The organism is Bryocella elongata, from assembly GCF_900108185.1.
In the GTDB taxonomy this organism is placed as follows: Bacteria; Acidobacteriota; Terriglobia; order Terriglobales; family Acidobacteriaceae; genus Granulicella; species Granulicella elongata.
Genome location: NZ_FNVA01000001.1, coordinates 1 through 115343, shown reverse-complemented (window position 1 = coordinate 115343; position 115343 = coordinate 1). Strand labels below are relative to the sequence as shown.

Genomic DNA, 115343 nt, shown 5'->3' with positions numbered 1-115343 from the left:
CACCCTCGTCTTCACCTTCGACAAAGTCGACGAGACCGGCGAAGACGCCAGGGGCTCCCTCGTCGCCGAGCAGATGGACGAGCTCCACGCCTCCATCAGCCGCTGGATGCAGGTCAATGAGCCTTACTTCGCCCGGATCGACCGCCTCGAAGACGCCCTCCCCGAGGCCGATGTTGAGGACGAAGGCCTCACCCATCCCGACTCCCTTCTCCGCATCCATCCCGCCGAACCCATCCAGGCCATGATGTGCGGCACCGTAGAGCGCATGGCCGCCGCCGAGGCCCGCCTCCTCGAAGATCCCCGCGTCGCCGGAGTCGGCCACGCGACCCACCCCGAAGCCGAGATCACCCTCCACCGCACCAGCTACCCCGCCCGCGACCTCTCCATCGTCGACATCCTCCCTGCCGGCTGCTCCAAGGCCTCAGGGCTCGAAGTCCTCGCAAAGCTCCGCAGCCTCACCCGCGCCGACGTCATGGCCATCGGCGACAACTGGAACGACCTCCCCATGCTCGAATGGGCCGGCCGCCCGGTGCTCATGTCCAACGCCCCCAATGAGTTGCACGACCGCGCCGCCCTCGAAGGCTGGCAGGTCGTCCCCTCCAACGACGAAGACGGCGTAGCCCAGGCCATCGAAGAGGTCCTCAAAGAAGCCCTCACCCTGGCAACAACCCGCTAACCGAAGCCGATAGCCCCCAACCCCGCAGTACCAACTCAAAACTCCCAACCCGCGACTCGAAACTCGATCACAAACTCTCTCCCACCCCCGGCAAGCCCCCCGGGTGCCCCACATCTCGATTCTGAGATGTGGGTTCGCAGGATCTCCCCGTCCCCATCTCCCCATCCCGGGTGCCCCATGTCTCGCTCTTGAGACATGGGTTCGCAGGATCTCCGCCGTTCGGCTCCTCGCTACCAGCTGTTCCGCTGTTCCGCTGTTCTGCTGTTCTGCTGTTCTGCTGTTCTTGAGGTAGCCTCTTCTCAGTGCTCCTGCTGCGTCCAAGCCGTCTCGCGGTCCTCGCCCTGTGTCTCGCCTCCGGGCTCTCCGCGCACGCCCTCGAACACGTCACCCTCGCCAACGGCTTCTCCTACGACTGCGCGCGCCACGAGAACATCGGCGACCATATCCGGCTCTACTTCTCCACCAGCGACTCCTTCCAGGAGATCGCCGCAAGCTCGGTGACGGCCATCGAGACACTCCCCGACCCGCCCGCCGCAAAGCCCGAGACCAGCACGCCCTCAACCCAGACGACCACCACCAGCATCCCCGCTCTGCTCAACACCGTAAGCTCCGCCATCAACATCGACGTCGCCCTGCTCGCCGCGGTCATCCACGCCGAGTCAGGCGGCCGCGTCCGCGCAGTCTCCCGCACCGGCGCGCAGGGCCTCATGCAGCTCATGCCCGGCACCGCTTCGCAGCTCGGTGTCCACGACGCCTTCCGCCCCGAAGAGAACATCGCCGCCGGCACCGCATACCTCGACTCCCTGCTCAAGCGCTACGACCCCCGCGACGACGCGCACGGCCTCGCACTGGCGCTCGCCGCCTACAACGCCGGCCCCGCAGCCGTGGATCGTTACCACGGCATCCCTCCGTATCGTGAAACCCGTGCCTACGTCGCCCGCGTCATGAACGAGTACAAACGCCGCGCCTCAGCTGCCCCTGCCGTCGCCAGCGCCCACGCTCCACAGCCCGCACACTAGGCTGCATCAACCTCTTCGAATCCTTGATCTTCGAATGCCTGAAAGTTCTGTCCTTTCGGCCTCTTTGAACACCAGAAAGATGTGTCATTTCGACCGGAGCGGGCAGTCTCATCGCCCGCGTAACGGAGAAACCTGCTTTCGCGCCAGCAACGGCAAGATGCAGCTCCTGGGCGCATCAAAACTGACGAACCGCACGAGCGCCCAGTAAGCCCCATGCCTCCTTTGAGCCCCATGCCTGCAGACATCTCGCAACCTCAGCCCGCCCGCCGCAGTGTGCTCAAGCCCGCTCTCACGGCGCTGCTGCTGCTCACCGTCGCAGCCCTGCTCTACCTCGAACGCGATAAGCTTCACTTCGACTGGCACACGCTGCTCGCACAGGCCCGCCTGGCTTCGCTTCCGAAGATCCTCCTCGGCATCGCCTGCATCTACGTCGGCTACTGGCTGCGCTCTCTGCGCTGGGCCATCCTGCTCACTCCGGTCAAGCGCGTCCGTGCGCTCGACCTTCTGCCCTGGCAGGTCATCGGCTTCACCATCGTCGGACTCTTCGGCCGCCTCACCGACATGTCGCGCCCCATCCTCATCGCTCGCCGCACCAGGACTCCCGTCGCCACGCAGCTCGCGATCTACTCCATCGAACGCGCCTTCGACCTTGGCGCCGCCGCAGTGCTCTTCTCCTTTACGCTCGCCCTGGCGCCAAGGTCCATGCCGCATCACGACGCCTTCGCCCGCGCCGGCGTCGCTTCCCTCGCAGGAACCTTCTTCCTCGCCATCATCGCCCTCAGCCTGCGCTTCCGCGGCGAACACGTAGCCCGCCTCGCCGGACGCCTCCTCGCCCCGATCTCCGCAAACCTTGCAAAGACCGTCGCCGACCGCCTGCTCGACTTCCGCGACGGCCTGCAGGCCCTCACCACCCTCTCCGAGTTCCTTTACGTCGCTGCGCTCTCCCTGCTCATGTGGATCGGCATCGCCGCTGCCTACTTCTTCTGCACGCATGCCTTCGTGGCCTGCCCTCCGCTCGCCACGCTCTCCGTCTCCGGCATCATGCTCCTGATGGCCTCCAGCATCGGCGGCTCGCTGCTGCAGCTGCCCATCATCGGCTGGTTCACCCAGATCGCCGTCCTCGCCGCCGCACTCCACGCCTTCTTCGACGTACCGCTCGAGGTCGCCACCGCCTGCGGCGCGGTGATCCAGATCGCCATGAGCCTCAGCGTCGTCCCCGCCGGCCTCATCTTCGCCCAGATCACCGGCACCGGCCTCCGCGCCGCCGCCCACGACACCTCCGCCTGACACCGCTTCAGCCGTACAACGTAGAACGCACAACGTACAACGGAGTTCGGAGTCCCCGCCTCTCCCAACCGCCCCACCCCCCTCGTTTAGAATGAACGTGAAATGAAATGTCCCTACTGCGGCTTTACACAAGACAAAGTCATCGACAGCCGCGAATCCAAGGAAGCTGACTCCATCCGGCGGCGTCGCGAATGCGAGCGCTGCAATCGCCGCTTCACCACCTATGAGCGGCTCGACGAGATCCCTTACATGGTCATCAAGAAAGATGGCCGTCGCGAAAAGTTCGATCGCAAGAAGGTCCTCTCTGGCCTCCTGCACTCCTGCCAGAAGCGCAAGGTCTCGGCCACACAGATGGAACAGATCGTCGACGCCGTCGAGTCCTCCGTCGTCGACTCCGCCGAGCGCGAACGCTCCACCCGCGAGATCGGCGAGCTCATCATGGACCGCCTCAAGGACATCGACACCGTCGCCTACATCCGCTTCGCTTCGGTCTACCGCGACTTCAAGGACGTCAACGAGTTCAAGCTCGAACTCGAAGGCCTCCTCAGCGGCAAAGACTCCAAGGGGAAGCGCACGGGAAGATAGAAGAACCGTTTTCTGTTGTTGGATGTTGGTTGTTGGGTTGTTGAGCAATGAGGAACCCACGATGGCCAAAGGTTTTCGAGACCTGCAGGTATGGCATTTGTCAGTATCACTCTCACTGGCAATCTATGAAATGACGACAACGTTTCCCAAACACGAGCTGTACGGCCTTACCTCGCAGATGCGGCGAGCTTCCGTCTCCATCGCAAGCAACATCGCTGAAGGTTCTGCTAGAAAGACGCGCAGAGACTATCGGCAGTTCGTAACCATCGCCCTGGGAAGTAACTATGAGCTGCAGACACAGCTGCTCCTGTCGCGCCACCTGCACTATGCAACACCCGATCAGCTCGATCCGATCGAAGCACTCTGCCACCGCATCGCCCGGATGCTGACGCGCCTAGAGGACTATCTGCGGAAGCCACCTCCTGCCACCACGGTCAACGACCCAACACCCAACAACTAACACCCAACAACTGAGGAAACCTTGCGTACGCACAAAATCACCCTCGTCCCCGGAGACGGCATTGGTCCGGAGGTCGCTGCAGCGACCACAAGCATTCTCGAAGCTGCCGGACAGAAGACCGGTGTGGAGTTCCTGTGGGATCGTTACGACGCTGGAGCCGAAGCCTTCGAGCGCACCGGCGAGCTGATCCCCAAGGCCTTTTACACCTCGCTCGAAGCCACCCGCGTCGCCCTCAAGGGACCCACCGCGACCCCCATCGGCGCAGGCTTCTCCTCCATCAACGTGGCCTTGCGCAAGAAGTACGACCTCTACGCCAACTTCCGCCCCGTCAAGACCCTGCCCGGCCTCAAGTCCAACTACAAGGACATCGACCTCATCATCTTCCGTGAGAACACCGAGGATCTCTACGCCGGCCTCGAGCTGATGATCAACCCCGACATCGCGCAGTCGCTCAAGATCATCACCCGCAAGGGCTCCACCCGCATCGCCGAGTCCGCCTTCGCCTACGCCCGCAAGCACGGCCGCAAGAAGATCCACTCCATCCACAAGGCCAACATCATGAAGATGTCCGACGGCCTCTTCCTGGAGTGCTGCCGCAAGGTCGCCAAGGACTACCCCGAGATCCAGTACATCGAGCACATCGTCGACAACACCTGCATGCAGCTCGTGCTCAACCCCTGGCAGTACGACGTCATCCTCACGACCAACCTCTACGGCGACATCCTCTCCGACCTCTGCTCCGCCTTCGTCGGCGGCCTCGGCCTCGTACCCGGAGCCAACCTCGGCAAGGAACACGCCATCTTCGAGGCCGTGCATGGATCGGCCCCCGACATCGCGGGTCAGGACAAGGCCAACCCCACCGCCCTGCTCCAGTCCGCCGTCCTCATGCTCCATCACATCGATGAGCCGGACACCGCGAACCTCATCCACGCCGCACTCGTAAAGGTCTACGCCGAAGGCAAGACCCTCACCGGCGACGTAGGCGGAACCGCGGGCACCAAGGCCTTCACCGAAGCCATCATCGCTGCGCTGTAGCATTCCTCGCAGCTCGTAGCTGAGAACCTCGAAGCTCAACAGACCTTCAGATCAACCACCGCAAACGAGCTCCGATCCTAGCCCTGAAGCCCTGAATACCTCGCCCCTCTACAGAAATCCTCTGCAGAGGGGCAAGTCATCTCCGGCCAACACGCAGCCCGTCCTCGCAGCTCCTAGCTCAGAACCTCGAAGCTCAACAGACCTTCAGATCAACCGCCGCAAACGAGCTCCGATCCTCGCCCTGAAGCCCTGAAGACCTCGCCCCTCTACAGAAATCCTCTGCAGAGGGGCAAGTCATCTCCGGCCAACACGAAGCCCGTCCTCGCAGCTCGTAGCTGAGAACCTCGAAGCTCAACAGTCCTTCAGATCAACCACCGCAAACGAGCTCCGATCCAAGCCCCTGAAACCCTGAAGACCTCGCCCCTCTACAGAAAATCCTCTGCAGAGGCGCGGATCCTCTCCGGCCAACACGCAGCCCTTCCTCACAGCTCATAGCTGAGAACCTCGAAGCTCAACAGTCCTTCAGATCAACCGCCGCAAACGAGCTCCGATCCTAGCCCTGAAGCCCTGAAGACCTCGCGCCTCTGCAGAAATCCTCTGCAGAGGGGCAAGTCATCTCCGGCCAACACGAAGCCCGTCCTCGCAGCTCATAGCTGAGAACCTCGAAGCTCAACAGCTCCTCAGATCAACCACCGCAAACGAGCTCCAGAACTCGCCCCTGAAACCCTGAAGACCTCGCCCCTCTACAGAAAATCCTCTGCAAAGGCGCGGATGCTCTCCGGCCAACACGCAGCCCTTCCTCACAGCTCATAGCTGAGAACCTCGAAGCTCAACAGCTCCTCAGATCAACCACCGCAAACGAGCTCCGATCCAAGCCCCTGAAACCCTGAAGACCTCGCCCCTCTACAGAAAATCCTCTGCAGAGGCGCGGATCCTCTCCGGCCAACACGCAGTCATTACCCAGATCGCTGACATCTTCCCGCTCCAGCTTGCATATTCCCGAGCTTCAGGACGAGACTTGATCCTGTGATCACGCTGCGCACCGCCTCGACGCTCTCGCTCACCGCCGCGCTCCTCGCCCTTGGCTGCAAGAACACGCCCTCCCCGTCTGGCGCGGCGTCGCCCGCAGCCGGTTCGACCTCACAGGCACCCGTCTTCACGCCCTCCGCCGCACCGCCGTCCTCCATGGGAAGCGTCAGTGGCGTGGTGAACTTCACCGGCGCTGTTCCCCAGCGAGTCCACATCGACATGACCATGGACCCCGGCTGCGCCTTCGGAGCCGACAACATGAGCGAGCCCTACGTCATCGACAAGGGCCACGTCGCCAATGTCTACGTCTACGTCAAGTCCGGTGCGCAGGAGACCTCCGCATCCCCCGGCACCGTGCCCGTCCTCCTCGACCAGAAGGACTGCAAATACACGCCGCACGTCATCGCCATCCAGCAGGGCGCATCGGTGTCGTTCCATAACTCCGACTCCACCATGCACAACATCCACGTCGTGCCCACAAACCCCGGCAACAAGACCGTCGACTTCTCCGAAGCTCCTCAAAGCCCCGCGCAGACCGCGACCTTCAATACCGAAGAGACCATGATCGCGGTCCGCTGCAACAACCACCCCTGGATGAACGCCTTTATCAACGTCGCGCCCAACCCCTACTTCGCGGTCACCGGCCCCGACGGCAGCTTCACCATCCACGGCTTGCCCCCCGGCCACTACACGCTCGCCGCCGTGCACGAAAAGATGGGCGAGCAGGACATCGACTTCTCCATCTCCGGCGGAACCACCACGCACACAAACTTCACCTTCACCGCGCCCGGCAAGTAACTTTCCCGACACGCAAAGGGCAGGGCTTCGGCCCTGCCCTTTTACTTGCCGCTTCGAAATCAACCGGCGCGCGACAACTCCAGCACGGTCACTCACATCCCACTGAAGGTCACGGGCTCCCCATAAACTCCCGCAAGCCTGCAAGAGAGGCCGCTCGCATGAACTTTTCGCTCAGCTTCCCGGTCCACACGATTCCACTCTGGTTCCTCGTGCTTTCGCTGTTCCTGCCCCGCATCTGCATCCTCGTGGCGTGGCTGCAGCACTCCATGACCGGCTATATTCCGCCCGTCGTAGGCCTCATCCCGCTCATCGTCGCGATCCTCGTGCCGCGCCTGCTGATCCTCTTCTGGATCTACCAGGACCAGGGCATCACCATCTGGTTCCTGCTGCACGTCATCAGCCTGCTGATCGCATGGGGTGGTGGCGGCTCGCGCGTCTACACCCGTCGCCGCGTCGTCGACTAAAGCATCTTCTGTCAGGATCGCTTGATCGCTTTCCTCCCAAGACGAAGCCGAAGGACCTGCTCCTGGCTTGATGAGGCGTGAACACTGTTCGCAACAACAGGTTCACGCCAAACAGCCGCGACTACGCCGATGCGCTCAAATGCAATGCGACGCCGGAAGGCTGCGCACCAATCGGCGCCAGCTTCACCTGCGCGCAGTTCTTCCCCAGCCGCTTCGCCGCATAAAGAGCCTCATCCGCCCGATTCATCAACTCCTCGACGGTGTCGTGCTCATCGATCTGCGTGAACCCGATGCTCACCGTCGGTGCTCTCCCCACATTGGGGTAGCTCGGCAGATGCCCCACTGCCTCCAGGATGCGGTTACAGATCACCTCCGCCTCCAGGGAGCCCGACGCCGGGAACACCACGAGAAACTCGTCGCCACCGATCCGGCCACAGGCATCGTAGGGCCGCAGGTTGCGCGAGATGCAGCCGGCAATCTTCCGCAGCACATCATCGCCCGCGGAATGACCGTCCTTGTCGTTGAAGAACTTGAAATCGTCGATATCCAGCAGCGCGACCGACAACGCCGCGTGCGTTCGCCTGCAGCGGCTCAACTCCGCCGCCAGCAGCTCTTCAATTCCCATGCGATTCAGCGCGCCCGTCAGCATGTCGCGCCGCGCGCGACGCTCGCTCAGCGCCGTGGCCTCCTGCGCCGCCAGTACCAGGCTCAGGAATCCAATCGCGCAGCCCGCAATCAGAGTCACCGCGAAGTAACTCACCTGCAGGATGTTGTTCTTGAAGAGTTCCCTGGAGACTCCGAAGACAACGGTCAGCACACCCCGCGCGATCTCGCACGCCATAAAGAACACGGTGAATCCGCTAAGCAGCTTCACCACCAGGCCGCGCCCCGCGTTGCGCCACAGGCTCACGAGCAGAGGCATCCGCAACACCAGGCACGTGGCGGAGAAGATCGCGATACGCAACGCTAGGTGGCGTGGCTGGTGATAAAAGCCCAGCGCCGTCTCCGAAAGCACCGCCATCGCAATCCACGGCCCCAGCCGCGCACGCAATCCCAGCAACGCCTGCGTGCCCGCAAACTGCAACAGGATCCCCGCGTAGAAGCAGCCATTCTGTATCACAATCGCTGCCACCGCCGGCACCGCGCCGCGCAGCAGCAACACGCTCAGGCCGCAACTCATCAACAGGTACGACACGCCAAGGTAACGAAGCCCCGTCGTCTCCCGCAGATGAGCCGCCATCAACAGCATGACGAGCGTCAGCAGAAGGCAAACGACTACGTCGTTCCCCATCATCGTTCTCAGGTCGAGTTGGGACAGTAGCTTCAATGGGCGCTATTGGAGCATTTTGCGACAGTATAGAAATGAGCTCTTATCGTCTCTATACAACTTCTGCTCGAAAATCCAACCAAAATCCTTGCAAAGTATGTCGTTTCGGGCATCCATTCTGGTTCCCGGGGCCCATCCGTCTGCCGCTTTGCTGATGTGCAACAGCACGCTGCCGCGAAGCGCTGCCTCGCGCCAGCGAGCTACCAGCAGCCGTCAGGCCGCTGCTAAAATACCCTGATGGAACGCCGTAACGTAGGAATTCTGGGCGCCACAGGCGCCGTCGGTCAGCGATTTATCCAGCTCCTCGCCGATCACCCCTGGTTCAACATCACCTGGCTCGCCGCCTCGGACCGCTCCGCCGGCAAAACCTACGCCGAGGCCTGCGCCTGGCGCCTCGACACGCCGCTGCCCGAGCGCATTGCGAACATGGTGCTTCAGCCCAACACCCCCGAAGCCGCAGGCGACTCCCTGCCGCGCATTATCTTCTCGTCCATCGACGCCCCCATCGCCAAAGAGCTCGAGCCCCGCTTCGCCGCCGCCGGCTGCGCCGTCATCTCCAACTCCTCGGCCTTCCGCATGGGCACGGACGTCCCCCTCGTCGTCCCCGAAGTCAACTTCGGCCACTTCGAAGTCCTCGAGTCCCAGCAGACACGCAAGTCCTCCGGCGGCTTCCTCGTCACCAACCCCAACTGCTGCGCCATCGGACTCGTTCTCCCCCTGGCCGCACTGCAGGCCCGCTTCGGCATCGACAAGCTTTTCGTCGCCACCATGCAGGCCGTCTCCGGCGCCGGATACCCCGGCGTGCCTTCCCTCGACATCCTCGGCAACGTCATCCCGTTCATCAAGAATGAGGAAGAGAAACTCCAGGAAGAGGTCGGCAAGCTCCTAGGCGGCGTCCACCTCCACGGCGACGCAGCCATCGGCTTCGAGGCTGCGCCCATCACGGTCTCCGCCATGTGCAACCGCGTCCCCGTGCTCGAAGGCCACACCGAGTGTGTCTCCGTCAAACTGAAGACCCCGGCCAACGAGGCCGAAATCCTCGCCGCCTGGGCCGAGTTCGAGCCCCTCGCCGGCAAGAACCCGCAGTCCATCTTCGCCGGCATGCACCTGCCCTCCGCTCCCGCGCAGCCCGTCGCCTACGAGGCCGGCACCACCCGCCCGCAGCCTCGCCTCGACCTCATGCGCGGCAACGGCATGGCCACCACCGTCGGCCGCCTCCGCCCCTGCACCCTCTTCGACTGGAAGTTCACGCTGCTTTCCCACAACACCGTGCGCGGTGCCGCAGGCGCCGCCATCCTCAACGCCGAGATCCTCGCCGTCCTCGGCAAGTTCGACTTCCGCAAATTCCCTCCGGTGAATAGCAACGCGTCCGCTGCCGAAGGACTGGTGAACGCATGAGCCAGCCACTTCAATCGCAGCCCCGCCCCTCGGTCCCGCATTCAGACATCGTCGTCATGAAGTTCGGTGGCACCTCCGTTGAGGACGCCACCGCCATCAAGCGCACCGGCGGCATCGTCGCTGGCCGCCTCAAGAAGAACCTCAAGCCCATCGTCGTCGTCTCCGCGATGAGCAAGGTCACCGACACCCTCCTCGCCGCAGCAGCGGCCGCCGGGAAGAACGATCGCGAGTCCGCTCTCGCGCTCTCCGACACCCTCCGCACGCGCCACCTCAAGACCGCCGGAGAGCTCGTCCCCGGCACCGCGAACACGCCCAGCGAAGATCGCCTCCAGAGCCTCCAGCTCGCCATCCATCACCACTTCGACGCGCTCGATGACCTCCTCCGCGGCATCTGCGCCGTCGGCGAGCTCACCCCGCGCACCGAGGACAACGTCGTCAGCTTCGGCGAGCGCCTAAGCTCCATCATGGTCGCCGCAGCCTTCGCCGAACTCGGCATGGACTCTGCCCACGTCGACTCCCGCACCGTCATCCTCACCGACGACAACTACGGCAAGGCCCACCCGCAGGAAGACCAGATCGAGCAGGCGCTCCAGCATCACGTCCTGCCGCTCGTCCTCGCGAACAAGGTCCCCGTCATGGGCGGCTTCATCGCTTCGTGCAAGGGCATCACCACCACCCTTGGCCGCGGTGGTTCGGACTACACCGGAGCCCTCGTCGGCGGAGGCCTCCACGGCGGAGCCATCGAGATCTGGACCGACGTCAACGGCATCATGACGACCGACCCGCGCATCTGCCCCGACGCGCTCCGCGTCAAGACCATCAGCTTCGAAGAGGCCGCCGAGCTCGCCTACTTCGGCGCCAAGGTCCTGCACCCCGCCACCATCCTCCCGGCCGTGCAGAAGAACATCCCCGTCTTCGTCCTCAACTCCCGCAACCCCGACAACGGCGGCACCGAGATCACCGCGACCTCGCCGCACTGCACCTCGCCGTTCAAGTCCATCGCCGCGAAGAAGAAGCTCACCATCATCGACATCGTGGCCAGCCGCATGCTCCTCGCCCACGGCTTCCTCAAGCAGGTCTTCGACGTCTTCGACAAGTACAAGTGCGCAATCGACATGGTCTCGACCAGCGAAGTCTCGATCTCAGTAACGGTCGACTCCCGCGAAGCCCTGCCCGAAATCTGCGCCGAGCTCTCCAAGCTCGCCGACGTGAAGTGCGAAGGCAACAAGGCCCTCATCTGCCTCGTAGGCGAAGACATCCGCGGCCAATCCGGCATCTCCGGCCAGGTCTTCTCCGCCATCTCCCACGTGAACCTGCGCATGATCTCGCAGGGCGCCAGTGAGATCAACATGAGCTTCATGATCGACGAGCAGGACGTAGAAGAAGCCATCCGCTCCCTCCACAAAAAGTTCTTCACCAACCCCGACCCCACCGTCTTCGACGTAGAAGCCCGAGCCATGGCCACCAAAGCCTAGCCTCGCTTCACCTGCGGCCCACGCTGCAGATCCACCCAGACCGCTGCAGATTAGCCCAGACCATAAAGCCGTCCCAAACTGTGTCATTTCGACCGGAGCGGGACGGCTTTATCGTCCCGCGCAGTGGAGAAACCTGCATCCCGCTCGAAGCCGCACCATCCGGGTGCCCCGAAGCCATCGAGCCGGGTGCCCCATGTCTCGCTTCTGAGACATGGGTTCGCAGGATGCCCACCTCCCCACAGTCATTCCGAGGCATAGCCGAGGAACCCCTGTATTTCGCCCGTAGCCGCATCACTCCGGGTGCCCCATATCTCGAAGAGATGTGGGCTCGTAGCATCACGACTCCGGATGCCTCCGAAGCCACCGAGCCGGGTGCCCCATGTCTCGCTTCTGAGACATGGGTTCGCAGGATGCCGCGTTCGCCGCGTCACTCGAATCCCGCACACCAGCAAGCGCCGAAGCCGCGACCACATACCAGCCTGGGCCGCAGGCCCAGGTACCAGCCCTCAAGAAACTCAAGCGCTGTAAGCGCGACACATCACCGGCCCCACAACCGGGTGCCCCGAGTCCGGCCCTCGGACCCGGGCTATCGCGCCGCCGGTTATGATCGAGCCACCATGCAATCTCTATGGTGCTGGCGCTGTCGCCGCGATATGCCGATGCTCGACGAGGAGGAATACGCGGAGATCGCGTCACTCCACCGAGTGGGAATGAATTCCGTCAAGCAGCTGCGACGGGATAGAGACATCCCACTCGACGCAGTTCCGATCACCGAACGCTTTTCGGCAATGCTTCAGCGATACGAAGACATCACCGGCTTCCGGGAGACAAATCCCAACGCCGTCCTGCACCATCGCCTGTCCCTTTATGGCCCTCCCTGCCATCACTGCGGTAAACCACTTCGAACTCCGAAAGCAAAGCTTTGCGGCAGCTGCATGACGCCGAAGCAATCGAGCCAAATCTAACCTCACTCAACTACACTGTCCCCCATGCGCCTCCTCGTCCTAGGAGCCGGCAAGACCGGCAAACTCGTAGCAGAAGTAGCCGCCGAACACGGCCACAGCGTCCACGTCCTCGACGCCACCGAAAACAAAGACGGCGCCGCCCTCACGCACCCCTTCGTCACCGGCTTCGACGTCGTCATCGACTTCACCACGCCCGAATCCGTCATCACCAACATGCGCGCTTGCCTCGCCGTCGGCGCCAAGATGGTCATCGGCACCACAGGCTGGTACGAGAAACTCGCCGACATGAAGGCCCTCGCCGAGCGACGCGGCGGCTCCCTGCTCTACGGCACCAACTACTCCATCGGCGTCCAGAAGATGTTCGCCCTCGCGCGCTACTTCACCACCGCGCTCAAGGAGTCCGGCTACACCTTCTCCATCGAGGAGACCCACCACACCTCCAAGGTCGACGCACCCTCCGGCACCGCGCTCACCCTCCGCGATAACGTCGCCTCCGTCCTCGGCAACACCGACATCCGAATCGAGGCCCACCGCGTCGGCGACGCCGCCGGCACCCACACCCTCATCGCCACCGGCCCCAACGACCGCCTGCTCCTCACGCACGAGTCCACCTCGCGCAAGCCCTTCGCCGAAGGCGCAGTCCGCGCCGCCGAGTGGCTCTCCACCCACTCCGGCATCTACGACTTCCAGGACGTAGTCGAGAAGCTGTAGGGGCGCCTGCAGCTCTCCGTTGTTGGTTGTTAGGTGTTCGTTGTTAGGCGTTGAACAGTGCGTTGAGCAGGGGTAACTCACCCCTGGCAACTCACAACTCGTCCCCAACAACCAACAACGAACACCCGACAACCTCTTCCCCCCAGCGGTACACTTGCACCATGTCGAACGCTGCTGCCTCAACGTTTTCCGCTCTTCCCTTCAATCAGAAGCTGGACCGCCTCGCCGAGGTCGCGATCCGCATCGGCCTTGGCCTCCGCGAGGGCCAGGAGCTCTTCATGACCGCTCCCACCGACGCCATGCCGCTCGCCCGCAAGATCACCGAGCAGGCCTACAAGGCCGGAGCCAAGCTCGTCACCACCATCTACTCCGACGACGCCGCCACCCTCGCCCGCTACGCCCACGCCCCCGAAGAATCCTTCGACTACGCCCCCCAGTGGCTCTACGACGGCATCGCCGCCGCCTTCAAGTCCGGTGCAGCCCGCCTCGCCGTCACCGGCGCCAATCCCGCGCTCCTCGCCGGCCAGGACCCGAAGAAGGTCTCCCGCGCCAACAAGGCCACCTCCATCGCCTACAAGCCCGCGCTCGAGCTCATCACCCGCCACGAGATCAACTGGACCATCGTCGCCGCCGCCACGCCCGCTTGGGCCGCCATGGTCTTCCCCAACGATCCCATCGAGCTCGCCACCGACCGCCTCTGGGACGCCATCTTCGCCACCTCCCGCATCACCTCCGACGACCCCGTCGCCGCCTGGAAGCAGCACGGCGAGAACCTCAAGCAGCGCGTCGACTTCCTCAACAACAAGCGCTTCCACTCCCTCCGCTTCCACAACGACGAAGGCACCACCGACCTCACCGTCGGCCTCGCCGACCAGCACCTCTGGGCCGGCGGAGGCACCACCGCAGGCAACGGCATCTACTGCCAGCCCAACATCCCCACCGAAGAGTGCTTCACCACCCCGCACAAGGACCGCGTCAACGGCTTCGTCACCGCCTCCAAGCCGCTCTCCAACCAGGGTTCGCTCATCGAAAACATCCGCTGCGAGTTCGCCAACGGCAAGATCGTCAAAGCCACCGCCTCCAACGGCGAGGCCGCGCTCAACCAGCTCATCTCCACCGACGACGGCGCACGCAAGTTAGGCGAGGTCGCCCTCGTCCCGCATAACTCCCCCATCGCCCAGTCCGGCATCCTCTTCTGGAACACCCTCTTCGACGAGAACGCCGCCAGCCACATCGCCCTCGGCCAGGCCTACTCCACCTGCCTCATCGGCGGCGAACACATGAGCTCCGAAGAGCTAGCCAAACTAGGCGCCAACGAGTCCCTCATCCACGTCGACTGGATGATCGGCTCCGCGACGATGAACGTAGACGGCCTAGACAACAACGGCAACGCCCAACCCCTCATGCGCCAAGGCACCTGGGCGTAGCCCCAAAATCCGGGTGCCCCGGGTCTCGACTTTGAGACGTGGGTTCTCAGGATGAATCAGGACACCCCCATGTCATCCTGAGAAAGAAGCCGTCATCCTGAGCGAAACATCTCGCAGCAAAGCTGCGAGATGTGAAGTCGAAGGACCCCGAAGATCTCCACCCGCCAAGACCGCCAGTACCTTTCAGCCCCCAATCCGGGTGCCCCACGTCCCTCAAGGGACCCGGGCTAACATCAGAAGAACCCAGACCAGCCCGAAACCCTGGACCCTAATCCCTAATCCCTGCCGTTATGACCCTCCGCCCAGCCACCCCCGCCGACCTCCCCGCCGTCCTCGCCCTCCTCGACAGCTACTACACCGAGTTCGACATCTGGCAGCGCGACGACCCCGCCTACACCGCCCAATCCCTCGCCCCCACCACCGACGGCACCGGCTACTTCCTGGCCTTTGCCCCAGCTAAACCCACCCCAAATCAATCGCCAGATCAATCGGATCACGCTCAGCCCCACCCAACCCCCAACATCCAACACCCAACACCCAACACCGGCGACATCCCCGCCGCCTGCGTCATGCTCCGCCGTTTGCACCTCGACGCGCTAGCCGATCAGCCCCCAGACCCACCCGGACAAACACCCGCATCCCCACCCGCACTCCGGAGTAGCAGCGGGCTTCAGCCCGCGGAACCGGCGTCATCCACAACGGCGGGCTTCAGCCCCGGGACACTCCCGGCAACACCCCACCAGCCCACCGCCGTCGAGTGCAAACGCCTCTACGTCCTCCCCGCCTTCCGAGGCAACAAGCTGGCCGGCCCCCTCATGGACCTGGCCGAGCAAACCGCCCGCAACGCCGACCACACCTGGATCTACCTCGACTCCAAATCCGAGTTCCAGACCGCCATAGCCATGTACCGCCGCCGAGGCTACCAGGAAATACCCCGCTTCAACAACAACCCCCAGGCCACCATCTTCATGCGCAAACGGCTATAGCTGTAGCCTGTAAGCAGTCTCTGATGAGGTCGCAAGAACGGAAGGGCACGACTTCAGTCGTGCCGCAAAGCCCGCACAAATCATGCGGCTTTAGCCGCTGGGGTACGCTTGGATTAATTGATCAGAGGCTCCTTACGGATCAACCGCTCGCCCCGCAGCCGCTCAAACAGTTCGAAGAAGCTCTCATCCTCTTCGATAGGTCCGCATCCGTGTGCCAGACCGACACCAACGAAACCTTCGCCGCCGCCCTGGCCATGTACCGCCGCCGAGGCTACAAAGAAATCCCCCGCTTCAACGACAACCCCCAGGCCACCATCTTCATGCGCAAGCGAATTACCCCGTAGCGAAAATCCTGTTTACGAGGTAGATTCCCATGTATGCAATATTCGCAGGAAAAGCTCAAAGTTCGGGAGCTGGTTGATGCGTGGGGTAACAAGTCGCTTAGCGTCAACATCGAATACCAACGAGGTGCATCCTGGGGAACAAGCCAGCAACAGGGCCTCATCGATTCGGTATTTCGCACTTACCCGATCCCTAGGATTTTTCTCCATAAGCTAATCCGGCGCGGACTAGGAGGAGACTCCGCGGTTCGCTATGAGATTGTCGACGGCCAACAGCGAATCCGGGCTTTCGCCGATTTCTACGCGGGTCAGTTTGAACTGCTCAAGCCCGATGATAAGCAGTTGCGGCTACCCAATAGCCTGCGGAAGATCGACGCGCCATGGTCGGGTAGACGCTATTCGCAACTCGATGTTGGGCAAAGGGATCTCATCGATAATGCTGAAATCGACGCCTTCATCATCACAGAAGTCGTCAACGTTGATGAGATCCGTGACCTATTTATCCGCCTACAGTCGGGAACAGCCCTGAACCGCCAACAGGTAAGAGACGCTTGGCCCGGCGCACTCGGACCATTCATCGAGATACTGGCTGGAAAGCTGAGAAAAGAGCCTGCAAGTAAACTGTTTGGCCTCATAGACAGGCGGAGCGATCGCGGTGATGATGACGACGACAACTTCACAACCAATCGGCAAGTGTGTGCGCAGCTGTTCACGTTATTCCAAGCTCGAGCGCGCGATCCGCATGTTGCCCAGAGTATTACAGCGGACGATCTAGACCGGACCTATCACGCACATACAGAACTCGACGCAAATGGAACACTAGCAGCGAGCTTTATCAATTGCCTCAATCTGACCACCGACGTTTTGACAGCAGCCATGCTTCTTTCTGCCAAAGAAGGTAATACGAAGCGCAAATTCAAGAAATTGGATGTAATCTCTGCGTTTATGCTGATGCAGGATTTGTCTTTCAACCCCGCTTGGCGACCAAACTCCACGCTCTTTAGCCAGGTAGCAGACCATATCGTCAACTCGCCCAGCACCACGAAATCGGGCAAAGCAAGTAGCGGCAGGGCGATAAATTTGTATTACACGGAATGGAGGAGCCAGCTTCCATCGAAGCTCGGGATACACCTCGATCCTCAACGACTTTTCGATAGCGAGCAAAAGCTCGAGATCTTCGATCGAGACAAAGGAATATGCCAGATCTGTAACGTGGCCGTGGACAGCGGCGCTGAAGAGTACGACCACTTCCCGACGCCGCACTATCTGGGAGGCAAGACCCAGACGAGTAACGGGCGCCTCGTGTGTGCGAAGTGCCACCCGCGGGGAAGGCCCGCAACAGCTCCGTGAAGTGGGGCTCTTATTCCCATCATCACAACGCACCGGCTGGCTGTGAGACTCAGGACCAAGGGCCACCGGTTGGATGATGCAGACGATGTAAGTGTCGATGTCCTGCTGGAAGTGGTTTTAGACGGGTGGCCCATCCTTTTCACAGCTCCATCGTGAAAAGGGTGGGGTATCGTTCGCGCCAGCGAACGACCGCCTCATCCCTGACGCCACCCAAACCCCGACCCCGAACGGGTGTACCCTACCCCCATGCAGCTAACCGTTGAGATCCCGGACAGTCTCGCCGACCAACTGAAGGCCGCAGGCATGGACCCTGCCCGGATTGCCCTCGAAGCCTGGCGAGACTCCGTCGCCGACGCAGACGCCCGCGAAGCCATCCGCCAGGCCCGCGAAGATGTCCAGGCCGGCCGAACCGTCCCACTCCATCAAGGCTTCGCCCAGTTCCGCGAAAAACATGGCCTGGACCGTTGAGCTCACCGCGCGCGTTCTGCGCGAACTCGACCGCCTCTACCTCCATGTCAACGCGACAGAGTCCGCAGGCGCTGCCCGATGGTTCGCCGGGCTCGAAGACACGATAGGCCTGCTCGCCTCATCACCCCGCATGGGCAAGCCCACCCGCGAAGACCCGGCGGTCCGCGAGATCATCTACGGAAACAAGCCGCACTTCTATCGTGTGCTCTACGAGCTCAACGACGAATCGGAGCATGTCTACGTCCTGACGATCCGCCACGGCAGGCAGCTCCCGCCAAATCCTGGAGGCGAGGCTGGCGCGTGAAGGGAACAACGGTTCATCCCCACCCCAAACCCCTGTCAACCCACTCCAACTCCAAAATCCTCGCCAACACTGGCGATTCGCGCCAAAAATCCTGGCGTACTCCCCCCTCCCAACCACCTACAATAAGAAGAGAAGCAACCCAAGCGGCTCCCGCCCACCCCGGCTGGGCCCGCAGCGCGGCGTTCCGATGACTCCCCCATTCGGATTCCCCCGCCTAAAGTCCTTCACCTGAAGATTTTGGCGCCACCCGGGGGATGGGGGTACACCACCGCCCCCATCCCCCGTATCCTCATTCCATCGCCATGGAAGACAAACTCACACCGTCCCGCATGGAGGCCTTCTCCGACGGCGTCATCGCCGTCATCATCACCATCATGGTGCTGGAGATCCACGTGCCCACCCGCGACATCTCCAACCTCGATGGTCTCCGCCACATCGCGCCCATCCTCGTCGTCTACCTGCTCAGCTTCATCCAGGTCGGCATCTACTGGGTCAACCATCACTACCTCGTCGACGACCTCCAGCAGATCACGCACGGCATCCTCTGGTCGAACCTCGCCCTGCTCTTCTGCCTCTCGCTCATCCCCGCCGCCACCGCCTGGATGGGCGAACGCGGCCTGACCCCGTTCTCCATCGCGCTCTACGCTGCCGTCTGCATAGTCCCAGCCATCCCGTGGTTCGTGCTCTCCATGCTCATCTGCGCCCACAGCGGTATCGCCCCCGCCAACAGCCTCCTCAAGACCGCACTCTCCGCCTCCAGCTACCTCTGCGCCATCCTCGGCGCCCACTTCTCCACCTGGATCTCCCTCGGCTTCATCGCCCTCGTCGCCGTCATCTGGCTCATCCCTCCAAAACGTGTCGTCGAGCAGACCCGCGCCCAATCCCGCTGGCGCCAGGACCACGACCCGCTACCGCGCGACTGAACACTCTCCCGCCCTATCAACAAGCGCCCCAAAGGCTCTACACTTAACCCCGACTGTATGAACCTGCATGGCTGCGGCACCGCTCTCGTAACCCCCTTCCGTCCCGGCGGCTCGCTTGACGAGCCCGCGCTCCGCTCGCACGTAGAGTGGCAGATCGCCAATGGCGTCAACCTGCTCATCCCCGCCGGAACCACCGGCGAGGCCTCCACCCTCTCCGAGCAGGAGTGGATCCGCGTCGTCACCGTCACCGTCGAAGCCGCCGAGGACCGCGTCCCCGTCTTCGCCGGCTGCACCCACAATGCCACCGCCCAGGCCGTCGCCAACGCCCGCAGGATCGCCCGCGTCCCCGGACTCACCGGCATCCTCTCCGCGAACCCGTACTACAACAAGCCCAGCCAGGAAGGCCAGTTCCAGCACTTCCGCGCCATCGCGGAGGCCGTGGACCTGCCCGTGATGCTCTACAACATCCCCGGCCGCACCGGCGTGAACCTGGACCCCGCCACCGTCCTCCGCCTGGCCGAGCTGCCCAACGTCGTCGCCCTCAAGGAATCCTCCGGCAACCTCACCCAGATCACCGAGATCTGCAACTTCGCCCCGCGCAGCTTCCGCATCTTTGCTGGCGACGACGCCCTCGCCCTGCCCACCATCGCGGTCGGCGGCGCCGGCCTCATCTCCGTCGCCTCCAACGCCATCCCCCAGCAGATGGCCCAGATGGTGAACTCCGCGCTGGACAATAACTGGCTCACCGCCCGCCGCATCAACCGCAACTACTTCTCGCTGATGCAGGCCCACTTCTGGGAGCCCAGCCCCGCGCCGGTCAAGACCACGCTCGCCCTCCTCGGCCGCGGCAACGAAACCCTCCGCCTGCCCATGGTGCCCGTCACCGACGTCACCCGCCGCAAGCTCGAACGCCTCCTCGGCGAACTGGGCCTTCTGCAGGACAGCCCGGGCGACAACCTGCGGGTCTTTTAGCGAGTCGCTCCAACGAGTCGCAGCTCTGCACGTTTTTCGGATTTTTCATAGCACGAAGGTCGGAATTTTCGCCCTCCACGTACTATTCCGCCGCTTCCCACTTCCGTGATTGACTCAATCTCATGGGGACCGCGGCGCCGAGTTCTTCTTCTTGGTTCGAGAGAAACTCACAGTGCCTGCGCGCCGCCTCGACGGCCCTCGTACTGACGACCGTCGCTGTCCTCCTGACCTTCCGCAGCCTCCACGGCGTCCATAACGCCATCTATCTCTGGCCGGCTACCGGCATCCAGCTGGGCATCCTTCTCCCCGTCTGGAAGTCCTGCAGGATGCGCCTTCGCGCCCAGATCGCCGGGGCCTTCGGCGTCTTCTTCGGCTGCTTCCTCTCCGGACTTCCCCCCTGGTTCGCGCTCTCGATCGCCTTCATCTCCTTCGCTGACGTCTGGCTGGTGGGAACCATACTGTCCGTCAGCATCCTTGGCTTTGAGGATCTCAAGAAGCGTCGCAACCTCTGGCGGTTTCTCGTCGGAGCCCAGGCCGGCCCCGCCATGGGAGCCCTGCTTTCCTCCCTTCCCGTCACCTATTTCACCCACCTCCCCCTGCTCAAGAGCGCCGTCAGCGCCCTCCTCGCCGACTCACTCGGACTGCTTGTCATACTCCCGGCCGTACTCTTCATCTACACGGGGAAGTACCGCCGTATCAGCGTAATCGCTCCGTACATCCGGGCCTCCGCCGGAACGTTTCTCCTCTACACCGTCGTACTCGGTTACATCTTCTGGCAGTCGTCCTATCCCTTGCTCTTCGCCATCTTCCCTCCGATGGTCGTCCTGCTGGTCTCCATGGGACTCGAAGGCGGAGTCTATATCTCCGCCGTCACAGCCGCGGTAGGTCTGTACGCTACAAGCCACGGCCACGGTCCCATCATGCTCATTCACGCCGGCACGACGGATCGCTTCATCATCCTGCAGATGTATCTAGCGATGGTTACTGCGACAGCTCTGCCCGTCGGCGCATTGTGGGATGAACGCCTCCGCGCAGAAATCGTCGCCAACGAGGCCCGAGAGGTCTACCAGACCCTGCTCTCTCACGCCGACGACATGATCATCCTCTCTTCGCTCAACAGCGAACAGCGCTACGTCTCTCCGGCCTGCGAGAAGATCACCGGCTGGACTCCCGAGGAGTTCCTCCTCCTCGATCGCCAGAGCACCTTCCACCCCGACGACTATCCCCTCGCCGAACTCGTCGTCGAAAGCATCCGGCAGGGCAAGATGCACCACCAGTTCCGCTATCGCATCGCTCACAAGGACGGCAGCTGGCGCTGGGTCGAAGCCTCCGTCACCGCCTACCTCAACCCCAGCTCACACGAGGTCTCGGGCTACGTCGGCACGCTCCGCGACATCACCGAGCACCACCGCATCGAGCAGCAGCGCGACGCCCTCGAACGCGACCGAGAGAGCCTCGAACAACTCGCCCAGACCGATCCCCTCACCGGCCTGCCCAACCGCCGCGCCTTCGACTCCACCCTGCAGCTTGAGATCTTCTCCTCGGCCGCCACCGCACCGCAGGCCTCGTTGATGCTCATCGACATCGACAACTTCAAGCGCTTCAACGACACCTACGGACATCAGGCCGGTGACCGCTGCCTCATCGCCGTGGCGGATGCTCTGCGCGGCGCGCTCGGCCGCGAAGCGGACTTCGTCGGCCGCTGGGGTGGCGAAGAGTTCGTCGTCCTGCTCCCCGGCACCCCGCTCCGCGGCGCCCAGATCGTCGCCGCCGAACTCCTGCGCGCCGTCCGCGACCTGAACATTCCACACGAACACAGCCATCGCGGTTGCGTCACCGTCAGCATCGGCATCGCACCGCTCGACGATGACTCCCGCGCTGACTCCCGTGCCTGGCTCCAGAAGGCCGATCGCGCCCTCTACGAAAGCAAACGCATGGGCAAGGACCAGGTCCGGGTCAACCTCACCATGTACGAAGGCTCGCAGGACACCGACGCCATCGCCTCCTAGCGTAGCGCCCTGCCCGGTCGCATTGGCTCTCTCCCTTTGCCCTGCTGCTTACCAGGGTTGGCCATTTCCAAAAGACCAGTCTTCGCGGTCAACAAACACCAGGCTGATGAAGACGTCCTCGCGACGTACTCCGAGCCGGCGGTTCAATTCATCTGCGATTTGGCGAAAGAACGCGACCTTCTGCTCCTTCGTGTTTCCAACCGTGCTGGTCACTTGCAGGATGATCAGATCGGGAGAGCGATCGATGTTCAGGAACGTGGGGTCGTACACGAAGTTCTCGACGGCGTGCTCGCCGATGACCATGAAGCGGTCGCCTGCAGGTGCCTTGAGCACTCCAACGATGCCCTCATAGACGACATCGGCAACGGTAGCGCGGTATTCGGGGGACTTTCCCTTTGCGAGATCGATACGGGCGAATGGCATGACAGCCTCCTTGAAAACTGGGTGAGGGGTTGAGGTTACGGCGGTCTGAAGAGCTTCCGTCACAGGATTGACTTCGCTACTCCTACCGGCCACTTGGTAGGTTACGTAAGAGACGCTACCTGCCACTTGGTAGATTCAGGAATCTCAAATAATATTTCTCCAGGCCCGACCGCTGGGTTGCGGCAGCCGAGGTGAGACGTGAGTTCCGATTCCCGAGAAAAGATCCTGGCTGCCGCCCGGCAGGTGGCGCAGGCGCACGGCTACAACGGCCTCAACTTTCGTGATCTCGCGGAGGTTGTGGGCATTCGGTCGGCCAGCATCTACCACCACTTCCCCAGCAAGGCCCTGCTCGCCGAAGCCGTCGCCCGCCGCTATTGGGAGGACTTTGCCGCCACGTTGGAGTCGATCCTCGCGGAGGCGCCCAGCCCCATTGACGCGCTGCGCCGCTACCCGGAAACCTTCCGTTGGGCTCTGGAGAACGAGAACCGCATGTGCCTCAGCGGCTTTATGGCCACCGAAACCGACGACCTTCCGGAGCCGGTCCGCAAGGAAGTACAGACCTTCGCCGACGTGAACGTCGCGTGGCTGAGCAAGGTCCTCACCGCGGCCGGAGTCGTCACCCAGGAAGACAGCCAGGCCCGCGCCCGCGCCATCTTCGCGGCGGTCGGCGGGGCCCAGCTCATGGCCAGGAGCCGTTCCGACCTCGCGCTTTATGACTCGCTGATTGCAAGCTACCGCAGCGCAGGCCTGCTCCCCGCGTAGCGCTCTCCCGCGAACGACTCTGTTCCTCGACAACCAAGCTGTCTGACAAGTATCGTTCCGCGCTGAGGACCTTCAGCGCCCATGCCTGCCCATACCCGCCGCGACCTGCTCCGCAACACTCTCGCCACCGCCGCTGCCCTCGCAACTGCCCCCGCTGCCGAAGCCTTCGCTCAGCCTCACGCAGCCAAGCATCCCTGGCCGCCGCATCGCCGCCCTTCGCCCGCCGAGATCGAGGCCAACTTCGCCAGGCTCGACGCCGCGCGCGACCTCCCCGTCTTCCGCCGCGACCTCTTCCCCAACCCGGTCATCCTCGACTCCATCGAGCTTCTCCACTACAAGAAGTCCTGGCTCTGCCGTGTCCGCTCCAAAGACGGCGCCGAAGGCATCTCCATCTCCAACGCCCAGCAGATGGCCTCGCTCTGGCCCATCTTCATGGACCGTATCGCGCCCTTCTTCCTCCAGGAAGACGCACGCGATTTGGAGAAGCAACTCGACCTCTGCATGGTCTACCAGTCCAACTACAAGGCCACCGGCATGGCCATGTTCGTCCCGCTGGCCACCCTCGAGTTCGCCATCCTCGACCTCTTCGGCAAGCTTGCCAACAAGCCCATCGGCCTGCTCATCGGCGACAGGATCACCAACCCGAAGATCAACGTCTACCAGGCCAACGGTGAGCGCTACATCACGCCCGAGGAGACCATCGACCACCTCCAGCGCGACGTCGCCATCTCCCACGCCAGGGCCATCAAGTTCAAGCTCGGCGGCCGCATGTCCCACGTCGAAACCCCGCCCGACCGCTCCGCGCGCCTCATCCCCATGGTCCGCAAAACCTTCGGCGACGACATGGTCATCTCCGCCGACTCCAACGGCAGCTACGCCCCCGCCGAAGCCATCCGCATCGGCAAGATCATGCAGGAATATAACTACGCCTTCTACGAGGAGCCGGTCCCCTTCGACGACTACGACGGCCTCGAACAAGTCGCCGACGCCCTCCAGATCCCCATCGCCCTCGGCGAACAGGAACCCTCCACCTGGAACTTCCGCCACATCCTCGCGCATAACAACGTCGGCATCGTGCAGCAGGACATGTTCTACTTCGGCGGCATGGTCCGCTGCATGAAGGTCGCCCGCATGGCCGCCGTGTTAGGCAAGCAATGTATCCCGCATATCTCCAGCACCGGCCTCGGCTACGTGTACATGATGCACTTCGTCTCAGCCATCACAAACTCCGGCCCCTACCACGAGTTCAAGGAATTCAATAACGACCTCCCCTACACCTGCCCCACCAGCACCCTCCGTTCCGATGCCGACGGCATCATCACCGTCCCCACCGGCCCCGGCGTAGGAGTTACCATCGACCCCGACTACATCAAGAAACACGAAGTCATGAAGGTCATCAAACCCGCCAACTTCAAAGATGCCGAGTAACCCACTCGCTTTGCGTTGTTATCGAACCAGCGCCAGCCCATCGTCACATCTCGGCTCAATCGGTAAGCCGCAGAGTCGCAATCAGCGACGCCAGCGCAGCGGGCTGATTTCTTCGGCTGGGGTAATAGAGAAAGTATCCCGGGAACGGCGGGCACCAGTCCCTCAGCACCTGCACCAGGCGCCCCTTCGCGATCAGCCCCTTCAACGTCTCTTCCATCGCAGTGCCGATCCCAACTCCATCGAGCACGGCCTGAATCACAAGGTCCGGATCGTCGAAGGACACCGGCCCCTGCGGGCTCACCGTAAGCGCCTTGCGCCCCTTCTCAAACTCCCAACGATACAGGCTCTTGCTGAAACGGAATCCGATGCAGGCGTGGTCTTTCAGATCCTGAGGCCGCTTAGGCACCGGATTCGATTCGAAGTATGCCGGAGATCCCACCACCGCGAGTCGCATCTCCTTCGTCACCCGGACAGCAATCATGTCCCGTTGAATGAACTCCCCCAATTGCACCCCAGCGTCGTATTCCCCCTCGACAAGATCGACGGGATCGTTCGAAGACGTCACCTCCAGCACAATCTCCGGGTAAGCCCGGGCGAACGCCGCCAGCTTCGGCAGAATCACCATCTCCGTTGCAGTGCGCGGGATGATCAGCCGGATCCGGCCCGCAGGCCGCTCCCTCTGCTGCATCGTCTCTGCCACCGCGCCGCGGATACGCTCCAGCGCAGGCGCAAGCTCTCGCAGCAGATCCGCTCCGGCTGCCGTCGCGGAGACGCTACGCGTCGTGCGTGCCAGCAACTGCACCCCAAGCCTCTTTTCAAGGCCTCGGATCGAGTGACTCAACGCCGACTGCGAAATCCCCAGACGCGAAGCTGCCCGGGTAAAACTACGCTCTTCCGCGACGGTAGCGAAGGCGGCAAGCTCGGCCAGATTCTCCCTGATCATTCATGAATCATACTCATCACCGTATGCCCCCGGGATGCCTTCGTCTCTGGATTCCGGACATCATACTTCCTGTACGCACCCGACACGTGCCTCAGCCGGGAACACCGTTTGCCTCGGCCAAACCACGAACCACATGCTTCAGGGAGAAGAGACCACATGAACATCTCGTTTGAGAACAAGGTAGCTCTCGTCACCGGCGCTGCATCCGGTCTGGGACTAGCCACCGCACAGGCATTTGCGAAGGCCGGCGCATCCGTCGTACTCGCTGACTGGAATGCGAAAGAGGTTCAGGCTGCCGCAAAGCAGCTTGCCGATGAGGGCTACAACACTCTCGCCGTCACCTGCGACGTCTCCGACGATGCGCAGGTCGAAGCCATGGTGGCGCAGACCGTCGCCACCTTCGGCCGCCTCGATGCGGCCTACAACAACGCCGGCATACAGAATGTTCTGGCCGAAACCGCCGATTCGCCTCGCGACGACTACGACCGCGTGATGGCAGTAAACCTCCGCGGCGTGTGGAGCTGCATGAAGTTCGAGCTCCAGGTCATGCGCCAGCAAGGCAGCGGAGCCATCGTGAACTGCTCTTCGCTCGGAGGCCTCATCGGTGGCAACCAGCGTGGCACCTATCACGCCGCCAAGCACGGCGTCATCGGCTTCACCAAGAGCGCAGCGCTGGAGTATGCCACCCGCGGCATTCGCGTCAACGACGTCTGCCCCGGCATGATCCAGACACCCATGTCGGACAAGATGATCGCCGAAGGACAAGGCCCCGAGCTCGACAGGATGCTTCAGACCTTCGTCCCCATGAAGCGCCTCGGGCGTCCGGAAGAGATCGCCGACGCGGTTCTGTGGCTCTGCAGCGATCACGCAAGCTACGTCACCGGCCAGTCGATCTCGGTCGATGGCGGCTACGTGATGCGCTAGACCAAGATACCCGCCATGCATCGCCGCGATTTCATCATGACGGGCATGGCCCTGCTTGCAGCCCCGCTGTGCGCAGCCGTGCCCGCCATCGCAGAGGAGACAACCATGTCCGTATCAAGCAGTCTGAAGCTGCCCGCAAATTCCGTGAGCGATGACGATCTTCGCGCCGTGTCGCCCGCATTGGAGCGATACACGAAGGAAGCCCTGCTGGGCAAGGTCTGGCAACGCCCCGAACTCACCCTCCGGGACCGCAGCATCTTGACCGTGGCAGCACTCATCGCCGGCCTCCAGACGGCCGAGATGCCGTTCCACTTCGCGCTTGCGCTCGACCACGGAGTGAGGCCTGCGGAGCTCTCCGAGATCATCACGCACCTCGCCTTTTATGCAGGCTGGGGAAACGCCATGGCCGCCGTCGCCGTCGCCAAAGACATCTTCTCGCAACGAAGGATCGGCATCGACCAGCTTCCGCCTGCGAAGGAGCCTCTGCTGCCCCTCAATGAGGACGCCGAGGCGAAGAGAGCTACCCAGGTTGGCAACAACTTCGGCACGGTCTCACCCGGCCTCGTGCAGAACACAACGGACGTGCTGTTTCGCGATCTCTGGCTTCGACCCGCACTCGCGCCTCGCGATCGCAGCCTCGTCACCGTAAGCGCCCTCATTGCAAACGGACAGACTGCGCAGATTCCGTATCACCTCAACCGTGCCATGGACAACGGCCTCACGCAGTCACAGGCATCTGAAGTTCTGACGCACATCGCCTTCTATGCGGGTTGGCCCTGCGCCTTCTCCGCGCTACCCGTGGTCAAGGATGTCTTTGAAAGCCGGAAGAAATAGATCCCGATAAGACGTCGCAAGAGCTCCAGACCGCCCAGGCGTAGGCTTGGAAGGCAATCACGAACACCTCGAAAGGACACCATGAAGATCACCCGCACTGGCGCCACGCCCTCCGTCGTTGGACCCGCAGATTGGTTCACCGGAAACGTGCGCATCGATTCCCTCTTCCCTGCGGACGGCGGCCGGCACTCCAACGGCGGCATCGTGACATTCGAACCTGGGGCCCGCACACGCTGGCACACGCATCCCTCCGGTCAGACCATCGTCATCACCCAGGGACTCGGCTGGGTCCAGAAGGATGGCGAATCCATCCAGGAAGTTACTCCCGGAACCGTCGTCTTCTTCGAGCCCGGGGAGAAGCACTGGCACGGCGCCTCCGCCACCGTTGGCATGACGCATATCGCGATCACGGAATCCGTTGACGGCAAGGCCGTAGACTGGCTCGAACCCGTCTCCGACGAGCAGTACACCGTGTAGGCCCCACATCCTCGAGCATCGGCGGGAGCGATCTTTCGTCAACCTCCCGCTGCCGCTCGCGTGTCCCGCGGAAGGACTGCTAGCATCCTTCCATCTGCCTCAGATGTGTCCAGGGCAGCCTTCGCGAGACGAACATGCACCCCACAGTCAAACACCTGCTCATCTGGCTCGTCACCATCCTCGTGCTCCTTTTCGGTTGGAGGCTCGTCACCTCAGCCATCGACCGCTCCGGCAGGCACGACGCCCGAGCGGCAGAGCGCGTCCCGCCTCCGCCCGCCAATGCCGACCCCGTAACCATCTGGCCTCACGGAGTCTCTTCCCTCGGCATCAAGCACAAGGATGACTTCGGCGATCACGCCCTCTCCATCACCGTGCACACCGAGAGCGGCATCGCCGAGGTCCACGAGGCCACAGCCGACGTCATGGTCGTCCAGAGCGGGGATGCCACCCTGATCTACGGCGGCGAGGTCGTCGACCCCAAACGAACCGCGCCCCACGAGGTTCGCGGCCCTTCCATCCGCAATGGCGCCAGCGTAGCGGTCACCACCGGCGACGTCATCCACTTCGCCGCCGGCGTTCCCCACCAGTGGATCCTCGCCCCCGGCCACCAGATCACCTACCTGGTCGTCCACGTCGAACAACCGGCCCGCTGACGTCCAACCGGACCACTGGCTCTCAAACCCGAGACCCGCAACCCGAGACTCGCCCCCCAAACGAGCCCTCTTCCAACAGAAACGATCCGCCGGAAACAGACACCGTCACTCCGAGATAGCGCGGGCGGCCTGCTCGATCACATCGACCACAACATCCGGGAACGTAACCGGGATCGCGTGCGAAGACTTCAGCTCAATCACCGTGGAGTGAGCACGTTCAGCTTCGAACTTGAACTCCTCCTGCGGAATCACGGGATCCAGCAACGGCCTGATCTGCCAGCTCGGCTTGCTCGTCCACGCAGCTGACGTCAGTCGCTCCTGCAGCGCTGCCAGGGCGATGGGGCGTTGCGTCGCAATCATCAGCACGAGCACACTCTCAGGTACATCGGCGGCTAAGAGGTACGCGTATCTCTCGGCCTTGACGAGAAGATTCGTGCCGCTCGTTCCATCAGGCAGCGTGTAGGGGATCAGGTCGACGGACGAAGCGAAATCGCCGCCAGGAAAGCGCTCGAGGCAATCATTGGTAGTTTCCCCTGCGCCCGGCATCGGCGACCCCGCATAGATAAGGCCCTTGACCTTGGGATCGTCCCCAGCCTGCGTGATGACGGCCCCGCCGTTCGCGTGGGATACAAGCAACACCGGTCCCTCGATCGTATCCAGCAGGCTGCGCAGGTAGGCGGCGTCATGCGCCACACCGCGCAAGGGATTCGAGAAGACCTTGAACGAATAGCCATCGCGCTGGAGCCGCTGGATCACGCCATGAGTCCACAGTGACGAATCTTCCACGGCCCCGTGAACCAACACGATCGTGGGCTTTGTTACTTCGTCACTTACAGGGATGGCAGAGTTGTTCTCGTTGAGAGGTTCCTGAGTATCCATTTGATTGAGAGCATTCATGACGACTTATTCTCCTTTGTATCGATTCGTAAAAGTTTGCCTGCGGGAGTTACTCGCGAAGCGATCTCAATCCTGCAAGGGAACCGCTGGATAAGTTCCCGCTCTTTGAGGACGAGACTTTAGCCATAAACCGCCCTCAATCACCGGACTCTAGCCCCTGAGGTATCGAGCGTGAGCAGGCGAGGCCACATGGAGAGCTTCCCTCGTGGACGATCACGCTCGCAGTTCCTTCCAGGCGCCAAAGGCGGTTACGAGTCCCAGCACCAGAACGCTGACAGGAATCACCGGCGCCTTGATGCCGAGCGGAAGAACTCCGGCTGGCACCCCAGGCTGCAGATGGACATAAATCGCAACCGCCATCTGGGCCAACAGGAGGAGACACGCGACCAGCACGACTTGATCTCTGGCCTTGGCGCTGAGCGATCGCAACAGCCACGGCAACAGGAAGAGAATGCCGGTGACCATCTCGCTTACTTTGCCGGCAAGGATCGCTTCGTGCGGCAGATGGCTCTGCTGAATCTGGATATCGAACCATCCACGAATTGGCTGGAAGAACTTGAGGAATCCGAACAGAAACATCACAATTCCCAGGAACAGCTGCAGACCTTTGCTGAAGCGGCTAGGCATTTTCATTCACTCTTTCGAAGGTTGTGTTGGTGCCCGGCGCGCTGACCGCAGTGCGCCAGAGCCTGCGAAGCCCCTTACTTCTGGGCAACCACTCGAAGCCGGAAGACCCTGGGTGTCTCGGAGAACAGCTCCTCCGCGTGCGCCACAAGCTCCTGTCCTGCCTCGCCGTTCAAATGGGCCTCGCGGGCAGCTTCGTCATCGAAGGTGTCGAAGATTCGATAGTCTCCAGCCCCACCTTCAACCGCCGTCGCATGCCACGACAGCGTGCCGGCCTCGCCCCGCACCAGCGAAGCCTCCTTCTCGAGAAACGCCTCGACTTCCGATTCCTTCCCCGGTTTGGCCTTCAACTCAACAAGCAATGCGAACTTAGCCATTTCCACCCATCCCTCTCTTGAAGCTGATTACGAGACAGACCTGTCTGTCTTGATGGGTCAAGTATAGACAGACAAGTCTGTCTTCTGTCAAGATATTTCCATGGCCACGCAAAAACAATCCGATCCACGGGAGAGAATCCTCGAGGCTGCCGACCGCCTCTTCTACGCAGAAGGCGTCCGCGCCACCGGCACCGAGAAGATCATGGCTGCCTCCGAGGTCGCGAAGGCGACCTTCTACCGCCACTTCCCGAGCAAGGATGACCTCGTGGCCGCATACCTTGAATATCGCGACCGATCGTTCTTTGAATACCTCGATACCCCGGCCCCAGCGAAGGATATCCATGAAGCCTTGGCCCGGATCGAACAGGTCGTGAACCGGTCCGACATCATCGGTTGCCCGTTCCTTCGCATCGCGTCCGAATATCCGGACTTCGCCCACCCGTTCCATCGCGTGGCGATCGCACACGAGAACAGGTTTCTGGACTATCTCACCAGCCTTCTCAAGCCCCTGGCCCTCGACACGAAGGCGGCGGCCACGGCAATCCTTGGCGTCATCGATGGCGCCCTCAGCACGAGAATGGTCTACGGGACTTCAAGGGAGGTTGCGATCGTCTCGCCCGCCGAGGCCGTCCTGAAGAGCTTTCCGAGCGCGAAAGCACCACGACGCAGCTGATCGGCTGCCATAGACAGCCGGCCATCACTTCAACCTCGAGCGTGGACCCTATCTGGCCTCTCGATCACTGGCATCTGGTTCACTCGTATCGGAAACTCATATCCCGCGACTCCACACGCAGCACTCGATGCGATTCCATTGCGCGGACTTCCAGGCAGTGCGGCCCAGGCCGATTCGTCCGAAGTGGCATACTTCCCTGCTGAAATCCCTACAATGAAAGAAGGGCCTTCCTTCAGACGGCAAACCCAAGCTGATGAACATCTTTGCGATCCGCCATTCCGAGTCGAAGCGAAGAGCAGGCGGGTGCGTTCGCTTCGCTTCCCGGCACACTTGGTCGAAGTCCACCCCTAAAGTCTCTCCTTTGAACACTCCCACAAGAAAAGGGGGAGGGGGGGTACCCACCCTCGCTGCCGCGTTCTTGCTGTTTGCTGGCCTCACCGTGCAAGCCCAGACCGTCTCCCGCGCCCAGCTCGAGCAATGGCGCGAGCAAGCGGTGCACGCGCTCTCCATCGACAGCCCGCTGCCTCCGGTCGCGGCCCACAGCTTCGGCTCCCAGCCCGCCGCGCCCGGCGTGCACATCGAGCACGTCACCTTCGCCACCCAGTTCGGCCGCCGCGTTCCGGCCATCGTCTACGTACCCGACCATCCGCGCGGCCACCTGCCCGCCATCGTCGTCGTCAACGGCCATGGCGGCGACAAGAGCTCCTGGTACGCGGTGTACACCGGCCTGCTCTACGCCTCCGCCGGCGCGGTCGTCGTCACCTACGACCCCATCGGTGAGTTCGAGCGCTCCACCTCCCGTGGCTCCGAGGTCGGCGAGCACGACAAGCCGATCCCCGGCCTCATGCACCCCGAGCGAGTCGGCGGCCTCATGATCGAGGATGCCCTCCAGGCCCTGCGCTACGCCGCCTCACGCCCCGACGTCGACCGCAACCGCATCGCCATGGTCGGCTACTCCATGGGCAGCTTCCATGCGGGCCTCGCCGCCGCACTGGCCAGCAGGCAGGTCCCCCGCATCCGCGCGCTGGTCCTCTCCGGCGGCGGCAACCTCGACGGCAACGGCGGTACCTGGGACACCAGCGCAGCCATCAACTGCCAGGGCGCACCCTACCGCGCCCTCAGCTTCATGCCCGACAAAGGCGCCGACCTCTACGCCTTGCGCTCCGAAGCCGGGCCCACACTCGTCATGAACGGCTACCTCGACCACGTCGTGTCCAACGAGCACGAGTTCGAGCCCTTCTTCGAGGACCTGCGCCACCGCGTCGCCGCCATCACCGGCTCTACGCGGAACCTGCCCCAGAGCGTCTGGCTGCCGAACGTCGGCCATCGCCCCAGCTTCATGACCCGGCCCGCAGCCATCTTCCTCGAGTACCAGCTCCACTTCCCCAACTGGACTCCGGAGCAGATCGAGCAGCTGCCGACCATTAAGGCCGCCGACTGGGTAAAACGCACCGGCGTCCGCATCTCCAAGGGCTACATCGTGGACGTGAAGGAAGGCGGCATCCCCATCCTCGACCTCAACCTTCCCGGCCTCACCCGCGACCAGCTCACCGCCGTGCCCCGCGCCGAATGGGACAGAGACCCCGGCACCTACACCCTCGCCGGCTGGATTCCCTTCGCCCTCAAAGCCGATGAGACGAAGAAGTAGAGTCCGTCCCGCTAGTCGATAGAATGAAGAAGCATGCCTTTCGATCAACTCCAAACCTCCATCGAGCACTTCTTCTCGCTTGGCTCCGAAGCCGTCGGCAATGCTGACGCGCTGAAGGCCTTCCATCAACTCCGCGATGCCCTCGAAGCCGGAACCCTCCGCTCCGCCGAGCCCGACGCCTCTTCGCCCACCGGCTGGCGCGTCAACGCCTGGGTCAAGCGCGGCATCCTCCTCGGTTTCCGCCTTGGCGCCCTCGAAGCCATGAACGGCAGCAATCCAGACGCCCGTCCCATGCTCAGCTTCGTCGACAAAGCCACCTATCCCGTTCGTCACTTCACCAAGAAGCAGGGCATCCGCATCGTCCCCGGCGGCAGCAGCGTGCGGTCCGGCGCGTACCTCTCCAGCGGTGTCGTAATGATGCCGCCCGCTTACGTCAACGTGGGCGCTTATGTCGACGAAGGCACCATGATTGACTCGCACGCCCTGGTTGGTTCCTGCGCGCAGATCGGCAAACGCGTTCATCTCTCCGCCGCCGCGCAGATCGGCGGTGTGCTCGAACCCGTCAACGCCTCGCCCGTCATCATCGAAGACGACGCCCTCATCGGCGGCAACACCGGCGTTTACGAAGGCACCATCGTCCGCTCGCGCGCCGTACTGGCCGCCGGAGTCATCCTCACCCGCGGCACCCCGGTCTACGACGTGGTGAACAACACGATCCTCAAAGCCACGCCCGAGATGCCGCTGATCATCCCCTCGGGAGCAGTAGTCGTTGCCGGGTCACGAGCCATCACGAAGGGCCCCGGCAAGGATCTCGGTCTATCGGTCTACACGCCCATCATCGTGAAGTACCGCGATGAGAAGACAGACCTCTCGACCGCGCTGGAGGAAGTGCTGCGGTAAGCCATCCACCGTGAAGGCTCCAGATGCCGGACACCGCGCGGCTGGAGCCTTCAATCAGGGAACACAGTTGGGCCAAGCTCCGTATTTCAACATGCGAGGTTTACGACCATGATCAAGTTTCTTCTCTTCCTGATTCTTCTGATCCTCTGCTGGCCGCTGGCGCTGGTTGCGATCGTCCTGTACCCCATCGTCTGGCTCATCATGCTTCCCTTCCGCATCGTAGGCATCACGATCAAGGGCGTCCTGGAGCTGATCTCCGCGATCTTCTACTTCCCCGTCCGCGTGCTGCGCGGCGTCTAGCAGAAAAGCCGCAGGATTTCCCTGAGGTAGCAGAGACGTCTCTGCTACCCTTGCCGAAATGAAAGCCCTTCATGAGCACATCGCCCGCGACGGCTTCCGGCTTCGCGGTACAGCCATGTCCCGCATCGACGCCTTCAGCGACGTCATCTTCGGCTTCGCCTTGACCCTGATCGTCGTCTCACTCGAGGTGCCCCGCACCTTCGACGAGTTGACCCAGGTGCTGCTCGGCTTCGCTCCGTTCTGCGTCTGCTTCCTGTTCTTCATGATGGTCTGGTACGCCCATTACAGGTTCTTTCGTCTGTACGGCCTGCACGATATGGGCACGATCGTGCTGAACTCCGCACTGATGTTCTGCCTGCTGTTTTATGTGTACCCGCTGAAGTTTCTCTTCTCCCTGGCGATCCAGACGCCACAGCACCCAACCTTCAGCGCGGTGAACCAGCCCCGCTACCTGATGATCATCTACGGCGCCGTCTTCTCCGCCATCTACCTCTGCATCACGCTGATGTATGCCAACGCCTGGCGGCAGCGGGAACAGCTCTGCCTGAACCGGCTGGAGCGCTCCCTGACGCTCTCCTACCTGACGGCGTACCTGGGATCCGTACTCGCTGGGTTGCTCTGCATTGCGGTCGCCTGCGTCATCCCTCCGCAGCACGCGGGCGAGGCGGGCTGGATCTTCTTCGTCATCGGAATCTATCGGACGATTCACGGAACAATCTCCGGAAAGAGGACGCGCCGGGCCCTCGCAAGTTGTACCCCCGATGAACTTACCGGGCCCATTCCGCACCATCAGCACTGATCGAGCGGAGGTGGCATCGGGCCGCCTGCGCTACACTGACATATTGATGCCTTCCGAGAAGCTGCAACTGATTCCGCTGGGTGGTCTGGGCGAGTTCGGCATGAACTGCCTCGCCCTCCGCTACGGCGATGACATTATCGTCATCGACGCCGGCCTGATGTTCCCCGAAGAGGAGCTGCTGGGCGTCGACATCGTCGTTCCCGACATCAGCTACCTCATCGAAAACCGCGATAAGGTCCGCGCCATTCTTCTGACCCACGGGCATGAAGATCACATCGGCGGCCTGCCATGGATCCTCTCCGAGCTCAATGTGCCGGTCTACGGCACCGAGTTCACGCTCGCGTACGTCGAGGGTAAGCTCGACGAGCATCGTCTTCTGGACGATGCCGACCTGATCGAGCTGCAGCCCGGCCGCCGCGTCACCATCGGGCCGTTCTCGGTGATGCCGATTCGCGTTACCCACTCGCTCGTCGACTGCGTGGCGCTCGCCGTACATACACCCGTGGGCATCGTGCTGCACACGGGCGACTTCAAGATCGATCTCTCGTCGCCCGACGGTCACCCGTTCGATCTGCAGGCCTTTGCCGACCTCGGCAAGCAGGGTGTCCTTTGCCTGCTGCAGGATTCGACCAACGTCGACCGACCGGGCTTCACGCCGGGCGAAAAGGCCGTCATTCCCCGCCTCGACGACATCTTCGCCGCCGCGCCGCGCAAGCTGTTCTTCTCGTGCTTCTCGTCGTCGATCCACCGCATGAAGATCGCGATGGACCTGGCCCACAAGCATGGCCGCAAGGTGGCGCTCATCGGCCGCTCGATCGACAACAGCGCGGAGATCGCGCAGGACCTCGGCTACCTGGAGCCGCCGCCGGGGCTGCTGATCAATCCGGGCCAGATCCGCGACTACGCTCCGAACCAGTTGTGCATCCTGATCAGCGGTACCCAGGGCGAGCCCATGTCGGCGCTTTCGCGCGCTGCGGTGGACAACCACAAGCACGCGAAGATCGATCCGGGCGACACCGTCCTGCTCAGCTCGCGCATCATTCCCGGCAACGAGAAGGCCATCTACCGCGTCATCGACCACCTGGAGCGCCGCGACGCCCGCGTGATCTCCGACGACGGCACCAACGGCCTGATCCATGTCTCCGGCCATGGCTCGCAGGAAGAGCTGCGCATGATGATCAACCTCGTGCGTCCGAAGTTCTTCGTGCCCGTGCACGGTGACTATCGCCACCTGAAGCGGCACATCGAGCTGGCAAAGGCCACCGGCGTCCCGGAGAAGGTGATCCTGCTCGAGGACGGCGAAGTGCTGACGCTGGACAAGGACCACGCCGAGAAGACCGGCAAGGTCACCACCGGTCGCGTCTGCATCGACAACAACTCCACCGCCGACGTCGTGGGCGACACCGTCATCCGCGACCGCAAGCACCTGGGCGCCGACGGCCTGTTCCTTCCGATCATCGCGATCAACCGCGCCACCGGTGAGGTCGAGGGCATGCCCGAGATCACCACGCGCGGCTTCGCGGCGGACGATCCGGAGCTGCTCCGCAACGCGCGCGACATCGTCGTGCGCACGCTGGAGAGCTCGAACGATGTGGAGCGCCGCGACTACGGAGTGATCAAGGACAAGATTCGCGCCGACCTCAAGCGGTTCCTGCAGAAGAACGCGAATCGCCGCCCGATGATCATGCCGATCATCCTGGAGATATAGCTCTTACGCGTTTTGTACCTGGAGCCCGTGGCCTTCGCGCCACGGGCGTTTTCTTCTGCACCTGCGCGTCCAGCGGCTCAATGGCGGGAGGGTCGCCCAGCTCCGCTTCCATGTTGGCGAGCCAGCGCATCAGCAGCACCTCCAGCGTCTCCATCTCTCTGGTGCTGAAGCCCTTGCTGGTCACGGCAAATCCGCTGACCAGCAGCTCGCGGATCTTCGGCATTACGCGCTTGGCCTTTTCGGTGAGGTGGATGCACTCGCTGCGACCGTCCGCGGGATTGGGACTTCGGAGGATCAGGCCATCCCGCTGCATGCGCGCGAGGGTCTGAGCCATGGTGGGCTGCTCCGTGCCAATGCGCCGCGCGAGCTCACGCTGGGTCATGCCGTCCTGCACCTTGAGCGCCGCGAGCACGGGAACGGCTGCGGCTCCAACACCCAGCGGGGACAGCCGGGACTCCAGCCAGCGCTGCCCCAGGCGGGCGCTGCGGTTGATGAGCATGCCGAGCGAGAGCGGAGCTTCGTGGAACATATGGAGATTTTATATTGGGGCCTATCTATTTGCATTGCATCCTATCCATCTACATAGCATCCTATGCATATGACCCACGATCTGCGCATCGCTATCGTCGGCGCCGGCCCGGGAGGCCTGGTGCTGGCCAACATCCTCGACCGCCATGGCGTCACGGCCACCATCTTCGAGTCCGACTCCAGCGCCACGGCGCGGGCGCAGGGCGGTGTGCTCGACCTGCATGCCGAAGGCGGCCAGTATGCCATGCGCGAAGCGGGGCTGTGGGAGGAGTTCCAGAGGATTGCGCGTTATGACGAGCAGGATTTTCGCGTCTACAACTGCCGCGGCGAGCTCGAGATCCTCCAGCTGACGAAGCCGGAAGACTTCGAGGTCGATCGATCACGGCCCGAGACGGATCGGCCTCAGATCCGCGCCGTGCTGTTGGGTGGACTCCCCGAAGGGACGGTCCGGTGGGAGCGTGCGCTGCAGAAGATCGTGCAGCCGGACCCCGTAGCGCCCGTGAGCCTGCGCTTTCGCAACGGCGTGGTGGAGGAGTTCGACCTCGTCATCGGAGCGGACGGCACGTGGTCGCGGGTGCGACCGCTGCTATCGAGCACGACGCCGCAGTACACCGGGGTCACGTTCTTCGAGATGCTCCACTCGAACGCTGCGGCGGTCGATCCTGCCAACGTTGCTCTCGTCGGCAAGGGAAATATGTTTGCCCTGGGAGAGCGGCGAGCGATCAACGGCCACCTGACGGCATCGGGTGGCGTGCATGTATATGCGGCGACGATGGCGGAGGAACCACCCGCGCGGGATGCGTTGGTGCGTCGCGACGACGTGCTGGCTCTGTTCTCAGGCTGGTCGCCGGGGTTGCTGCGTCTGCTGGAGACCGCTGAGCCCGTCGCGATCCCGCGACCGCTCTGGGCTCTTCCGGTGGGACACAGCTGGGAGCACCGCGCTGGCGTCACGCTGCTGGGCGACGCCGCGCATGTGATGTCGCCGTTCTCCGGCGAGGGAGCCAACCTTGCGATGCGCGATGGTGCGGACCTGGCCCACGCGATCCTGCGGGGTCTGCAGCAAGGCGCGGACCTCGATCAGCAGCTCCGAATGTACGAGGCTGATATCCAGGCCCGCGCCGCCGTGGCTGCGGAAGGAGCGATGCGTGGGCTGGAAGAGGCGTTCTCCGAGGATGCGATTGAGCACATCAGGGAGATGTTCCAGGCCCACTGAGCTGTCACTTGCCGGTGTCAGGGCTCTTGGGAGCGGGCGCCGTTGCCTTCATCTTGTTCCCATAGTCCGTGGTGATCTGCTGCAGCTGGGGCTGGAGTGCCTGCATGCGTTCCTGGACGATCTTCATGGTCTGCTGGCCGATGTCGGGCAGCTTCTCGAGGAGAGCCTTCCCTGAGGGCGAGTGGTAGAAGGCGATCATGCCGTCGAGCTCGGCGTCGGTGAAGTCGGCAGCGTAGATCTGCGAGTAGACCGGCTTCATGGCCTCCCAGCCGATGCTCTTCACGGCGAGATCCATGGCCTTCTGCTCATACTCCGCCATGATCTTGCGCTGCTCGGGGGTGGCGTCCTGCGCCCCGGGAGCGCTCTCTGCGGCGTGGGCGACCATGCCCTGCATCGTCTTGACCATCTGCTCACTGGCGCGCTCGACGTGCATGGCAGCGAAGAGCTCCTGCACCTTGGCCTGCTTGGCCGCATCGGTGGCCGAGGTCGCGGGTGCCGTGACGGGCTTGGTCTGCGCGGCGAGGGTGAACGGGGCCGCGGCCAGGGCTGCGGCGACGAGAATGCGCTTCATAGGTGCTCCGAATCCTTTGGGGTGATGGGCTTGCGTGATCGTCCAAGGTTACTAGGGTTGCCGGCTGTCCTGCTGCTCGACCTCTTCGAGGACAGCTTCGGCGGGCATGGGCTTGCGGGCGAAGTGGTAGAGGGCGAAGCCCAGCAGGGCGAAGCATACGACGCTGACCCGGTCCTTGTGCAGGGGGCCGTTCTGCGGAAACTGCGGGAAGGTCTTGTCGAAGGCCTGGAAGGCCACGCCGACGAGGCCCATGATGCCACCGGAGGCGATGAGCCCGGATGCGAACAAGCTGCCCGGCGAGACCTCGCTCTCGGCTTCGGTCTGTGGAGCGTTGCCCGCGCGGGCGATGGCCTGGTCCGAGAGCCAGCGCACCAGGCCGCCACAGAAGATGGCCAGCGTGGTGCCGATGGAGAGGTACGCTCCGACGGCGAAGGTGAGCGAACGCACGCCGAGCAGCTCGATCCCGATGACCAGCGCGACGCCGAGCAGCACGAGACCCCACGGCAGCTTGCGGCTCAGGATGCCATTGATGACCGTGGCCATGAGGCGGCCCTGCGGCGCGGCAGCCTTCTCGCTGCCGATACCCTGCGTCCACTGCACCTCGATCTGCTGCGTGGCGGGGTTGTAGAGGTACTTGCCATCCTCCAGCGTGGGCGAGCCGATGGCGTTGAGCAGGATGTAGCTGTGCGGGTTGGCCAGCGTGCCGGTGACAGGTGCGGAGGACGATGCGGTGGCACGCAGCTTCACCTCGTCGCGCGTGAAGTTGCCCTGGTTCTGCACGCCTTCCGGCAGAGCTGCCAGCGAGAACGTCTTTGGTTGCGGCAGTTTGCTGAAACTCTCAAAGCCCTTGTTGACCAGGTTGAGCGTGAGGCCGATGACCAGTGTGGAGATGACCACGCCGAACATGACCGCGACCTGCTGCTTCCAGGGCGTGGCGCCGATGAGGAAGCCGGTCTTGAGATCCTGCGAGGTGTCGCCGGCGTTGGAGGCTGCGATGCACACCACGCCGCCGATGGTGATGGCGAGAGCGCCGAAGGCTGGGGCGGTCCATCCCTTGACGAGGAAGATCGCGGCGGTGGCCATGAGGGTTGCGATGGTCATGCCGCTGACCGGTGAGGCCGACGAGCCGACGATGCCGACGATGCGGGCGCTCACCGTGACGAAGAGGAAGCCGAAGACCATGATGAGCAGCGATGCCGCGAAGTTCGCCAGCACACCCACCTGCGCTCCCGGCACCGGCTTGAACTGCAGGAAGACGAACATCAGGAGGACGAGCAATAGGCTGCCGCCAGCGACGACGCTCATGGGCAGGTCATGCTCGATGCGGGAGCGGGTGGGGGCCAGCTTGTCGTCCACTTTGGCTCCCATCTTGGAGAAGCCTGAAGTAAGCGCGCTGATGATGGTGGGGGCGGTGCGCAGCAGGGTGATGAGGCCCGAGGCCGCGACGGCTCCCGCGCCCATGGGCCGGACGTAGGTGCGCCACAGCGAGCTGGGATCCATCATGCTGATGGGCACGGTGCCCGGATAGAGCGGGCCGGGGAGGTGCTTGCCGAAGAAGACGATCGTGGGCATCAGCACCAGCCAGGAGAAGACGCCGCCAGCAAGCATGATGGCCGCGACGCGGATGCCGATGATGTAGCCCACGCCGAGGTATTCGGGCGTGACGTCGGCGCGGATTGCGGCGCCCTTCATGATCTGCTGACCGTTCGGGTCAAAGTTGAAGTTCTTATTCGGAGTCGCTGGAAACAGAGCCGTTAGACCCTCGTTCTGGAAGAGCGCATAAAGCGCGCCGAAGCCCAGGCCAAGGAAGACGCGGCTCGCGAAGGAGCCTCCGCGCTCGCCAGCCTTGAGGACCTCCGCGCAGGCGGTGCCTTCGGGATACGTGAGCGTGGCATGCTCTTCGACGATGAGCTGGCGTCGCAGCGGAATCATGAAGAGCACGCCAAGCCAGCCACCGAACAATGCCAGCGCGAAGATGCGGAAGCCTTCGAGGTCGAAGCCGAGGAAGACCAGCGCGGGCAGGGTGAAGATGACGCCCGAGGCGATGGACTGGCCTGCGTTGCCGGCCGTCTGCACGATGTTGTTCTCGAGGATCGATGCGCGGCCGAAGACTCGCAGAATGGAGATCGAAAGCACCGAGATGGGGATGGACGCTGCCACCGTGAGGCCGGCCTTGAGGCCGACGTAGACCGTCACCGCGCCGAAGATAATGCCGAAGATGGCCCCCAGGACGAGAGCCCGGACGGTCAGCTCCTTGGGGCTCTCATCGGCGGAGACGAACGGGCGATAGGTGGACGGTGCGGCCATGCGGCGGCTCTCCCTTACGCGCAGAGGTGTGGTGACTGCTGCTCGAATGGGAGTGTATCAGTGGGGGCGCGGATTGAGCGGTGATGGGACGGCCCGGAACCGGTCGAAGGAGACAGGACGATCGGGTCTCGAGTTGTGAGCTACGGGTCTCGAGCTAAAGGCCAGAAGCTGTGTTACTTACCCTTCATCTGCCGTCCATGGCGGCAGACGATCGCCAGCGGCTCCTGCGCGAGGATGCGCTTGGCCTGCTGACGGGCGTGACTGGCCCAGGGGCCTGTGGGGTCGAGCTTCGCGTAGGCGGTCCAGTGACGGAGCGCCTTGCGCGGCTCCTTCAGGCGCTCATAGGCCAGCGCGATGTTGTAGTGCGCATCGGCGTAGCCAGGAACGAGCTTGAGGGCCTGCTCGTAGGACTCGATGGCCTCGGGCAGCCGCTGCTGCTCATCCAGCACGTTGCCGAGATCGAAGAACGCGAGAGCGTATTCGGGATCGGCGATGGTGGCCTTGCGGTACATGCTCTCGGCGCCGGCAAAGTCGCGCTGGTTGTAGTAGATGGTGCCGAGGTTGATGGCGGCGGGAGCGTGGTTCGGCTGCAGTTCGAGGATGCCGCGATACATCTCTGCGGCCTCGCCGACGGTGCGGCTGCTCTCTTCGAGGCGCACGGCGCGCAGGAACATCTCCTGTGCCTGTGCGGCGATCTCCGGATGGGCCGAGGACGAGGTCCTCGCGGTCTGCATTCCAGCGCAGGGCGCCAGCTCGAAGTCGAATGCCATCTGCCGCGAGATCGGATTCACCAGTGCCCCCCATTGGCGAAAGACCACACCAGAACCTACCCGGACGGCAGCCGACTGCACCAGCGGATTGGCGAGCCCGGAGACCTTCTGCATGGCGTCCACGGAGCGGCGAATGCTGGAGACAGAGATACGGTTTGCGGTCAGGTCACGTAGCTTCCGCACTTGAGCGAGATCCTGGAAGCTGTATTCTTCCGTGCTTGGCACCAGGCCCGCCCGCTCCCACGTATTCAACTGACGGCTCGGCAACCTGAGGATACGGAGGACGTCTTCTCGGCGGTAAGCGTTCACGGCTCGGGGACTCTCGTTCTGGGAAGCTCGAGCTGATGCGTATAGCTCTTGTGCCGAGTATGTCGCCCAAGGCCTGTGGCTTCAAGGCCCTACATCGGTGGAAAGCAAGTTTTCAGTGGATATCGGGAACCAAACGAGGTTCAACCGTGACGGTACTGTCACAAATCGTGCTTTGAGGCCGTCCGGGCACGATTTGTGCCGTTACGTGGACAAGAAACAGGGCCCGCGCCATGAGGGTGACGCGGGCCTTCCGGTGCGATCGTGCTGCACCGAACTCAATGTCTCGGGATGCGTTGGCGAGGCCTACAGCTCAGCCCATTGCCGGAGCAGGTTGTGATACACGCCGGTCAGCTGCACGACGCTGCGCTGCACGTCCGTGGCGGGGTTCGAGGCCACGCGCTGGATGGCGTTGTCGAGGTCGAAGAGCAGTGAGCGCTGTGAGTCCTGGCGGATCATGCTCTGCAGCCAGAAGAAGCTGGAGACGCGAGCGCCTCGGGTCACGGGGGTGACGTGGTGCAGGCTGGTCGAGGGATAGAGGATCATGTCGCCTGCAGGCAGCTTGACGCTCTTGGAGCCGTAGGTGTCTTCGACGACGAGATCGCCGCCGTCGTACTCTTCGGGGTCGGAGAAGAAGAGCGTGCAGGAGAGGTCGGTGCGGATGCGGCCGCCGCTGGCCGCGTGCGTGCGGATCGCGTTATCCACATGCGTTCCGAAGGTCTGGCCGCCAGCGTATCGATTGAAGAGTGGCGGAAAGACCTTGAGCGGCAATGCTGCAGAACGAAACAGCGGATGCGTGCCTAGAGACTGCAAGATACGCTCGCCAACCTCGCGTGCTACTGGATGGTTTTCAGGGATCTGGGAGTTGTTCTTGCTTTGCGCGGACTGGTGGCCTGCGGTGACCTTGCCATCCACCCATTCGGCAGCGTCGAGACTGGCGCGCAGGCCGCGCACCTGCTCCCTGGTAAAGACCTCGGGGATCACAATCAACATGGGGTGTGCCTCATTGCTTTGCGGGTGCGGCCCGCTCCCGTGGCGGACCGCCTCTCGCGGTTAGGGACCAGATTGCTAGGTCAGAACTTGTAGTTGATACCGAACTGCGCGTTACGTCCTTCCCCGGGCACAAGGTGACCCGGGTGAGGCTGATCGATGAAGAATGCGTTGGTTAGGTTGATGAGATTCATCTGCAGGTTGAGGTGTTCCCCGATGGAACGCTTCAGCATGAGGTTTAGGGAGGTGTATCCGGCAACTGACTTTGGCACCAGGGCGACGGTCGAAGGATCGAGCAGCGTCTGGGCGTTGTACACGCCGACCAGCGCCGAGGAACTGGCGCGGCGCGCGGCCACATAATTGCCACCGAAGCCACCCACGAAGCCGTAGACGATCCTGTGCGTAACCCAGAAGTTGCCGGCGTTCTTCGGCACGTTCGCCAGCGGATAGCCCTTGGGGCTGATGAAGAAGGGTGCGGTGTTGGCGCGAGGGTCTTTGGCGGCGATCAGCACGTTGTTGATCGCGACGAAGGGCGAAGCGTTGAGGATGGACTTTTCCACTTCGCCGTCGAGGTAGGCGTAGCCGAGGATGAGGTCGAAGCTCCCCGGCATGTGGCCGAGCGCTCCGATCTGCACGCCGCGCACGAGCTGGTTGCCGGAGTTGATGATGTTGTTGGAGTTGGTGGGATCGGTCTCGCGGGCGTTGAGCTTCTCCGTGCGGAAGATGCTGCCGTTGAGGTTGAGGCGCTCGTGGAGGAACTCCCACTTGGCCCCGAGTTCGTAGGTCTCGTTGTACTCGGGCGGCGAGGTGGCGTTGTTGCCGCTGAGCGAGAGCGACTCGGCGGATGGATTGAACGAGGTGCCCCAGTCGAAGTAGACGCTTCCTTCCGGCCGCGGCTTGACGACGACAGCCGCTCGGTAGGTAGGCTGCTTGTCGAGGCGCTCGCCGGAGGCTGCCGCAGTGGTTCCGTTCTGCGGCGTGTTGGAGGTGGTGCTGAAGTAGTCGAAGCGCACACCACCGGAGAGCTGGAGCCAGCGGTTGATCTCCATGGTGTCGAGGAAGTCGACGCCATAGCTCTGCGAGGCCACATGGGTGGTGACGCCGGGCGTGGTCGCCGTGGGGGCGAAGGCGTCGTAGGGGTTGGGGTTCAGCAACGTGGTGTAGGGCAGCGTGTAGGCGGGGCGGTTCGGGTTGGAGCGCTCGCGCCCGCCTTCGAGCAGAACGACGGCGTTGTTGTTGATGTGGTGCACGCTGAAGCGCATGGCGGCACTGAGCTGATCCCAGAGCATGTCTTCCGTGGAGACGCCGTTGATCTCGTTGCGCTTCACCATCACCTGGCTCAGGGGCGTGTTGAACGGAAAGCAGGAGCTCGCGGCAGATGCGACGATCGCGCACTGGACGAGGATCTTCGTGTTTGCACCCTCATAGGCGTTGCTGCCGTCGGTGTTGGAGTAGACCACGCTGGCTGCCGAGTTGATCTGGGGCTCGGTGATGCGGAAGACGCGGGGGTAGTTTGCCCAGCGGAAGGAGTTGCGGAGCGTGACGAACGAGCCGAAGTCGTGATCGACCCGTGCTGTCAGGACGTCGGGCGTGGTCTTGAGGAAGTTGGCGTTGGCCAGGCCGTAGTAGGTGTTGTGCGGCACGTTCGGCACCGCGTTGCCGAAGTACGGCAGACCATAGTCGGGGATGTCGTTCTCGGCCTCGTGCAGATAGTTGAGCGTGGTGCGTGTTTTGGTATCGAGGCCGAAGCTGATGGAGGGAGCGATGCCGAAGCGCTTGACGTTGGTGATGTCGCGGCCAGCAACGCCAGCCTCTTCGCCGACGATGTTGAGCCGGGCAGCAGTACCACCGGGGATGGCCTTGATCTGCCGGTTGGCGTCGAGGGTGCCGCGGCGCATGGCGTCGGTGCCAAACTGTCCGCTGGCGATGACGAAGTTACGTTCCTCGGGCTGCTTGGTCTCCTGGTTGACGACGCCACCGGTCGAGCCACGGCCGAACTCCACCGAGGCCGGGCCTTCGAGCACGTCGACGGCGCTGTAGTCGAAGCTGTCGCGATAATAGGAACCGAAGTCGCGAATGCCGTCGAGGTAGATGTCGTTCCGGGCGTTGAAGCCGCGGATGGTGAGGCTATCACCCTGCGAACCACCCTCACCGGCGGCGATGGAGATGCCCGGAACGTTGCGGAGGGTGTCGCGCAGTGTGGTGTCGGCCTGCTCGCTGAGGATGTATTCGGGGACCTGGGTGACGGTCTGCGCCGTGTCCAGCAGCGGCTGCGGAAACTGCTGCAGCGTTACCTGACCAGCCTCGCCGGTGACCTCCACGTGCTCGGAGCTGCGGATGGCGATCTCGACGGTACCGCTGGCGGAGATCCAGCCATCAAGGCCGGTGTCCTCCAGGAGATGATGCAGCGCATGCTCCGGCCCGAGGTCGCCCTGTACCCCCCTGGTGTGGAAGGTGGCAAGCTTCTGCGGGGGCACCGAGGAGTGCACATGAAGGCCGACCTGCTGGGCGTAAGCTTCCAGAGCCGGTCCGAGGTCGCCAGCTGGAATGTCGAAGTGCTGGGGGTGCTGCTCGATCTCCTGCCCGTCGGGTGTGGAGGAGTTGCTGGCCGGGCGCGCCGGAGGCAGGTTCTCGGCGGTCAGGGCGTTGTCGGCCCCCTTAGGTGCGTCGGTCTGGGCAGTGGGTCCGGTCTGCGCGGCGGCGGCGGCGCCGAGCACACCAATGGTGGAGAGCACCGTCGCCTGGGCGACCTTGCGCCACGCCACGCTTCCATCCGAACTCCGCTGCAACTTCCTCTGCTTCTTCGTCTGCTTCATCGTTCCTTACTTTCCCTGTCGTCATGAGCGACGCCCCCTCAAACGCCGCTGGCCAAATCGAGACGCACGAGTGCAGCGGCGCAGGACGCGCGCCTTGTTCGTGGGTCCATCCGATCCATCGAATTTCAGTGGGTTATGGGCTGCCCCGCGCGTGTTCGCGGCGGGAGGAGGGTGATTGCGGCACGCCGACACCCGCGTGCGGGCATGGCGCGGCCAGAGTGGTCGTCATCGTACTTGCTCCAATGGACCGATCGAAGAGGGTCCCTCAACCCATCTCCGACCATTCGAGTCTCATATCTTGAGATAGCATATCGCAAATCTCGGACTATGCAAGTCCGAGATAAGAATTTCGCACGATCCGGGCGAAATTCGGCTGGCTGCCGGTTGCCGCGGGCGGTTGCGCTCCCAGTTAGTCTTGGTCAGGGAGATTGCTGGATGGCTGTTGGAGCTGACAAGAAGGTGCGCTGCGCGTGGGCTGGCAGCGATCCGCTGCTGATGGCGGACCACGACGAGAACTGGGGTGTTCCGGAGTATGACGGCCGCGCCCTTTGGGAGATGCTGGCGCTGGAGGGCTTTCAGGCGGGGCTCTCATGGCTGATCATCCTGCGCAAGCGGGAGGCGCTGCGGAAGGCGTTCCATGGCTTCGATCCCGCGCGGGTGGCGCGCATGACCGAGGCCGAGGTGGTGAAGCTGTTGGCCGATCCGGGCATCATCCGGTCGCGGGCCAAGATCCAGGCGACGATCGACGGCGCGAAGGTCTACCAGCAGATGAAGAAGGACGGCGAGGACTTCAGCGCGTGGCTGTGGGAGCTGGCGGGGGGAACGCCGCGGCTGGGCCACGGGCCGGTGCCGGCATCGACGCCCGTCTCCGAAGCGATGGCCAAGGCCCTGAAGAAGCGGGGCTTCAAGTTCTGCGGGCCGGTGATCGCGTATGCCTTCATGCAGGCCTGCGGCATGGTGAATGACCACGCACCAACGTGCTTCCGGCGTGCGGAGACCGAGCGGCTGGCGAAGGCTCGCAAGTAGCGGAGATTTGCGACTGGCCGGCTTGTTGCATTGCACGCCCGACTTCAATAGCTTGGTCACATCGCGAAATCCTGGGCTCCCGGTACCGCCTGCCGCAAGGCTGCGTGCGCTGGTCTTCCCTGCTCCGTCCACTGTCAGCCAACCTTCCGCTTCAACAAGGAGACGTCCCGTGAGTTCGCTTCGCTTCCGCCTGGCAGCCGCCGCCTGCACACTAACTCTGCTCTTCACGTCCACTGCGCCGGCGCAGGATGGAGACAAGGTGGACCTCGCCGCCTTGAACCAGATCAAGAGTGAAGCGTTCCAGCACTCGCAGGTGATGGAGAACCTGTTCTACATCTCGGAGGTCTACGGCCCGCGCGTGAACAACAGCCGCAACCATCGCGCGGCAGCCGAGTGGACCATGGAGCAGATGAAGAAGTGGGGCCTGAAGAACGTGCACCTCGAGAAGTGGGGACCGTTCGGCGATGGATGGCAGATCAAGAAGTACTATGGCGCGCTGGAGTCGCCCGCCTATGCTTCGCTGATCGGCTTCCCTCTGGCATGGACGCCGGGCACCAACGGCTCCGTGACTGCGGATGCCGTGCTTGCTCCGCTGCACTCGAAAGAAGACTTCGCGAAGTATCACGGCAAGCTGAAGGGCAAGATCGTTCTGATCTTCGATCCACGCGAGCTTGCGATGCACACCGAAGCGGAGGCGCATCGCCTGACCGACGCTGAGATCGAGGAGCGTACGAAGACTCCCGATCCTTCTCGCGGCGGATTTGGCGGCGGACGTCCTGGCGGTGCAGCGGCGCCTCGCCCGGGCGAGTACACGCCCGCAACTCTCTCCACCGCAGCTCCAACGGGCCGCGTCCTGCGCAACCAAGTGAACGCGTTCCTGAAGGAAGAGGGCGTAGCGGTGGCGCTGACTCCTGGCTATAACGGCGATGGCGGCACGATCTTCGCTTCGTATGGTGGCTCGGAAGATCCGAAGGACCCGGTCGGTCCTCCGATGGCGTCCATCACGCCGGAGCAGTACAACCGCATCTGCCGCTTGCTGCAGCATGGCATCACGCCCAAGCTGACCTTCGACATCGAGACCGAGTACCAGAAGGATGACCTGATGGGCTTCAACGTCATCGGCGAGATCCCGGGTACGACGAAGCCGGAAGAGGTGGTGATGGTGGGCGGCCACTTTGACAGCTGGCAGGGCGGTACGGGCGCGACCGACAACGGCACGGGCTCGTCGGTAGCGCTGGAGGCAGTGCGCATTCTTGCGACGCTGCACAAGCCGATGGCTCGCACGGTGCGCGTGGCGCTGTGGGGCGGCGAGGAAGAGGGTCTCTACGGTTCTCTGGCGTATGTGCAGAAGCACTTCGCTCCGCGCGACACGATGGTGAAGACGCCCGAGTACGACAACCTCGATGTGTACTTCAACGACGATTCGGGTTCGGGTAAGTTCCGCGCTGTGTCGGCGCTGGGCAATGCACAGCTTGCTGCCGTCTTCCAGTCGTGGATCAATCCGATCAAGGACCTGGGCATCGAGGCTGTCACTGGCCTGACCGCTGGTCCGACGACTGCGCCCGGAGGCACGGACTCGACGAGCTTCTCGTGGATTGGTCTCGACGGCATCGGCTTCATGCAGGATCCACTGGAGTATGGCTCGCGCACGCACCACTCCAACATGGACCTCTATGACCGCGTGCAGAAGGGCGATGTGATGCAGGGAGCGATGATTGAAGCGTGGTTCGCCTACAACGCTGCGACTCGCTCCGAGATGCTACCCCGCATTGCTACGCCTGATCCGCTCAAGAAGTAATCAGCCGGATGATCGAAGAGTGAAGGGCGGGGTTCAGGCCCTGCCCTTCGCTGTTGTGCCTAGTCACAAGCCTGGAACGGAGTCCTGCAGTTCCCTCAAGGTGACGGCCCTGCCCGAGGCAGGGCAATCTCATCCCGCGATTGGCTGGCTGGACAACAGGAACAGAACTGCAGGGACAAATTCAGCCGGTGACTCAGAAACCACAAGTCGCCGGCTGAATTTGTGTGCGAGCTAACGTGCGGCCCCGAGGCCAAACGGCTCACGAACGGTTCTGCGCAACTCCCTGCCCCGCGGGACGGGCAGGCTGGCGGGTCTTCCTCAAAGATCGTGCCTGGTGACGTAACTTCTCCACGATCAGCGACTTGTGCTTGATTTTTCGGCCTTGTCACACTTTGTCAGAACGGGTCACTGGAGTTTTTGCGCCGCTCCGCCAACGATGGCGGTCACGGAGCGTTGCTCGAATGACTGGACTCTACAACTGGCTGCGCGAGAGGGCGTTTTCACTTCGCCACGAGGTTCGCGAGGAGAGCAGTTCGTCCTCGATGCGCCGCGAGGTGACGGTGTATGAGCACCAGCGGCGCATCACGATGCCCCGCGGCACGGCTCCCGCTGACGCCTTTTGTCCGTGGTGCGGCCAGGCACTTCCTCCGCCGGAGCCTCCACCTGCTCCTGCTCCCGACGAGAGCACCACCGGTCCGCGGAGGATCAAGTGACTCCGCGCCCTCCCCTGCTCCCGGTCAGCCGACGCCCACCGGCTGCGCTGGCTGATTCCTTTGTCCGGCTCACTTCCCTCCTCTCTCGACTTCCACGCACCCACCCAGGCCCACGAACTTCCGCCAGGAGACTCACGGTGAACGTCCAATCTTCCTTCGCTGTCCGCCAGGCCCTGCTCCGCTGCATGGTTACGCTCGCTGCCCTCATGGGGTTGCTGATGCCGCAAACGGCGTCTGCCGGTACCGTCTTGACCTCTCCGGTTGTCGTACAGCTTCCTGCGACGGCGGTCGGCAATTCGTCGAGCGGAGTCGTGGAGACCGTCACGTTGACGGGTTTCACCGGGAGCTTCAGCTTTCAACAGCATTACGCGAGGGATTACTACTTCAGCGGGCCGACGTGTAACGGCACGGGTACCGTGACCTGTACCCTCACGGTGTACTTCCGGCCGACGTTGCCGGGCATTCGCAAGGAAGCCATCTTTGTAATGAATGGCTCGACCCGCATCGGTACGATTCTTCTGTCGGGCGTAGGCACAGCTCCGCTCGCGGCCTTTCAGCCAGGTGTCGTGACGCTGCCAACCGGTCTGGCCGTCTCGTCCAGCGGTTACGTGAAGGACATCGTTACCGACGAGAACGGCGTCGTGTACTTCTACAACAGCGCCGCCAACAGTATCCAAAGTTGTTTGCCGGGATGCACGACGCCCACCACGCTGGTCAGCAATGTGGGAACCATCTTCAATCTGTCGATTGACGGTGCCGGCGTCCTCTACTGGGGAATGGGCGGCAACAGTGCGGCGTTGCTGAGCACGATCAACACCTACGACACGGTGCAGAGCCTTCAGGGCACAATCACCATGCCCGCGAGCGACCAGTACTACAACACCGCCGTGGACGGCATGGGCGATGTCTTTGCCGTCGGAGCTTCGACGAACACGATCTATAAGCTGCTGCCCACCGGATCGTCGACCACCGCCGCGCTCAACCCGCCGGTGACGTCTGCGTACTTCGGCCTGATCGACTCTGCGGGCGATTACTTCATCGGCGGTTCGTCCTTCAACGAGCTTACGGCCGCAGGTTCGCAAAGCCAGATCTCGACGTTGAGCACTGCCAACCAGTTCGGAATGGACGCAGCCGATACACTCTATCTCGCCAGCGGAACCGTGCCGACGGAGCTTGCGTCCTCGAACTACAACAGCAGCACCTACAGCTTTTCGGCCTTCAGCAACGTGCCGATTACAGGGCTGACCTCGAGTACGTCCGGCACCTTGTACTTTGGCACGCTGGGCGGCGCGTACAAGATCGATCGTACGCAAGACACCATCGCGTTCGGCAGCCAGACGGAAGGCGCGACGGCTGCGACGCAGACAGTGAACATGCTCAACATCGGCAACTCGCCGCTGAACCTTAGCAACATTGCACTAAGCGGAACCGGCTATGCACTGCAGACGGCTGCCACCAATCCCTGCACCGCTGGCATCATGCTGGCGCCCGGCGCATCGTGCAACATCGCGGTGAACTTCGAGTCGCCCAACGCCGGCAACTATCCCGGCAGCATCGTGGTGACGTCAAACTCGTTGAATAACAATTATTCAACCGAGACCATCACGCTGAGCGCTTTCATCAATGGCGCGTACCTGGTGGCCTCGCCTGCGACGGTGTCCTTCAACCCGCAGACCATCGCGACCAGCAGTACCGCGCAGACCATCACGATTACGAACAACGGTTACGGTGGACCTGCGACGCTCTCCAATCTTGCATCGACGAGCCCCGACTTCACGGTGGCGCCCTCGAGCAGTGGCGGCTGTGGAGCGACACTGGCCGTCAATGCGAGCTGCAATCTGAGCCTCACCTTCACGCCGACTGCACCACAGGCCTACACCGGCGCCGTTTCGATCACGGGCAATGAGGGCAGTAGTACGCCGGCGTCGGTGGCCTCGATTCCTGTCACAGGCAATGGCCTGCCGGGTATCGTGCAGACGGGCGGCAGTAATAGTAACAACGTCCTCATCTTCAACTCGGCAGCGGTCGGCATCGCGCCCGGTTCCGCACAGTCACTTACCGCGACGTATACGATCACCGGGTACAGCAGCTCGATAACTCCCGTCGCCACGCTGCATACGGGCACCAGTTACAGCGCAGGCCAGGCAAGCTGCACCGGCCCTGTCGCAGCGGTGGTCTGCACGGTGACCGTCCAGTTCACCCCAAAGTATCCGGGGGCGCGTAAAGACGCCATCTTCCTCACCGTCAACGGTACCCGCATCGCCACAACGCTGCTGGATGGGGTTGGACAAGCGCCCTTAGCATTGATGCAACCCGGCATCATCACCACTCCCATCCTCAATAATTCCAACTATCTTTATAACTCCGTCGTGGATGAGAACGGAACGGTCTATATCGCGCTCGAAGGTGCGAACTCCATCCTCCGGCTCACAACGGGCGGTGTTACCTCTACCCTTCCGATCACAGGCTTGAATTCACCCCGAGGAATCGGGATCGATGGAGCTGGTGTGCTCTACATCGCGGACCAGAGCTCGAACGGCTTCATCAAGTATTACGACACCGTCCAAGGCTTACAGGGAACCATCAATGTGCCTGGTACGGGCAACACGCTGCAGAGCCTGACCACAGGCAACACCGGAGACGTCTACGCCACGGACAGCAGCAAGATTTACACGATCTTTCCGAATGGAACCGGGGCGGCGACTGTTATCTCCCCCAGCATTACCCAAGCCAGCGGACTGGTCGTCGACAGCAGCGAGGATGTCTTCATCGGTGGTTACTCGATCAACGAGCTTCAGTCGGGTGGAACACAGAGTCAGATCACGCCCAACGGCAACTCCGGCATCGGCATCGATGCTGCGAACACGGTGTACGTCTCGCGCGACACCAACAACAGCACCTACTCGTATTCCGTCGGGCTGCTTCCGGCCTCTAACTACCTCGCCCCGTTAGGTGGGATTGACGCTGGTGGTTACATCACCGGTAACCCAAGCGTGGGTCCCGATGGCACTGTCTATGTCGGCGACTACACCAACCTCGACAAGGTCGATCGCTCCCAGGGCGCGGTGAACTTTGGCAGCATGAGCACCAGCACGCCCTCGACATCGACGCTGACCCTGTACAACGGGGGCAATCAAGCGCTCACGCTGGCGACTGTGGGCGTGTCTGGCGCCATCTTCACCCTTTCGCCCGCCAGTTCGAACTCCTGCAGCAACAACATGAGCATCGCTCCCGGCGCATTGTGCAACATCCTCGTCACCGCCACTCCCACACACGCAGGCAGCTTCACCGGGGCTGTCACCTTTATCACCAACTCATTGAACACCACGGCAACTACGCAGACAGTGGCACTTAGTGGCTATGTGAACGGTGTTTATGTCACACCGAATCCCACAACACTTACGTTTGGCAACCAGGCCGTCGGTACGTCCAGCACTCCGCAGAACATCACGCTCACCAACTCCGGAGTCCTCTACACGGCTGGAATCGGCGGCTTCAACACCAATGCAGGGTTCACGGTGAACGCGTCGAACTGCAGCAGCGGGCTCGCGCCAGGCGGTTCCTGCGCGCTTGCCGTGACCTTCACGCCGACGGCAGCACAGGCTTATACGAACGTCACATTCAGCGCCTCTGTGGGGAGCAACGGAGGTGGCCCGAACCAGACAGTGAGCTTCACAGCGAGCGGCACGGGCTTCACGCCACAGCTGTCGGTTGTACCCACGGCGCTCTCCTACGCTGCAACGGTGGGTACGACCTCGCCACCGCAGAACGCGCTGGTCACAAACATCGGCACGACGACGATCACGAACCTCGCGCTATCGTTGACCGGCACCAACTCGGCAAACTTCACGCAGACGGCAACCACGTGCACCACGACACTCGCGCCTGGAGCAAGCTGCACAGCGACCATCACCTTTACGCCGCCCGGCACCGCGGGTCCCTACACCGCGGCCTTCACGGCCACTGGTGGCGCGAGCACGGCGAGCACTCCGCTTACAGGTACGGGCAACGCCTTTATTCCCATCGCACAGCTGCAGTTCACGCCCGCAGCGCTGACGCAGTTCGCCGGAACAGGAGCACCATGCAGCCGCGCGACTCTTGGTGGCGGGGATGGAGGCCCGGCGACCGCAGCCAGCTTCTGCACGGCGTTCGGCACATCGGTCGATCCCTCTGGCAACGTCTACATCACCGACTCTCAGGCCAATGATGTTCGCAAGGTTACGCCTGCGGGCATCATCTCCAGCTACGCTGGTGTGGCCAACGTGGCGGGATCGAGTTCAGGAGATGGCGGGCCGGCCGCGGCTGCGGGCCTCAACTTCCCCGTCGATACCATCTTCGATCCCCTGGGCAACGGCTACATCGTGGATCTTGGCAACGCGCGGATGCGCAAGGTCACGGCCAACAACGGCAACATCAACACGTTGTACGGCCCGACGATCGGTTTCTTCAACGGCACCACGGGTACGCTGCCCATCGGAGATACAGGCTCGATCGCCTTTGATCCTTCGGGCAACATGTATCTGGCCGGCGGTTACAGCCACCTTGTTATCAAGATCACGCCCGCTGGATCGCCGAGTATCTTCGCAGGCACCGAGACAAACTCCGGCCCAGGACTCCCCGGCTACACGGGCGATGGCGGCCCGGCCTACAACGCAACGCTGAATAATCCGCAAGGCGTAGCTTCCGACCTTGCAGGCAATATCTACATCGCTGACACGAACAACAACGTCATCCGCAGGGTAAGTGCTGCCACCGGCATCATCAGCACTTACGCGGGCACCGGGACGCTGGGCTACACCGGCGATGGCGGCGCCGCCACCAGCGCCCAGATCGGCGCGAACTATGTCTCCACCGATCTCGCCGGCGACGTGTACGTGATGGGCATGACGACACAGCCAGGCTATGCCGGCGAGTTCTACGTCGTCCGCAAGGTCACACCTTCAGGAACGATCTCCACCTTCGCCGGGAGCGGTTCCGGCGGCGTTGGCGCACCGGCGAATACAGCATCGTTCGCGTCGGCCATCGGCATCTCGCGGCCCGATCTCAACGGAAACCTCATCATCCCGAACTACACCAATGTGTATTCGGTGGGCGGAGCGGGCCTGCTGGCCTTCGGCACGCAAACGCTGAACACCAGCGCGGTGCAGACACTAACGATCGAGAACACGGGGAACACGCCGCTGGTCTTCGGCTCGACTCCTTACATCCTCACTGGCTCGTCAGAGTTCACCGTGACAAGCTCCACCTGCACGGGCTCCCTGGCGATCGCAGCAACATGCGCTGTGCAGGTGACGTTCACGCCGACTACAGCCACGTCGGCGACGGCGTCTCTCGCCTTCTCGTCAAACGCCCAGGGCGGAACGGAGACCGCTTCGCTCACGGGCACAGGGGCAGCAGCCAGTGCAGCTCTTGCAGTCATCAGCCCGGCGAGTCCGTTCAGCTTCGCGAACACCAGCGTGGGATTGACGACGCCCCAGGTCTTCGTGCTGTCCAACCCGGGCAATGCGGCGCTGAATGTGGGGGCCATCGCCATCACTGGAGGTTCAGGCGCGTTCACGCTCAACACCGCCTGCGCCAATACGACCATCGCACCCAATGGCAGCTGCAACATCATGGTGAGCTTCTCACCGGGTGCGGCACTGATGTACAGCGGCTCGCTGAGTGTGAGTGACAATGCCACCGGTTCTCCTCAGACGGTAGCGCTGAGTGGCACAGGTACGGCGCCGAATGCGACCCTCACCGCTTCGCTTGCATTCGGCAATCAGGCCCTCGGGACGACAAGTGCGACTCAGATCGCGACCCTGATGAACTCAGGCAACGACACGCTGACCATCAGCAGCATCGTGGTCACTGGAACGAACGCGCAAGCCTTCCCCGAGAGCACAACCTGCGGCAGTTCGCTCACTGCAGGGGCAAGCTGCAGCATCACCGTTGCCTTCGCGCCGACGATCGCCGGTGGCAACATGGCCAGTGTCACTGTGACGGACAACGCGTCCTCCGGCACGACGCAGAGCGTGGCGCTAAGCGGGACCGGCACGGCACCAGGAGTCAGCCTCACCGGATCGCTGGCCTTCGGCAATCAGCTGGTGGGAACCTCCAGCGCTACGCAGATGGCGACGCTCACGAACACGGGCACTACGACGCTGACGATCAGCAGCATTGCGGTGAGTGGCACGAACGCGCAGGCCTTCCCGGAGAGCACAACCTGCGGCGGTTCTCTTGCTGCGGGTTCGAGCTGCACCATCACCGTTGGCTTTTCGCCAACAGCCTCCGGCGCAAACACCGCGATGGTGACGGTGACGGATAACGCCGCGTCCGGCACAACACAGACGATTGCGTTGACTGGGACCGGCACGGCTCCGAACGCGAGCCTCACCTCGGCGCTCTCGTTTGGTAATCAGCCTGTCGGCTCCACGAGCGGAACGCAGATGGCGACGCTCAGCAACACCGGCACTGCGACGCTGACGATCAGCGGCATCGTGGTGGGTGGGGCGAACGCTTCGGTCTTCCCGGAGAGCACCACCTGCGGAAGCTCGCTGACCGCGGGCTCGAGCTGCACGATCAGCTTCGCCTTTGCTCCGACGGCGACGGGAGCTGATGTTGCAACGCTCACCGTGACTGACAATGCCAGCAGCGCAACCACGCAGATGCTGGCGCTGAGCGGCACCGGCACAGCGCCGAACGCCACGCTCACGTCATCGCTGACCTTCAGCGCTCAACCGCTGGCGACCACCAGCGCAACGCAGATGGCAACACTCACGAACACCGGCACAGCAACGCTCACGATCAGCGGCATCGTGGTGAGTGGAGCGAATGCTGGTGCGTTCCCAGAGAGCAGCAGCTGCGGTGCGACGCTGGCTCCGAGCGCAAGCTGCACGATCACGCTTGCGTTCGCGCCGACGGTTCTCGGAGCCAACGCCGCGGTGGTCACCGTTTCGGACAACGCTCCTACACCGCAGCAGACAGTGATGCTGTCCGGCACGGCTACAGCAGCGCTGATCCCCATCGCATCGCTGACGCCTGCAAGCCTCACTTTTGCATCGACGCCGTACGGCACTTCGGATCCCACCCAGACCCTGACATTGAGTAACACCGGGACGGGCCCGATGACGATCTCCTCCATTGCCATTGGAGGCGCCAACGCTTCCTCCTTCACGCAAACCAACAACTGCGGCGCAACGCTCGCGGCATCCGCGATGTGCTCCATCACGGTTACCTTCACCCCGGCCGCAGGAGGAGCGCTGACAGCTTCGCTCAACGTCACGGACAACGCCTCCGGCTCGCCGCAGAGCTCTGCGCTCTCCGGTACCGGGACGATTGCCACGGACTTCAGCGTGGCCGCCGCACCTCCGTCGGTGACGGTGGTCGGTGGCTCGACCGCGAGCTACACCTTCACCGTGACGTCGATCAACGGCACGCTGGCCAGCCCTGTGACACTCACGGCAACCTCTCTGCCGGGAGCCACGATCACCTTCTCACCAGCATCGGTATCGCCGGGCAGCGGCTCTGCTACCAGCGTGATGACGGTACAGACCACATCAGCGCTTGCAGCTCTTGAACCGTGGCGAATCGGACCGGCTGGACCGATCGCCCTGGCATTGATGTCTCCGCTGTTCTTCATGCGCCGACGCTTCCCGAGAACTGTCCGACGCAAGCTCACTTTGCTGAGTCTGTTCGTCCTGCTGGGTGCGGCGGTCACATCTCTCAGTGGTTGCGGCGGCGGATTCGCTCTCCCGTCCCGCACCTACACGATCTCTGTGACCGGTGCTTCGAGCACAACCACACACACCACCACTGTCAACCTCACCGTGCAGTAAGGAGGCTTCGGATGCGTTTGTTTCTCGTACTCATGTCACTCTTCAGCGCGTCCATGGCCGCTTGCTCGCAGCAGGTGCAGCCACCCATAGAGATCGCGCTCGACTACAACTTCGTGCATACGAACGCTCCGCCGGCCGGCTGCAGCTGCTTCACCATGCAGGGTGGAGGTGGTGCGGTACTTTGGAACCTGAGCCCGCACTTCGAGCCGATGTTCAAGGCCTCGGACACCCAGGCGAGCGCCATCAACGGTACGTCGAGCAATCTCAACCTCACCAGTTACCTCTTCGGTGCGCGATCCGGTTTACCCGTGCGGCACTGGTTCAGGCCGTACGGCGAAGCTGCCGTCGGCGTCGCACATGCCACAGGCTCCATGATTTCGTTGCAGGGATACGGCCCGTCGCAGAACGTCTTCGCGGCGACGGTTGGCGGAGGTCTGCTCATCGATGTCACGCCGCGAATTGCGATTCAAGCCGTCCAGGCTGACTACTATCTCGCTACGGTCCCCAATGGGGTGAATGGGCACCAGAACAACCTGCTGGTGACGGCGGGCGTGGTGTTGCGATTCGGCGAAAGACACTAGACAACGTGCTCCGGAGCCTGGCCTGCCAGGGAGCAGAATCTCCGCTGCTCCCCAACAGTGCCAGGACAACTCGATCACGACCGCGCCGCAAAGTTATTGGAATATCTCGCTGAGGGGACTATCCTGCGCCTGGTCGAGACGGACGCCCAGAACGGACGCAATGGTAGGAGCAACGCGCAGGTTCGAGATCGAGCCCACGTGCACACCGCTGCGGATGCGTGCGCCTGAGGCGATGAACAGCGCCTGCATGTCCGAGTCCGTATTGAGGTAGCCGTGCTGTCCTTCCGCGGGATGCGCAGTGATCAACGTAGCGGCGCTCTCGTCGCTGAAGGCATAGTCGGGCGTTGCAGTAAGGTACAGCTGCGGCGCCTGGTCGGTATCCTGCTCCGAGGGAAGTCCAATGGCGCGAGCCTCTGCGTTGGTGTAGACGTGAGCGACTCCGGGCAGCGTAGCGAAATACTCTTTGAGCTTTGGTACAAGCGTTGCGCGTTGTGTTGTGTCGGGAATGAAGATCTCCGCGGCACCGCCTTCGGCCTTCATCAGGACCGGGCCCGTGTAGCGATCACCGCTGCGATGCACGAAGCCCTGCTGCTCGAGGCCGACGTTGAGGTGGATCGTGTGTGTAAAGCTCGCGAAGCCATGGTCGGAGACGAGGAAGAAGGTTGTGCGATCGAGCAGGCCAGCCTCCCGCACCGCATCTACGACCCGCGCGATGCAGGCGTCCGCATCGGCATAGGCGGCGTAAGCGGCCGGGGTCAGCGGCGCGTACATATGTTGCAGGGTGTCCGTCTGCAGAAGGTGCAGCAGCAGCAGGTTCGGCTTGTGCTTCTCGATGATGTCCACCGCAGCTGCGGTCCAGATCTCGTCACGCCAGGCTGGGCTGCTGCCGTCGCCGAAGTGCCGCACCTGCTCCGCCGTGAGGGTGCCTTGAGCGACCAGCTCGTGAGCGATCGTGCCGGAGGCATCCGGCCTCTCGCCGAAGTCCCAGGTGACGCCTTTGGCCCCGTAGATGGCGACCCAGTCCACCTGCGCCGTGGTGAGGCCTTTCTCCGTTGCGGCCTCATACAGCGTGTGCGCGTGAACCAACTTCTCCTTCGCGACCCATGGCTCGATCGTCGGCTCGCCGTGATCGGCTGGAAATTCGATCAGGCCGTTGGCCATGACGTGGTGCTGGCTGGCATCGACGCCTGTGATCATCGCCGTATGGTTGGGCCAGGTGACGGTCGGATTGATGGGCTGCATCGCCGTGGCGCTGGCTCCGCGCGCAGCCAGCGAGCGCAGGGTAGGCATGGGCAGCATGGGGTCCTGCAGAGCCCGGGCGGGAAAGCCATCCAGGCTGATGACAACTACGTGGGCCCCCGCCGCGGCTTCCTTCAACGGAGCCTGGGCGTCAATGCCAGCGCAGGTCGTCAGCGCTGCAAGAACAAGTACGGACACTCTCTTCAACTCAACTCATTTCCGCGGCACTTTGGATCGCCGCTGTCAGGATAAAAAATAGGAGCCGCCGGAGCGGCTCCCAAGGGGAAGTGCCTGCTTAGAACAGCAGCTTGAGGCCGAACTGAATCTGCCGGGGCAGATTGTTCTGCGAGGTGATGGTGCCAAAGCCCGCGTCCGTGACCCCGGTATCCGGATTGCCGAACTGTACATGGTTGAAGGCGTTGAAGGCTTCGGCGCGGAACTGTACGTTCAGCCTCTCCACCGCGTGGAACTCCTTGAACAGAGAGAGGTCGGTGCTGGCAAGTCCAGGGCCGCGAAGGTTGTCGTAGTAGCCGGGACCGTTGCCCAGATGGTACGACTGCGGCTGGCTGAAGTCTGCCTTGTTGAAGTACGCGTTCAACCGCTGATGGATGTCGCCGTGCAGCGTCGCGTTCTGGCCGTTGGTATCGGCGCGGAGCGTCTGCACATTGAAGGTGGAGAGATTGTTGCTGGCACTGATCTGCAGAGGGTTTCCGCCCTGCAGCGTAGTGATGCCATTGATCTGCCAACCCCCGAGGACAGCGTTCTCAATGCCGTTGAAGCTCTTGCCAAACTGGCGGTCGCGTCCGAAGGGAAGATCGTAGATGTAGCTGACGATGAAGCGTTGACGGACGTCATACGAAGTCACCGCATAGTCGGCCATCGGGTTGAAGCTGTCCTGATGATTGGTGCCGTTGTCGTAGTTCTTCGCCCAGACGTAGGAGCCTTCGAGCTGCAGCCCCTGGCGGAAGCGCTTGTTGAGACGGACCTGCAGCGCGTCGTACTGATTGTTGCCGCCCGAAAGGAACAGGGGCAGCATGCTGGTGTATTGCGAGTACTTCTTGAGCAGCTGCGCCACCGTGGTGGTGGTTCCGTTGATGGCGCCGCCCGTGGTGATCTGACCGTAGTACGGGTTCGTCACCGCGGTCTGAAGGTTCGCGCCCTGCGCAAGAATCTCTGCAGCGGGCACCTGGTCGAAGTCGATACCACCTTCGCGGCTCTGCTGCTGCTTGCGTCCACGATCGCCGACGTAGGCGATATCGAAGATCGTGTTTCCAGGTAGCTGTTGCTGCACATCGAGCGAGTACTGCACGACGTACGGCGTGGGAGTGTTTTGCAGCACGCCTTCAATCTGCCCGCCAACGCCCGTGAGCAGCCCCGCTGTGGCTCCTGGAGGATTCTGGAAGCCCTGCGGGAAGGGGTTGTCGAGCAGGCTGGTGCTCTGCGGGTGGATGCCGTCGTTGTTGACGGAGCTGATCCAGTTGTTCTGCACGCGGAAGCCATACGGTCCTACCGTTCCTGCCGCCGCCTGAGCGGAGGGACCGTACACGATGGCCGCGCCGCCGTGCACCACCGTCTGCCTGGCAGCCTGGTATGAGAAGCCAAACCGCGGCGCCAGGTTGTTCGCATCGATGTTGTATTGATGACGGCTCTGCCCATTGACGCCGACGAAGACCAGTCCACCTTCGAGCCCCGGCACGCTGGAAGCCAGCGGAGACGAGATCGTGGGGTTGAAGAAGTTCATGCGGTTGTAGCGCTCGGTGCGCGGCACGTCGATGTCGTAGCGCAGTCCCAGGTTCAGCGTCAGGCGCGGAAGGATACGCCAGTCGTCCTGGAGATATCCCGCGAAGTAGTAGCTCTGGGTGGCAACGTCCTTGTAGTGCTGGATCATATCGCCGGTGCCAAGACCCAGCAGCATGGAGGCGATACCATCGCCCTGTCCTGCAACGGCCTTGTTAGGCTGTTGGGTCCAACTGGTGCCGAAGGAGAAGTTGCCTGAGCTGTCGGCGCTCTCATGGTCGTTGACGCGAATCAGACGGCCATCGAATCCGAACTTGAAGGTGTGCTGTCCATGAGTCCACGCCAGCGACGAGAGCAGGCTGTAGGTCATGAAGGCGTTGTGGCGGTTTCCGTTGTTGCCCAGCCCGGTATAGGCCTGCGGCGAGAACACTGGGAAGAGCGGCGTGCCACCGAACTGGTTGATGTTCGCCGGAAGTCCCAGCGTGGTTTCATCGAAGCCCAGGCTCTTGTTGAGGTAGTTATAGAGCGTGCGCGAGAAGCCCAGCCGCACGTCGAAGATCATGTTCGACTTGGGGAACAGCGTGTAGGCGGCCGTCAGACCACGCGAGAAGTCCTCTCCGTCGATCAGGCCTTCAGCCACGGCGGTCTTGCCTGGCCACAGGTTCTCGGGGTTCGATTCGAAGACGCGGTTGGAGTAGCGCACGAACAGCTTCTGACGCTCGCTCAGCGTGTGGTCCACCCGGACGTCCCACGCTGTGGTCGCGTTGGGACTGCCACCTGTCGCGTAGAAGTTGTTTACCGTCGCTCCGGGAACGTTGGGCTCCGGATAGTAGGAGAGTGCCTTGAGCGCCACGGGGCTCAGCATCGACGTGGGGATGATGTTGTTCTGGAAGGCGGTGCGAACGTACTGCTGGCAGGGCGTCTGTCCTACGACCGCGCACTGGGTCGTGAAGGGGTTATAGATCGTCTCGCCGGTCTGCGAGAAGTCGCCCTGACGCTCTGCATCCGTGGGCACGGTGTTGGTAATTTCGGTGGACTGGTTGGAGCGCAGCAGCTCGGTCGACACCATGAAGAAGGTGCGGTCCTTGAAGATGGGCCCGCTCAGTTCGCCACCATATTGATTGCGGTGGAACAGCGGAAGGGGCTGCTTGTGCAGGTTCGCGAAGTAGGTGTTCGCGTCCAGCGCGGAGTTGCGGATGAACTCGAACGCCGTGCCGTGAAACTGGTTGGCGCCGGACTTGAAGACTACGTTCACGACGCCATCGAGCGTCCTGCCGTACTCCGCCGGAAAGTTCTGGGCGAGGACATGGAACTCGCCGATGGCGTCGATGGACGGAAACACTCCGATGCCTGAGTTCCCGTTGACGGTGGGAAAGCCCGCTGGCGTTCCGTCGACCAGCGTGTCGTGGTAACCCTGGCGGCCGCCGCTGATGGAAAAGCTGTTGGAGTTGTAGTCATCGCCGGTCGATCCGGAGTAGCTGGGGATCAGGGCCAGAAGCGCGTATGGGTTGCGAGTATTCAACGGCAGCTCGCGCAACTCCTTGCCGTTCACCTCATCGCTCACCTGGGAGGAGACCGTATCGAGCCCGGAGACGTCGGCATTGACGGTGATGACCTGGTCCAGCTGGCCGACCTGCAGCGTCACATCCTGGTTCGCGTTCTGGTTCAGGTCGAGCCGGATGTCCGTCTGGTCATAACCACGAAAGCCATCGGCTTCGACATGGAGCGAATAGGTGCCGGGCTGGAGGTCGAGCAAGGTGTACTCGCCGCGGTCGTTGGTTTTCTGGACGGTCCGAGCGTTGGTCGCGGTGTTGGTGACGGTGATCGTTGCGGTGCGGATCGACCGGCCGTTGCTGTCGTGAATGGCCCCGACAAGGCTGGCGCCGATCGACTGAGCGCGTGCCGGGAGGTTCGCTGGCTGGAAGGTCAGCAGCCCTGCCAGCAACAGCGTCGCCGCCGAGCCTCGCTGCAGGGTACGTTGCGGCCAGGAATTCCGTGGCCTCCAAATCTTCATCGTTCTTCCTTTCGTCATCTGGTGAAAGAAGCAGCGCACACCGGCGGGGAGGCCGGCTGCGCGAAATTAAGCAGGACGTGCAGGGATTGGAAGATCCACTCCGCTGTCTGCGTGTCCAATGCCGACACTAGGGACGCCGCAGAACGAGAACGCAGTGAATTCTCAGTGATTCATGCACCATCAACGACGACGATTTGCAAAATCAACGACATGCAAGGCTTCGTTCCATGACGGATGGCCACGTGAAACGCAGGTGATTCACGCTGCATTCATGGAAACTAGGTTCAATTCATCTAGCGATGGCATGGAACGGCAACAGGATGGCCAACCTGCATGGGTGAGGATTGCAGCGTGGTGGCACCGGGGACAACGGAAGAGGATCGTGGCTACACCGGTGACCCGCGCTGGTTGCTGGTGGAAAGAATTCTTGCCACTCGGGACTTCCAGCGCTCGCCACGGCTGTCGGAGTTCCTGCGTCACGTCAGTCAGCTGACTCTCCAGGGCCACGAAGACACCATCAGCGAACAGTACCTGGGCACGGCTCTGTTCGGGCGGTCCGCGGACTACGATTCCACCTCGGACACGATCGTGCGATCGCACGCCTTGCGGCTTCGCCGCAAGCTCGAGCACTACTTCCGGCACGATGGCCGGTCGGAGCCGCTGACCCTGATCATTCCCCGGGGCGGTTATGTGCCAACCTTTATCCCGGGTGCGGAGACTGCGTCAGCAGGTGCTCAAGGGCGCGAGCAGATGCCTCCCCAACTCGCGACGGGAGCGCTTCCCGAAGCCGCTCCTCACACCGAGGACGACTTGCGGGTGCTCGTCCCCGAACCGGCACTGGTGGCGACCGCGATCTCTCCCGACCTCCGCGAGGTGATGAGCCGATATCGCACGGTGCTTACGCTGACGCTGTGTCTGGTGATCTTGCTCGTCGCCGCCGTTGTCTATCAGTGGCGCGCGCTCGCTATGCTGCGGGCGCACGCGTACCACGACCGCAATCATCCGTTGTGGAGTCGTCTCTTCAACACGGAGGAGCCAACGCAGGTGGTTCTCGGCGACTCCGGGCTCGTCCTCTTTCATGCCACAGCGCGGCGCTACGTGAGCCTCTCTGAGTACGTCAACAACGACTTCGCAAAAGAGCTTCCGTATGTGGAGCACGTCGATCCGAACTTCGCCCTCTTCCTCTCGGGGCGCCGGTACACGTCCTTCGTCGATGCGACGGCAGCGATCCGCCTGTTGCGTTTGCCGGAGGCGCTGCCAGACCGTACTACAGTGCGGTTCAGCCGCGACATGCGCCTGGATGACTTCAAGAACGGTAACACCATCATTGTTGGCGCCCAGGAGGCAGATCCCTGGGTCGAACTGTTCGAGCGCCAGATGGACTTTGTCTTTTCGATCGATAACCCGGAGAAGACTGCAGTCTTTCTCAATAAGAACCCCCAGCCGGGAGAGCCGGCAGTCTATCGCCCCGAACTCGAAGGCCCTCGCCAGATCTACGCGGTCGTCGCATTTCTGCCAAACCTGAATGGCACGGGAGATGTGTTGCTGCTGGAAGGAATCAACATGGCGGGAACGGAGTCTGCAGTCGACCTGATGATGGATGATCAACAACTGCTGCCCATTCTTCGCCGCATGCGCGGAAAGGACGGGACACTGCCCCACTTCGAGATGATGATCGCAGCCAACGTCGTGAAGGACAGCCCTGCTCCTCCACAGGTCGTGGCTCTCCACGTGCATCGCTAGTCTCGCCGTGAGCACGGAACGCGACGCCTTCAACGTCATGCGGGAGATGGCGTTCCACGAGTCGCCGGACCATGGGTACTCCACACCTCGGACTCTTAAGGATCTCTGCGGTTGACTGCAATGGCAGCTCCCGGGTGAGGTTGCCGTTGCAGGACCGTGCGCGCTACTTGTAGCCGATGTTCCTTAGCGCATCTCGTCCGAGTCGCTCGGAAAGCTGCTCGAGGTATAGGCTCGCGGGCTTGACTTGCTTGCCGGGCGACTCAATCATGCCGGGCTGCAGTGCAACTTCCTTGCCAGCATCTCTGGCCGGTTGCGGAGGGTTCAGCTCCTCGCCCCGGTTACCAATTGACCAGTTCGCTGTGCCTGGCGGCGTATTCACTGCGAAGGATTTTGCACTGCTGTTCCAGATCACCGACCAGCCAATCGCCCAACCATGGCCCGAGCCCATCATCCCGCGATTCATGAGGTCGATGCCGCCGTCCGGGACATCACAACCATCGATCAACAGCCCTGTAAACCAGCGCTGATGGGGCTGGATGTGGCTGTCACCCGTGAAGCGACAGTGCAACAGGACGACGGGCCCCTGCTGCTTGGCTTGTGTCAGGAAGAAGAACGTTCGATCTCCGCTGGCGGTGATGCGGTCAAAGAGAATCTGTTGACCGTTCGCCTCGAAGTCGGATGGCTTGGCTTCTCCGACGATCGGCGTCTTATTCACGACGTCCGTCCTGACGACTGAAATTCGCTCCGTACCGGAGTCGATGCCAACTGAGCTCGTCGTCTCCAGGAATACGAGGGACCGCAACCAGCAGTCCGCAGCATCGTTCATCATCAGGCCGTCGAACTCCGGCGTGCCAAACGTGATGCTACGGCTGGGCGCAACCACGCGGAGGTCTTCCACGCCGACCTCCTCCACCTGCCCGCTCACTTGAACCCTGGTCACACTTACCGCGCCCACACCGAGATACTTCGCGTCATACGAGTCCATCAGCGGCACAGCCAACGTTACTGCGTTCCCTTTGACGGATGCGACGCGACGCCTGACCTGCAGCGTTCCATCGATCCAATGCTCCGGCTTGCCGCCGCGAAGCCCCAACGCATCCATCCCCATGAATTGAACCCATGCCGGGGTAACAGGCTTGACGATCGAGAGCGTGTCGCCTGCATGAATGCCCGAAGCATCGGTAACATGGAACGTCGTTGCGCCGGAAGGAACGTAAGTATCGGCGACTTGCACGGGAGCACCCACGGTCTGCACATCGAGCTTTCCACGAACCCGGATGGCAACATGCGGCTCACCGGTCATCACGATCGTCGTGCCAGTATCGTCAGCGCCTTCCCCACGCAGCACCACACCTGAGACAGTGAGCAGAATCGTGCCGAAGCAATGATAGGTGCCTTTCCTTAAAACAACCGCGCCACGGAAGCCATCGACCTGAGGCAGCGCGGCGACCTCGTCGATGGCCTTCTGAATCGCTGCGGTGTCGTCCTGTCCGGAAGGAGTTACGGCGCGCTTCATCGGCACCATCGGCAGAGCGACTCCGCCGCCTCTGTATCCTGCCGAGGAGAAGTCCGCGATATGGTCTCCACCGGGAAGATGCCGGTATGCCAACTTGCCGTCCGGACCGATCGCGGCCCACGCACTCTGGCCCGCCACCGGCTGCGCCGCGAACGATAGCCCCGTGGCCAGCGTTGCGCAAAGAAGCCAGTGCCTCCGAAACTCAAGAACCATGCCACCCACCTCAAATCAACGAGAGTCCGTTAGTTGGTATGTTTGCCTTCGACCCACAGCTTCTCACCCTCGCCTGATGGATTGATCGCCGAGACGGCGAATCGATATTGCCTGCCGGGCGTGAGCCCATCGAGGGTGACGAAGGTACGATGCGTCCCGGCGAGAGTCAGAACTCTGCGGCCGGTAAAGACCTCGTGCCGGCCATCGGGATCTACGGTCACGGCATAGGCAATGATGTCCTTGCTGTTCTTCGGCGCGGCGAAGTGGATGCTCGCTCGTGTGCCCTGGATTTCGACACTCGCTTCATCGGGTTTGCCGGGCACGGGCTGCTGCGACGTCGCTCGAGATACTGGCAACGATGGCAGGGACGCCACGCTGACGCCCGCAGCATTCGAGGCCGATACCGTGAAGCGCAGAGATTCCGCTCCAGGCTTCAGCTTCTGCACCGCGTAGCCGAGACGATCAAACTCTGCTGCTGAGAGCACAGTCTCACCACCATCGCTCGACCGCACGATGTAGCGGTCGACAGCGGCCCCGCCCTCAAAGACAGAGGGTCGCCATGTAACATAGGCCTCCGCCGGCGTGAGGAAGACGGCCACGCCCGTGGGCGCCTCCGGCGCTACCGCTCGAGCGGGCGGAGCCAGAAGATCGCGGAACGCGGGCTCAAGGCCAGCCGACGAAAGGACTTCCCCGGGAGCCTGGTTCAGCGCATCGATCAGATGATTTCCCGAGCGAACGATCTGCTTCGCATCGGAGTCCGGGTCGCCCTGCTGCCACCAGTTGTCCTCGATGGCAAGCGGATCGTTCACGTCTCCCTTCAGACCATCGTAGTAATCCTTATGGGCCGATGCGATGTTGTCGTGGTTGGTGTTGAAGACCACGTTCCCGCGGATGGTAATCATCGCCGAACCGTTGTCGGTGTAGATGCCGTGGCCCGTGCTGAACTGGAGGTCAATGACATTTCCCTCGACGTGTTCGCCATCGGCGATGGTCACGCCGGTCCGGCCCTGCGTATAAATGCCGCCGCCGTCCGCGAGATTGAGCATGAATCGTGTGATCCGGTTCTTCTCGACGACATTGCCTGTAGAACGATTTGCAACGCCCGGCAAGCCGATCTTGTCGGGCCAGCCGCCCCAGCCCATCGAAATCCCGGCGTAAGGAACATGATCGATCTGATTGTGGGCGATATGGCTGAAGCGGGCATATCCAACGACGATCGGAATACCGCCATGAAACTCCGCCCCAACGTTGCGGAAGAGGTTATTTTCGACTTTGTTGCCGACGGCGAAGGCCGGATCCGCAGCTTCAGGGGCAGCAACTCCCGCCAACTCCAACCCGTTACCCGAGATGTCGCTGAAGACGCAACCTTCAACAAGGTTGTTGTGTGCACCATCTGCGATCGCAAGGCCAGCCGCTCCGAGGTGAGTGAAGGTATCCCGCTTGAAGTGGACCGAATCCGCGAAGTGCGTGGTCACATTTGCAGGCTCAGGACTCCACGCAGCATACGGGCAAGTTCCTTGCGGCGCCAGAGTACATAGGGCCTGGCGGGTCGCGCCATCCTTGCCTGTGACTCGATAATTCGCCTGAATCTCGGAGAAACCTTCGGGCCCACTTGGCTCCTGCCAACCGGCATAGGCAAAGGTGAGACCCGCGATGGTGATGTCATGTGCTGGCTTCGCTTCATCCCCGGCGATCTCGAGCAGCGATTCAAGCACTGGCGCTTCTACATCGGCGTTGCGGAGATCCTCCCCGGAACGGGGCGTATAGAAGAGCTTGCGGCTTGTGCGGTCGAAGTAAAACTCGCCCGGCGTGCCGAGCAGTTCGTAAGCATTCTCCATGAAGGTGGGTTGCTTTCCCACGCTCGCGGGCCCAACGAGATTGTTGGGGCGTGTCGCACCAGCCGTCTTGATGCGCTTGGTCGAGTTATCCCAACATGGCTGTGCCATCTCGATCTCCGTGCCGTGAATCGATGCCAGCGGGCAACGGGGTTCGGTCCATCCACCGAGCCCGACTTCGGGCTCACTCCACAGCGCATTGCCACCTGTGTAGACGAACTCCATCTCCTCGGGATGCTTCCAATGCGCGAGCAGATCGCTGTCTGCGGTGTAGCCGCGGTCGGTCATGGTGAGGCCAACGGGGACGCGCCCCTTGGCGCGTCTCGCCCTGACGCCATCAATATAGATCTGCCTCGGTGGCGCGACGCCAGCCGGCAACGTTGCAGACCAGAGGGAACGTTGGCGGTCGACGAGCTTCCATTCCTGCACGCGCGTCCCTCCACTCAGCGTCACGTGCTGCCCAGCCGCGGCGCCCAGGGACAGGCCCGAATCAGCGGCAGTGAGATGCAGCGGAGCGGGCAGGACATAGATGCCAGCCTCGATCTCCACCACATGCTCGCGCGTGGCACGCGCCAGCTGAATGGCTTGCTGAAGGGACGCAACCGGCGACCCCTTGCTGCCACTTGCCTGATCGCGACCACGAGGGGAGACGTAGATCGTCTGCGCCTGCATGCCCCCGAAAGACAGGGTCACGCCAATCGCCGCGATGCCAACCACCGACATCCTTCTCAACCAACCGTATCTATACATCCATCCCCTGCTATCTTTGCGGACGTTTCGTCCTTCGCTGGCAATCGGCTGCAAGGTTCGAACGCGAACTCTCACTGCCCGGCCGTGATGATGATTTGTCTCCACAACGTTCCATATACATGCACGCTCACCGCATGCGACGACAGTGTGGGCTTGCTGCCAGCCCGAACCATGCGCCTTGTGCGTCCGAGAGTGAGGGCTCATGGAACTTTCAGTGCATGTCATTCGATGGGACGGCGCATCTCGCATCCGGCTACAACCGGCTCTGACGATTTCAGAAGGCGTGTTCTATTGTCAATGAAAAAGTATTTTCATATGCGAATCTGCACGCTCGCAGCATCCGTCTGTCGGCACGTTTCCTGAGGCAACAATGATCCTGCGCCCTTGATGATCTTTCCTGGATGGCATTTGGAACGTTCGGATAAAATCCGTAGCGCCGCTGATGAAACTGTCTGTTGGCTGGTGAAATTACGAGAGCAACGCCTCAAGCGTGTCGTGGAGTGGAGTGAATGCGTGAAGACTTATCGCCGTCATGGCTCGATCCTGGCCCGCGTGCTGGGGCTCATACTTTGCCTCGGCGGAGTGCTGTCCGCGCAGACCCCACCGCCGGCTGCAGCGTTGAGCATCACCTCTCCTCTCGACTACCAGGTGTTTCAACGTTCGACGCGTCTGGTTGGCACAATCTCCATTCAGGGCCATGCGCCCTCCGGGGCCAGCAGGGTTGAAGTTCTCATCACCGGTCGCTCCGTCACGGGTCCTCTCCCTTCACGCTGGCAGCGTGTGGCATACGATCGCGGAAGCGGCCAGTTCCACGGAGGGTTGAAGACGCCGGCGGGCGGCTTCTACACCGTGCAGATCAGAATCCAGAGCCACTCGCAGACGATTGAAACAGCCACCGTGGCGCACGTGGGCGTCGGCGAGGTATTCGTTATCGCTGGCCAGTCGAACTCTACGAACTATGGAGAGGTAAGACAGGTCTCGGAGACCGGTATGGTCACGACCTTCAGCGGGAACGCCTGGAGACTAGCAAACGATCCACAGCCTGGCGTACAGGACAACAGCACGAAGGGCAGCTTTATCCCATCCTTCGGCGACTCGCTCTATCGCCGGTATGGTGTACCGATTGGCGTAGCTTCGGTGGGCCATGGGTCCACCAGCGTGCGGCAGTGGCTGCCTGCGGGAGACCGCGTGGAAGTCATGCCCACGATGACGAAGTACATCACTGTAAAGCCGGACGGAACGCTCGTCAGCGATGGCACGCTCTTCAACGGCATGATGGAGCGCATCCAGCAATTGGGCGTTGGAGGATTTCGCGCTGTCCTGTGGCACCAGGGAGAGTCTGATTCCCATCAGCCGCCCGCGCATGACATCACGGCCGAGACGTATCGACGCATGATGGAGCGCGTCATCGTGGCTGCCCGGAATCAGGCGGGTTGGAAGCTGCCCTGGTTTGTTGCAGAGGCGACCTACCATACGCCGGAGGATCAGTCCTGCCCTCCGATCCGGGCGGCTCAAGCCAGCCTCTGGCAGAGCGGCATCGCGCTGGAAGGGCCCGACACCGATACCCTCACCTCGGCCTACCGGCAGAATGAGGGCAAAGGCACTCACTTCAATGATGCCGGTCTCAAAGCGCACGGTGTGCTTTGGGCAAAGGCCGTTGAAGCCTACCTCGATCTCATCCTTCGCTAGAAGGACGAGGCGCGTTCCCGCCTTGCTAAGTTGCGTCAGTTCTGCGTGCAGCCCCTCAAGACGGTGTGAATCCGGCGCCTCGAAGCCGCGTTGCGGATGTAACTCTGGCTCTTCAATATATGAAAACGAATCGTGACCAATAAAAAATCTGTTGACAGAAGAATTTGGAGCTTTATAGGATTCGCGCGTTCTTGCAACAGGAATTGTTCCGTTTTCAGGGAGGCGCTCGATGACGCGCATGTCACACCGATCCACAACCACAAGAAGTTTCCGGATGTTGATGCTTCTCGCATCCGCGATTCTCGCCTTCGTACTGTCACCCCATCCGGCTGCCGGTCAGAGTTCTTCCTCCGCGGTTACCGGAGCGGTCTCTGATCCCACCGGAGCCAAGGTGCCTGCAGCGAAGATTACGTTGACGAATGTCGACACCAACGTCGTTCGCGTCACCAGTTCCAACGGCGCCGGCGACTACAACTTCGTCAGCGTGCCGCCAGCGCGATATACGCTCACCATCGCCGCACCCACGTTCCAGACGGAGAAGATCGCACCGTTCCCGGTCGGCGTCGACCAGACGGTGAACATCAATGCTTCACTGAAGGTGGGTGACACTAGTCAAAGCGTGACGGTCGAGGCGGTTGGAACACAGGTCGAGTCCGCAACCTCGGAGCTGGGCACGATCATGTCCACCACGGAAGTGAATGACCTTCCGCTGAATGGGCGCAATTTCACCGTGCTACTGGAGCTGACGCCCGGCGCTACGCCGATCAGCGTGGGGCAGAACAACAACCCGAGCAACACCGCGGACAACAATATTGGGAGCGGCACCAACTATATCGCTCCTTCACTGAATGGGCAGACAAGCCGCTCCACCTTCTACACGCTGGACGGCCTGAACGACACCAACAACTGGTACAACACCTATGCCATCCCGCCGATCATCGATACGATCCTCGAGTTCAAGATCAGCGCGCACGATTCGGCGCAGTACGGTGGCGTGCAGGGCGGCGTCGTGAACCTTGCCACGAAATCGGGGACGAACACGGTTCACGGAAGCCTGTGGGAGTTCGTGCGCAACAATGCGTTCGACTCAGTTCCGTGGGTTCCTCCATCGACCCCGAGCATCTACAGAGTGAACCAGTTCGGCGTTCAGGCCGGCGGTCCGGTCGTCATCCCGCATCTTTACAACGGGCGCGACAAGACCTTCTTCGAGGTTGCCTACGAGGGCTTCCGCAGGACACAAAACTCGGCGTCCAACCTTCTCGTTCCGAACGCCGCCGAAATGGCCGAGTCCTCATGGGGCAGCGGGATCAATCTTCCATACGCCGACTTCAGCAGCGCGCAAACCGGACTTGTGGACTCGACGACCAAGAATCCATGCCTGAGCAGCGCTACGACTGTCAGCGCGTATTCCTGCCAGTTGTTTGACCCGACCGGCAACAACAATGCGAACAACAGCAGGCCCGCTTACCTCGGCAATCAAATTCCCGCGTCCGAGCTCGACCCGCGCGCCGTCGCCTACATCAACGCGATCTTCCCCGCGCCCAGAGTGATCCCTGGCTATGCCATCACCACCTATAACGAGCAGGTGACGACTCCCTCGGTCGAGAACACCTACAACTACATGATCCGAATCGATGAGCACATCGGGACGCGTGACTTCATCTTCGCCCGCTATAACAACTGGCAGGAGAAGAACACCTCCTCCACCTTCCCGCACCTATACTCCTATGGCCAATTGCCTGCGCAGCAATACGGCGTGAGCTGGCTGCACGTCTTCAGCCCGAGCCTGAGCGTGCAGGTGCAATACGGCAGAACGCATGTCACCTCGAACTCCTACGCGGCGTTCGATAGCTCGGCGCCGTTCAATGCCTATCAGCCAAACCCTTCCCTCGCGCAGAACTTTATCGGCAACATCACGCTCACGCCCGACGTCGCGGTCAGCGGTGGAACCAACGGCTTTGGCGCCGGCGAAAACAGCAGTCCCGCACCGAATGAAGCTAATATCCACGAGTGGCTTGGTTCTATCAGCAAGACCATTGGCCGCCACGTCATTACGGCCGGCGGAGGCTGGGCGGAGATCAACTACGGCGAGACGATTCGCAATGACACGGTCAGCTTCAGTGGCTCGCAGACTGCGAATTTCTCCGGCAACCCGATCAATACGACCGCAGGACTGGGATCGGCTTACAAGAACCAGACCGGCATTGGGTTGGCGAGCTTCCTGATCGATGAGCCCACCTCGGCGACGAAGCGTAACGTGCTCCTCACCGAGCGGCCCGGCGGCATCGGCAACATCTACGTGCAAGACTCGTGGAAGATCCTGCCGCGACTCACTGCCAACATCGGCATTCGCTATGACCGCACAGTGATCCCGCAATACGGGACCAATGCCTCCATCGGCCAGCAGGGCAGTATCGAGACGGGTGACTTCGACTTCAACAATGGCTACTACGAACTGATGGTGGCGCCTCCAACCTGTGCGGTGCGGCAGCGCGCCCCATGTCTTCCATCGAGCACATTGCCCGCCAATGTGGTCATCGCGCCGCACGAAAAGATCCTGCACGGATCGAAGACCAACCTCGGGCCACGGTTCGGCCTCGCCTACAGCGTCAATCCCACGCTCGCTATCCGCGGCAGCTTCGGCATCTTCTTTGACAACTGGGCGGCTTCCATCCAGTTGCCGCAGAACTTCCAGGGCTCCTGGCCGGATGTTGGAACGCTCGGCGTCACTGGCCTGAACACCAACGGTTCCGCACTCTATGTCTCCGGACAGAACCCGTTCGCGGTCGGTACGTCTCTCGCAGGGCTCGAGCCGGCAGCCTCTCCCTTCACCAGCAACGTCAACTACTTCGTCGATCCGCTGATCAAAAACCCCTACTCCGAGCAGTACAACCTCGGCATCGAGCAGCAGTTCGGACACAACACCCTGCTGAGCCTCAACTACGTTGGATCCGAGAGCCATCGCCTGGATATTGGCGGCTACTACAACACCGGCGCCCTCTCCACCACCTCGTTCGCCACCCGTCTGGCGCAGGACATCAACCAGACGACGGGCGTATACACCACAGGAGCCAACGCTACCGGGCAGCCGTTCCCTTATATGCAACCGAACAAGTGGGACCGTCCCGGCGGTAACTCGACCTACAACGCGTTGCAGGCATCCCTGGCCCACAGCACGGCAAACGGGCTCACCTTCCACGCGGCCTACACCTGGAGCAAGGTCATTGACGAAGCGGACGACGGCTACTTCGGCGTTGAGGGTGGTGTCTCGGAAGATCCCTACAACATCCGCGGCAGCCGCGGGCCCGCTGGCTTCAATATCCCGCACCTTCTCACTGTCGCTCTTACCTACGCCGTTCCTGTTGGCAAGAACCAGAGCTTCAGCACCGGCAACCGAGTCGCGGACTACATCCTCGGCAACTGGGAAGTCGGCACGATCTTCATCATGCGGTCCGGGCAGAACTTCAATGTCACGGCCGCGGGCGATATCGGCAACACAGGAAACGGGAATACCTATGAGCGGGCGCAGTACAACGGAGCGAACCTGACTCCAGTCGGTGGACGCAACCGCTTCCAGTGGTTTAATACCGCAGCCCTCACGACGCCGGCCGCTGGAACACTCGGCAACTTCGGGCGCAACGTGCTGATGGCTCCAACCTACTACCAGGCGGACACATCGATCTTCAGAAACTTTCCCATCTGGGACAATCTGAAGCTCTCGCTGCGAGCCGATGCCTTTAACGTCCTCAACCACCCGGTACTAGCGAGCCCTGGATCGGCGACGACAACCCCCACGAGCGTTACGAACGGGATCCCCAGCGGTTTCGGTGTCATCACCGGCACCGCAAACGCCCAACGAATCCTGCAGTTCTCCGGCAAGATTCTGTTCTAAGTCGCAATGAAACAGCCCATTTGGGATGGACGAGTTCCCATCCCAAATGGGCGAAACAAGGAAGCAGTTTAAACACCCGCGCGGCCAGTCATCACGAATGATGACTGGCCGCGCGGAGGATTTGCGGGTTGGCGTGACGCTCCGGTCGCCGCGATCGCCATAGATTGCGATGCCGAGCCCAGGCAGGACACCAACCTCGTTCGCATCAGTAAAGTTCGATCGCGGGTCTAGGTGCTCCGGTGGGACTTCTTCGAGCGCTTCACACGTGGAGCAAGCCCTTGATTCGGAGGCGCTCCCAGGGCCTCCGAGATACGCCCGCTCGCCGCGCGCAGCACCTCGATCACTTCCGCTACACCGACCTTATCTTCGATGCGCTTTACATAGGGCACCGTGAGTCCTGCCACCGCATCCTGCTGTGCGTTGACGATCGGGAAGCTGACGTTGACGACTCCGGTCACCTCGTAACTCTCGCGACGCTCATAGCCGCGAGCGCGAATCTTGTTGAGGTGCGCATCAAAATCTGCCGGCGGGCGCTCCTTCTTGGTTTCGAGGCTCCACTCCATAATCGCTCGCATCCTCGCGTCCTCCGATTGGTGGGCGAGGATGACGTGACCGGTTGCCGCATGCATCAGGTTTACCTTCGAACCCATCTTGACGGAGAAGCCCGTAGATTCCGGCGAATCGACCTGGGCCACAATCACGACATGTCCGCCATCAACCACACCCAGGTGGCAGGACTGACGCAATTCATACGCCACACGATGCATCACAGGCAGAGCTTCCAGCGTCAATCGCTTGGTCGGAGGATGCTCCTGCGCAAGCCGAAAGAGTCGCAGCGTCAGATGATACCGTTCCCTGTTCTCGGACTGGGCCAGGTAACCGCGCCGCTCCAGACACAGCAACATCCGGAATATCTCGGAGACGGTTCTATTCAGCGAACGAGCTACCTCGCTAACCGTCAAACCTTCCGGCGTACTCGCGAACAGTTCAAGGATGTCCAGGCCCTTTTCCAACGCTGGCGTCGGGTACTCGCGCCGCTTTCCGGCTTTTTCCGCGTTTTTCCCGGCAATCTTTTGAGGCGATCGAATCATGACGGAAGTCTACCAAGCGAGGGCCCCCTCGTGGCGCGTTTGATCCATGTCCTGATCCTCAGGCTACACATTCCGTCCCACGGCGCGCGGGTTCTCCGCTTGGCCTGGAAGCGGAGATCACGGCAGGCAGCGCGAACTGGCAGTTCCGCAAGACCCTAAAGAACCAGCAGAAAGTCATCGTCAAAAGCCGTTACTTTCTGCTGGAAAACTCGCCGCCGAAATTGGTACGACGCTAAGGCAATTCATAACAAAGATAGGTCGAGCGGGGCGCCCATTACTGGCCGATCTTCCGGAAATCTCTCCAGCCTGTGAGTACCACCAAACCTATGGAATCGCGCCACCAGGAAGATTCCTAATTACTCCGGATCCAACGATGCAAAACGGTCTGGCAGTAGAGCGCCATGCTCATGTCCGGCTTCTCCTAAAGTATCCCCGTGCTGTCTCGTGTAAACACCAACGCTTCACTTAGCCGGCGGGATGCTGCCAGCATCGATAGCACTGCAAGCTCTGCCACTCACTCACGTTTGCTTCCCGGGGGCTCAGTTTGACCAGGTGCGGTTCCCCGATGCACTTTGCAAGTTTAGGTTTGGTGGCCTGTGGGCGACGGCGGCCGCATCCTTGGCCTCTCGAAATTTCTGAAGCAGGTCCCGATCGCGCTCGTTCCATCCAACCTCTTCGGAGCAGTGACCTGTTTGGATGTGATGTGGAACGTCAACGGTACGGAAATTGGTCAATCGCTGAACAGCACCATCGGCGACGTTGATTACGTCTGTCCGATGTCACGAACTGTTCGAACAAAGGCGACACTCGCCATCGTAGGTGATCCACTATACCGGTACTTAGCGACGCCGGTTGGCGTCTGAGCAATCGCTTGAGCGCCTCTGCCGATGCAAACGTCGAGCTGGCCAGCAGCCGCGTCTTCCTTCGGCCATTACCTGCAGCGGATCGGTGCGCCTTTGTTTCGAATAGAGCAAAACGATACATCTTCCTTCGGCTAAGTCCGAGACACTCGACATAAGCCCTGGCAAGCTCCCACTGTTCGGCGAAGGTGACCCATTTGACTCGCTGTACGGGCGTTCGGTCTTGTACACGGCTCATTGAGGAGATTCGATGCGGCGCTTGCTCCTGGTTCTTTTCTCGCTAGCGACACTCGCAGGCTTCTGGACCTCCGCGACGGTTGCCGCAGGGCAACAGACAAAATCGTCTACGTTGGGTCATCAGGCAGCGTCAGCAATTCCCGGAGCCTTTGCAGGAGCGGAGACCTGCGCCACATGCCACGCGGACGTCGCCAACAAGTTCTCCTCAAACCCTCATTCTGCTTTGGCTCTCATGCACGGCGGCAAGGGTGTGACCTGTGAAGGCTGTCATGGGCCAGGGCAAGCGCACGTTGATTCTGGCGGGGACCCGACGAAGATTCTGCAACTCAGTAAGATGTCGGCGAAGCAGATCGATAGCACATGTCTTGCCTGCCATGCTGAAGCTCACCCCAACTTCATGCGTTCTGCACACGGCAAAGCCGATGTCGGCTGCACGAGCTGCCATAGCATCCACAGCAGCTCGAAGAGTCTTGATGGCGCCGCAAGTCTGCTGAAGGTCGATCAGCCGCAGCTTTGCTTCACTTGCCACGCCGACGTGAAGCCCGCCTTCAGTCAGCCATTTCATCACAAGGTCAAGGAAGGCCTGATCAAGTGCAGTGATTGCCACGACGCGCATGGGACCTTTGGCAATAGCCAGCTACGGTCGACAGCGGATCAGAACATGATCTGCACCAAGTGCCACACGGAGACGCGCGGACCGTTCGTCTTCGAGCATGCTGCGGTGAAGGCGGAAGGCTGCCTTGGATGCCACACACCCCATGGCTCTCAGAACGCGCGGCTGCTGAATGTTCCCAACGTCAACCAGATGTGCAACCAGTGCCACAGCCCGGTTGCCGCTGGAACCATCCATGGCATGAATGCTGGGTCCGCCGAGGTCCAATCCTGCGTGGGCTGTCACACCATGATCCATGGCTCTAACGTCAATCCGGCATTTATTCGGTAACGGTGGCGGCACGATGACGTGGCCGCACTCCCGGGTCGAATGATGACTTCGACAGAACACTGCTTCATCGCCGACGAGGCTTGATATGACGAAGATCGACCGACTCTGCCGGGGATACAAATGCCGGGTAACGCGCGCGCGCTGGGGTTCGATCATGATGAGTCTCGTCATGGTGGGACAGTTGATGAGCGTGGCGATCATGACTGCACAGACGCCTTCGCTGAAGGTGCCCGCATCGAAGCCGGCTGCGCCCCCAACAGCAACGGTGCCGCGCGGCCCTACCGCTCCAGTCGCTCCAGTCGCACCAGTGGCCGCTGTCGCGCCTGTCGCAGCACAGCAGGTGCAGCAGGACGGCTATGTGATCCGGCAGTCGGCTGATCTTGGAGGGCACCTGGTGGGGGTATCGGGCAGTGGTGCGATGTACGACACACTTGTGAATCTTCATTCCGGGCCACGGGTACTCGGCCAGACGTTTTCGATGCGCGCGATCCCTGGCACAAAGCACGCGCTCATCGATTCGCTGAGTGCCTTCAGCAATGGCTTTGGGGGCGACCCCATCAACTATGCCAAGCTATCGTTTTCCAAGGGCAAGCTTTATGAGTTCAGTGGAACCTTTCGGCGCGACCGGCAATATTTCGACTACGATCTGCTTGCGAATCCCAGTATTCCGCCGGGGGTGGGGACTGCGTATGGAATGACGGCTGGAGTTCCAACGACGGCTTCACTGCCCCAACCGCAGCTGAATCAATCGCCCGTTATGTTCAATACAGTGCGCAGGATGACAGACGTCAACCTGACGATTCTGCCGCTTTCAAAGGTCTCTTTCCGGGTGGGATATTCACAAAACATATTCCAAGGGCCGAGTCTGAGCCCTGGGTATTCCATCGGAACATCCGATTTGCTGCTTCAGGAGTACCAGCGCAACAGCACCGATGACTTCCTCGGAGCGATCACATGGAAGCCGTGGCGGTTGACCTCGCTCACCTTTGAAGAACAGGTGGACCACTACAAGGCCGATTCGTACTTCACGATCGCGCCAGGCCAGTTCAACGTGCAGGAAGCGGACGGCACGCCGGCTGCACTTGGTAACTGGGACGCAACGGCGTCGCCCTATTCCATTGCCTCATGCAACACCGCGAGTATGGGCAGCGGGTACACAAGCGCGAGCAACTACACGATCCTGTCGCCGGCGCAGACCGCAGGCGGCCGGCCGATCATCAATCCGGCGTGCGATGTCGTGACGAGCTACCTTCGTTCCCAGCCGACGCGTGTGCTCTACCCCACCGAGATGCTCCGCTTTCAGAGTGCGAGCCTGAAGAATATCGCTGTCAACGGCGACCTCGGGTACACGATCGCGAACAGCAACCTCGCGCACTACTACGAAAACTTCCAGGGACTCGACGGAGCGATTCGCAATGCAACCTTCACGGGTAATGCGAGGGTGCAGAGGCGGGTGGCAAGCTCAGACCTCGGCATCACCTGGCAGGCAACGGAGAGAATCAGCCTCTCCGATCAGTTTGATTTCTCAAACGTGCACCAGCCGGGCAGTGCAAACGTCACCCCGGGTATCACGCAGAACGTGCCAACCACCGCAGGCAATGAGACCGTGAACTACGCTGGACCACTGCTGGCGGGAGCGAATTACACGATCGAAGGAAATCCCAATGGTGCGCCTCTGTATGGTTACTTCGGCCAGCGCTACCTGACGAACAATGCGACCGTGAGCTGGGAAGCTTCGCCTCGAGCTACGATCGCGCTCACCTACCGCTACAGGACGCATAGCATTGTGCAGGCAGCCGGGTCGGGCACGTTAAGTTCGCTGATTACCATCAACGAGAACGGCGGGATCCTGAATATCGCGCTGCGCCCTACAGCGCAGTGGAGGATCAACGGGACAGTCGAGATGCTGTATGACGACAACGCGTTGACTCCCATTGGCCCCAGGCAAACAAAGCACTACCGGTTTCACACGTTGTACAAGCTCAAGCCATGGGCCACGATATCGGGAGCCTGGAACGATCTGGAGCGTCACAACAACACCTTCAACACCGGTGTCACACCGATCGATGGGCCCCTGGGGCATGTCGACCACACGCGAAATGCCGGCGTGGGCCTGACAGTCGCACCGAACGAGCGTTATGGGTTCGAAGTCAACTATGACTACTCGGACATCTATATCTCAACGAATGCCTGTTATCTGAATGGCGCCACAGCAACGTTGCCCGGAACGGCCTCCACCACCAGCAGCGGTGCGCCAAATATCTGTCCTGGAGTATTCGTCAGGGGCTCTACGACCGTGCTCTCGGACTGGGGACCGACCAAGGACTTCATGGATGCACCCACCCAGTATGCGTCCGTGGGCGCCAACTTCTCCCCGAAGCCGATGATCCGCTTAGCGGCGGGTTACAGTATCAGTGCGGTAAGCGGCAACCAGTTCTTCGCGAACGCGCAGCAGGTGAATGGTTCTCTCCAATCGGCATACCAGTCTCCCTACTTCAATGCAACCTGGACGATCCGGCCTGGTTGGATCTGGAAGGCGGAGTACAACTATTTTGGCTACGGCGAGGGTGGCCCTTCGGGTGCACCGTTCTGCAGCAGTTCAACGTCTCTGACTTCGGTAGTCGTCCCTTGCAACTCTCCCACGCTCATTGGACCAACCGGGTTGAAGGAACCATCCTCCGGATTGAGCGCACCGAGAAACATGCATGCCAACATCGTCACTCTGTCCATGCACTACGAGTTCTAGCAACATCATCAGCAGATCCTCGGAAGCTGTTCCCCCGACATCATGTCGAGCACCCGGTGGCCTCCGATACGGCTGCGAAGGGTAACGATCCCTGAACTCCTATCGGACTTTCGTTCATGGACCATGCCAACCTGCACGGCACCCGCGGAGACACTTTGTGCGCGAAGGATTGTGAGCGCACGGTCAGCGTCTTTCTCGGCGATAAAGACGGCGAAGCGTCCCTCATTGGCGACGTAGAGTGGATCGAGGCCAAGCAGTTCACACGCACCTCGGACGACAGCCGAGACCGGGATAAGAGCCTCCTGCACCATGATGTGAAGTCCTGCGGCTGAAGCAATCTCATTGAGCGCAGAGGACAAGCCCCCACGGGTAAGATCTCGCAGACAATGGATCTCGATGCCGGCACTGAGTAGTGCCTCGACAGCGGGCCAGAGGCACGCTGTGTCGCTGAGCATCGGGCCCTCGAACTGGAGCCCTTCGCGCACGGAGAGGATCGCGATTCCGTGAGCTCCAAGATCTCCACTCACGAGGACGACATCGCCGGCTCGAACGGACTGGGGACCAATCGGTCCTGGCGCAACCACCACACCGATGCCTGACGTGTTGATGAAGATCCCGTCGCCCTTTCCCTTGTCCACCACCTTCGTGTCTCCGGTCACGATGGGCACGTGAGCCATCATTGCGGCATCGCGCATGGAGAAAACCACCTGACGGAGGGTATCCATGGCTAGCCCCTCCTCGAGGATGAATCCGGCACTGAGAGCCATGGGGCGTGCGCCACACATCGCAAGATCGTTAACGGTTCCGTTGACGGCGAGGTCACCAATCGTCCCTCCTGGGAACACTAATGGCTGGACGACATAGCTGTCGGTCGTCATGGCAAGCCTGGCGCCACCTACCGAGAGCAATGCTCCGTCATGACGTGCTTCGAGGGCTGTGTTGGCGAACGCAGGAAGGAATATCTCTTCGAGAAGTTGATTTGTCAGTCGACCACCGCCACCGTGAGCCAGCAGAATCCGTTCACGGGTTGGCAGCGGCAACGGGCATGTAAAGGTCGGCATCGTCCTTGCTCCTTCCAAAGTGAAAGTAGGCGGCGCACGCACCTTCCGACGAGACCATAGGAGCGCCCAGCGGGGCATCCGGAGTGCAACGCGTGCCAAACGCGGGGCAGTCGTAGGGCCTGCGCAGACCTTGCAAGACGAGGCCGGCGATGCACTCCGGAGACTCTGTTGGGTCTTCGAGTTGCAGATCGAATTTCGCCTCGGCATCGAAGCTCCGGTAGGTCTCTCGCAAGCGCAATCCACTTCCAGCGATCTCGCCGATGCCACGCCACGCGCGGTCTGTCACCTCAAAGACCTCAGACACCCTCTCTTGTGCGGCCCGATTCCCTTCCCTTGCTACAGCGCGTGTGTATTGGTTCGCGACCTCGGCACATCCGTGTTCAAGCTGCCGCACCAGCATCAGCACACCTTCGAGAAGATCGAGCGGTTCGAACCCTGTGACGACAATCGGAACCCGAAACCTTCGGCTGATCGAAAAGTACTCTTCGTAGCCTGTAACCATGCAGGCGTGTCCTGCCGCGAGAAAGCCCTGGACCTGGCATTGAGGAGACGAGAGCACAGCTTCCATAGCTGGCGGCACGAGGACGTGCGAGACCAGCATCGATAGATTGGAAAGCTTCTCGCGACAAGCCTGCCACACCGTCATGGCATTCGCTGGGGCAGTCGTTTCGAAGCCGACCGCGAAGAAGACGACCTCGCGTTGAGGATTGGACCGAGCCAACTTCAGAGCATCTAGGGGCGAATAAACAATACGGACATCGGCGCCAAGAGATTTGGCGTCGAGCAGGCTCTGCGTAGAACCGGGCACACGAAGCATATCCCCAAAGGAACAGAGGATGACCTCGGGCAAGAGTGCCGTGGCTACCGCTCGATCGATCATGGAGATAGGAGTGACGCAGACCGGGCAACCAGGACCATGGACGAGAGTGATCGATGCGGGCAGCAATTCCTGTAGACCGCTCTTGACGATGGTGTGGGTCTGTCCACCGCAGACCTCCATCAGCGTCCATGGGCGATTCGAGACACGGCGAATCTCCTGTGCCATGCGCTGGACGGAGTCGTAGTCCCGGTACTCGTCGAGGTATCTCATCCGACTTATCCTGCCCCCGGCGTTTCGAGGTCCTCAAGCAGATCGAACTCTCGCAGCGCTGCGAAGACCCGATGCGCCTCGACTTCGTTCACAATCGACAAGGCAAATCCGACATGGACCATAACGAAGTCTCCCACCAGAGCTTCAGGCGTGTAGTCAAGGCACACTTCCTTGCGAATGCCTCCGAAGTCGATCTGTCCTCGTCGCAGGCCCAAGTATTCTTCGACTTGAATGCTCACAATCTTTCCTGGCACAGCCAGACACATAGTCGTCCCCTGCGGATCATCGTTGGTGCATTACAAAGCAGGACCGAGACGTCGCGATGACATCCCGGCCATTACTGGGACAGCGCGGAGTTCTACCGCCTGTTGAAGCCAATGTATCCATGCCCCCATGCCTTCGCCCGTCCGTGAGGAAAGGGCAAAGATGGTGGCATCGGGATTGACGTCTCGGACGTTGGTCATGAGTTCGTTTAGGTCCGCGCCCGATGCGGCAGCGAGATCGATCTTATTGATCAGGACGACATTGGCTTTATTGAACATGACAGGGTATTTCTTTGGCTTCTCCGCTCCTTCCGCAACACTGCATACCACCACGCGGAGGCCTTCTCCCAGGTCGAACGATGCAGGACAGATAAGGTTTCCGACATTTTCGACGACCAGAAGGTCCAGGCCGCTGATGGGAAATGCGTCAAGCGCGCGCGCCACCATTCGAGCATCCAAATGACACACGGTTCCCGTGGTGATCTGGTATGCACGGACTCCGAGGGCCTCGATTCGCTGGGCGTCGAGGTCAGTCTGCAGATCACCCTCGATGACAGCGAGTTGGAATTGACCTTGAAGGGCTTTGATCGTTGCTTCGAGAAGCGTCGTCTTGCCAGCTCCGGGGGCTGACATCAGGTTCATCACCAGCAGGCCTTCCGTGGCAAATCGCTCGCGGTTCGCCGCGGCTGTTTGTTGATTAGCGTTCAGTACATGGGTCTGGACCGAAATTCGTCCTGGCGTCGATTCCATGGTGCCTCCTCCTTCTCCGAATCCACTTCGATGTACTCGACCTGGAGCTCTTCTCCAGAGATGATCTTCAACGGAAAGCCGCATTGCTCACAGAAGAGACAGAGTCCGCACACGGGTTGCATTGTCGCGTCGCAAACGACACAGCGCATGGTCATGGGTACGATTTCGATGTCGAGCTGGGCGTTGCAGGACAGCGTGTCCTGGCGAGCGATCTCGAAGGCAAACTGGAGAGCTTCAGGGACGATTGTTGTAAACGTCCCCAGTCGCAGCTTGATGATCTGGATCGATTGCGCGTTCTGCTCGCGCGCTTTTGCTTCAGCGATCTGAACAATACTCTCGGCAATCGAGATCTCATGCATTCGTAGAAGCTCCCGGTAGTTCCGCAGAACTGTCGGCCGATAGCATCCGCAACCACCAGAGGTTGGGCACCCCAGGCTTTCGACGCGGGAAGCAAGCGATCCCGCGTTCGAGAAGCAAGATCGCGATCATCTCGGAGGCACGCGATGCCGTGCTCCAAACTTCGTCGCTGATGCCGTCAGCGAAATTGCAGGCTTTCGGATTGACACCCACGATAATGAGCTCCGAAGGGGCATGTCCGGCCAGTCGAAGGTGTGCCAGCGTCTCCCATAGTCCCGGATCGTGGCCGGTGATGCGGAGCTTTGCCCGTTGCGAGACAAAGTCCTCTTCCTGAAAGATCGAGAGTGTTCCCACTGCCGCATCCGCATGGACTGCATCGACCATGACCACAAGCTCTTTGTCGTAGAGGTAGGGTGCCAGATCGAGCCCAGGCGTTCCAAGATCAAGAACATCCACATGCGGAGGCCATTCGTACTCACAACGAAAGCTTTCGATGGCAACCGGCCCGAAGCCATCATCGCCAAGGAAGATGTTTCCCAGTCCAATCACGGAGATCGTAGTCACTGGACTTTCACCTGTGCCACTTCGTTTCCTGTTGCGTCCATTGTGTGGCAGGAACAAGCCATGCAAGGGTCGAAGGAATGAACCGTGCGAAGCACTTCCAGCGGCTTCTCTGCATCGACGACAGGGCTTCCGACCAGCGACGTCTCGTAGGGCCCTGGAACACCGTTTTCATCCCGGGGGCTCGCGTTCCAGGTCGTGGGAACAACTGCCTGGTAGTTGGTAAACGAACCTTTGTCGATGACGACCCAATGCGAAAGTGCTCCACGCGGCGCTTCGTGCATCCCCATTCCCATGATCTCTCCCTTGGGAAACTGGGGTGCGTTATAGGTGGTGTCATCACCATTGAGTATGTTGGTCGTCAGCAACTGCAGATGTTCGAGGGCGAGGTCAGAGAGCATCGCCGAACGGATGGAACGGGCGAGATAACGGCCCATCGTCGACTGAAGATCGTTGGGCGTAACCTTCAGCCCATCCACCGCGGCGATTCGCTGGAAGGCGATGTCCGTCCACTTGCGCGTGAGCTTGTGACCACTCGAATATCCCACTAAGACATTGGCGAGAGGGCCGGCCTGCATGGGGCTTCCGTTGTAGCGCGGCGCCTTTACCCAGGTGTACTTGGCATCTTCCCTGAAGTCTGTGTAGTCGGGGATCTGCTGGCCCTTGTAAGGCTGCAGCGGTCCGGCACCTTGATACCAGGCATGCGTGGAGTCCTCTGTGACGGCTTTGCGAAACTCCGTGTCCTGCCAGTTGACGATAGGGCGCACTCCTGCGAGATCACCATTCAAGATTACGCCGCCGGGAAGGTCAAACTTACTTGCCTTTGCATCCAGCGGAAGATCGGGCACAGCGAGATAGTTGGCGACGCCGCGTCCAATGTGCAGGTATTCCGGATAGTACGCGGCAAGAAGGCAGGTGTCAGCGAGAAACACCTGCTGCACAAATGGGATGAGGTCTTCAAGGATCGATTGCAGCATGCCTAGCCGATCCATATTCATTGTTGCGAGGCTGTTGAGGTTGATGGCGTTCATCACGCCGCCGACAGCAAGGTTCTGGATGTGTGGCGTCTTGCCGCCAAGAATTGCAACCACCTGGCAGGACTTACGCTGGAAATCCAGCGCCTGAAGATAGTGAGAAAAGAGAATGAGGTTCACTTCCGGACTGAGCTTCATCGCGGGATGGCCCCAGTAGCCATGCGAAAAGATGCCGAGTTGACCACTGGCGACGAGGCCTTTCACCTTGGTCTGCACCGCTGCAAGCTCCGTCCTAGAGTTGCCTGCCCACGAGCTCGAAGCCTCTGCGATGGATGCGGCTTTGGCTGGATCCGCTTTCGGTATCTGCATGATGTCCACGAAATCCAGCGCGGAGAGGTGATAGAAGTGCACGATGTGATCGTGCAGCGCATGTCCGATGAGGATGAGATTGCGAATGTACTGGGCGTTCGGTGGGATCTCAAGCGAGAGAGCATCCTCTACTGCCCGCACTGAAGCGACTGCATGAACGGTTGTGCATACGCCACAGAAACGCTGTGCGAAGACCCAGCCCTCGCGCGCATCGCGCCCGCGCAGTATCGTCTCGAGGCCTCGCCACATCGTACAGCTGGCCCAGGCCTTGTTGACCACGCCGCCATCCACTTCGACATCAATACGCAGATGCCCCTCGATGCGCGTCACCGGGTCGATAGAAATGCGTGCCATCAAGCTCCTGTCTCTGATGCGATTGCCGGGCTCACAGTCACAGCTCTGGCCAAACTTGGGCGCGTCCATCCAAACGGACGAAACGCATGATCCCAGCTGCTGGCCTCTCCGGGCAATACGGCGAAGTAGTTGATCGCGAAGACGAACGCGACGATGCCCAGCGAGATGTAGCCAACGGCCATCACCAGTTCAGGGACTGACGGAAAGTAGCTGGTACTGCGCATGGGCGAGTAGGCGATGGACGTGGGGATGAACCGATACAACATACCACCGGCGCAGGCGAGGGCGGATGTATTCAGCAGCGCACGCGGTGTTTCGCGAACGCGGCGAAAACGAAGAGCAACGGCTGGCAACAAGATAAGCGATGTTTCAAGCAGAAAGAGCAGGCTCATCTCGTTCAGCGCGAACGCTGCGTGGATCTGTCCCCGCCACACAAGGTCGATGGCGCGAATCGCCAGGAACAGAAAGCACATGCCGCAGAGCAGGTTTGCCAACTCCGCCAGCACAGCGGTATCGAGCTTGCGCCCATAACGCAGGCAGACGATGAGCAGCAAGAACGTGGTGAAGGCAAAGCCGCAAAGGGCCGCGGCGACGAGATAGAGCAGAGGCATCGCGGGAGACTGCCAGAGCGGATCGATCTTGTCTCCCGCCAGAAGCAGCAGGCCACCCAATGAAGACTGGTGCATCAGTGGAATGACGTACGCTCCTATGATCATGTAGGGATATACCTTGCGAATGCGCGGCGAGATATGACGAAGGAACGCTCGCGACTTTTCATTGCCGGTGTAGTAGAGGCGCTCGAGAAAGAGAGGCAGAATCTCGAATGACAGGAAGACTGCGCAGTAAAGCGGCATGCAAATTGAGATTTCGAGCATCGCCGATTCGCTGTTCCAGCGCCAGGGCATGGCGGCGCTGTAGAAGTTCCAGGGCCTACCCACATCGAAGCCTAGCGCGATGAGACCGGTCGCATAGAAGAGGAATCCCGAAACAAGCGCAGTGCGCATCACCACATGCAGTTTCTGCCGGTTGAACACCCACGCAGCCATCCCCAGCGCCAATGGGCCCGAACCGAGCGCGGTCAGCGTCATCACGTTGAACGTCTTCCAGATCCCCCACGCGTAAACGGAGTTCATTGCGGAGAATGGAGCGAGCGGTGACACGACGCGGATGCCAGCCAGAATGAGTCCGATGGCTGCCAGTGCGATCAGGAAGCAGAGCAGCGGCGTAAGGACAGGACCTTGCGTCACTGGCACGCCCGTTTGCCAGTGATTGATGAGGGTCGTGCCTCGCTCGTCGGGACTTGCGGGGGTCGGGATCATAGCTGGTCCGGATACCCCGTCTTCTTCTCGTGCTCCAGCCTCTCCAACTCATGCCGGTTCCAGTTGCGTCGAATCACAAACCCCAGCACGCCGGCCATCAGGATTGGGCCTCCCAGCCACTTGTAGATCTTCGAGGTGACCTTCGTTGCATAGTGACCAATGGAGGTGGGGCCGAGCTTGGGAAGACCAATCTTCTGGAAGGAGACATTCGAGAGATAGAGCACCTGCGTACCGCCGGCTTCGTGTTCTCCGTAGATACGGCTCTCGAAGTACTTGCCTGGGGCTGCGGCGATCCGATCCTTGGCCTGGTGCAGCAGCGCGTCCCTCTTCCCGAAGATCACGGCGCCGGTTGGGCACACTGCCGTGCAGGCCGGCTCCAGATTCTCCTTAAGACGCTGGTCGTAGCAGAACTCGCATTTGACGATCTTCGGGTTCCACGAATCCCATTGAAACTGCGGAACCTCGAACGGACATGCCACTTCGCAATAGCGGCAACCGATGCACAACGAGCTATTCCAGGTGACCGCGCCCAGGTCTCTCTTCACCAGTGATCCGAAAGGGCAACCGGTCACGCACGCGGGATCAAGACAGTGCATGCACTGCTTCTTGACGAACGCGAACTCGTTCGACTGCGGATCCTGATACAGCTCAATAATGTTCTTAGTCTTTGCATTCAGCCCCGTAGGCATGTCCCAGATGCCGCCGGAGAGAACCGTATCGGTGGGCAGGCCATTGGCTTCGTTGCACGCGGGCATGCAGGCCTTGCAGCCGGTGCAGATGGTGCTGTCATAAAGCATGGCGACAGCATCCGGCGGGGCCACAGGATGCGCTGGATGCTCCTCCGGGGAGGCCAGCGCCGGCTTTGGCAAGACTACGCTGGCGACCGTACCGCCAAAGCCGATCATCACCTTGAACGCTTGTCGGCGCGACATCGGGATGGCCATGAGATTCATGGTTGGGGCCGCTCATGCGAACCAGGGTCTTCGCCTGGTGCATCATCGTCGTCTTGCTTCCGCGAGAACTTGCGCGAGGCAACGTAGCCGCCGGTTGCCAGCACTCCCACCCCGAGCCCAACCAGGCCTGTGGCCAGAGGACTTATCGTTCCGCGCGTCGTCGTGATGGAGGCATAGCTTGTCGGAGGCGCGGCAATTGTGTGAAGCTGCACCACCTCGAACATGGGAACTTTGAATGCCACGGCCTTCTCGGTACAGCCGATGCAGGGTGCACCGATTCCGATCGGCCAGACATCGGGGATCTCATTGAAGTGGCGCGTCGAGCAGCCGGCATGCGTGTCTGGCCCTTTGCAACCCATCTCATAGAGGCACCAACCTTCGCGGTGGCCGGCATCTCCGTACACCTTCACGAAGTTGCCGGCGTCGAAGTGTGCGCGCCGCGGGCAATGTTCATGGATATCGCGATCGAAGGCAAACTTTGGCCGCCGCTGTTCGTCCGTCTCCGGCAAGGTTCCATCGGCTGCGTACTGCAGCACCACGCCAAGCATCGTGTAAGGGTTCGGGGGACACCCGGGAATGTTGATGATCGAATGGTCCGGCAGCAGATCGGCGACGCCCACAGCGCCGGTAGGATCAGGGTCCGCCGAGGGAATGCCACCCCACGAGGCGCAGGAGCCGATCGCGATGATTGCAGCGGCCTTGCCACCCACGTCAGTCAGCACCTCCATCGCAGTGCGGCCACCGCTCTTCATGTAGATCCCTTGAGCCCCCATCGGGATCGAACCTTCCACCACGAGGATGTATTTGCCTGCGTATCTCTGCATGGCCTCATCGAGCGCCTGCCGAGCCTGCGCGCCGGAGCCCGCCATCAGTGTCTCGTGGTACTCAAGTGAAATGACGTTGAGGATGAGATCGGCAAAGCCAGGGTGAGACGTCTGCAGGAGTGATTCTGTGCAACCGGTGCAGTCCTGGAAGTGTAACCAGATGACGGGTGGCCGAATGACCTTCCCCAGCACGGCTGCAACATCTTCAGGCCGGGTCTTGTCCGTCAACGCCAGCCCATAGGGCGCCGCAACCATCAAGCTGGTACAGAACACCAGAAATGAACGCCGGCTGATGTTGCACTGACGCAATCGCTGATCAATGGTGCCCAGCGGAGGAACGCATTCACGATCGGCGAGCAGTTGCTTCAGCATTCTCACGCTCCCGGTGACATGAAGCTACACAGCTTGGGATAGCGTTCGCTGAGCAATTTTGACCACGGTGGCGAGCCTCACTTCTCTGCGAAGAGTTCAAGTCGAACTGCGGGAACCCGCAGACTTCATCACCGAGGCACACCGTTGAGCAATATTGCTCAGCCTTGTCGGAGCCCTTAGGCCATCATTCGATTGGATAGGTCCAATTGGCTATTCTCCGTGGCAGCCAGCCATTGTGACCAAGGAGCTTGATCATGAGACATCCATTCGTAGTTGCATTCCTGATGACGTTCGCGATCGCCGGCGTCGCTCCGCATGCTTACGCACAAGCGGGAGCCGACACCTACAAGTCCAAGTGCATGATGTGCCATGCCGCGGATGGATCGGGGAGCACACCGGCGGGCAAGTCGATGGGAGCCATTCCCTTCGCATCCGCCGCACTGGTCAAGACGTCAGACGCAGACCTCATCGCCGCGACCACCAACGGCAAGGGAAAGATGCCAGCGTACAAGAGCAAATTGACCGCTCCGGAGATCGCCGCGGTCGTAGCCTATGTGCGGACGCTACAGAAGTAAGCGAGGGTTCGATGCCAAACGCAGGTTCGTTCCGCGAGAATTGGCTTCGTCCGTTCTTCTTCTACGGTAATAACTGGCTCAGCCTGATCGGCGGCGCGATCACAACAGCGTCGGCCATGGTGCTGGCGGCCTTCTGGGTCATCAGCGTCTTCGGTCACGGTGGTTCGTCGAATCCCTACCTGGGCATTCTCTTCGATCTGCTTCTGCCAGGAGTCTTCGTACTCGGACTGGTGTTGATTCTTGTTGGGATCCTGATACGTCGCAGCTACCTTCTAGCGACCGACCAGGTGCCGTCCTTTTTCCCTGAAGTCAGTCTTCAGGATCCTGCATTCCGGCATGGACTCGAGATTGTCGCCGTCGCCACAATCGTCAACTTCATCATCGTCGGCGTCGGTTGCTATCGTGGCGTCGCTTACATGGACACGGTATCTTTCTGCGGGCAGACCTGCCATGTGATGGCGCCAGAGAACGCGGCGTACCATGTCTCATCACACTCCGGCGTAGCGTGCACCGAGTGCCACGTCGCGCCGGGAGCAGCAGGCTACGTCCACGCCAAGGTAAACGGAACGAAGCAACTCTTCATGGTTGTCGTCGACCATTATCCGAAGCCAATCATGGCGGATAGCAAGGTACCCGCTGCGAGCGCCACATGCCTGCATTGCCATAACGCGCATATCGACCTGGGTGACAAGCTACTCATCCACAAGGCATACGCGGACGATTCGAGCAACACCCAGACGACAAGCCTCACACTGTTGCACGTCGGAGGACAGGATGTTCTCGGCCACCTCAGCGGCATCCACGGTGCCCACATGGGAAGGATCGAATACATGGCGACCGACTCCGCGAATCAGACGATTCCCTGGGTGAGGAAGACAAACTCCGATGGTTCCACGACGGACTTTGTCGCTGCGGGAGCCGCCCTTCCGTCATCCGCTAAGCCGCATGTCATGGACTGCATCGACTGCCACAACCGGGCGGCCCACTCCTTCGATACGGCGCAAGGTGCGCTGGACAGGATGATGGCGCAAGGTAGTCCCAGCGCGTCGTTGCCCTTCCTGCACAAGGAGGCGCTCACCCTCTTGAATGCGAAGTACGATTCCCAGACGGACGCGAAGACTCGCATATCCTCCGGCCTGATCACCTTTTATCGCTCTCAGTATCCATCCGTCTGGGACACGCACCGAGCGCAGGTTGAGGGTTCCGCGGCTGCGCTCGTGAAGATCTACAGCACCAACGTATTCCCTTCCATGAAAGTCACCTGGGGCACGCATCCTAACAACATTGGTCATAACGATTCTCCGGGATGCTTCCGCTGCCACGACGGTAGTCATACGAGTAAGACCGGCCAGACCATCACGAACGACTGTTCAACCTGCCATAACCTGGTGGTGTCGAACGAGCCGCATCCGAAGCTGCTCGCGGATCTCGGGATGCGATAGCGCCTTCATGCAACGTTAAGACCTGGCGACAACACGGAACGCGCTTCGACTGTTCGCTTCCAGAGCAGTTTCGTGTGCTCCCGGGTGTTCTCGGAGACGTTGGCGACCAAAGACTTCGTCGAGCCGCATCTCCTCTCTCGGAATCACCACGTGAAGTTATTCCAAAGAATCCACCTGTGGCTTGCGCTTTCTGCATCCAACTCAATAACGGACTTATTGAAGCCATGCGAACCAAGAAACCCGTTCGCTTGCAGTTCGATCGACTTCTTGTTCAGGAAAACTTCATGAAGAAACTTATGACCGCCACTCTTGCTGTTGCCTTCACTGCGTCGACAGGACTCATCGCACAGACGCCCTCCAGCCTCAACGAACGCATCTCCTCCGCTACCCGGGTTGTGGACGAGATCATGCACGTTCCGGACGGAGGCATTCCTGACTCCATCGTCAGCAAAGCGACGTGTATCGCCGTAATTCCAAGCGTGAAGAAGGCCGCGTTCGTCGTCGGGGCTTCCTACGGACAAGGAGTCGTTACCTGCCGGACGGGCCATGGATGGAGCGGGCCGGTCTTCATTCGGCTGGCCGGCGCCAGCTTCGGGTTCCAGATCGGCGGTCAGGCCACTGACCTGGTCCTGGTAGCGGTGAATGACAAAGGCTTTCAGGATCTACTCCATTCCAAGTTTAAGATCGGCGCGGACGCTTCGGCCGCAGCCGGCCCCGTCGGCCGCAATGCAGCCGCCGCAACCGACATTTCTTTGAAGGCCGAGCTTCTTACCTACTCTCGCGCGCGAGGGATCTTCGCCGGTGTTGATCTCAACGGCGCCACAGTGTCCCAGAATACCGATGACACCCGACTCTTCTACGGTGGGGGAGATGTCAGCTATCCGGAGATCCTGCACGGAAACGTCCGCACCCCGTCCGCAGCGCGACGTTTCGTAAGTACAGTCGCTCGGTACTTTCGCTCGACGAGGTAGCATCCACCTCCCCGTCTTGAGGCTCGCGTTGTAGCAGCCTCCGGGCGTCGGTTGTAGCGATGTCCGCCCGCGCCCGCTATCAGGCGCGGGCGCTCTTATTTATCCCTCCCTACGAAGCCTCGAGAGCATGACATTGCTGAAGCGAACCGTTCCTCGACTTGACGCCCGGACCCGCTGCCAGTGTGCCTCGATAACCGAAGTGAGCCAAACAGCACAGTCAAATGGAGAGATCCTCCCTGATACTTGTATCAAGGCTAGTTGGCGGCTCGAGGCGAATCCTCTCTCACAAGCTGATTCAGCGGCGCCAGGCAAGCCTGCACGACACGCCGGTTCGACAACGCGGCAAACGCGGAGCGATGTCCCATGAGTGACTCACGGAGCTCGGAGTTCGAGATCGCTGCCCTCCTTGCAAAGCCGGAGTTGGGAGGGAAACAGGCTCGCTTCAGGGCCGGGGACCACTTCTTCACACAAGGAGATGCCGCAAGCTCCGTCTTCTATATCCAGAGTGGCCGAGCGAAGCTCACAGTTCTCTCCAAGCGGGGCAAAGAAGCGACCATCATGCTTTTCAAGAACGGCGATTTCATCGGCGAAGACGCTCTCGCCGGTGTGATCGGATTGCGCATCGCCAGCGCAACCGCAGTGACGGCATGCACGGCCTTGAAGTTCGAGCGCTCGGCGATGGTGCGCGTGTTGCACGACAACAACGCTTTCTCGGAAGTTTTTCTGAAGTTTGTCCTCATCCGGGGAATCCGTACGCAGGAGGATCTGGTAGATCAGCTCTTCAACTCCAGCGAAAAGCGACTCGCACGCACACTCCTCCTCATGGCGGAGTTCGGCAAGCCGGGTGAACCGGAGACGCTCATCCCAGCGATCACCCAGGAAGCGCTCGCCGAGATGATCGGTGCAACTCGTTCCCGAGTCAGCTATTTCATGAATCGGTTTCGCGAGCTGGGATACATCGAGTACAACGGACGAATTCGTGTCAATAAGTCGCTTCTCAATGTTGTCCTTCACGATCAGCTGCCCGGGCATCCATCATCCAGGCCCACCATCATCGCCCCGGCGCACGGTCCATCAAACCGAGTGACACGGACCAAACCATTGAGCAAAACGAAACAGCCCCCCCGGCCGAAGTGATGGGACACTCTGCTTAGGCTACGACCTTGCGAGGAGGGATAGAAATGACACTAGTGGCAGAGCGCAAATTGATGATCGTCGACGATGAATCGTCTATACGGACGACCCTGTCGCAGATATTCACTGAGCGGGGTTACATGGTTCGCTCCGCCTCTGATGGCTTTGCCGCGCTGGCCCTGATCGAGGATTCAGCGCCTGATATTCTCCTCTCCGACCTCAACATGCCGGGGATGTCTGGCTTCGAATTACTCTCAGTGGTACGCCGCATCCATCCAGCGATCTACGTGGTCGCGACGAGTGGGGCATTCTCTGGCAAGACTGTGCCGGACGGGATCGCGGCCGACGCCTTCTATGAAAAGGCCACCAGCTTGGGCTTCCTCTTCGAAGCTCTCAAGCAGGGCGTCGAATCCGACGGGAAGGCCGCCAGAGCGTCCAACTTGCCCACCACGCAATGGATGATCCCTTCCGGAAGACTTCCCTCAAATTCGTTTTATGTGCTCATGGGCTGCCCGCGCTGCCTGAGAGCCTTCCCGAAGGTACTTGCAGAAACGACGCCCGTCGCCTGCAGAACGGAGTGTCGCTACTGCGGAGCCACTATCTCGTATGCCATCGCTCCGATGCCCGGCCCGACATCTGGTGCGAATCTTGACCTTCATTTTTCGCATGGCGCTATCGATATCGATGGTGACTCCCTAAGGTTCGACCTTCCGTCCGGCGACCATAGCAAATCCAATTAGACAGAATCTCACTGTGCGATTTCATCGCTCGGCATAGCAGGTCACAGTACGAGAGGCGGCCGCCACCGAATGACGCAGAGACGTCCATATTCTCCATGCCCGCGTCAATGGCTGATGTCATGTGCTCAAGTGCTCAGACTCAGGCCTTAGCCGGTGCGAGAGTGAAGTTGCGGCTCTGATCTCCAAGAGGCATCCCGAGTGCAGCGTGACTTGTTTGAAGAGCCGCCAAGGCACCCAGGTTCCAATCCAGCCCGACTGGTTCAGGGCTGGGCGTCTCGTCATACTCGCGGTTTGGAGTACGCGGCTGCGTCCAGCCCACGCGCGTGCCCAGAACACGGAATATGGCTGTCGGCGCGGTTTAATTCACCAAGTTACCCATAAGCCTCGCGGACCGGATCTCAGATAAGGCCCCCGGTATTCACGCGCACAAAGAAAGGCACTCTGTGAAAACGAACAGTTCGTTTCCGGCCGTGATCTTCCTCGTCATAGCGGGCATGAGTGCAGGCCTCGCCTTCGGCCTGCGCGGCGCAGGAAAAGACTACCCTGCATTCATCGCCTTCGGGTTGGGCCTCTTTGTGGCTGCGGCAGCCTCATCCGCAACCCGCGTGGCAGACCAATGGAGCAAAGCCGTTGTGCTGAGGCTTGGCAGGTTCCGTGCCTTGCAGGGACCTGGCATCTTCTTCATCATTCCGCTTGTCGATACGATTCCCTACTGGATCGACACCCGCGTGCTCACCAGTTCGTTCACCGCGGAGAAGACTCTCACCAAAGACACCGTCCCCGTGGATGTTGATGCGGTGCTGTTCTGGAAGATTGTGGATCCGGAAAAGGCAGCACTTGCCGTAGCCGACTACCAGAGCGCCATCGGATGGGCCTCGCAGACGGCTCTCCGCGATGTGATTGGCAAAACGATGCTCTCGGACATGCTGGAAGGGCGAGACAAGATCAGCTCTGTGCTCCAGACCATCATTGACGCTCGCACACAGCCCTGGGGGATCAATGTGCTGGCGGTTGAGGTGAAAGATGTATTGATTCCTGCTTCCCTCGAAGACGCGATGTCCATGCAGGCGCAGGCCGAGCGAGAGCGACAGGCGCGCGTCATCCTGGGCGAGTCGGAGCTTCAGGTCGCGGCTAAGTTCGGCGAGGCGGCTAAGACCTATGAGAACAATCCGGTCGCTCTTCACTTGAGGGCGATGAATATGCTCTACGAGGGCTTGAAGAGCAACTCTACGATCGTGATCGTACCGAGTTCGGCGATCGAGACCATGCAACTCGGCGGGCTTGCCGGCATGACAGCACTGACGATGGGGATTGGCCAGGACAAAGCACTCGCAATACCGAACACCCAGGCCGCGACGAATTCGCCCGTCAAGGCACCATCAGCAGGAAACCAGGCCTAGATAGCCACGATTCGGCGTCTTCCTAATCCGCATTCATAGACGAACCAGGAGCTTCCCGTGCCCAGCACTCGCAAAGCAGCTTTTTCAGCGACGAAGATACTACTGCCGCTCGATTTCACCGCGACGTCAGAAACCGCTTTGGAGGCTGCTACCGGGCTTGCAAAGCAATTTCATGCCGGAATTCACCTCGTCCACATCGTCCCGCAGATTCCGGATTTCACCGGTACGGACTTCTTCCCTGCCACCGCCGTGCTCGTCGAGCAAAGAGAAGTCAGTGAACAGAAGCTCCGCACAATTCAGGAGCGGCTCGCCCGCCAGGGTGTGGCGACGTCCTTCAGCATTGAGATGGGCAATGAAGTTGTGGGGACATTGATGCGTGTCCTCAAGGAGCAAGAGGCAGACATGATTGTGATCTCGACGCATGGCCTGTCTGGCTGGCAACCGCTCATTCTTGGGTCAATCGCAGAGCATGTGATCAAGCAAGTGGATTGCACGCTGCTCCTGCTACAGTCCGCTCATCCTGTGGTCCCGGCCTCAGAACCGACGGATGGGGCGCGAATCGAGTCATTTGTTCCGCAGAGTGAACAGGGTAACCGCATCACAACCGGGATCACGGCTTCTGAGACTCCGGCCCAGAGACATCTAAACGAGGTCGCTGGTGACCTGGCGGAACAGGGAGCGCAAACCGAGCAGCGCTTTGACGAAAGCCATTCTCAATTCACAAAGTAACTCTCCCCGCGCGTTTGCTTGCCCGTGTGCAAACGGATACAGCCACACGCCAGCCCGGATGCCATGCTCAATGTATGAGCACACATCTCCGTCATGATCTCGACCTGCTTTATACGAGCCTCCTCACCGGAAAGCTTCCCCGGAGTCTGAGCTGGGCCGACACCGTAGATCTCATCGGGCAGATCGGCGAAGTACAGCCCCACGGCGGCGACGAGTTTGTCTTCGTTGTCGGAACGCAGCGAGGTTTTTTCAAGCATCCGCATACCCACGAACTAGGCGTTGAAGAAGTCGCCCGGCTGCGTAAATTCCTCCGAGATGCAAACCCAATCGCAGTTCCGGGGCAAGCTTCCCAACCGTGTCGAATGGTCGTGGTGGTCGATCATCACATAGCTCACGTGTACCAGGATCTTGGAGAAGAAGTTCCGAAGCTGGAAGAGACCGTCCGCCCGTACGACCCGTTTCACTTCCACCATCACCTGATTCACAAGAAGGAAGCCCACTATCAAGGTGAACGCGCGCCGGAAGAGAAGTCCTTCTACGAAGAGATATCAAAGGGCCTGTCGAATGCGAACGAGATTGTTCTCATCGGACATGGCGTGGGCAAGAGCAGCGCAGTGGACCATCTGGCACAGTATTTGCGAACAAACCACCATGACATCGCGCGGCATGTGATCGCAACAGAAACGGTCGATCTCTCCGCTTTGAGCGATCCAGAGATCGAAGCAATCGCGAAGCGGCACATGATCGCAGTTGTGTAACTCCATTCGTCGGTGAAGACGAGTGTCACAGTGACGTGGAGGCATCATCGGCTGAACATGCCGAATGGATCTTTGATCGGTCATTTCGAATTGTCTGCCTAACCAAAGTTGAGCAAGCTGTTCTCCGTGAGGGCCTGCATACGTGCGCCTCACGAAGTGTCTATCGATGTGAGCCCAACGGCTCTACATCCTGGCAGCTTGGAGAGGACACTGGAGCCAGAGCCGCGAATCACTATCACCGCGTTCAAAATTTGGCTCAATGACTACCTTGGGAGATTCATATGTCGGCAGTAAATTCAATCGTTGCCATTTACAGCACACACGAGCAGGCGGAAGCTGCGGTCAAGGAACTTCAGCAATCGGGGGTCGATATGAAGAGCCTTTCGATCGCCGCAAAGAACACCCATACCGATGAACACGTTATTGGCTATTACAACGCTGGTGACCGGATGAAGTACTGGGGTAAGCTCGGTGCATTTTGGGGAGGATTCTGGGGATTACTCTTCGGATCGGCGATGTTCGCAATCCCCGGCATCGGACCGATCCTTGTTGCAGGCCCTCTCGTCGCATGGATTATCGCGGGCCTGGAGGGAGCTGTAGTCGTTGGCGGTGTGAGTGCTGTCGGCGCTGGTCTTGTGAGTATCGGAATCCCGAAAGACAGCGTGCTGCAGTACGACACCGCTCTCAAGACGGACAAGTTCCTCCTTATCGTTCATGGCTCCCCTGATCAGGTGGAGCATGCCAAGACCATTATCGAAGGCACGGAGCACACCTCGTACACGGTGCACGGCGAGACTGTAACAGCATAGCTTTCACCCAGGCCGGCCAGTAGATGACAAGGTTCATCTACTTCGGCCGGCCACAACATTGGCGTGGCTCTGCAGATCGAAGCCGCTCCAACCAATTCGCCCGGAAGGCCACCATGATTGAACATCTGCAACAGGCTCGAGGTCCGTCCTTCGGATTCACTGTGCACGGCCGGCTGACGTCGACTGACATCGAGGACCTCATCGCGCAACTGGATCTTGAGGTTGGCCACGATACGAAACCATTTGGGGTCCTAGCCGACCTGAGTGACATGGAAGGCGCGGACTGGGTGGCCCGCTGGAATGAGATGCGGTTCCTTCAACGATATACGGATCGCATCGCAAGGCTCGCGATCGTCGGAACGGATGAATGGGAAGAGATCTCGAGCGTGCTGCTTGTGGCGACTGCAGCCCTTCAGGCCCAGACTCTCTATTTCACTTCCTCCGAACTCGCACATGCATGGCACTGGGTCAAAATGCTCAGGCATGACCAGGACATGCCGATCCGCATGCTGTACCCAGGACATGGGTTGTTTGAGAACTACACCCCTGAATACATGAGTGTTTGAGATCCGCGTCAGGAGCATCCGGATGAAGCCGACCGAGATAACCGCGAGCGGGACCATTTGCGACGAGTCATCGAAGTGAAGCGAGCTGCGGCATGGATCACATGGTACATTCGGATCCTGCTATTCCTGCTGGCAGCCTCGTACGCTATGGCCGCCTCTCCACAAATGGGGACGAGGGACCTGATAGGAACCGTGCGCGATCGACAGCACGAGCCGCTGAACGGAGCGGTGGTGCAATTGCAGATCGGAGAGACAACGAATATCGCGTCCTACATTACGAATCCCGACGGCACGTTTCATTTCAGACACCTGGATGATGAGACAGACTACCGCCTCTGGGCCACGTTTCGTGGACACAAGTCCAAGGTGCGGAAGTTGAGTCAGTTTGACAGTCACCGGCCAAAGACGATGGACTTCGTCTTCATACTCCACTAACAGTCTGAATGGCCACGCACGCAGCTTCGGATCAACGCGGCGCATTCAACTCCCAGGCAACACCGTAGTCGCGGCAATGACTGAGTGATTCTTCGCGGCCGGCTTCCCTGCCATTTGTTGCGCCATCCAGTGAAAGGGTCGCAACCACGGCGGCGGAATCCCGCAGCTCTCACATCCTAAGAGCGGTCGACTATCCGCCAAGATGGTGTATGCCACGTCCAGCATCGACTGGAACGGTCTCCTGCCCAGAAAGCTGAACTGGAAGGCCCGCGCCAGCCACCGTGTGTTCGGCAGATTGCGCAACGTCTCCGCGACAGCCTCTCCGTTTGTCTTCATGCTGCCGTCCTGCATCAGAAGATGGATGTTCGCATACGCATCCCATATATCCAATCCAGGATTCATTGCCCGCAAGGCCACCGGATCGGTACCGATGGGACGAACGATGAGTGTAGCGCCTCCCATTTCGCGTTCCGCAGACTGCATCACCCAATGGGCGATCACCCGACATACGGCACACGCGTCATTGAAGAGCAGGATCGGCTCATCCAGGGCTTGCGTCACGATCTTGCATCGCCGTCAAACGTGCCAACAATCGCCTCCCGCACTCCGGAGACTGTTGGCACAGGACCGACGGCCCGCCCAACTTCAACGCCGTTGAGAAACATGACGAGCGTAGGTGTTCCCCTGATGTCAAAGCGGCTCGCCAGTTCCTGATCAGCGGCGATATTCACACGCGCTATCGCTACCTGCGAACCCAGGCTCTCCGCCACGCTTTGAAGGACCGGCTCCAGTAAACGGCAGTGCTCGCAGCCGTAGGACATAAACTCCACTGCGACTGGAGTGGACGACTTCAGCACGAGCGAATCAAACGTATCTATTGTGACCGTCTCCACAAAATCTGCAGTTGCGGACATAGGTATTTGACTGTTCACATCTCACCGATCTTCGGTCCCAGGCGACCGACTTGCATAAAGAGGATTTCATCGCGCCGAGTTCGAAGTCTGCGCCCTTGTGCTCACGTCAGAGGCCGATACTGGTGGGCTCGCACAATCTCGAGGGATTCGGCAAAGCCAGCTTAATTGAGTACACGCAAGCGTGGCCGGCACGAAGAGTTCTGGCTTAGGCGCTCTTAGTCCGATTCGCCTTTTTCGTGGAGGCGGGCTTTGTATCCAGAGTGACAGGCCGCTTAGTTCGCTGCTCGGGAAGCTTGTCATGCAGAACCACGTTCAGAAGGGACTTATGAACGTGAATCCGGCCGTTGTATGTGATATAGCCAAGCTTCCGAAATCGGTTCATGAACTTGCTAACCCTGGAGCGTGTCGTCCCAATCATATCTGCAAGCGCTTCCTGGGTCACAGGCGGGATCAAGGTCTGGGGTTCACCTGGATCGCCAAACTGTGCCATCAGCAACAGAGTCCGGGCCAAACGCTTCTCGCTGTTGTTGAAGAGTTGGTCCACGAGATCTTCCTGCGTGCGAATGGCTCTCGTAAGAACAAACTTCAGAAACATGTCAGAGAATTCGTGCTCGCTGTGAAGTAGCTGGATCATCTCGTCACGATCAAACCTGAGCGCCGTGCAAGGGGTAATCGCCATCGCCGTAGCAGCGTGAACTCCAGCTGGTCCTGCGAGCGACTCTTCTCCGATGAAATCGTGCGGGAGCATCAGTGAAACAGTCGCTTCCTTGCCGCGCTTTGAGACCACGACAAGTTTCGCTCTTCCGGACTCGAGGTAGAAGATCGAACTCGCGGGGTCTCCCTGCGAATAGAAGACATGCCCTGCCTTGACACGGATCGTCTTCTGAGTGAGAGCGAGAACTGAGAGATATCTCGCCGGATCAAATTTCGCCATCTTTGTTCCTGGCATAGCTTCCACTCTCCGTGTCGACGTTCAACCACCAGAGAGCAAGTGAGAGCGGTCAGAGTCTATCTCTACCCTACCGACCTTTACCTCACAAGAGTGGTCCCTTTTGCTCACCCTGACCGCCGCATCTGTTGCCGGCACCTCTTATACGTCTTCTGGCCTGCACCAATTCTCCTGGTCTCACACGAGCGGTCCGATACCATCACTGACAATCCAGAGCCGGAAGCATCGCTGTCGGCAAGTGCATTGCTGCCACCGCAGGTGCGCACGTGAAGCGAATATATATGGGGTTGGGGACAGCGAAGCGCATCAGCTCGGTGCCCTTGGGACGTGCTGCCCAGCAGCATCCCAATGACAACCTTGTATAGAGCGGCTATGCTTCGTCTTCCGATACCGTGCTTCATCTTCGTGCTCGCGATCAGTGGAACCTCATCTTGTATCCATGCCTGGGATTAAGCGTTCGCAGGGTAGAGTATCTTCCTCGAAATCGATCTCCATTGGGCTCAGTTACTCCGACGAGCCGGCGACAGCATTTGCGCTGGAGCTGGAGCGGCAGGTCCATCTTCAAGCGCCGCGTGTACCACTGTCGTAAGCATCGGCCGCCTCGAGAGGGTATCACCACAAACTGCTCGTTGCGAGTTTCATATGATATGCAGCCTGCTCCAGGGACACCGGAGGTAAATGTATTTTGTTATGTGCTCCGTTGCATCGCAGATTCTCTCTCGCATAGAAGCCCGCCACGACGCGGCCACCGCTCGACCGCGTACCTGATCCAGGTGCGTCTAAGCTCTGAGCTCAGCGACGATGCACACTTACCTCATGGCTGCGGACGGAGTCTCTCCGTGAGCACTCGACTATCTACGTCTTTCATTCTCAGCTGAAGAAGAGACGAAATTGTCGGTGCAACATCGACGTTTCGAATCGACCGAAGATGGACACCGCTGCGTATCCCAGCGCCCCACGCGACAAAGAGTGCCCCATCTTCGGGTCAGTATTGATGTAACCGTGTGTCCCGTGGCTGCACCTTGGGGTAAAGAGCGCTGCTTGATCGCCTCCCTCCAATGTATAGCCGGCTTCGCTGTCAGAAACAGCGCGGGCGATTGATCGCTCGCCGCGCGAACCGGCAAACCCAGCGCCGGAAAATCAGCCTCAGTAAAGACATGCTCGACCCCCTCTGCCCCAGACAACAGCGCCTGGAGTTGTCGGATAAGTGTAGCCTTCATCGCTTTATTCGTTGACATAGACGAGCGCACTCCCACCCTCACCCATCACCCAGGCATCACAGGTAATCTTGCGTCCCTCTCCATGCACCATGCCCTTCTCACGGAGCAGCACGTTGGGATGCACCACGTGAGTGAAAGACCAGAACCCATGGTCCGACACCACGAACAACGTCGTCCCGACCAGATCGCCGTTCTTCTGCACCGCGTACAAGACTTCGTGGATCCGGTCGTCAAGATTCTTCATTGACGTATGACTCGCGCGACCTGTCGGACCGTAGGCAGGTTCGTGTTATCGAGGTCAGTAAGGTGTAACACCAGCAGGTGGGGATGATGCTCCCGAGAATGTCCGCGACCGCATCGATGCGAATCTGATCCCTCCAAGCTGAGCTGGACTTATTGAAGTCTCTCAGCTGTTCGGCGGTGACCACACCCTGCGCAATAAGATCCCGCTCGACCTCACCGTCAGGATCTGGCAGCTCCGGAAACCGCCACTGGATCCCGTGCGCGTGGTGGATGGCGACCCAGTCCACCTGCGCGGTTGTCAGACCATTTTCCCGCGCCAGGTCATAGACCTCGGGAACATGCACCATCTTCTCTTTGTCGATCCAAGGTTCGATGCGAGGCGGCTCTCTGTGCTCACCAAAGATCACATCTCCGTTTAGCAAGACGTCATGCCTCGCCGCATTCACCCCGGTGATCATGGCGGTATGGTTTGGCCACGTAACCGTGCGGTTGATCGGTTGCATCCAGTCCGCAAACGCGCCCTCGCGCATCAGCCTGCACGAAGTATCCCTCTGAGATTACCGTCGCATCATAGATCTGCGATCCGGTTGCCTGCGTAAACTGTATGTAACTATATGGTTTTCCAGTCGCGGGATTCGTTACTCCCTGCACTGTGTTCAGGTACTGCTGCAGCGATGTAAACGAAGACGTCCCGTTCAGGTTCGCGGTCGTGTCCTGGAAGTTGACAGGGAGAATCTCGACACCGCCCTTGATCGTGTGCCGCCCCTTGTCCCAGGTGAGGTTGTCGACCATCTGTTCTCCGGATTCGAGACACCAGTAGTCGCCGTCTGCGTTGCCATTGAAGTTGCCCACACCTGAGATGTTTACTGCGGGACTCTTTGGTGAGAGCGTGGGCTGCTGTACGGGACGAAAAGCATAGAGAAAGCGGAACTGGTTCAGGAGCGTGGGGCTGGACACCGTCACCAACTGCCCCGTCCCGCTCTGCGGCTCGTCGTCAAATCCGGGGGCCTCATGTCGCGTCACCGCGCCGCTGTGGCTGCCGGACTCATGATCGTTGTACATGTTGTAGCGCAGCGCAAGACGATTCCTGTCATTGAGCACAATATCGCCCTTGACTGTAACCGTGTGAGCGCGAAAGGAGTTCTCCCATGTACCAACTTTGCCAGGCGCGAGACCCAGCTCCTGTGCGATCGGAGCCTGTCGCGAGCCGCCGAGGGTGGAGATCGCTGGACTATCCTGCACCCAACGTTCGTAACTCAAAAAGAAGGATACCTTATCGCGAATCACCGGTCCGGCGACCGTCGCTCCATAGTTATACCTGGAGAAACCTGGCATCACCGTAGTTGGAGCAAGGAGGTAAGGCCGCGCGGACAACTCCTTCTGCTTCGCGAACATGTAAACCCACGCGTGCCAGTCATTGGTACCCGACCGCGATATGGCATTGAGGAATGGACCTGTCGACCGGCCGAACTCGGCAGTGGGATTCATGAGCGTCTGGTACTCAGCAATCGCTTCGCCACTAATCACGACGTTGCGAGCGCCGCCCTGCAGGTTATTCGAGACGCCATCGACGTTGAATCCAGCCGAGCTGAAACCCGCAAAAGATACGGATGGCGTCTGCGTCCCGGAGCCGCCATCGAATTTTGTGCGGAGTTCAACAACGGATCGAAGATATAAAACTCAAGAGGATTACGAGCGGCGAGAGGAATGCTGCGAGCATCGCGCTCCGTATGGGCATTCGAGTACGCTGTCGTCCGTTCGACCTCCACGACTGGCGGTTCGCTGTTCTCCTCGATCGCAGTCTTCACATCCCCGACCGCCAGGCGCAGATACACGCTCCGCCTCGCCCACCGTCAGCACCGGGTTGCTGCGCACAGCGGTGTTGAACTTCGCCCTGGACGCCATCACGGTATACGTACCCGGCGGAAGAAGCTGAACAAGGTAGTAACCGTTGTCATCGGTTTCGGCCTCTCTTACAAATCCCGTATTCACGTCGCGATTCGCACATGGGCGTGATTTAGAGCGGCTCCATCCTGGGCCCTGACATAGCCATCGATATTACAGTCGATCGCCTGGCTTTGCGGGAGCGCGCTCGTTGCCGCACTTGCCGCGATGGCTGCGGCTAGAAGGTTGCAGTTCCACCTGATGTTCATCTTTATCCTTCTCGTGGTTGTAAGGATTTTATCTGACTACACGCACTGCAGCTATATGAGCGATGCATGTTTTCGCCTGCGAACTACGCTCTGATCTTCCATTCGCATCTGAATTAGACGTAACTCTTCCCTCATACGCGAATTCGCGCAGGAAACCCTGCCGGCCGGTCAACATGAATGCACGGAAACACCTGCGACATCACGCGTCGTCCTCAGCCGATGGTCAAGCGATAATTTCAGGTGTGACGTACTATGGATATGTCTTCTCATCGAATATCTCGTTCTCTTCCTGCAACTCGATCAACGTGGCATGAAGTCTCAATTGCACTTTGAAGGGTGACTCTTCCATCCCCGTCGCTCCCACCCGGAGCGACGCCACCGTATCGCTCGCAAGCTCCATCGATTCATACGCGCGATGGGCATGAATTCTCCAGTCATCCATCTACAGGCTGGCTCCTGAGGCGGACAACAGGTCTCCAGTCACTGCGCTCGCCGTCGAGGTCTCGAGATCGTAGTCAGGCAAAGGCCCAAGCTGACGTTGCAGATGCCCAACATCCCCTCGCAGCGCGGCGATGTGGTCAGCGAGTATGCCATGCAGCTTAAAGTTTTCATCGGCGCTCAACAAGGCCAGATTCTGCGGTGTGTAGCGATCCGCCAACTTATTCAACGCCCACGCGTGCGCTGAATCATCCTGGCAGAGAAACATCGAAGCATTGACAAACTTGGAACGTTGATTTGCATCGGGAAAGCTATGCTTGATCCGCTCCGCCAGAAGCGGAGGATTGGACTCGACAAGCGTAGCGAGCGTCGACCGAGGCAAATTCACGTCACGATGAGCAGTGGCCTCGGAGATGCTCTCGATCTCAGCCTTCGCATAGGGGATACCCGCAATCGCATCGCGAATCTGCATTCTGCGCGCGTCACTATCGATTACTCCCTCTACCTCTATTTCGCCGTCCACAGCACTGTGAACGGCTATCTGCTCGCCTAGATCCGCAGAAACACGATGCAGCACCGCATACACCTCGAGTTCGGCAACAGCCAACTGGGCCGCCGAAGGCTTCACCACGCGGATCAGGGGCCGCGAAGCGGAGAGCTCTCACACTCAAATATGGCGAATCTCGAAATTTAGGCCAGTGATTTCCGGTTGTCGCGTTTGTGTCCTACCCAGGCTTCTCTTGGGCATCCAGGGTGCTGACTCCGTCAAAGGCTTTAGGAACGATCGCACTCCTTCTATGCATGTGCACAAGCTCAACGAGAGGTGCGTGCTTGCGACGGCATTGAGCAACTTCATTCGGCAGGGCTAGCGATCTTCAAGCCGGCCGGTGGTCGACTTCGTCATCGAATTGGACACAACTCATCGCAGGGGGCTTTTCTTTACGTCATTCATCATGCTGGCGTCTGGCGAGATGCTTCTATGCTGCTGAGGAACTGGGAGAGCAGCATCTGCCGAACGCAGGGAACAGCGATGCGGAGCAACACCTCGTTCAGCGGATCGGCGGACGAGATCTGCTGAAACGCTTCCGCGAGCACCTCACGCTCGAACAGTGCGATGTCCTCGAGTCTTCTACTTCCGAGGGAACTCCCTGCCAGAGAGCGTTGAAGAGACGGGAATGTCATATGCGAGCGTGAGAGGCCACTTCTACCGCGGCCTCTCACGGCTTCGTTCTCTTCTGTTGTCGCAGAAATGATCTCAATCGTCAGCGGCAACGGGTGATGCCAGAAACTGCTCACGCAGCATCCTCTTCGAGCTCAGTGATCTCTTACTTTCGAGCGGCAGCCTTCTTCGCGGCTGCCCAGCGACGCTTCTGGGCCTCGGCAATCCGCTTGCGCCCTTCTGCTGACATCTTCCTGGGCTTCTGCTCCGGAATCGCCTTCGCAACCAAGGTCATGCTGCCCTTCGGACGGCCGCGTTTCGGTGTAGCAGTACCCGACAACGCAACCAACGACGCCCGTGCGGACTGCAGCCGCGCAATTTCCGCGTCAATCTCAGCGAGTAAATTCTTTACGTCCATCTATCCTCCAGGGCCGCGCTGAACTTCCGCTGACCTCTTCCGATGCTATGACGGATAAGGATCAATCGAGCAGGCGGCTACATTCCTTGATGTATCTCTGAAGGTGCTCCCTGTCGATAAGAGCCCACTTCTTTCACGCCGACGGAGGGGTTCGCTGTTATGTCTAGGCAAGCACCGGCTCCGCGGTCGCAACCTGTGCGCGTTTGATCTGCACCAGCTGCGCGTGAAGGCTCTCTGCCGCCAGTCCGTGGAGCAGCAGGCGATATCCGGCTTGAAGAGTGGAAAGTGGCACGAGGGGATGTTTGTTGTTCACCAGTCCGACATAACTGGAATCGCCAAGTAGCTTCGAGGCATAGATCGCGACGGTCTCGTCGAGTTGGAGAGAGTTGCATGCTCGCCAAAAGTCGGAGTCGGTAAGAAAGAGCTGGTACACCGGGGTGTAGATCTCGATGGCTGACTCGAGATCGAGAAAATTGTGCCAGGTGTTAGGGAGCCCAGCTTCGTCAATCGCAAAGGGACCATCGGTAATGCAGTTGAAGTTGGGATGCGCCTGCTTCGTGAGCTTCAGACGACGTTCCTTCATCTCGCGATTGAGACGGATGAGGAAGTTGTAGATGTTGAGGTCGTGCTTCAAGAAGATGTCGTCCTGCAGATCGGCGAGCGTGCGTGGGCGGAGCGGATTGAGCGGGATGCTGACACCCGGCACATTCGTGGCCACAAACCCGAGCACTTCGGAACCGATATGAAAGTGGCGCAGAATCAGGTAATTCGCGTCAGGACGAACAAAGGCCTGCAGCCCTTTGTAGATCAGCCAGTGGCATATCTTCGACGACGTGAGCTTATTGGGGACCACGAGCTTGACGATCTGCAGCAGCACAATCGAGAGCTTGGCGAGTGGACGGAGGAACGGCAACACAAACTGGCGCGACTTCGAACCCGAGTTCGCCAGCAACGCAGCTTTCACCTCGTCAGAGAGTGGCAGGCTCGCGTCGAGGTAGAGTGCGAGCCAAGGGTTGGGGTCGTCGGGATTGTAGGGCGCTTTCTCGTAGAGCTCTGTCACGTCCATGAGATTCTCCGGTGATGTGAGTTTAGTGGTGATCGACCAAGTCTGCATGAGTTGCTACCTGCACATTGTGGGCGAGTCTCATCGCCCTCAGCAGCCGAATGACTTGCCAGGTCCAGTCGAACTGCCCCGGGCGAATGCCATGGCGTGCGCTCCAGGGCACACGATGGTGATTGGCATGCCATCCTTCTCCATGGATAAGGAGTCCCATCAGAGCGCTATTGCGCGACTGGTCGCCAGCTTGGGAGAGCCGCTCGCCGAAGGTATGAGCCACGCTGTCGATCGCGTCTCCCAGGTTGTACAGAACCATCAGCGTCAGCCAAAACGTCATCAGTCCGGCGACACCCCAGAAATGCCACGCAATGTATGCGGGTACAGCGACGTGCAGTGCCAGAAGAACGAAGGTATATGGCCATGGGCGGCTGAGCCAACGGTAATAGCCGTCGGCGGCAATATCTCGTGCGAGAGCGTCATGCTCCTGATTCGTGCGAGGACGCCAGAAGGCATCGAAGACAGTACGCAGTGGACCGCCGAATGCGTAGAGGACGGCGAGCGCAACAGAATGAGTACCAAGATACCAGCCTGTGTGGGCGCACCAGAATCCCTGATGTTGAGGAGAATGTGGGTCGTCGGGGGTGTCGGTATGCGCGTGGTGAAAGCGATGGTTCCCGGCCCACTGAATGGGCGTGCCCGCAGGCAGGCCAAGGGTGATCAGCCCGCGCTCGAGCCAACGGGGTAAGCGTAGCGATCGGTGCGACAGGACGCGATGATAGGCAAGGTTCACTCCAAGGCCGGCGAGCAGGTAATACGCGGCGGGAAATAGCAAGAGACTCAAGTGCATGATGATGGACCTCTCAGTGCGGCGGCTCCGAGTAATGAAACGCAGGCACAGCGAGCTAAAAGTTGCCAATCTCTTCCAGTTGGAGAACGTATAGACGGGCGGTCACGCGAGCGCACCTGACAATGGCCTCGACGAGCGGCGGCGTCAATATACCGGAGGCAAGTGCGAGATCGAGCCGCTGAAAATGCACGATATCGCTCTCGGAGTGGTAGAGAAAGAACGAAACCGCGTCGTCTTTGAGCTGCAGTGTGGCCTGAATGCGCTCTCCCCACTGCCGCGCCAGGCGCTGACCTATACCCTCCACAATGAACATCGCGCCGATGAGGTCGAACGGGTTCTCATGCCCCGCGCGCTCGAGGATGTACGCCGAAAGAGCCTCACTGCCGATGTTCTTGCGGCCCGTACGAATCTCCTCTATCGAGCCCCCTGTTGAGACGAAGTTTCGTTCGAGCATCTCGAAGTCGCGGTGCTCGTCGCTTGTGTGCTGGATGAACGCACTACGGATCGGAAGGTACTCCGGCGTGATGCTTGATGCAGCTCGGGCGATCCAACGCGATCCATCGATCACCTGCTGACGAAGGTTGAAAAGGAACGAGCGATAGTCCTCGATCGTGAAGCGCCCGGCATAGAGCTTCTGGAGAAGCGGCACGCGCTGCATCCTGTCTTCGAGATCAAACCACACGAGAGACAGTTCACGGGTCAGCTGTTGTGCGAGAGGAGTAGAGCCCGCGTCCAACCGTGGCGGTTCAGCGTGAAGCGGCGGTGCAGAGGGCATTGGGTCTTGTGCGCCTGAGACTACCGTGAGGAGCATGTAGCCGAAGATGAAGCGACCGCTCTCCGGGACCAGGCAGAGGACCTTTTGGCCGGGTAGCAACTTGCCCGAATAGAGAAGCTCCTCCAGCAACAGGAACGTGGAAGCAGATCCAACATTGCCGGTAGTGCTCAGATTCGAGAACCAGCGCTCGGACGGAATGTGGAAGCCGGCTTTGGTGGCCAACGCCGCGGACTGCTCTCGAAAGAAATTTGAGGAATAGTGGACCGCGAGCCAGTCAACTTCCTCCGGGGCGAGCGATTTCTCTTTCGCAACCTGCAAGAGTCCGCCCACCGCATGACGAACGACTTCCTTCAACATGCGGATGTCCTGGCGAAGGTTGATCGCACCTGCATCCGCCGCAGCGCGATAGCTGGAATAGTCCAGCCAGCTTTGCGGGATGCGGCCCTCCTGTTTTGCTGGGCCAACATACATGCATGGCTCAAAGTTGTTGGCGAACGAGCGAAGCTCGATCCAGTCAATCCGGAGGCTGAGGCCGTTCGGTGCAGGTGCCGGACATAGCATCGCGGCGCCGGCGCCGTCCGAGAGCATCCAGCGCAGGAACTCGGCGTCAAAGCCGAGACCCTCCTCACGTACGAGTTCCTGATCATCGAAGCGAGAAGCCTTGAAGAGGCGGCTGGCAAACTCGCCTGCACATGCCAGTGCGTTCTGCTTGCCCGCAGAGACTTGCAACGCCGCCGCCTTCATCGCCATGAGGCCGCTGGCACAGATGCCGTGCACGGTGGTCACTTCGCACGGCGGAGACTTCAACTCCCCATGCACCATGCTCGCGAAGCCAGGCAGCGGAAGATCGGCCTGCGAAGTCGCTGCAGCAATGAAGTCGATGTCCGCCAGCGCGAGACCACCGCGTGCGACCGCACAGCGTGCTGCATTCGCGGTCATCTCCGCGTTGGAGAAGAGACTCCGCTGTTGGCGATCGATGGCGTAGTGTCGAGACTGAATACCGTTCTGCTTCAAGATACGCTGGCGCACCCTTGACGGCTTGCCTGCAATGAGGCCGAGATGCGACTCCATATCGTCGTTGGCGACGGGCTCGCCCGGAAGGAACTTGCCCAGAGAGGTGATGTATGCGTTCACGCAAGAGCTCGAAGGGGTTGAGTAAGAACGGTCTTCGCTCCCACCCGCGAAGACAACTCAACGTTATCGCAGCCGAACGGCGCGCACGCATGGTGTGGGACACTTTCGGGAGTGCCACAAGCGAAGTTTCGGATGTCGGGAGTTGAAACATACCGACCTCGATACAGGTTCCTGCGGTTAGCCACCAGGTCGCCCAAGACCTTGTCCCACAAACAGTCCAGCGGCTGCGTCGCTTGTGGACCCCGACCACTGCGCATCGCTCAACTCATATCGACCAACACCTATGCGGACAGCACAAGAAATCAAAAGCTTGAGCGACCGATTCAGGGTTGGAGTGCCTGGGGTCGCTTCACAGTTATGTGCATGCCAGGGAGAACGCGAATCACCACGAAGCTGACGGGCTCGCCAGCCGAATCGCGTGTAACTCTGGCTCGACGCTTTTCCCCTTCAACGTCTAGAACATTGGTCCGGCCGTAAAACTCTGCCTTCCAAAGCAGCGGCGGTCCCGAGACATTGGTGATTGAACTTGCAGACTGTCCGCGATGCTCAAGTTCCACGTCGTTCTGTTGGACATGCAGATGCGCGATCCTCGCTTCGGCGACAGGGTCCGCTAGCCTGTCCAACGACCCCACTTCGAACGACAGGGACGATCGATCGTACGCAACCTCAACGCCCATCGCTCCGGTAACGATAGCTGCGACGACGGCGTATGACACCTCGGGATAGGTGCGCCGCTCCTTGTCTGAACGGGTTAGGTTCAGGATGGTGTCATACGCCGCCTGGGCGCGATCGTAGTGATAAAGAATCTGCGGCAAGTAGCTCTCTTCCTCGATGCCGATGTCTCTGCGAAATTCTGGCCGAGAGATCCAGGACAACGCCCCCCGTAGGTGCCGAGGGTTTCGGACTGCGCCGAAGTAAAGGACCATCGCATCTCCATCGCCGTCCTTCTGTGTGCCATCATCCGCGAGACTCCCCGCGAAGTGTTGATCGCTCTCAGACCACCCTCTGGTCTCAATCAGATTGAGCAGCTTGCGCGCGGTAGCGGCGTAGCTGCGGGATTGCAGCTCGTGCTCTTGTGCCGAAGCGAGGAAGCTGAGGTCTTCGAACGCGCGAAACTCCGCGGCAAGAAGATCGGTGCCGACGTTGAAGTTGCTTCTGCCCTCGGTATAGCTCGGGATGCCTCGCGCTTCAACAAACTTGCCCTTCTGCAAGCGGCGGTTCATGATCCTTGGCCGCGAAAGTACTTCGTCAGGCCCCAGCTGCCAACGTGAGACATAGTCCGTTGACGTCTCCTGGAAGAAGCTCTTGAATCGAGGCTCCGTCACAAACGAGGAATCGCCCGTCCAGAGCCACATGCGAAAGCTGGCATCCAGCAGATCGAAGTTGGCAGGCAGGTTGTACCAGAAGTCTTCATCGGTGAGATAGTCCGCAGGTGAAGCCTCCCCCGCTTTATCGATCTCCCAATATCCCGCCCAGTCACGAATAGGAGTTACCGACGAGACAAAACGCTGCAGCATGTTCTTGTTTGCTGGGTACAAGCCGAGTGCGGCCGCCCCGGTGGTTTGGTGAGACACATCCCGTATGCAAAAGGCATCCCGTTCCGGTAAGGCCGCTTCGTACCAAGGTCCTACCGGATCGCCAGACTCATGTGCGTAGGTCAAAGCCTGCGTCCTGGCCCACGAAAATGCTTCGGTGAGCTTCTTATCCGAAGAAGTAAATTGCAAATTGGATGCGGCCTTTGGATCCTGGCCCTGGCTGTATCTGCCAGGGCCAAGCAGTAGCAAGAGAGCGCAACACCAATCCCGCCACATCTTCTGCCCCATCACTGTTGCCTCAGGAGCAACACGCCGTGTCGGGGCACAAGCAGTCGAGATTTCTCATTCAAGACGATGGTATTGCCGCTCCAGAGATCTTTGAAGCGTACCCCATGCAACGGTGCCAGAATCGACAGGCGCGGATCGAAGTCAAAGGCCGCCTCACCGCGATTGAAGTACGCTATGACACGTCGGCCTCCCGATAGATCTTTACCCCATATTTCCATCGGACCTTCTACCCACAGCCTCTTCGCCTGATGCCCCAGAGGATCCTGATCGACAGCAATAACGTCGCGGTTCATCAGGATGGATTTTGTCTCCGGTGTCATTTTGCTCAGATCGTTCCCGGCCAATAGCGGAGCGGAGAGCATCGCCCAGAGGCTCATGTGCACCTCATATTCGGAGCGCGTCATCCCTCCGTTGCCGATCTCGAGCATATCGGGATCGTTCCAGTGGCCCGGCCCAGCAAACTTCTCCAATCCGTCCTGATCGAACCCGATGAGCGACATACGATCCCAATGATCACTGATGTCGCCTGTCGTTCGCCACAGGTTCGCGCCCGCGTCAGGTCCCCACTGCCACACGGCATAGAGGCCATACTGGCAGAAGCTATAGACCATGGGCCGTCCGGCCTTCATGATCGCCTGGTGCATCTTTTCGTAAGCCGCCCGTTGGATACTGGCCGCCTTGTCTTGATCGCCGCCGGCCTGCTGTTCGATGATGTCGCCGAAGCTGCATTGGTCGTACTTGAGATAATCGATACCCCATGCAGCGTAGGTCCTGGCATCCTCGTCCTCATGGCCATAGCTTCCTTCGTAACCGGCGCACGTACTGGGCCCTGGAGAGGAGTAGATGCCAAGCTTCAGGCCTTTGGAGTGTACGTAATCCGCGAGCCCCTTCATGTCGGGGAACTTATCATTGGTGTGGATCACGCCCTGCGCGTCCCGCTTCCCTTCCCAGGTGTCATCAATATTGACGTACACATACCCCGCGTCACGCATACCGCTCGACACCAACGCGTCGGCGGCGGCTCTTACATCTGCCTCCGTCACCTTTTCTGCGAAATGGTTCCAGCTGTTCCATCCCATAGGGGGAGTGGCCGACACATTCGACCGCTGTGCAAACAACGGATTCATCGCTCCCAGCAATCCAAGAACTAATGCGCAAATCTTCTTCATGGGCACCATACTCTTTCACTTGATCGATCAATCGCCGCGCCGGATCTTCTCCATGAGCTCGCTGCGATAAGATCCCGTTCTCGTTCTACTACATCAAGACAAGGACCAAACCGGGTGAGGACAAGTCGCCCGCACTTCTGTTGTGTAGTCCAACCTCGCGCAAGAGCTGCCCGCCAAAGCTGACTGAAGTCCGGCTAATTTCGGCAGGCGCAGTGATGTCAACGGACTTTTCGCCCGCGAGATCTTGTGCAAGCAACCGCCTGTTCTGGACGGGCCTGTCGAAGTCTAAGGTAAGTCGATCAAATTCGCCAAAGATCCCGAACGGACCGGAAGCATCGTCGACATGTACTGTCACTCGACAGCGTGGCAGATACCAGCCGCGTCCTGGGTGCGTGCGTTCGTGAACTCCTACAGCGACCGCACCATTCGGGAAACGTGCAGCGAAGACGAAAGGCTTTTCACCATCGATGGCAGTAACCTCCGGAAGCGCCATGTTGCGCGCGATGACGGCTGGCGCACTTTGCCATACGGTAGATCCGACCAGCCCATGCTGCCACGTCTCGCCGCTTGCGAACTTCCAGCCATCGGTCAGGATCTCATCGGATGCTTCGAAGGATCCGACTCCGGCAGCGAAGGGCGCAGCGATTCTTTGCCAACGTTGCGCGCGCACCACCTCATCCATACGGCGCTTCGTCTTTCGCGGGCCGTTAAAGAAGAGATCAGGATCATCTCCAGGCCTCAGGCCAATCAGCGGATGACGCATAACGCCCATTGTGCAACCGAGCACGGCTGCCACATACACCTCATCTTCGACATTCAGGAGGCTATGAATCTCCGAATGGCCAGCTGCCGAGCGCAGTAACTCATTCACCCGGTCGAGTGTCGTCGGAAGCGAGAGAATTGAGGTCACATCATAGGTGCGGTAGACATCCGTGTGTCGCAATATCTCCATCCGCCGTGAGTCCCAACCTTGCGGACCAAAGCGGCCATCGAGTCTCCAATTGCCATTTGTCGGAGGTTCGCCGTAGACATGCTCTAGCGTGAGTGGGATGCGCTCTTTGTTTCTTACGCGCAACAGATTGAATTCCGGGTCTCCGATATCGATCTTCCAATAGCTGATCCCGGCCTTGCTGCATTCGTCTTCGAGCGCGAGGTCCCTGGAGCCGCCAGGAGTATTGCGACACCAGAGCGCAGCGCCACGCCAGCCAAGCCGCTGCGCCTCACGATTCAATGACCTCAGGCGTTCCTCATTCGGTCCTCGAAATGATGGAAACTTTGCGTGATCCAACTTGAAGGTGGCCGTCCCCTCGGCCTCCCATCCATCGTCGAGGAGTAAGTAGAGCTCATTGCGCGTTCGTGAATGAAACGTCTTCGCCCATCCTTGAGCTCCGAACAATGCCTCTCCATTCATTGCATCATGAGCGAGACCGGCGCCAGAATCTCCTTCCAAACGGGTGACATCTATGGCCTGTTTACCCTCTCCAAATCGATAGTTCTGTACGGCCCACGTGCACCAGTAGTTCGGAGCCGTCGACAGCCGCTGTGGAATCAGGTTGCGGCCCGTCGACGAGGTCTGCCCCGGAATTGAAAACGGGGACACGGCCCTGCCCGTCAGCGAAATAGCTGCGGCCGCACCGAGGAATTCTCTGCGATTCATCTTCAGGCTCTGTTCTTTCCGCCGCCGCCCAGCCTCCAACAACGGGCTGCGCCTCCGAGCAAGATAGTGGATGTCTGCCGCTGCACTCCTGCAGAGCATGTCGAGCGTTCGGGTGCAGAACCGAACTGGCTCTACGCCCGAACGCTAGACCGAGGTGAGCTCTAGCTGTGGTGTATCAGCAGGTTATTTACGTTGAGTCCAGATCGGCTGATGGGAGGTTTTCGATCGAGGCTGGTATGAGGTCGATGCCAGTTGTACTGG

98 protein-coding genes (1 of these 98 running past the window's edge) are annotated in these 115343 nt (G+C 60.7%); 53 read left to right on the top strand and 45 right to left on the bottom strand.

Translation table 11 applies throughout. The features are described 5' to 3' along the window. From C4S68_RS00500 to C4S68_RS00465, 8 genes are all read left to right on the top strand, one after another. A protein-coding gene (locus tag C4S68_RS00500; RefSeq protein WP_235011256.1) for a Cof-type HAD-IIB family hydrolase crosses the window boundary here: on the top strand, positions 1-676 show its 3' portion. Its footprint begins 356 nt before the window's first position; 676 of the gene's 1032 nt are visible here — the last part of the coding sequence; its start codon lies off the left edge, out of view; the stop codon is at positions 674-676. A 302-nt stretch (positions 677-978) separates the two neighbouring features. Next, positions 979-1695 (top strand): lytic transglycosylase domain-containing protein, encoded by a 717-nt coding sequence (locus C4S68_RS00495; protein WP_103931089.1) that lies wholly within the window; start codon positions 979-981, stop codon positions 1693-1695. Between the two features lie 231 nt (positions 1696-1926). Then, the gene (locus tag C4S68_RS00490) at positions 1927-2982 is read left to right on the top strand and encodes a lysylphosphatidylglycerol synthase transmembrane domain-containing protein (protein ID WP_103931088.1); all 1056 of its coding nucleotides are present in this window, start codon (positions 1927-1929) and stop codon (positions 2980-2982) included. A 102-nt stretch (positions 2983-3084) separates the two neighbouring features. Further along, positions 3085-3567 (top strand): transcriptional regulator NrdR, encoded by a 483-nt coding sequence (nrdR, locus tag C4S68_RS00485; RefSeq protein ID WP_103931087.1) that lies wholly within the window; start codon positions 3085-3087, stop codon positions 3565-3567. A gap of 61 nt (positions 3568-3628) precedes the next feature. Continuing rightward, positions 3629-4027, top strand: a complete 399-nt coding sequence (locus C4S68_RS00480) for a four helix bundle protein (RefSeq protein ID WP_103931086.1) — start codon at positions 3629-3631, stop codon at positions 4025-4027. A gap of 21 nt (positions 4028-4048) precedes the next feature. Beyond that, positions 4049-5062 carry an isocitrate/isopropylmalate dehydrogenase family protein gene (locus tag C4S68_RS00475; protein WP_103931085.1) on the top strand — a complete coding sequence of 338 codons (1014 nt, stop codon included), beginning with the start codon at positions 4049-4051 and terminating at the stop codon, positions 5060-5062. A gap of 1026 nt (positions 5063-6088) precedes the next feature. Next, positions 6089-6889, top strand: coding sequence for a carboxypeptidase regulatory-like domain-containing protein (locus C4S68_RS00470; RefSeq protein ID WP_235011255.1), 801 nt, complete (start codon positions 6089-6091; stop codon positions 6887-6889). Between the two features lie 158 nt (positions 6890-7047). After that, a complete protein-coding gene (locus C4S68_RS00465) occupies positions 7048-7353 on the top strand; it encodes a hypothetical protein (protein WP_103931084.1) in 306 nt (101 codons plus the stop codon). A 121-nt stretch (positions 7354-7474) separates the two neighbouring features. Here C4S68_RS00465 and C4S68_RS00460 read toward each other — a convergent pair whose 3' ends face one another. Beyond that, positions 7475-8647 carry a GGDEF domain-containing protein gene (locus tag C4S68_RS00460; protein WP_103931083.1) on the bottom strand — a complete coding sequence of 391 codons (1173 nt, stop codon included), beginning with the start codon at positions 8645-8647 and terminating at the stop codon, positions 7475-7477. A gap of 270 nt (positions 8648-8917) precedes the next feature. On the opposite strand from C4S68_RS00460, the gene asd reads away from it, so the two are divergent. The 7 genes from asd to C4S68_RS00420 all read left to right on the top strand — a co-directional run bounded on the left by asd (position 8918) and on the right by C4S68_RS00420 (position 17333). Then, positions 8918-10078, top strand: a complete 1161-nt coding sequence (gene asd, locus C4S68_RS00455; RefSeq protein WP_103931082.1) for an aspartate-semialdehyde dehydrogenase — start codon at positions 8918-8920, stop codon at positions 10076-10078. Then, positions 10075-11553, top strand: a complete 1479-nt coding sequence (gene lysC, locus C4S68_RS00450) for a lysine-sensitive aspartokinase 3 (protein WP_235011254.1) — start codon at positions 10075-10077, stop codon at positions 11551-11553. Before asd ends, lysC begins: the two co-directional genes overlap by 4 nt. Positions 11554-12542: 989 nt before the next feature. After that, a complete protein-coding gene (locus C4S68_RS00440) occupies positions 12543-13229 on the top strand; it encodes a 4-hydroxy-tetrahydrodipicolinate reductase (RefSeq protein ID WP_103931080.1) in 687 nt (228 codons plus the stop codon). A 161-nt stretch (positions 13230-13390) separates the two neighbouring features. Further along, positions 13391-14656 (top strand): aminopeptidase, encoded by a 1266-nt coding sequence (locus C4S68_RS00435; RefSeq protein WP_103931079.1) that lies wholly within the window; start codon positions 13391-13393, stop codon positions 14654-14656. 290 nt (positions 14657-14946) lie between these two features. After that, complete coding sequence (locus C4S68_RS00430) at positions 14947-15642, top strand: GNAT family N-acetyltransferase (protein WP_103931078.1); 696 nt, start codon at positions 14947-14949, stop codon at positions 15640-15642. Between the two features lie 23 nt (positions 15643-15665). Further along, the gene (locus tag C4S68_RS00425; RefSeq protein ID WP_103931077.1) at positions 15666-15986 is read left to right on the top strand and encodes an N-acetyltransferase; all 321 of its coding nucleotides are present in this window, start codon (positions 15666-15668) and stop codon (positions 15984-15986) included. 33 nt (positions 15987-16019) lie between these two features. Continuing rightward, positions 16020-17333, top strand: a complete 1314-nt coding sequence (locus C4S68_RS00420) for a GmrSD restriction endonuclease domain-containing protein (RefSeq protein WP_103931076.1) — start codon at positions 16020-16022, stop codon at positions 17331-17333. Positions 17334-17585: 252 nt separating this feature from the next. On the opposite strand, the gene C4S68_RS23070 is transcribed toward C4S68_RS00420, so the two are convergent. Beyond that, entirely contained in the window at positions 17586-17786 is a 201-nt protein-coding gene (locus C4S68_RS23070) for a hypothetical protein (protein ID WP_160114931.1), read from the bottom strand. On the opposite strand from C4S68_RS23070, the gene C4S68_RS00415 reads away from it, so the two are divergent. The 4 genes from C4S68_RS00415 to C4S68_RS00400 all read left to right on the top strand — a co-directional run bounded on the left by C4S68_RS00415 (position 17785) and on the right by C4S68_RS00400 (position 22009). After that, positions 17785-18105 (top strand): type II toxin-antitoxin system RelE/ParE family toxin, encoded by a 321-nt coding sequence (locus C4S68_RS00415; RefSeq protein ID WP_160114930.1) that lies wholly within the window; start codon positions 17785-17787, stop codon positions 18103-18105. The two genes, C4S68_RS23070 and C4S68_RS00415, sit on opposite strands and share 2 nt — an antisense overlap. A 302-nt stretch (positions 18106-18407) precedes the next feature. Next, complete coding sequence (locus C4S68_RS00410) at positions 18408-19028, top strand: TMEM175 family protein (protein ID WP_103931074.1); 621 nt, start codon at positions 18408-18410, stop codon at positions 19026-19028. Between the two features lie 57 nt (positions 19029-19085). Then, positions 19086-20000 carry a 4-hydroxy-tetrahydrodipicolinate synthase gene (gene dapA / locus C4S68_RS00405; RefSeq protein ID WP_103931073.1) on the top strand — a complete coding sequence of 305 codons (915 nt, stop codon included), beginning with the start codon at positions 19086-19088 and terminating at the stop codon, positions 19998-20000. 122 nt (positions 20001-20122) lie between these two features. Next, a complete protein-coding gene (locus C4S68_RS00400) occupies positions 20123-22009 on the top strand; it encodes a sensor domain-containing diguanylate cyclase (protein ID WP_103931072.1) in 1887 nt (628 codons plus the stop codon). A gap of 48 nt (positions 22010-22057) precedes the next feature. On the opposite strand, the gene C4S68_RS00395 is transcribed toward C4S68_RS00400, so the two are convergent. After that, complete coding sequence (locus C4S68_RS00395; RefSeq protein ID WP_103931071.1) at positions 22058-22432, bottom strand: tautomerase family protein; 375 nt, start codon at positions 22430-22432, stop codon at positions 22058-22060. Positions 22433-22630: 198 nt separating this feature from the next. Between C4S68_RS00395 and C4S68_RS00390 the strand changes: the two genes are divergently transcribed. Next, a complete protein-coding gene (locus tag C4S68_RS00390; protein ID WP_103931070.1) occupies positions 22631-23194 on the top strand; it encodes a TetR/AcrR family transcriptional regulator in 564 nt (187 codons plus the stop codon). An 81-nt stretch (positions 23195-23275) separates the two neighbouring features. Continuing rightward, positions 23276-24622: a mandelate racemase/muconate lactonizing enzyme family protein gene (locus C4S68_RS00385; protein WP_103931069.1), complete on the top strand. Its 1347-nt coding sequence runs from the start codon at positions 23276-23278 to the stop codon at positions 24620-24622. Between the two features lie 55 nt (positions 24623-24677). On the opposite strand, the gene C4S68_RS00380 is transcribed toward C4S68_RS00385, so the two are convergent. Beyond that, positions 24678-25565 (bottom strand): LysR family transcriptional regulator, encoded by an 888-nt coding sequence (locus C4S68_RS00380; protein WP_235011253.1) that lies wholly within the window; start codon positions 25563-25565, stop codon positions 24678-24680. 156 nt (positions 25566-25721) lie between these two features. On the opposite strand from C4S68_RS00380, the gene C4S68_RS00375 reads away from it, so the two are divergent. From C4S68_RS00375 to C4S68_RS00360, 4 genes are all read left to right on the top strand, one after another. After that, on the top strand, positions 25722-26489 hold the full coding sequence (locus tag C4S68_RS00375; RefSeq protein ID WP_103931068.1) for an SDR family NAD(P)-dependent oxidoreductase: 768 nt from the start codon (positions 25722-25724) through the stop codon (positions 26487-26489). 15 nt (positions 26490-26504) lie between these two features. Continuing rightward, entirely contained in the window at positions 26505-27323 is an 819-nt protein-coding gene (locus C4S68_RS00370; RefSeq protein WP_200821445.1) for a carboxymuconolactone decarboxylase family protein, read from the top strand. Between the two features lie 81 nt (positions 27324-27404). Further along, positions 27405-27800 carry a (R)-mandelonitrile lyase gene (locus tag C4S68_RS00365; RefSeq protein ID WP_103931067.1) on the top strand — a complete coding sequence of 132 codons (396 nt, stop codon included), beginning with the start codon at positions 27405-27407 and terminating at the stop codon, positions 27798-27800. A 134-nt stretch (positions 27801-27934) separates the two neighbouring features. Beyond that, positions 27935-28453, top strand: a complete 519-nt coding sequence (locus tag C4S68_RS00360; protein ID WP_103931066.1) for a hypothetical protein — start codon at positions 27935-27937, stop codon at positions 28451-28453. Between the two features lie 105 nt (positions 28454-28558). On the opposite strand, the gene C4S68_RS00355 is transcribed toward C4S68_RS00360, so the two are convergent. From C4S68_RS00355 to C4S68_RS00345, 3 genes are all read right to left on the bottom strand, one after another. Beyond that, positions 28559-29350, bottom strand: a complete 792-nt coding sequence (locus tag C4S68_RS00355; protein WP_235011252.1) for an alpha/beta fold hydrolase — start codon at positions 29348-29350, stop codon at positions 28559-28561. Positions 29351-29563: 213 nt separating this feature from the next. After that, on the bottom strand, positions 29564-29977 hold the full coding sequence (locus C4S68_RS00350) for a hypothetical protein (protein WP_103931065.1): 414 nt from the start codon (positions 29975-29977) through the stop codon (positions 29564-29566). 74 nt (positions 29978-30051) lie between these two features. Further along, positions 30052-30351 carry a putative quinol monooxygenase gene (locus C4S68_RS00345; RefSeq protein WP_103931064.1) on the bottom strand — a complete coding sequence of 100 codons (300 nt, stop codon included), beginning with the start codon at positions 30349-30351 and terminating at the stop codon, positions 30052-30054. A 100-nt stretch (positions 30352-30451) separates the two neighbouring features. Between C4S68_RS00345 and C4S68_RS00340 the strand changes: the two genes are divergently transcribed. From C4S68_RS00340 to C4S68_RS00315, 6 genes are all read left to right on the top strand, one after another. After that, positions 30452-31024: a TetR/AcrR family transcriptional regulator gene (locus C4S68_RS00340; protein WP_103931063.1), complete on the top strand. Its 573-nt coding sequence runs from the start codon at positions 30452-30454 to the stop codon at positions 31022-31024. A gap of 418 nt (positions 31025-31442) precedes the next feature. Continuing rightward, positions 31443-32672, top strand: a complete 1230-nt coding sequence (locus tag C4S68_RS00335; protein ID WP_235011251.1) for an acetylxylan esterase — start codon at positions 31443-31445, stop codon at positions 32670-32672. A gap of 33 nt (positions 32673-32705) precedes the next feature. Further along, the gene (locus C4S68_RS00330; protein ID WP_103931061.1) at positions 32706-33572 is read left to right on the top strand and encodes a 2,3,4,5-tetrahydropyridine-2,6-dicarboxylate N-succinyltransferase; all 867 of its coding nucleotides are present in this window, start codon (positions 32706-32708) and stop codon (positions 33570-33572) included. A gap of 108 nt (positions 33573-33680) precedes the next feature. Further along, positions 33681-33872 carry a hypothetical protein gene (locus C4S68_RS00325; RefSeq protein WP_103931060.1) on the top strand — a complete coding sequence of 64 codons (192 nt, stop codon included), beginning with the start codon at positions 33681-33683 and terminating at the stop codon, positions 33870-33872. A gap of 58 nt (positions 33873-33930) precedes the next feature. Beyond that, positions 33931-34671, top strand: coding sequence for a TMEM175 family protein (locus C4S68_RS00320; RefSeq protein ID WP_103931059.1), 741 nt, complete (start codon positions 33931-33933; stop codon positions 34669-34671). Between the two features lie 46 nt (positions 34672-34717). Then, entirely contained in the window at positions 34718-36379 is a 1662-nt protein-coding gene (locus tag C4S68_RS00315) for a ribonuclease J (protein WP_103932075.1), read from the top strand. Here the strand turns inward: C4S68_RS00315 and C4S68_RS00310 are convergent. Continuing rightward, the gene (locus C4S68_RS00310) at positions 36363-36908 is read right to left on the bottom strand and encodes a MarR family winged helix-turn-helix transcriptional regulator (protein ID WP_103931058.1); all 546 of its coding nucleotides are present in this window, start codon (positions 36906-36908) and stop codon (positions 36363-36365) included. The two genes, C4S68_RS00315 and C4S68_RS00310, sit on opposite strands and share 17 nt — an antisense overlap. A 69-nt stretch (positions 36909-36977) precedes the next feature. On the opposite strand from C4S68_RS00310, the gene C4S68_RS00305 reads away from it, so the two are divergent. Beyond that, positions 36978-38120, top strand: coding sequence for an FAD-dependent oxidoreductase (locus tag C4S68_RS00305; protein WP_160114929.1), 1143 nt, complete (start codon positions 36978-36980; stop codon positions 38118-38120). A 4-nt stretch (positions 38121-38124) separates the two neighbouring features. On the opposite strand, the gene C4S68_RS00300 is transcribed toward C4S68_RS00305, so the two are convergent. The 5 genes from C4S68_RS00300 to C4S68_RS00280 form a co-directional block, all read right to left on the bottom strand. After that, entirely contained in the window at positions 38125-38691 is a 567-nt protein-coding gene (locus tag C4S68_RS00300) for a DUF2059 domain-containing protein (protein WP_103931056.1), read from the bottom strand. A 51-nt stretch (positions 38692-38742) separates the two neighbouring features. Next, positions 38743-40998, bottom strand: a complete 2256-nt coding sequence (locus C4S68_RS00295) for an OPT family oligopeptide transporter (protein ID WP_103931055.1) — start codon at positions 40996-40998, stop codon at positions 38743-38745. Between the two features lie 173 nt (positions 40999-41171). After that, a complete protein-coding gene (locus C4S68_RS00290) occupies positions 41172-42077 on the bottom strand; it encodes a tetratricopeptide repeat protein (RefSeq protein ID WP_103931054.1) in 906 nt (301 codons plus the stop codon). A 303-nt stretch (positions 42078-42380) separates the two neighbouring features. After that, positions 42381-43067, bottom strand: coding sequence for a Fe2+-dependent dioxygenase (locus C4S68_RS00285; protein ID WP_103931053.1), 687 nt, complete (start codon positions 43065-43067; stop codon positions 42381-42383). 80 nt (positions 43068-43147) lie between these two features. Beyond that, positions 43148-45880 (bottom strand): TonB-dependent receptor, encoded by a 2733-nt coding sequence (locus tag C4S68_RS00280; RefSeq protein ID WP_103931052.1) that lies wholly within the window; start codon positions 45878-45880, stop codon positions 43148-43150. 435 nt (positions 45881-46315) lie between these two features. Here C4S68_RS00280 and C4S68_RS00275 point away from each other — a divergent pair, with 435 nt between their 5' ends. The 5 genes from C4S68_RS00275 (at position 46316) to C4S68_RS00255 (ending at position 57815) form a co-directional block, all read left to right on the top strand. Then, positions 46316-46906: a DNA-3-methyladenine glycosylase I gene (locus C4S68_RS00275; RefSeq protein ID WP_103931051.1), complete on the top strand. Its 591-nt coding sequence runs from the start codon at positions 46316-46318 to the stop codon at positions 46904-46906. A gap of 169 nt (positions 46907-47075) precedes the next feature. After that, entirely contained in the window at positions 47076-48704 is a 1629-nt protein-coding gene (locus tag C4S68_RS00270; RefSeq protein WP_235011250.1) for a M28 family peptidase, read from the top strand. 461 nt (positions 48705-49165) lie between these two features. Continuing rightward, positions 49166-49417 carry a hypothetical protein gene (locus tag C4S68_RS00265; RefSeq protein WP_103931049.1) on the top strand — a complete coding sequence of 84 codons (252 nt, stop codon included), beginning with the start codon at positions 49166-49168 and terminating at the stop codon, positions 49415-49417. A gap of 137 nt (positions 49418-49554) precedes the next feature. After that, on the top strand, positions 49555-57234 hold the full coding sequence (locus C4S68_RS00260) for a choice-of-anchor D domain-containing protein (RefSeq protein ID WP_103931048.1): 7680 nt from the start codon (positions 49555-49557) through the stop codon (positions 57232-57234). Between the two features lie 11 nt (positions 57235-57245). Then, positions 57246-57815 (top strand): outer membrane protein, encoded by a 570-nt coding sequence (locus C4S68_RS00255; RefSeq protein ID WP_103931047.1) that lies wholly within the window; start codon positions 57246-57248, stop codon positions 57813-57815. A 93-nt stretch (positions 57816-57908) separates the two neighbouring features. Here the strand turns inward: C4S68_RS00255 and C4S68_RS00250 are convergent, their stop codons facing one another. Both C4S68_RS00250 and C4S68_RS00245 read right to left on the bottom strand, forming a co-directional pair. Beyond that, a complete protein-coding gene (locus C4S68_RS00250) occupies positions 57909-59252 on the bottom strand; it encodes an alkaline phosphatase family protein (protein ID WP_103931046.1) in 1344 nt (447 codons plus the stop codon). Between the two features lie 97 nt (positions 59253-59349). Then, positions 59350-62805 carry a TonB-dependent receptor gene (locus tag C4S68_RS00245; RefSeq protein WP_103931045.1) on the bottom strand — a complete coding sequence of 1152 codons (3456 nt, stop codon included), beginning with the start codon at positions 62803-62805 and terminating at the stop codon, positions 59350-59352. A 333-nt stretch (positions 62806-63138) separates the two neighbouring features. Between C4S68_RS00245 and C4S68_RS00240 the strand changes: the two genes are divergently transcribed. Continuing rightward, positions 63139-64548 carry a hypothetical protein gene (locus C4S68_RS00240; RefSeq protein WP_103931044.1) on the top strand — a complete coding sequence of 470 codons (1410 nt, stop codon included), beginning with the start codon at positions 63139-63141 and terminating at the stop codon, positions 64546-64548. Positions 64549-64711: 163 nt separating this feature from the next. Here C4S68_RS00240 and C4S68_RS00235 read toward each other — a convergent pair whose 3' ends face one another. Further along, complete coding sequence (locus tag C4S68_RS00235; protein WP_103931043.1) at positions 64712-66277, bottom strand: hypothetical protein; 1566 nt, start codon at positions 66275-66277, stop codon at positions 64712-64714. A gap of 29 nt (positions 66278-66306) precedes the next feature. Beyond that, positions 66307-68829 (bottom strand): fibronectin type III domain-containing protein, encoded by a 2523-nt coding sequence (locus tag C4S68_RS00230; protein WP_160114928.1) that lies wholly within the window; start codon positions 68827-68829, stop codon positions 66307-66309. Positions 68830-69375: 546 nt separating this feature from the next. Here C4S68_RS00230 and C4S68_RS00225 point away from each other — a divergent pair. Together C4S68_RS00225 and C4S68_RS00220 are read left to right on the top strand one after the other, a co-directional pair. Beyond that, the gene (locus C4S68_RS00225; RefSeq protein WP_160114927.1) at positions 69376-70551 is read left to right on the top strand and encodes a sialate O-acetylesterase; all 1176 of its coding nucleotides are present in this window, start codon (positions 69376-69378) and stop codon (positions 70549-70551) included. A gap of 274 nt (positions 70552-70825) precedes the next feature. Then, a complete protein-coding gene (locus C4S68_RS00220) occupies positions 70826-74443 on the top strand; it encodes a carboxypeptidase-like regulatory domain-containing protein (RefSeq protein WP_160114926.1) in 3618 nt (1205 codons plus the stop codon). 227 nt (positions 74444-74670) lie between these two features. On the opposite strand, the gene C4S68_RS00215 is transcribed toward C4S68_RS00220, so the two are convergent. Continuing rightward, positions 74671-75534, bottom strand: coding sequence for an IclR family transcriptional regulator (locus tag C4S68_RS00215; protein WP_103931039.1), 864 nt, complete (start codon positions 75532-75534; stop codon positions 74671-74673). Between the two features lie 1110 nt (positions 75535-76644). On the opposite strand from C4S68_RS00215, the gene C4S68_RS00205 reads away from it, so the two are divergent. After that, positions 76645-77574 carry a DmsE family decaheme c-type cytochrome gene (locus C4S68_RS00205; RefSeq protein ID WP_103931037.1) on the top strand — a complete coding sequence of 310 codons (930 nt, stop codon included), beginning with the start codon at positions 76645-76647 and terminating at the stop codon, positions 77572-77574. 154 nt (positions 77575-77728) lie between these two features. Continuing rightward, positions 77729-80320, top strand: a complete 2592-nt coding sequence (locus tag C4S68_RS00200) for a hypothetical protein (RefSeq protein WP_160114925.1) — start codon at positions 77729-77731, stop codon at positions 80318-80320. A gap of 8 nt (positions 80321-80328) precedes the next feature. Here the strand turns inward: C4S68_RS00200 and hypE are convergent, their stop codons facing one another. From hypE to C4S68_RS00150, 10 genes are read right to left on the bottom strand one after another with little or no spacing between them, the layout of a single operon-like run. Beyond that, a complete protein-coding gene (gene hypE / locus C4S68_RS00195; protein WP_103931035.1) occupies positions 80329-81381 on the bottom strand; it encodes a hydrogenase expression/formation protein HypE in 1053 nt (350 codons plus the stop codon). Next, positions 81341-82471 carry a hydrogenase formation protein HypD gene (gene hypD / locus C4S68_RS00190; protein ID WP_103931034.1) on the bottom strand — a complete coding sequence of 377 codons (1131 nt, stop codon included), beginning with the start codon at positions 82469-82471 and terminating at the stop codon, positions 81341-81343. Before hypD ends, hypE begins: the two co-directional genes overlap by 41 nt. Before the next feature lie 5 nt (positions 82472-82476). After that, positions 82477-82737, bottom strand: a complete 261-nt coding sequence (locus C4S68_RS00185) for a HypC/HybG/HupF family hydrogenase formation chaperone (protein ID WP_103931033.1) — start codon at positions 82735-82737, stop codon at positions 82477-82479. Between the two features lie 30 nt (positions 82738-82767). After that, the gene (gene hypB / locus C4S68_RS00180) at positions 82768-83484 is read right to left on the bottom strand and encodes a hydrogenase nickel incorporation protein HypB (RefSeq protein WP_103931032.1); all 717 of its coding nucleotides are present in this window, start codon (positions 83482-83484) and stop codon (positions 82768-82770) included. Next, positions 83439-83843, bottom strand: coding sequence for a hydrogenase maturation nickel metallochaperone HypA (hypA, locus tag C4S68_RS00175; protein ID WP_103931031.1), 405 nt, complete (start codon positions 83841-83843; stop codon positions 83439-83441). The genes hypB and hypA overlap by 46 nt, the downstream gene beginning before the upstream one ends. After that, on the bottom strand, positions 83836-84405 hold the full coding sequence (locus C4S68_RS00170) for a hydrogenase maturation protease (RefSeq protein ID WP_160114924.1): 570 nt from the start codon (positions 84403-84405) through the stop codon (positions 83836-83838). The genes hypA and C4S68_RS00170 overlap by 8 nt, the downstream gene beginning before the upstream one ends. Then, on the bottom strand, positions 84402-86099 hold the full coding sequence (locus tag C4S68_RS00165; RefSeq protein ID WP_235011248.1) for a nickel-dependent hydrogenase large subunit: 1698 nt from the start codon (positions 86097-86099) through the stop codon (positions 84402-84404). Before C4S68_RS00165 ends, C4S68_RS00170 begins: the two co-directional genes overlap by 4 nt. Further along, positions 86099-87418, bottom strand: a complete 1320-nt coding sequence (gene nrfD, locus C4S68_RS00160; protein ID WP_103931029.1) for an NrfD/PsrC family molybdoenzyme membrane anchor subunit — start codon at positions 87416-87418, stop codon at positions 86099-86101. Before nrfD ends, C4S68_RS00165 begins: the two co-directional genes overlap by 1 nt. Continuing rightward, entirely contained in the window at positions 87415-88371 is a 957-nt protein-coding gene (gene hybA, locus C4S68_RS00155) for a hydrogenase 2 operon protein HybA (RefSeq protein ID WP_103931028.1), read from the bottom strand. Before hybA ends, nrfD begins: the two co-directional genes overlap by 4 nt. Beyond that, complete coding sequence (locus C4S68_RS00150; RefSeq protein ID WP_103931027.1) at positions 88368-89567, bottom strand: hydrogenase small subunit; 1200 nt, start codon at positions 89565-89567, stop codon at positions 88368-88370. The genes hybA and C4S68_RS00150 overlap by 4 nt, the downstream gene beginning before the upstream one ends. Positions 89568-89821: 254 nt before the next feature. Between C4S68_RS00150 and C4S68_RS00145 the strand changes: the two genes are divergently transcribed. The 11 genes from C4S68_RS00145 (at position 89822) to C4S68_RS23885 (ending at position 99126) form a co-directional block, all read left to right on the top strand. Next, entirely contained in the window at positions 89822-90142 is a 321-nt protein-coding gene (locus tag C4S68_RS00145) for a c-type cytochrome (protein ID WP_103931026.1), read from the top strand. 11 nt (positions 90143-90153) lie between these two features. Next, a complete protein-coding gene (locus C4S68_RS00140) occupies positions 90154-91584 on the top strand; it encodes a NapC/NirT family cytochrome c (RefSeq protein WP_103931025.1) in 1431 nt (476 codons plus the stop codon). A gap of 284 nt (positions 91585-91868) precedes the next feature. Next, complete coding sequence (locus C4S68_RS00135) at positions 91869-92555, top strand: lipid-binding SYLF domain-containing protein (protein WP_103932073.1); 687 nt, start codon at positions 91869-91871, stop codon at positions 92553-92555. 363 nt (positions 92556-92918) lie between these two features. Next, complete coding sequence (locus tag C4S68_RS00130) at positions 92919-93692, top strand: Crp/Fnr family transcriptional regulator (RefSeq protein ID WP_103931024.1); 774 nt, start codon at positions 92919-92921, stop codon at positions 93690-93692. A gap of 44 nt (positions 93693-93736) precedes the next feature. After that, on the top strand, positions 93737-94429 hold the full coding sequence (locus C4S68_RS00125; protein ID WP_103931023.1) for a response regulator: 693 nt from the start codon (positions 93737-93739) through the stop codon (positions 94427-94429). A 443-nt stretch (positions 94430-94872) separates the two neighbouring features. Next, positions 94873-95829, top strand: a complete 957-nt coding sequence (locus C4S68_RS00120) for a slipin family protein (protein ID WP_200821444.1) — start codon at positions 94873-94875, stop codon at positions 95827-95829. A 57-nt stretch (positions 95830-95886) separates the two neighbouring features. Next, on the top strand, positions 95887-96558 hold the full coding sequence (locus C4S68_RS00115) for a universal stress protein (RefSeq protein ID WP_103931022.1): 672 nt from the start codon (positions 95887-95889) through the stop codon (positions 96556-96558). A gap of 14 nt (positions 96559-96572) precedes the next feature. Next, positions 96573-97316: a hypothetical protein gene (locus C4S68_RS22840; protein ID WP_146071956.1), complete on the top strand. Its 744-nt coding sequence runs from the start codon at positions 96573-96575 to the stop codon at positions 97314-97316. A gap of 281 nt (positions 97317-97597) precedes the next feature. Further along, a complete protein-coding gene (locus C4S68_RS00100; protein WP_103931019.1) occupies positions 97598-98125 on the top strand; it encodes a general stress protein in 528 nt (175 codons plus the stop codon). 113 nt (positions 98126-98238) lie between these two features. Further along, complete coding sequence (locus C4S68_RS00095) at positions 98239-98691, top strand: SpoIIAA family protein (RefSeq protein ID WP_103931018.1); 453 nt, start codon at positions 98239-98241, stop codon at positions 98689-98691. Positions 98692-98838: 147 nt separating this feature from the next. Beyond that, entirely contained in the window at positions 98839-99126 is a 288-nt protein-coding gene (locus C4S68_RS23885; protein WP_407641094.1) for a carboxypeptidase-like regulatory domain-containing protein, read from the top strand. A gap of 45 nt (positions 99127-99171) precedes the next feature. Here C4S68_RS23885 and C4S68_RS00085 read toward each other — a convergent pair whose 3' ends face one another. From C4S68_RS00085 to C4S68_RS00010, 17 genes are all read right to left on the bottom strand, one after another. Beyond that, a complete protein-coding gene (locus C4S68_RS00085; protein ID WP_160114922.1) occupies positions 99172-99687 on the bottom strand; it encodes a DCC1-like thiol-disulfide oxidoreductase family protein in 516 nt (171 codons plus the stop codon). After that, a complete protein-coding gene (locus tag C4S68_RS00080; RefSeq protein ID WP_103931015.1) occupies positions 99684-100040 on the bottom strand; it encodes a thioredoxin family protein in 357 nt (118 codons plus the stop codon). The genes C4S68_RS00085 and C4S68_RS00080 overlap by 4 nt, the downstream gene beginning before the upstream one ends. Before the next feature lie 205 nt (positions 100041-100245). After that, a complete protein-coding gene (locus tag C4S68_RS00075; RefSeq protein ID WP_327333160.1) occupies positions 100246-100974 on the bottom strand; it encodes a Crp/Fnr family transcriptional regulator in 729 nt (242 codons plus the stop codon). Positions 100975-102213: 1239 nt separating this feature from the next. Continuing rightward, positions 102214-102453 (bottom strand): alkaline phosphatase family protein, encoded by a 240-nt coding sequence (locus tag C4S68_RS00070; protein ID WP_146071954.1) that lies wholly within the window; start codon positions 102451-102453, stop codon positions 102214-102216. Then, positions 102440-102955 carry an alkaline phosphatase family protein gene (locus C4S68_RS00065; RefSeq protein WP_160114921.1) on the bottom strand — a complete coding sequence of 172 codons (516 nt, stop codon included), beginning with the start codon at positions 102953-102955 and terminating at the stop codon, positions 102440-102442. The genes C4S68_RS00070 and C4S68_RS00065 overlap by 14 nt, the downstream gene beginning before the upstream one ends. Next, positions 102879-103940 carry an outer membrane beta-barrel protein gene (locus C4S68_RS00060; protein WP_146071952.1) on the bottom strand — a complete coding sequence of 354 codons (1062 nt, stop codon included), beginning with the start codon at positions 103938-103940 and terminating at the stop codon, positions 102879-102881. Before C4S68_RS00060 ends, C4S68_RS00065 begins: the two co-directional genes overlap by 77 nt. Positions 103941-104141: 201 nt before the next feature. Continuing rightward, a complete protein-coding gene (locus C4S68_RS23880) occupies positions 104142-104444 on the bottom strand; it encodes a carboxypeptidase-like regulatory domain-containing protein (RefSeq protein WP_103931010.1) in 303 nt (100 codons plus the stop codon). After that, positions 104441-104605, bottom strand: coding sequence for a hypothetical protein (locus C4S68_RS23065; protein ID WP_160114920.1), 165 nt, complete (start codon positions 104603-104605; stop codon positions 104441-104443). The genes C4S68_RS23880 and C4S68_RS23065 overlap by 4 nt, the downstream gene beginning before the upstream one ends. 250 nt (positions 104606-104855) lie before the next feature. Next, a complete protein-coding gene (locus C4S68_RS00050) occupies positions 104856-105047 on the bottom strand; it encodes a hypothetical protein (protein WP_103931009.1) in 192 nt (63 codons plus the stop codon). Continuing rightward, positions 105048-105629 carry a hypothetical protein gene (locus tag C4S68_RS00045; RefSeq protein ID WP_146071951.1) on the bottom strand — a complete coding sequence of 194 codons (582 nt, stop codon included), beginning with the start codon at positions 105627-105629 and terminating at the stop codon, positions 105048-105050. It lies immediately after the preceding gene. A gap of 739 nt (positions 105630-106368) precedes the next feature. Then, a complete protein-coding gene (locus C4S68_RS00040; RefSeq protein WP_103931007.1) occupies positions 106369-106620 on the bottom strand; it encodes a hypothetical protein in 252 nt (83 codons plus the stop codon). 163 nt (positions 106621-106783) lie between these two features. Then, the gene (locus tag C4S68_RS00035) at positions 106784-107686 is read right to left on the bottom strand and encodes a DUF6999 family protein (RefSeq protein WP_103931006.1); all 903 of its coding nucleotides are present in this window, start codon (positions 107684-107686) and stop codon (positions 106784-106786) included. Positions 107687-107708: 22 nt separating this feature from the next. After that, a complete protein-coding gene (locus C4S68_RS00030) occupies positions 107709-108524 on the bottom strand; it encodes a fatty acid desaturase (protein ID WP_103931005.1) in 816 nt (271 codons plus the stop codon). Between the two features lie 55 nt (positions 108525-108579). After that, positions 108580-110433, bottom strand: a complete 1854-nt coding sequence (locus tag C4S68_RS00025) for a StlD/DarB family beta-ketosynthase (protein ID WP_103931004.1) — start codon at positions 110431-110433, stop codon at positions 108580-108582. 323 nt (positions 110434-110756) lie between these two features. Then, a complete protein-coding gene (locus tag C4S68_RS00020; protein WP_146071950.1) occupies positions 110757-111950 on the bottom strand; it encodes a hypothetical protein in 1194 nt (397 codons plus the stop codon). Positions 111951-112255: 305 nt separating this feature from the next. Next, positions 112256-113425 (bottom strand): glycoside hydrolase family 27 protein, encoded by a 1170-nt coding sequence (locus tag C4S68_RS00015; protein WP_103932071.1) that lies wholly within the window; start codon positions 113423-113425, stop codon positions 112256-112258. 88 nt (positions 113426-113513) lie between these two features. After that, on the bottom strand, positions 113514-115082 hold the full coding sequence (locus tag C4S68_RS00010) for a hypothetical protein (protein ID WP_146071949.1): 1569 nt from the start codon (positions 115080-115082) through the stop codon (positions 113514-113516). Positions 115083-115343: the final 261 nt, after the last annotated feature.

Coding starts and splice junctions, on each gene's coding strand:
- hypD (WP_103931034.1), bottom strand. CDS start 82,471: ATGAGATACCTCGACGAGTACCGGGACTACGACTCCGTCCAGCGCATG.
- dapA (WP_103931073.1), top strand. CDS start 19,086: ATGAACCTGCATGGCTGCGGCACCGCTCTCGTAACCCCCTTCCGTCCC.
- C4S68_RS00220 (WP_160114926.1), top strand. CDS start 70,826: ATGTTGATGCTTCTCGCATCCGCGATTCTCGCCTTCGTACTGTCACCC.
- asd (WP_103931082.1), top strand. CDS start 8,918: ATGGAACGCCGTAACGTAGGAATTCTGGGCGCCACAGGCGCCGTCGGT.
- C4S68_RS00360 (WP_103931066.1), top strand. CDS start 27,935: ATGCACCCCACAGTCAAACACCTGCTCATCTGGCTCGTCACCATCCTC.
- C4S68_RS00480 (WP_103931086.1), top strand. CDS start 3,629: ATGGCCAAAGGTTTTCGAGACCTGCAGGTATGGCATTTGTCAGTATCA.
- C4S68_RS00165 (WP_235011248.1), bottom strand. CDS start 86,099: ATGGCACGCATTTCTATCGACCCGGTGACGCGCATCGAGGGGCATCTG.
- C4S68_RS23065 (WP_160114920.1), bottom strand. CDS start 104,605: ATGAACATCAGGTGGAACTGCAACCTTCTAGCCGCAGCCATCGCGGCA.
- C4S68_RS00265 (WP_103931049.1), top strand. CDS start 49,166: ATGACTGGACTCTACAACTGGCTGCGCGAGAGGGCGTTTTCACTTCGC.
- C4S68_RS00285 (WP_103931053.1), bottom strand. CDS start 43,067: ATGTTGATTGTGATCCCCGAGGTCTTTACCAGGGAGCAGGTGCGCGGC.
- C4S68_RS00200 (WP_160114925.1), top strand. CDS start 77,729: ATGATGAGTCTCGTCATGGTGGGACAGTTGATGAGCGTGGCGATCATG.
- C4S68_RS00215 (WP_103931039.1), bottom strand. CDS start 75,534: ATGATTCGATCGCCTCAAAAGATTGCCGGGAAAAACGCGGAAAAAGCC.
- C4S68_RS00100 (WP_103931019.1), top strand. CDS start 97,598: ATGTCGGCAGTAAATTCAATCGTTGCCATTTACAGCACACACGAGCAG.
- C4S68_RS23070 (WP_160114931.1), bottom strand. CDS start 17,786: ATGTTTTTCGCGGAACTGGGCGAAGCCTTGATGGAGTGGGACGGTTCG.
- C4S68_RS00320 (WP_103931059.1), top strand. CDS start 33,931: ATGAAAGCCCTTCATGAGCACATCGCCCGCGACGGCTTCCGGCTTCGC.
- C4S68_RS00030 (WP_103931005.1), bottom strand. CDS start 108,524: ATGCACTTGAGTCTCTTGCTATTTCCCGCCGCGTATTACCTGCTCGCC.
- hybA (WP_103931028.1), bottom strand. CDS start 88,371: ATGAATCTCATGGCCATCCCGATGTCGCGCCGACAAGCGTTCAAGGTG.
- C4S68_RS00240 (WP_103931044.1), top strand. CDS start 63,139: ATGGGTGAGGATTGCAGCGTGGTGGCACCGGGGACAACGGAAGAGGAT.
- C4S68_RS00245 (WP_103931045.1), bottom strand. CDS start 62,805: ATGAAGATTTGGAGGCCACGGAATTCCTGGCCGCAACGTACCCTGCAG.
- C4S68_RS00380 (WP_235011253.1), bottom strand. CDS start 25,565: ATGATCAGGGAGAATCTGGCCGAGCTTGCCGCCTTCGCTACCGTCGCG.
- C4S68_RS00130 (WP_103931024.1), top strand. CDS start 92,919: ATGAGTGACTCACGGAGCTCGGAGTTCGAGATCGCTGCCCTCCTTGCA.
- C4S68_RS00440 (WP_103931080.1), top strand. CDS start 12,543: ATGCGCCTCCTCGTCCTAGGAGCCGGCAAGACCGGCAAACTCGTAGCA.
- C4S68_RS00295 (WP_103931055.1), bottom strand. CDS start 40,998: ATGGCCGCACCGTCCACCTATCGCCCGTTCGTCTCCGCCGATGAGAGC.
- C4S68_RS00060 (WP_146071952.1), bottom strand. CDS start 103,940: ATGAATCCCACTGCCGAGTTCGGCCGGTCGACAGGTCCATTCCTCAAT.
- C4S68_RS00310 (WP_103931058.1), bottom strand. CDS start 36,908: ATGTTCCACGAAGCTCCGCTCTCGCTCGGCATGCTCATCAACCGCAGC.
- C4S68_RS00140 (WP_103931025.1), top strand. CDS start 90,154: ATGCCAAACGCAGGTTCGTTCCGCGAGAATTGGCTTCGTCCGTTCTTC.
- C4S68_RS00075 (WP_327333160.1), bottom strand. CDS start 100,974: ATGGCGAAATTTGATCCGGCGAGATATCTCTCAGTTCTCGCTCTCACT.
- C4S68_RS00150 (WP_103931027.1), bottom strand. CDS start 89,567: ATGCTGAAGCAACTGCTCGCCGATCGTGAATGCGTTCCTCCGCTGGGC.
- C4S68_RS00395 (WP_103931071.1), bottom strand. CDS start 22,432: ATGCCATTCGCCCGTATCGATCTCGCAAAGGGAAAGTCCCCCGAATAC.
- hypB (WP_103931032.1), bottom strand. CDS start 83,484: ATGGAATCGACGCCAGGACGAATTTCGGTCCAGACCCATGTACTGAAC.
- C4S68_RS00300 (WP_103931056.1), bottom strand. CDS start 38,691: ATGAAGCGCATTCTCGTCGCCGCAGCCCTGGCCGCGGCCCCGTTCACC.
- C4S68_RS00135 (WP_103932073.1), top strand. CDS start 91,869: ATGAAGAAACTTATGACCGCCACTCTTGCTGTTGCCTTCACTGCGTCG.
- C4S68_RS00010 (WP_146071949.1), bottom strand. CDS start 115,082: ATGAATCGCAGAGAATTCCTCGGTGCGGCCGCAGCTATTTCGCTGACG.
- C4S68_RS00035 (WP_103931006.1), bottom strand. CDS start 107,686: ATGGACGTGACAGAGCTCTACGAGAAAGCGCCCTACAATCCCGACGAC.
- C4S68_RS00345 (WP_103931064.1), bottom strand. CDS start 30,351: ATGGCTAAGTTCGCATTGCTTGTTGAGTTGAAGGCCAAACCGGGGAAG.
- C4S68_RS00350 (WP_103931065.1), bottom strand. CDS start 29,977: ATGCCTAGCCGCTTCAGCAAAGGTCTGCAGCTGTTCCTGGGAATTGTG.
- lysC (WP_235011254.1), top strand. CDS start 10,075: ATGAGCCAGCCACTTCAATCGCAGCCCCGCCCCTCGGTCCCGCATTCA.
- C4S68_RS00385 (WP_103931069.1), top strand. CDS start 23,276: ATGCCTGCCCATACCCGCCGCGACCTGCTCCGCAACACTCTCGCCACC.
- C4S68_RS00145 (WP_103931026.1), top strand. CDS start 89,822: ATGAGACATCCATTCGTAGTTGCATTCCTGATGACGTTCGCGATCGCC.
- hypE (WP_103931035.1), bottom strand. CDS start 81,381: ATGCCGACCTTTACATGCCCGTTGCCGCTGCCAACCCGTGAACGGATT.
- C4S68_RS00205 (WP_103931037.1), top strand. CDS start 76,645: ATGCGGCGCTTGCTCCTGGTTCTTTTCTCGCTAGCGACACTCGCAGGC.
- C4S68_RS00365 (WP_103931067.1), top strand. CDS start 27,405: ATGAAGATCACCCGCACTGGCGCCACGCCCTCCGTCGTTGGACCCGCA.
- C4S68_RS00465 (WP_103931084.1), top strand. CDS start 7,048: ATGAACTTTTCGCTCAGCTTCCCGGTCCACACGATTCCACTCTGGTTC.
- C4S68_RS00255 (WP_103931047.1), top strand. CDS start 57,246: ATGCGTTTGTTTCTCGTACTCATGTCACTCTTCAGCGCGTCCATGGCC.
- C4S68_RS00305 (WP_160114929.1), top strand. CDS start 36,978: ATGACCCACGATCTGCGCATCGCTATCGTCGGCGCCGGCCCGGGAGGC.
- C4S68_RS00415 (WP_160114930.1), top strand. CDS start 17,785: ATGGCCTGGACCGTTGAGCTCACCGCGCGCGTTCTGCGCGAACTCGAC.
- C4S68_RS00015 (WP_103932071.1), bottom strand. CDS start 113,425: ATGAAGAAGATTTGCGCATTAGTTCTTGGATTGCTGGGAGCGATGAAT.
- C4S68_RS00020 (WP_146071950.1), bottom strand. CDS start 111,950: ATGCTGCAGCGTTTTGTCTCGTCGGTAACTCCTATTCGTGACTGGGCG.
- C4S68_RS00080 (WP_103931015.1), bottom strand. CDS start 100,040: ATGTCCGCAACTGCAGATTTTGTGGAGACGGTCACAATAGATACGTTT.
- C4S68_RS00370 (WP_200821445.1), top strand. CDS start 26,505: ATGCATCGCCGCGATTTCATCATGACGGGCATGGCCCTGCTTGCAGCC.
- C4S68_RS00235 (WP_103931043.1), bottom strand. CDS start 66,277: ATGGTTCTTGAGTTTCGGAGGCACTGGCTTCTTTGCGCAACGCTGGCC.
- C4S68_RS00185 (WP_103931033.1), bottom strand. CDS start 82,737: ATGTGTCTGGCTGTGCCAGGAAAGATTGTGAGCATTCAAGTCGAAGAA.
- C4S68_RS00280 (WP_103931052.1), bottom strand. CDS start 45,880: ATGAAGCAGACGAAGAAGCAGAGGAAGTTGCAGCGGAGTTCGGATGGA.
- C4S68_RS00355 (WP_235011252.1), bottom strand. CDS start 29,350: ATGAATGCTCTCAATCAAATGGATACTCAGGAACCTCTCAACGAGAAC.
- C4S68_RS00325 (WP_103931060.1), top strand. CDS start 33,681: ATGATCAAGTTTCTTCTCTTCCTGATTCTTCTGATCCTCTGCTGGCCG.
- C4S68_RS00340 (WP_103931063.1), top strand. CDS start 30,452: ATGGCCACGCAAAAACAATCCGATCCACGGGAGAGAATCCTCGAGGCT.
- C4S68_RS00400 (WP_103931072.1), top strand. CDS start 20,123: ATGGGGACCGCGGCGCCGAGTTCTTCTTCTTGGTTCGAGAGAAACTCA.
- C4S68_RS00095 (WP_103931018.1), top strand. CDS start 98,239: ATGATTGAACATCTGCAACAGGCTCGAGGTCCGTCCTTCGGATTCACT.
- C4S68_RS00330 (WP_103931061.1), top strand. CDS start 32,706: ATGCCTTTCGATCAACTCCAAACCTCCATCGAGCACTTCTTCTCGCTT.
- C4S68_RS00490 (WP_103931088.1), top strand. CDS start 1,927: ATGCCTGCAGACATCTCGCAACCTCAGCCCGCCCGCCGCAGTGTGCTC.
- C4S68_RS00125 (WP_103931023.1), top strand. CDS start 93,737: ATGACACTAGTGGCAGAGCGCAAATTGATGATCGTCGACGATGAATCG.
- C4S68_RS00375 (WP_103931068.1), top strand. CDS start 25,722: ATGAACATCTCGTTTGAGAACAAGGTAGCTCTCGTCACCGGCGCTGCA.
- nrfD (WP_103931029.1), bottom strand. CDS start 87,418: ATGATCCCGACCCCCGCAAGTCCCGACGAGCGAGGCACGACCCTCATC.
- C4S68_RS00040 (WP_103931007.1), bottom strand. CDS start 106,620: ATGGACGTAAAGAATTTACTCGCTGAGATTGACGCGGAAATTGCGCGG.
- C4S68_RS00275 (WP_103931051.1), top strand. CDS start 46,316: ATGGCTGTTGGAGCTGACAAGAAGGTGCGCTGCGCGTGGGCTGGCAGC.
- C4S68_RS00315 (WP_103932075.1), top strand. CDS start 34,718: ATGCCTTCCGAGAAGCTGCAACTGATTCCGCTGGGTGGTCTGGGCGAG.
- C4S68_RS00435 (WP_103931079.1), top strand. CDS start 13,391: ATGTCGAACGCTGCTGCCTCAACGTTTTCCGCTCTTCCCTTCAATCAG.
- C4S68_RS00070 (WP_146071954.1), bottom strand. CDS start 102,453: ATGAAGAATCTTGACGACCGGATCCACGAAGTCTTGTACGCGGTGCAG.
- C4S68_RS00050 (WP_103931009.1), bottom strand. CDS start 105,047: ATGGATGACTGGAGAATTCATGCCCATCGCGCGTATGAATCGATGGAG.
- C4S68_RS00460 (WP_103931083.1), bottom strand. CDS start 8,647: ATGATGGGGAACGACGTAGTCGTTTGCCTTCTGCTGACGCTCGTCATG.
- C4S68_RS00410 (WP_103931074.1), top strand. CDS start 18,408: ATGGAAGACAAACTCACACCGTCCCGCATGGAGGCCTTCTCCGACGGC.
- nrdR (WP_103931087.1), top strand. CDS start 3,085: ATGAAATGTCCCTACTGCGGCTTTACACAAGACAAAGTCATCGACAGC.
- C4S68_RS00425 (WP_103931077.1), top strand. CDS start 15,666: ATGAGGTCGCAAGAACGGAAGGGCACGACTTCAGTCGTGCCGCAAAGC.
- C4S68_RS23885 (WP_407641094.1), top strand. CDS start 98,839: ATGGCCGCCTCTCCACAAATGGGGACGAGGGACCTGATAGGAACCGTG.
- C4S68_RS00065 (WP_160114921.1), bottom strand. CDS start 102,955: ATGCAACCGATCAACCGCACGGTTACGTGGCCAAACCATACCGCCATG.
- C4S68_RS00430 (WP_103931078.1), top strand. CDS start 14,947: ATGACCCTCCGCCCAGCCACCCCCGCCGACCTCCCCGCCGTCCTCGCC.
- C4S68_RS00420 (WP_103931076.1), top strand. CDS start 16,020: ATGCAATATTCGCAGGAAAAGCTCAAAGTTCGGGAGCTGGTTGATGCG.
- hypA (WP_103931031.1), bottom strand. CDS start 83,843: ATGCATGAGATCTCGATTGCCGAGAGTATTGTTCAGATCGCTGAAGCA.